This window comes from uncultured Dokdonia sp., assembly GCF_937910895.1.
Classification (GTDB): domain Bacteria; phylum Bacteroidota; class Bacteroidia; order Flavobacteriales; family Flavobacteriaceae; genus Dokdonia.
On the sequence record NZ_CALEMI010000052.1, the window covers coordinates 115,343 to 203,671 of the forward strand.

Genomic DNA, 88,329 nt, shown 5'->3' on the forward strand with positions numbered 1-88,329 from the left:
TAATTCTCAAAATTTATTCTAACTGGTAGTGTATTAAGAAAGCACCCTAATATTTTATCTCCATCTTCAACTACGGGTCTATTGTTAGATACTAATCCAACTACAACATCTTCTTCGTAGGTAAGCATTTTTAAAGCATACAAATATGATCCAAATAGCACTGTTTTTAAAGAAATATTATCTTGACTAGCACGCTCTTTAATCATATTTAAAAAAGTGACGTCATATCTTTTCATGAAATGATCTGTTGCTCTAGTATTAGAAAAAACATCTAAACGTTTATAATCAGACAATTCATCTTTCCAAAATTGTATGCTAGAGGTTCTTCTCTTTTCTATAATTTCTTGAACAACTGCTTCTTTATAACTGTATGCAAGAGCTGGTATGCTATACTTCTCATTATCAATGAGTTTATTGTAAATATCAAAAAGTTCTATATTAAAAGAAGCAACACTCCATCCATCTAGTATGGCGTGATGAAATTGAAATACAAAAACGCTTTGCGTAGATTCAATATCTATAATCGTTGCTCTCCATAATGGTGCTACTGTTAGATCAAATGGCTTTTTACGTTCATTCTGTACAAAGTCAGTAATATGCGCTTCCTGTTCTAATGCTGTCTTAAGAGAAATGTCTTGATATTCTATTTCTACAAGAGACTTTTTATAAATGATCTGTACTTGATCTTCATAATTTTCTATATCAAATCTGGTTCTTAGTATACTATGCTTTTCTACCATTAATTGTAATGCCTTTTCAAAAGACATTCTATCTAATTTTGGTATTTGATAGACAAATTGATCGTGATATACAGCACTCCCAGGATTAATTATAGAAGAAAAGACCATCCCTTTTTGAATATCACTCATTGGATAGACATCTGCAATAGCATCTGAATCTTTTATAGAATTAAAAACCTCTTCTTTAAGGGTTTTAAATTCTTCTTGAACCTGATTGTATAACTCTTTTTCTTGATTACTATCTTTCTCATTTATCAATTGTTGCGATAATTCAGATATATTTTGATATTTATATAATAAATCAACTCCTAGACGAACATTAAAGTGTTTATTGATCTTACTTATAAGTCTAATAGCTACGATAGAGTCTCCTCCTAATTGAAAGAAACTATCTTCAATACCTATCTTCTCATATCCTAATACATCAATCCATAAATCTACTAACGTTTCTTCAATTTGATTTCTAGGAGCCACGTATTGTTGAGATGAGATCTCATTTAAAGTTGGTTCTGGAAGTGCTTTTCTGTTTAACTTTCCATTAGCTGTAACAGGAATTTCAGATAGTTCAACAATTAATGAAGGAACCATATACGATGGTAAATTGTCTTTCAGATATTTATTTACTATATCAGTACGATAACCTTCTTTAGGAACTACGTATGCTATTAAACGTTGATTGCCTAATTGATCTTTTTTTACAACAACAATACTTTGTTGAACAACTTTAGATTGTTGCAAACTATTTTCTATTTCACCAATCTCTATTCTATTTCCTCTAATTTTTATTTGGTTATCTACTCGACCTATAAATTCTATACTCCCATCTGGCAACCATCTAGCGAGATCTCCTGTTCTATAGATTCGTTCTCCTTTTACAAATGGGCTTTCTAAAAACTTTGCTTTTGTAAGTTCTGGTTTATTTAAATATCCTTGGGCTACTTGTATCCCTTCTATAATAAGTTCTCCTATTACTCCTATGGGTTGTAATTTTAAATCTTCATTGGTAATATAGATGGAGGTATTGGCGACTGGATATCCAATAGACACAGAAGTGTTTACTCTTTTACTATCAGAAAGATTAATCGCAGTTACATCTATAGCAGCTTCTGTTGGTCCATAATAATTATGGATCTCTGTCGTCAAGAATAATTCTTTAAAATCTGTAACAACCTGTTCTGGCAATGCTTCTCCACTACACACTAAATGTCTAAGAGAGTTACAACTATCTATAGATACTTGCATTAAAAAAGCACCTAACATAGATGGAACAAAATGAATAATACTAATTGTATGTTCTTCTATAATTTCTTCTAGATATAGAGGATCCTTATGACCTTCTGGCTTTGCAAAAACCAGTGTAGCTCCTGTAATTAAAGGCATTATCAGCTCCCAAACAGAAACATCAAAAGTATATGGAGTCTTTTGTAGAAGTCTATCTTTATTTGTAATTCCTAAATCGTCTCTCATCCATAATAAACGATTAAATAATCCTGCATGATTATTTAAAACTCCTTTTGGATTTCCTGTAGATCCAGATGTATATATAACATAAGCAATATCTTCTGGCAATACTTCTGGTGCCGAAAACTCTTCCTGTATAGATGATAAATTATCTATACATATACGTATTGTATCTTCATCAATACACGTAGCATACCCGCTATCATTTTGAATATATTCAAGCCTTTGTTGTGGATAATCTGGGTCTATTGGAATATAGGTTGCTCCTAATTTCAATATTGCTAATATTGTTATTTGCATCCACTCACTACGGTGTAATTTTACAGCGACTAGATCTTGCTTTTGTATTGAAAATTCATTTTTAAGATAAACAGCCATCTTATTAGATAGACTCTCTAACTCATTAAATGTTATTTCTTCATCATCAAAAATAACAGCTATAGCATCTCCATTATTTTCTAATTGCTCTTTATAAAGGTCTAATATTGTTTTATTTTTAGGATACTCTTTTTGCGTATTATTAAACGTATGTAATAATGCCTTTTCTTCTTTTAATAATATATCTATTTCACCTATTGCTGAATTTGCATTACTTAGAAGTTTCTCAAGTAGGTTTGTATAATGAGATAAGAGCTTTCTAATTTTATCTTCTTCATATACATCTGTATTATAAATCACGCTAAATGAAAGGTCATTATCAGAATTCTGAAAACTAATTTCTAAATCTAATTTTGACTTACAAATTCCGCTATCAATAATGGATACTTCTTCTCTCTCTTCTTGATTTGCTACTGACGATTCTGTATTTGTTTCTTGAAAGTTTAATAAGATATCAAAAAGCTTATTTCTACTAGCATCATTCTCTAATTCTAACTTCTTTATTAATTTATCAAAAGGATACTCTTGATGTGTATATGCCTCAAGTGTTGTCTCTCTTATAGTATTCAAAAAATCAACAAAGCTTTGATTTGGGTCTATTTGATTTCTAAACAAAATAGTGTTTACGTAAAATCCTATTTGATCTTCTAGACTGGCTTGACTTCTACCTGCAACTGGAGAGCCTATAATAATGTCTTTATGAGATGTGTATTTATGAAATAAGATGTTCCAACTTGCCAAAATACCCATGAAGAGACTTGCTCCTTGTTCTGTACATTGTTTTTTAAATTGACGTACTATTTTAGTAGGTAAATGAACTTTTAATGAGCTTCCATTATGGGTCATTATACTTGGTCTTACCTTATTTGTTGGTAAGTCAATAATACTAGGCTCATCGTTAAACTTTTTAGCCCAATATTCTTCTTGAGCTAATTGTTTTTCATTATCAGACTGATCTTTCTGCCAGCAAGCATAATCCTTATATTGAATTTTTAACGCAGGGATCTCAATTTCTATATTTTGTGTATATGCTTCATAATATGTCAAGATATCTTTAGCTAAAACCTTTAAAGACCAACCATCACTAATGATGTGGTGCATATTGACATATAATACATATTTTGTATCTGACACTTTCAACAGACTTACTCTTAATAATGGTCCATTTTCTAAATCAAACTGCTTGTAGGCATCTTTTTCAATATATGCTTCTATATAGTCAGGTGTATTATTATTAGTACTACAATCAATAAATTGCATCGTAAAATTTAATGCATCACTTGATAATACACGCTGTCTTACTTCTCCTGAATCTGCAGTAATAAATACAGTGCGTAAGATCTCATGTCGATCTATTACAGCTAGGATTGCTTTTTCAAAACTCTCTACATCATACGTCCCATTTAACTCTGTTTGAAAAGGCATATTATATGCTACAGAACTTTCTGGAAATTGACTAAGAATCCATAATCGCTCTTGAGAAGAAGAAAGAGGGTAATCCTCCTGTTTGGGAGTATTAGGTATTTCAAGGTCATTTTTTTGAGATAAAAAACTTTGGAAATACACAACAATCTCTTTCTTATATTGTCGTATTAAATTAATATCATTCTCTTCTATATCAAGATCATCTACTTGTGATATTTCTAAGTTTTCCCCTGAACAACTTAGAAGAATTCCTTTTAATCTTAAGTCTTTTATTATATTTTGAATTTTATCCATGGTATCTTTTTTATTCTGAAGTGTAACGTATATTATTGGTGTGTCATTAGAATTAATCAATACAGCTTTGTTTAGTAAAAGAAGTAAAACCCTTTTTCTAGCAAGCTAGACTGAACTATTAAAAGATCATTATTTTAATAATCTTATAAATCCATATTTCATTCATACTTTCGTACCAACAAAACCATTTTTAAATAACTATCTTTTTTAAATCTTTCTTTTCTTGAGAAGTCCAAATACAGTTTTCAACACTAATAGCTAAGAATGTTATTGTTGGATTTACAAAAACCTGTTGGATATTAACTTGAGCATTAAACTCCTTTTTAATTTTAAAAATAAGATTCATTGCTTTTAGACTATTACCTCCTAACTCAAAGAAATTATCAGTAATACCTACTTTTTTAATATCTAGAACCTCTTCCCACATTTCTACAAGTCGCTTTTCTATATAGGTTTTTGGTGCTACATATTCTTTTTTGACAAAATTTTCAGGTATTATTTCGGGAAGGGATTTCTTATCTATTTTCCCTGTTGGAGTTAATGGAAAGGTTTCAATAAACTTATATACTCCTGGAACCATAAACTGAGGTAATTCAGATTTTAAAACCTTTCTAATTTCTGTCTTATCTATTTCTGTCCGTTTTCTTATGTATGCAGTTAGATATTGGCTTTCTTTAAATTCTTTAAGTAATACTACTGCTTCCGAAACGGCATCTATACTTTCTAGTTTACGTTCGATTTCAGAAAGCTCGATGCGTAATCCATTTAATTTCACCTGAGTATCTTTTCTCCGTAAAAATTCAATTTCACCGTTGGGAAGTAATCTCCCAATATCTCCTGAGTAATACACTCTACCATCTGAAGTAATTGGATCTTCTTTAAATACCTTTTTTGTTTGCTCATCTTTGTTAAGATATCCTAAAGACAAATAATCGCTCTTATATACTATTTCACCCTCCTGATACACCCCTAATTCATTGTCGTTTTCGTCTAAAAGATATACCGTTGTATTTAGCACCGGCTTACCTAAAGGAATGTTATTACTGTTTAAAATAGAATCGTGAGACAAAAATTTCTGCAAAGTAATTGTTGATTCTGTAGGGCCATAATCATTTACAAATAATGCTCCTTTTTTGAAGTGCTTTTTAAAATACTCAAAGTCTAATGCATAACAAGCTTCCCCGCCCATATCTATGATACGAACATCTTCAAAAACAGTATCATCACTTACACCTTTTAGAAAATATCGATACACTGTTGGTACCATGTGAAGTATTGTTATCTTTTCTGACACTAACCAATTAGACAAATTCGCTAATGCATCGTATTCATGAAGGTTATAGATAGAAATTTTTGCTCCATTTAGTAATGCTCCATAAATATCCTTTACAGACGCATCAAAACTATAGGTAGGTAATAAACTTATAATATCTTTTTCTGAGATATGAATGTTATTGGTATATACCCTAATAAAATGTAAAACATTCCTGTGGTTCTGAATCACTCCTTTAGGCTTGCCAGTAGAACCTGAAGTATATAATATATATGCTTCTGCTAATGGTTCAATTTTAATATTCAAATTAGGAATATCATCAATCTCTTCTTCTGATGAGACTGTCATAATTTTCATATCTGGTAATGAAGAACATAGATCATTTGCCAATTGTTGAGTATCCGGAGTACATAAAATTAAATCCACATTAGAATCTTCTAACATATACTTTATTCTATTCAATGGGTAATTAGCATCTATAGGTACATAGGTATTACCCGTTTTAAGAGTTGCTAACATTGTTAATACAGCAATATCTTTTTTATCTATTAACAAAGCAACCCTACGACAATCCTTAGTTACATTATGTATAATTTCATTGGCTACTCTATTAGCATTGTTATTAAGAGCTCGATAGGTCACTGATGTGTTTCCCATACGAATTGCTACCGCTTCTGGTGTTTTACAAACTTGTTTCTCAAAACGACTTACAATGCTTTGAGATACTTCCTGATCTTCATAGAATTGAAAATCATTAGTCGGCACCGGATCTTTCACTTCATATAAAAACTTTTTGAATACGTTTATATTCTCTATGGATTGACTTGTATTATCAACCGCTTGATTTATAATTGATACATATTCTTCTATCCAATATTGAATACTCGCCTCGGTAAACAACCCCTTATCATATACACAATTTATACAATAACTATTAGCATAACTCTTAAAATAAAACTCTATTTCAAATTTAGGAGGAGTGTTAAACTCTCCTTGAATCGAACTAAAATCCTTAATATCATTATCAGATTTTAAATCAAAATCTAACATGTTTAAAAATATTGGACTAATCGGAAAATTACTTTGAAGGCTTTGAAAGCCCAACTTTTCTAATAGGTGTTCAAAAGGATAATCTTGATTGACCAATCCATCCATCAATGTTTCGTGCGTAGTGTTTAAAAAATCTTTAAAAGACTTTTCTTTTTGTAACTGATTTCTAAGCATTAGCGTATTTAAGAAACAGCCTACTATATTCTTCAATTGATAGTGATTTCTATTTGCTACCGGAATCCCAACGGTAATATCATTCTCGGATGTTAACCTGTTTAAAAATATATTTACGGATGCAACAAATAATGAAAATATACTAACCTTATTTTCTCTCGCAACAGCATCAATTTTATTTTTAAGCTCTTCACTTAAAAAAGTGGTGTGATAGCCAGAAACAGTGTTATTATTTTTACCAGTTCTATCGTAATCTGCTGGTAATTGTAGGTATGGTACATTTCCTGATAGTTTAGTAGTCCAATAGTCTTCTTGTTTTCTTAAAGATTCATTCGTTATAATTTGATTTTGCCAATGTGCAAATTCTTTATATTGAATATCTAATTTTGGAATTTCTGGTTCTTTTCCATCAATTTTTGAATTATAAATTGTCATTAAATCTCTAAAAATAATCCCCATAGACCAGCCATCACTAATAATGTGATGTTGATTATATAATATATCATACCCGTTTTTGGTTTCGAGTAACGCTATTTTAAATAACGGGAACACTTCAAAATTAAACTCCTTATCAAAAATATCCTCCCTTGCTTGCTCTATCTCATCTAACCTATATACTGGACATTGTACTGGAGTTGGTTTTAATACCTTTTGTTTTGGAATACCATCTTTTTCTAAAAAGATGGTTCTTAACATTTCATGTCGCGCTATCAATTCGTTAAGCGATTGCTGAAAAATTTTGATGTTAACTTCTGGAGTCCACTCAACTCTATTATGAATATTGAATTCTATTGATCTCCCTTTTACTTTATAAAGCAACCAAAAACGAAGTTGCGTAGGAGATAAATCATAATAATCTTTATCTTTTAGAGGTTCAATCTCCTTGAGTTTTAATTTTGTTGATTTAGCTATTAAACGTGCATGAGATTCTAAAGTTGTCTGTTCATAAACATCTTTTAAATTGAGCTTTACTTCAAAAACTTTCTTATACTCATTAATTAGTTTCGTTACTATTAAACTATGTCCTCCCAAAGAGAAAATATCATCTTTGATACTTATTTTATCAACTCCAAAAACTTCCTTCCAGATTACGACCAGTTTTTCTTCTAACTTGTTAGTTGGTGAGACTAAAGCCTCTTGAATACAATCTTCTCTACCTATTTCTGGTAATAAACTGTTATCAATCTTACCATTTGATGTTAATGGAATTGAATCTAATCTTACATAATAATCAGGAACCATATAGTCTGGTAATTCCTGGGAAATAATCGATCGTAAATCTTGTTTATTTATTTCTTTGTGGGCTACTATATAGGCTACTAATATGGTATTATTAGCTATTATTTTTGCTACTACTACTACTTGTTCTATTTCTGACTGACATGAAATAACATGTTCGATCTCTCCTAACTCTATTCGATATCCACGAATCTTTACTTGATTATCTTTACGTCCTACAAACTCAATGTTACCATCAGGTGACCATCTCGCCAAATCTCCTGTCTTGTACATACGCTCATCTGTCTTAAATGGATGAGTAATAAACTTCTCCGCAGTCAATTCTGAACGATTTAGGTAACCTCTAGACAGACCTGAACCAGAAATACATAACTCTCCTTCAATTCTTATTGGCTGTAATGCTAAACCTTCTGACAAAATGTAAATCTCTGTGTTAGCGATTGGTCTCCCAATAGGAATACTATTATCACTACGATCACTGAGATCAAAACTTGTGGCAACTACTGTATTTTCAGATGGTCCATAATTATTATAGATTTTCAAAGCATGAGTCTCTTCTGATAATGTAAGAACTTCCCCGCCTGTTAATATCTTAGTATTTCTTAATTCCATCTTTTGTAGTGACAGTTCTTCACAAATCTTAGTAGGTAAATACGCATGAGTGATCTCATTATCATTTAAAAACTTCGTAAGAAAATGAACGTCATATCTAATCTCTGAATCAGAAATTGGATATAATGCGCCTCCTGATACTAAATAAGGATAAATCTCCCATACAGAAGCATCAAATCCAATACCAGCATATAAACTCCCTCTACTAGAGGTATCTAATTCATAGTTGTCAATATGCCAAAAACATAAATTTAAAACACTCTTATGTTCAATCATCACTCCTTTTGGTTTTCCTGTAGAACCAGAGGTGTAAATTACATATGCTAAATTAGAAGGCATAATAGCTACTGCAGGTATAGATTGTAACAGACCTTTGGTATCTTGAAAATCTGTTAATAATTTGTCATTAATCGCAAGCACGCAGTCGCTATCATCTTCTATATATTTAATACGTTGTTTAGGGTAATTAGGATCTATTGGAACATAAGCACATCCTGTCTTTAACACAGCTAATAAAGACACAACTAACAATTCACTACGATCCAATTTAACTGCAATTAAATCTTCTGTTTTAAGATCATAATTAGACAATAAGTAATGTGCTAATTGATTAGACATTATATCTAATTCTTTATAGGTAAGCGTTACCTCTCCAAATACAATAGCAACTGCATCTGGTGTTTTTTCAACTTGTGAGACAAATAAATCTACGATGGTTGAATTTGGATAATCATTGCTTGTTGTATTAAAATCAATTAGTAATTGAGACTTTTCTGCTACAGTTAAATAATCAATTCTAGTTATTTTTTGATCTGGGTTTTGGATAGCTTTCGTTAAAAAATTATCAAAATGTGTACATAAACGCTCTATAAAACTTAACTCATAAACATCTGTGTTATATTCTATATGGAGGTCTAACTGTCCTTTTACTTCTTTAAAACAAAAGCTAATATCAAACTTACTGAATGACTTATCTATATCCTCGTACGGAGATACTTCTACTCCATGTAAAGTCAAATCTTCCGATATTAATAACTCTTGCTGATTTTGAAACACAACGATTACGTCAAAAAGAGCCGATCTACTTATGTCTCTATTTAATTTTAATTCTTCTATTAACTTATCAAAAGGGTAGTCTTGATGAGAATATGCTTTTAGCAAGGTATCCTTCTGAATCGTTAATAGCTCTTCAAAACTAACGTCTTCTTCAAATGCTGTTCTAATAGCAAGTGTGTTTAGATATAAACCTATTTGGTTTTCTAAATCACTATGTTCTCTACCAGCTACCGGTGTTCCTAAGATAATATCTCTTGTATTGGTATATCTTGAAAGCAATCCATTTATACTGGCCATCAAGACCATAAACAATGTCACTCCGTTTTGCTGAGCATATCCATTAAGCTGTGATGTAAATTCTTTAGAAAATGAATAATCTATTCCTGAACCATTATACGTCTTTAGTTTTGGTCGCATCTTACTAGATGGTAATTCCAAAACTGGTAATTCCCCAGTAAATGTTTCTAACCAAAATGTTTTAGACTTTTCTAAAATTGCTAGTCTAGCATCGCTGTTTTGCCACTCTGAATAATCTTTGTATTGTATAGGTAATTCTGGCAACTCCATTTCCTGTCCTGTAGAGAATCCATTATATAGAATCATAAATTCTTTGTTCAACACCTCCATAGACCACCCATCTCCTATAATATGATGCATATTAAACATCAAGATATATTTCTCATTAGTAACCTTTACAACTTCTCCAATAAATAATGGCCCTTTCTCTAGATCAAAAACATGTCCTTGAATAACATCAAAATAGTCGCCGAAAACTTTATCTGTTTCATTACTTAAATCTACAAATTGCAATACTCCCGTATATTCTTTTACAGGTACTATATACTGTCCTAATGCTCCTTGATTATCTTCTTTAAAGATGGTGCGTAAACTCTCATGTCTTTCTATTAATTTAGTATAAGCTAATGATAATGCATCAATATCTATCTCTCCTTTATATTCAAACGCATCAAATATATTATATGCTGTATTACCTGTCTCAAATTGACTCAATGTCCATAAACGCTTCTGAGAAGAGGTAAGTGCATAATAGCCTTTCTCTTCTGCTTTAGGAATAGACTCTGTAAAAGAAAGTAATGTAATCAGTTCACTCTTATGTGCTTTGATTTTATTAACGACCTCAGTAGTTAGAGCTCCCTTAGGAGCGTTAATCTTAAGACTTCCATCTATAACCTTAAGTCCAATCTTTAATGACTGTAACGTATGTATTAAATGTTCTATCACTATATGATTTTTTAAAGTTAATTTGAAATGTAGAAATAGTTTCTGCGATTACGGCATCATGACTGTACTAAAACCCTCACCTCAGCCCTCCCTTAAAATAAGGGAGGAAACCAAAGTGATTCGGTCATTAATCAATACAGCTTTGTTTAGTAAAAGAGGTAACACCTCCTCTTCTAATAAGCTACACTGAATCTTTAGAAGATCATTATTTTATTGACCGTACAAATTCATATTTCATTCATACTTTCGTATCAACAAAGTTGCTTTTAAATAACTATCTTTTTTAAATCTTTTGTATTCTGAGTAGTCCAAATACAATTTTCAATACTAACAGCTAAGAATGCTATTGTTGGATTCACAAAAACCTGTTGGATATTAACTTGAGCATTAAACTCATTTTTAATTTTAAAAATAAGATTCATTGCCTTTAAGCTATTACCTCCTAACTCAAAGAAATTATCTGTAACTCCTACCTTTTTAATCCCTAGAACATCTTCCCACATTTCTACGAGTCGCTTTTCTATATCGGTTTTTGGTGCTATATATTCTTGTTTAATAATATCTTTTTCTTCAATATCAGGTAATGCCTTTTTATCTACTTTCCCATTAGGTGTTAATGGAATAGTATCAAGTATTACATAGTAACTCGGGATCATATAATCGGGTAATTGAGTCCCTAATGAAAATCGCAATTTTTGCTTATCTATCAGTGAATCACTTACTAAATACGTTACGATTACAGGATCATTGTCTACTTTTTTAACCACGACAACGGCCTTATCAATATGATCATACGATAGGAGCACATGCTCTATCTCTCCCAATTCTATACGATAGCCTCTTACCTTTACTTGGCTATCTTTTCTTCCCATATACTCTATAGTTCCATCTGATAGCCATCTCCCTAAATCACCCGTTTTATACATCCGATCTCCTGAGAGATATGGGTGATTTACAAACTTTTCTTTAGTTAATTCAGGTTGATTTAAATAGCCTCTAGAGAGTCCTTCTCCAGAAATACAAATCTCTCCAACAACACCTACAGGTTGTAACTCTAGATTTTCTGACACAATATAAAACTGTGTATTATCCAAAGGTTTGCCTATTGGTACTGATCGATTATATGAACCTTCTAATTTCAAGCAACTACTATATGTAGTATCCTCTGATGGTCCATATAGATTACGCATTTCAATTCCAGAATTAGCAAAATGATTTGCTAGAGTTAAAGGAAATGGTTCGCCTGCAAGGTTAATCGCTACAGTATTTTTAAAGGAAACCTTTTTATCTAAAAGCGTTTGTATAACAGATGGTACTGTATTAAGTAATACGTTACTATCAGTATTCAAATAGTCTCCTATAACTAAGCCATTAGGTAATAATCGTATTTTCTTTCCAATACTTAGTGGGTAGAAAAACTCATATATTGATAAGTCAAAACAATGAGATGTAACTGCATATAACACATCAAAATCCGTATCCTTAAACTCTCGGATTGACCAATATAACATAGCAACCGCATTGTTATGTGTAATCATAACTCCTTTTGGTTTGCCAGTTGATCCACTTGTGTAAATTACATACGCAAGTGTATCTGCAGTGACAGTTACTTTGGGTGGTTTACTTGGGATGTCGCTTTCATTAGCAAATACTTCCAGTAAATCTTTATCTATGGTAACTTTACACTGACTATCCTCCTCTATATATTCAATTCGTTGTTGTGGATAATTAGGATCAATAGGTACATAAGCACATCCTGATTTAAGTACTGCTAGGATAGAGATGAGTAACCATTCATTACGAGCTATTTTGATACCTATTAGATCTTCGCTAGAGAGATCATAATAACTTAATAAATAATTAGATAACTCATTCGACTTTTTATCTAGCTCTTCATAAGTGAACTCTTTTTCACCATAGATTAAAGCGATATCCTGAGGTGTCTTTATAGCTTGTGCCACAAACAAATCAATAATTGTATTATCTTTTGGATATCCGACACTAGTAGCATTAAGCTCATGTAGTAAATAATTTCTCTCTGACTCTTTTAAATACGGTATCATATCTATAGTAATCGTTGGTGACTTTAATAAACTACCTACCAGTTGTTTAAAATGAGACATCAAGCTTTTAATCATATCTGCTTCATACACATCTGTGTTGTATGTCATATCAAATGATATATAATCGCCTATCTCTTTAAAACCAATCTCTATATCATATTTTGATACTTTTTTATCAGAATCTGCAATTACGTCTACATCCTCTTCAGAAATAATGATTTCAGATGATTCCGTTGTATTATTTTGTAATACTAACATCACATCAAAAATAGCATTACGACTTACGTCTCGTTTTAAATCTATAGCTTCTACCAGATGATCAAAAGGGTACATCTGATGTTCATAAGCTTCTAGTGTTGTATTTTTTATCCTATTATATAATGAAACAAAGTTTTCTGAAGGATCAATCTCATTTCTCAGTGCCAGCATATTTACATAAAATCCTATCTGATCTACTAGATCTGTATGATCTCTACCCGCTATAGGACTTCCTAAAATGATATCTTTTGACGAGGTGTATTTGTAAAACAATACATTCCAAACCGACAATAAGCTAATAAATAGACTTCCATTATGTTCTTGATTAAAATCCTTAAGTGCCTTTGTATCTTCTTTTGATATATATGTTCTAAAACCGTTTCCTTTATGTGTTTTTACAGATGGTCTTAAAAAACTAGACGGCAAATTTAATAACGGTAATTCTCCTGATAACAATGACGTCCAATAGTCTTTATCTATACTACTCTGCGCTTCTTCAAATTGAGATAATTGCCAGGCAGCATAATCTTTATATTGGATCTTAAGAGGGTCAATAGTTAATGGCGTCTCTGTGATGAAAGATTCATAAAATGCTAAAACATCTTTTGAAATAACTCCCATAGACCATCCATCACTAATAATATGATGCATATTGTAATAAAAGATATAAGCATCATCTGCCGTTCTTAGTACGCTTGCGCGAAATAACGGGCCAGCTTCTAAATCAAAAGATTTGTAAGCATCTTCATCCATATAGCGCATTGCTTCTCCTAAACTATCTGTTGCTTCTCTAAAATCAGTATATCCGATCTTAAAAACTAACTCGTTAAAAGGAAGTACATATTGATGTAAAGCACCTTCAGTATTCAGTTTAAAAACAGTACGTAATATTTCATGCCTATCTATTACAGCTAATACAGCTTTACTAAAACAGTCAATATCATAATCTCCTTCTAACACTGTGTGAAAAGGCATGTTATAAACTTCAGATCCTCCGTCTAATTGACATAGTGTCCATAGTCTATGCTGACCAGCAGATACTGCATAACTTTCTGATGTAGGAATCTTAGCGATTTTGTAATGCGTAGTTACTTTAGACTTCTCTAGTAAGTTGGCATGAGCCACCAAGGTTGGATTTGAAAATATATCTTTTAAACCTAGTTTAACTTGAAAAGATTTATGATATTCATTAATTAACTGTGTAGCCTTTAAGCTATGTCCTCCTAGTTCAAAAAAGCTATCAGTAGCACCGATGGTATTTTTTTGGAGTATTTTACTCCAGATCTCAGCAATTTTTAATTCTGTAGCTGTATTTGGAGCCACATATTTTTGCTGAATAGCATCATCTATAGTAACCTCTGGTAAACACTTCCTATCTACTTTTCCATTTGATGTTAATGGTATTGTATCTAATAAAACATAATAACTAGGTAACATATAGTCTGGTAGCATCACACGTAGTGATGTTCTTAACTCTTGTTTATCTATGAGACTATCGTTTACGATATATGCTACAATTTCTTTGGTATTATGCATATCCTTAATCATGACAACCGCTTGAGAAATTTCTGCATGAGATAATAATGCATGTTCAATCTCACCTAGCTCAATACGATATCCTCTTATTTTTACCTGATTGTCTTTACGTCCCATAAAGGCGATCTTCCCATCTGGCAACCAACGTCCTAAATCTCCGGTTTTATATAAGGTTCCGCTTTCGCGAAAGCGGTCTTTGACAAACTTCTCTGCTGTTAACTCAGGATGGTTTAAATATCCTCTAGACAATCCATCTCCTCCTAAACAAATTTCACCGACAACTCCTATAGGTTGTACATCTAGATTTTCTGAAAGAATATACGCAGTACTATTATTAATTGGGTATCCTATTGGAATATCTCCCACTACATCTGGGATGTTATACGTAAGAGAAAATGTTGTGTTCTCTGTAGGACCGTACCCATTAATAATTTCTAATTCTGGATAGGTATTCTTTAGCTTCTCAATATGTTTTGGCGATAATTTATCACCTCCTGCTAGTACTGTAGCTAATGGAGAAAACAATGTGATAGACGTATCTACTAGCATTTGAAGCCAGCCAGCAGTGAACCACATGACATTTACACCTCTCTCTTCTATCTCTCTAGACAGCAAATCACTATCCAATAATGTATCTTTTGAAGATAGTATCAAGCAAGCCCCATTTAACAAAGTTCCCCAATACTCAAACGTTGTTGCATCAAACGAAAAAGCTCCCGTGCTTAATAAAACGTCTGTAGTAGAAAACTGGTAAAAGTTGGTAGACTTTACTAAACGAACAATACTCTTCTGTTCTATCATTACTCCTTTAGGATTTCCTGTAGATCCAGAAGTATACATTACATAAGCTAAGTGATCTGATGATCCTTGGACCGCAGGTAATGTATTAGAAAGCTTGATCTCATTATTAAAAGCCTTGAGTACATCTTCATCTATAGTAATTTTACACGCACTATCCTCTTCCATATATACAATACGTTGCGCTGGATAATTTGTATCAATCGGCACATAAGCGCAGCCTACTTTTAAAATTGCTAGGATAGAAATAATCTGCCACTCACTATTATCAAGTTTAACTCCTACTAAATCTTCAATTTCAAAGTCATAACAGTTTAATAAATAGTTTGCAAGTCTCGTAGAAACAGTATCAAGTTCTCTATAGGTATACACATTATCTTCAAAAATAAGAGCTGTTGATTCTGGTGTTTTTTCTACCTGCTCAACAAATAATTCTACGATTGTTTTATTCTTTGGATATACTACTTCTGTATGATTAAAATCATTTAATAATTGTAGCTTCTCTTTTTCTGTAATATAGGATACCTCTGCGATACGATTATTTGGATGTGTGATACATTCTTTTAAAAACGCCTCTAAGTGTGTTGCTATTTTTTCTATAAAAATAATATCATAAATATCAGTATTGTACTCTAATTGCAATGATAACGTATCGTTATGATCAGAAAAAATAAAGCTAATATCAAACTGACTTACATTGCGATGTTGTTGCGTATAAGGACTTATTTCTAAGTGATCTATAGCGATCTCTTGAACTCCAAATAAGTTTTGCTGATTTTGAAATACGACCATCAGATCAAACAATGCAGATCGACTAGTGTCATGTTGTAAATCTAGCTTGTCTACTAAACTATCTAAAGGATATCCTTGATGTGCATACGCATCTAAAAGTGTATTTTTTTGAATACTTAACAATGTATTAAAAGAAGCATCCTCGTCAAATTGTGTGCGTATCGCTAATGTATTTAAATATAATCCTATTTGATTTTCTAACGCTTTATGATCTCTTCCAGCTACCGGTGTTCCCAATGTAATGTCTGTAGTATTGGTATATCTAGAAAGCAATCCGTTCAACCCTGCCATTAACGTCATAAAGACACTTACGCCATTATTTTCTGAAAATGCATGCACTTGATTACGTACTTCTTTAGAAAATGTTTGAGCAAAATAGCCTCCATTGTATGTCTTAACCTGGGGTCTTGCTTTAAATGTAGGCAATTCTAATACTGGCAATTCTCCTTTAAATTGAGTTAACCAATAGGTTTCTGATGCTAATAACTTAGATCTTTGGGCTTCTGTTGCTAGCCACTCTGCATAATCTTTATATTGTATAGAGAGTGTTGGTAATGTTATTAAGTCTCCTTTTACTAATGAAGCATAAATCATCATAAATTCCTTACTCAATATTTCCATAGACCATCCATCACTAATGATGTGATGCATGTTTAATACCAGTAAGTGATTTTCTGTAGCCAATTTAACTAAGCCTGCCTTAATTAAAGGGGCATTACTTAAATCAAAACAGTGACTATTGTTAGCTTTAAGAACATCGGCAATCGCTACATCTTGATCTTTTGCATCGCTCAAGTCTTGTTGTGCTATCACAAAATTAACATCGCTACAAGAAAGGATGTATTGACGTACTTCTTCTTGATCATTACGCATAAAACGCGTACGTAAACTCTCATGACGATCTATTAAAATAGCAAAAGCTTCCTCTATTAATGTAACGTTTACAGTACCTTCTAGCTGAAAAACAGCAGGAATATTATACGCAACACTCCCTTGTTCAAACTGACTTAACACCCATAACCTACGTTGAGATGAGGTCAAAGCATAGCTTGCCTTTTCTTCTGAGGTTGGAATTGATGTTTGTGTACTCTCTTTTAGCTGCGTTGTAATCCCTGATATGGTAGGATATAAAAACATATCTTTTATAGATACCGCTAATCCTAATTCAGTTTTAATTTTATTAACGATCAATGTAACTTTAAGACTATGACCGCCTAATTCAAAGAAATTATCGGTAATTCCTATAGGATCCATCCCTAAAACTTCTTCCCAAATAGTAACTAATTGTTTCTCTACTTCGGTCGTAGGAGCAACATATTCGTTTTTTATTAAATCTTCTGAAGCGATAACTGGCAATGCTTTCTTATCTACCTTACCATTAGCTGTTAATGGAATCGACTCAAGTGCTATAAAATAGCTAGGCACCATATAATCCGGTAATTCACTGCGTAATGAAGTACGTAAAACTTGCTTATCTATAACTTCATCACTAGTATAATAAGCCACCAAAACATTCTCGCCTTGAAACTCACTCACCGTTACAACAGCCTGAGTAATAACATCTGTAGCTACTAATGTGTTTTCTATCTCTCCTAATTCAATACGATACCCTCTTATTTTTACCTGGTCATCTTTTCTGCCAACAAACTCTATATTCCCATCAGGAAGCCATCTTCCTAAATCTCCAGTTTTGTAAAGGAGTCCGCTTTCGCGAAAGCGGTTAACAACAAATTTCTCTTTTGTTAATTCTGGTTGATGTAAATACCCTCTTGACAAACCATCACCAGAAATACAAATCTCTCCAACAACCCCCATAGGCTGTAATAAATCATCTTCAGAAACAATATAAATCTCTGTATTAGAAATAGGCTTTCCAATAGGAATATTTTCTCCTACACGATCTTCAAGGTTAAAACTTGTGGTAACTACCGTATTTTCAGATGGTCCATAGTTATTATAAATATGTAATCCTTGCTTTGCTTCTGGTAATTTAAGTGCTTCTCCTCCTGTTAAAATTTTAATGTTTTCTAATTCGATGTCTTGAGCTACCAGCGCCTCACAGATTTTTGTAGGCAAATACGCATGTGTAATTGCATTTTCTTTCAAAAATCCTGCGAGAAGAGTTGCATCGTATCTAACTTCTGAATCAGAAATTGGAACTAATGAAGCTCCTGATAATAAATAAGGATAGATTTCCCATACCGAAGCATCAAATCCAATTCCTGCATAAAGACTTCCTTTACTAGATGTTGTAACTCCGTATGCAGATATATGCCAGAAGCATAAATTTAATACACTTTTATGTTCTACCATAACCCCTTTAGGCCTTCCTGTAGAACCTGATGTGTAAATCACGTATGCCAAGTTTGAAGGTAATATGTGTACTTCTGGAAGTGATGTAGGTATGTTTTCTGTACGTAAAAATGAGTGTATGATCTCTTCATTTATGGTGATTACACACTTGCTATCTTCTTTAATGTATTCAATGCGTTGCTTAGGATAACTTGGGTCAATCGGGACGTAAGCACATCCTGTCTTTAAAACTGATAAAATAGAGATCACTAACCACTCACTTCGATCTAAGGTAACTCCTACAATATCTTCTTTTGACAACTCAAAGTTGGATAGTAAATAATGTGCCATCTGATTTGATAACTCGTCTACTTCTTTATATGTGAATTGTTTTTTATTATACTCAAGAGCAATAGCGTTTGGAGTTTTCTCTACCTGTGTTGTAAATACTTCAACAATAGTTCTATCGATATCATACGGTACTTTGGTATTATTAAAGCTAGCGACTAATTGATGAGTATCGGCTTCACGTAAGAAGTTCATCTTAGCGACACTTTCATTAGAATTTTGAATACAACTTTTCAATAAATTCTCTAAATGATTTACTAAATTCTCTACAAAAGTCTTCTTATAAATATCTGTATTGTAGTCTAGATGTAATGATAATTGATCTGTTGTTTCTGAAAAAACAAAACTTAAATCAAACTGACTTATAGAACGTTGTTGTTTTGTGTAGGGACTTATTTCTAATCCTTCTATAGTAATATCTTTTCCCCCAAATAAGTTTTGCTGATTCTGTAATACTACAATGACATCAAATAAAGCAGATCTGCTCGTATCGTGTTGAACATTTAATGTATCTACGAGACTATCAAATGGATATTCTTGGTGCGCATAGGCATCTAATAAAGTATCTTTTTGAAGTTGTAATAACTCTTCAAAACTGAAGGTATTATCAAACTTTGTGCGTATTGCTAGTGTATTGAGGTATAATCCTATCTGATTTTCTAATACGGCTTCTCCTCTTCCCGCCACCGGTGTTCCCAATGTAATGTCTGTAGTATTTGCATATCTAGAAAGCAATCCGTTCAACCCTGCCATTAACGTTATAAATAGACTAACTCCTCGGCGCTCTGAAAATATTCTTAACTCAGCACTTAACTCTTTAGAAAAATGGTGGTTTATGGCATCTCCATTATAGGTTTTAATTTTTGGTCTTGCTTTAAATGTAGGCAATTCTAATACTGGCAATTCTCCTTTAAATTGAGTTAACCAATAGGTTTCTGATGCTAATAACTTAGATCTTTGGGCTTCTGTTGCTAGCCACTCTGCATAATCTTTATATTGTATAGAGAGTGTTGGTAATGTTATTAAGTCTCCTTTTACTAATGAAGCATAAATCATCATAAATTCCTTACTCAATATTTCCATAGACCATCCATCACTAATGATGTGATGCATGTTTAATACCAGTAAGTGATTTTCTGTAGCCAATTTAACTAAGCCTGCCTTAATTAAAGGGGCATTACTTAAATCAAAACAGTGACTATTGTTAGCTTTAAGAACATCGGCAATCGCTACATCTTGATCTTTTGCATCGCTCAAGTCTTGTTGTGCTATCACAAAATTAACATCGCTACAAGAAAGGATGTATTGACGTACTTCTTCTTGATCATTACGCATAAAACGCGTACGTAAACTCTCATGACGATCTATTAAAATAGCAAAAGCTTCCTCTATTAATGTAACGTTTACAGTACCTTCTAGCTGAAAAACAGCAGGAATATTATACGCAACACTCCCTTGTTCAAACTGACTTAACACCCATAACCTACGTTGAGATGAGGTCAAAGCATAGCTTGCCTTTTCTTCTGAGGTTGGAATTGATGTTTGTGTACTCTCTTTTAGCTGCGTTGTAATCCCTGATATGGTAGGATATAAAAACATATCTTTTATAGATACCGCTAATCCTAATTCAGTTTTAATTTTATTAACGATCAATGTAACTTTAAGACTATGACCGCCTAATTCAAAGAAATTATCGGTAATTCCTATAGGATCCATCCCTAAAACTTCTTCCCAAATAGTAACTAATTGTTTCTCTACTTCGGTCGTAGGAGCAACATATTCGTTTTTTATTAAATCTTCTGAAGCGATAACTGGCAATGCTTTCTTATCTACCTTACCATTAGCTGTTAATGGAATCGACTCAAGTGCTATAAAATAGCTAGGCACCATATAATCCGGTAATTCACTGCGTAATGAAGTACGTAAAACTTGCTTATCTATAACTTCATCACTAGTATAATAAGCCACCAAAACATTCTCGCCTTGAAACTCACTCACCGTTACAACAGCCTGAGTAATAACATCTGTAGCTACTAATGTGTTTTCTATCTCTCCTAATTCAATACGATACCCTCTTATTTTTACCTGGTCATCTTTTCTGCCAACAAACTCTATATTCCCATCAGGAAGCCATCTTCCTAAATCTCCAGTTTTGTAAAGGAGTCCGCTTTCGCGAAAGCGGTTAACAACAAATTTCTCTTTTGTTAATTCTGGTTGATGTAAATACCCTCTTGACAAACCATCACCAGAAATACAAATCTCTCCAACAACCCCCATAGGCTGTAATAAATCATCTTCAGAAACAATATAAATCTCTGTATTAGAAATAGGCTTTCCAATAGGTACGGATTGACCTATAGATTTTTGAGTATCGTACTTATATATTGTTGAACTAATCGTAGTTTCTGTTGGTCCATATTTGTTATAAAAATCTACGTTACTACTTAGTCTATCTGCTAATTCTTTAGGGCAAGTTTCTCCAGCACAAATAATTCTTCTCAAACCTGTGCAACTCTCTATATCCTGAATTTGATTGATGTAGCTAGGGGTTGCATGAAAATGAGTAATATTGTACTCTTTTAAAACTTTTGAAAAATTGGCAACGTCTATAATATCATCTTTTGATACGATGACTAACGAAGCTCCGTTTAATAATGCTAAAAATAGTTGTTCAATAGAGGCATCAAAAGCAACATTAGAGAAATACAATATACTCTCAGTGTGGTCTATAGCATAATTTTTAGATTGGTGCAGTATATAATTTACTAGAGAGTCATGGCCTACCATCACTCCTTTTGGTTTTCCTGTTGATCCTGAAGTATAAATGACATACGCCAGTGCTGATGCTTCTGCAGTAAATTTTTTAGAGAATGTTACTTCTGATATTCTAAAATCAGTAAGTAAACTCTCATCAATAGTTATTTTACAATTACTATTTGATTTTATATAAGAGATTCTCTCTTCTGGATAATTAACATCTATTGGCAAATACGTGCATCCAGCTTTGAGTACTGCAAGTAGACTGATAATAAACCACTCGCTTTTTTCTAAGTGTATACTAATGATTTCTTCTTTAGAAATAGTATATGTAGATGTTATATAATGCGCTAATTGATTTGATAAAATATCTAATTCTTGATACGTGATTTTTGAATTTTCACATTGTATTGCCGTTGCCTCTGGCGTCTCATTTACTTGATTTAAAAATAAATCAATAACTGTTTTTTCTTTTGGATATGTCGTTTGAGTGGTGTTAAAATCAACCAGCATTTGTTGCTTTTCTTCTAGTGAAAGAAAATCAATTGTACTAATTTTTTCTTTTGAGTTAGAAACTCCTATTTCTAAAAAACGTTCAAGATGATGTATAGTTTGCGTTATGAAATCTAAGGTATAAATATCTGTATTATACCCTAAATTTAAATGTATCCTCCCTTTTACTTCTGCAAAAGAAAAGCTTAGATCAAACTTGCTAAATGACTTCTCTATATCTTCATACGAAGATATTTCAATTCCATGAAGTGTTAATTCTTCAGAAAATAATAATTCCTGTTGGTTCTGGAATACAACCAATGTATCAAACAACGTCGATCTACTTAAATCTCTTTTTATATCAAGTTCTTCTACCAAACGATCAAAAGGATATTCCTGATGTGCGTATGCATCTAATAATGTATTTTTCTGTATCGCAAGTAACTCCTCAAAACTTGTAGCTTCTTCAAATCTTGTGCGGATGGCTAGCGTATTTAAATATAACCCTACTTGGTTTTCTAAGTCCGTATGTTCTCTTCCAGCTACTGGTGTGCCTAAAATAATATCCTTTGTATTTGTATATCTAGAGAGTAACCCATTAATTCCAGTCATCAAAACCATGAATAGTGTCGCTCCATTTTGCTGAGCATACCTATTAAGCTGAGATGTGAATTCTTCAGAAAATTTGTAATAGATACTAGAACCATTGCTAGTTTTAAGCTTTGGTCTCATCTTAGTAGAAGGTAATTCTAATACGGGTAATTCTCCTGAAAACGTATCTAACCAAAAGCTTTTAGATTTTTCTAATAAGACTTTTCTAGCGTCTGTATTTTGCCATTCTGAATAATCCTTATATTGAATAGGTAATTCTGGCAACATCACTTCGTGTCCTAAAGAAAGCCCATTATAGATAATAATACATTCTTTATTTAATAGTTCCATAGACCATCCATCTCCGATAATATGGTGCATAGTAAACATTAAGACATGCTTATCCTCAGCTACTTTAACAATCGCCCCTATAAATAATGGGCCTTTAGCTAGATCAAAAGTATGCTTTTGCATCGCTTCAGAATATGCTCTTAGAGCATCAGTAGTTGCATTGCTTAGATCTACGAACTGTAAAGCGCCTGGATACGTTTGAATAGGTACTATATATTGACTTAAATTCCCTTGTCTATCTTCTTTAAAGACCGTACGTAAACTCTCGTGTCTCTCAATTAATTTAATAAAAGCTAACGATAGAATATTGATATCTAAAGTTCCTTTAAATTCAAACGCATTAAATATGTTATATGCTGTATTAGCTTCTCCAAACTGACTTAATGTCCATAAGCGTTGTTGAGAAGATGTAAGCGCATAATAGTCTTTCTGTGCTGCTTTAGGAATAGACTCCGAAGAAGAAAGTAATGTAATCAACTCACTCTTATGTGCTTTGATTTGATCAACGATCTCAGGGGTCAAAGTTCCTTTAGGAGCATTGATTTTAAGACTTCCATCTACAACCTTGAGTCCAATCTTTAATGATTGTAACGTATGTATTAAATGTGTTATCACGATATGATTTTTTCCAAGTTAATTTGAAACACCAAAATGGTTTCTAGAGTTACGCACTGGCATTACCTATTGGATATCAGTAGGTTTTATTAATAATGACGTAAGTGAAGGGCGTTAACAAGTATGGATATTGTAAATAGCCATGCTTTTAAAATAAATACTTATTAAAAATTAAGATTTTTAAATGGTTATTTCATCCATATTATCAGCGGTTTCTAACTCTAATTGGTTCTGAAAAACAATGAATTGTAATTTCTTAGAAACCCCCATAATCTCTTGGGTTTCATATAAGTCTTGAATGGAAAACCGTGTATTGTAGGCTTTATTAATTTTGTTGATTAAGACTGTAGCTTTTAAGCTATTACCTCCTAACTCAAAAAAGTTATCGGTAACTCCTATTTTTTCTAGTCCTAGCACCTCTTCCCATAATTGAGCGAGTGTTTCTTCTATCTCATTGGTTGGGGCTACGTACTCACGTTTGATAACATCGTCAGAACTTATAGGCGGTAGTGCTTTCTTGTCTATCTTCCCATTGGGCGTTAACGGCATCTCATCTAGAAATACATAGTAACTTGGCAACATATACTCAGGCAGTTCTTGTCCTAATGACAAACGAAGTTCTTGCTTATCTACTGGATGTTCACTTACCAAATAAGTGACAATTACCAGTTCGTCTTGAACTTTTGATGTCATCACAACACATTGATCAATTCCTTCTTGTAATTCTAATACATGCTCAATTTCTCCTAATTCTATACGATGCCCACGTATCTTTACTTGACTATCTTTTCTTCCTACATATTCTATGCTACCGTTAGATAACCATTTTCCTAAATCTCCGGTTTTATATAAGGTTCCGCTTTCGCGAAAGCGGTTAACAACAAACTTCTCTTTTGTTAATTCTGGTTGATGCAAATACCCTCTCGAGATCCCGTCACCAGAGATACAAATCTCTCCAATTACTCCTACAGGTTGTAATGCTAATGCATCCGAGAGTATATAAAACTGAGTGTTGTGAATACCATTTCCAATAGGAACAGAACGATCATACTCTTTTTCTACTCGATAGATACTACTATAGGTTGTGTCTTCTGATGGACCATATAAATTACGTAAGGCAATTCCTGAATCCTTAAAATAGGAGGTGATGCTTGCTGGAAATGGTTCTCCTGCCAAGTTAATACCTACTACATTAGAAAAATTAACTTCCTTATCTATGAGCATCTTTAAAACCGAAGGAACGGTATTTATTAAAATATGACTGTCGGTATCTATATAATCACTTATGGATAATCCGCTATCCAATAATCGGATAGGCTTGCCTATACTTAAAGGGTAGAAAAATTCATATACAGATAAATCAAAACAATGTGACGTTACTGCATATAATACATCAAAATGAGTATCGCTAAATTCACTTGCAGACCAATGCAACATAGAAGAAGCATTCTTATGAGTAATCATTACTCCCTTTGGCTTCCCTGTAGACCCTGAAGTATAAATAATATACGCCAAATTCTCAGATCCAAAAGTTACACTTGGCAACTCCTTAGAAATAGGTTCTGCAGTTATAAATGAGGCGATCACCTCTTTATCTATGGTTACTCTACATTGGCTATCTTGTTCTATATACGCAATACGCTGTGCTGGATACTTTGTATCTAAAGGTACATAAGCACATCCTGCTTTAAGAACAGCTAATAATGAAATAAGTAACCACTCAGTGCGGTCTAATTTTACCCCAACTAGATTTTCTAATTCTAAGTTATAAGTACTCAGTAAATAATGTGATAACTGATTTGATAACTCATCCAACTCTTTATAGGTAAAACTTATGTCTCCAAACATTAAAGCGGTAGCATCTGGTGTCTTTTTTGCTTGATTTACAAACAGATCTACCATAGTAGTATCTGGATAATCAACAGTTGTCGCATTAAAATGAACTAACAACTGTGACTCCTCTTCAGGAGTTAAGTAATTGATGGTAGACACCTTATCTTGTGGTGTTTGTACTGCTTTGGCTAAAAAATTATCAAAATGAACACTTAATCGTTCTATAAAATCTAATTCATAAATATCTGTGTTATACTCTATGTGTAATGAGAGCTTCCCTTTTTTCTCCGAAAAGATAAAACTCAAGTCATATTTACTAAATGACTTTTCCATATTCTGATAAGGAGTAATCTCAACACCATTCAAATTTAAACCTTCAGATACCAATAATCCCTGCTGATTTTGAAATACAACTAAGGCATCAAATAATACAGATCTACTTAAATCTCTTTTTATATCAAGTTCTCTTACTAAACTACCAAAAGGATATTCCTGATGTGAATACGCACTTAATAAGGTTTCTTTTTGTATTGCTAATAACGCTTCAAACGTTGCCTCTTTTTCAAAAGATGTTCTAATGGCTAATGTATTTAAGTACAATCCTACTTGATTTTCTAAATCACTATGATCTCTACCTGCTACTGGAGTTCCTAGAATGATATCTCTTGTATTAGTATACCTAGAAAGTAATCCATTAATACTAGCCATTAAGACCATAAATAAGGTCATCCCATTTTTTTGAGCATACCCATTGAGTAGTGCCGTAAATTCTTTTGAAAATTCATAATCTAAACTTGATCCGTTATAGGTTTTAAGTTTTGGTCTTACTTTATTAGAAGGTAATTCCAAAATAGGTAAGTCTCCAGAAAACGTATCTAACCAAAAGGCTTCAGATTTTTCTAATACAGCCTGCCTTGTCTCACTATTCTGCCATTCTGAATAATCTTTATACTGAATAGGTAATTCTGGCAATATTACTTCTTGTCCTAAAGAAAGCCCATTATATATAGTCATAAACTCTCTACTCAAAACTCCCATAGACCAACCATCTCCTATGATATGATGCATGTTAAGCATTAGGATGTGTTTCTTATCAGAAATTTTAACAATCTCTCCTATAAATAAAGGTCCTTTTTCTAAGTCAAAAGCGTGTTTTTGAATGGTATCAGAATACGCTCTTAATTCATCATTAGCAGTATCACTTAAATCTACAAACTGTAAAGATCCCGTATATGCCTCTGTAGAAACAATATACTGACTCAATGTCCCATCCTGATCTTCTTTAAAGACCGTACGAAGACTTTCGTGTCGATCTACTAATTGATTAAAAGCCAACGATAGTTTATCAAAATCTAATAGTCCATTAAATTCAAACGCCTCAAATATATTATATGCAGAGTTCCCTGAATCAAACTGGCTCAATGTCCATAATTGCTGCTGAGAAGACGTAAGTGCATAAAAATCTTTCTTCACTGCTTTAGGTATAGACTCTGAAGAAGAAAGTAATGCGATTAACTCACTTTTATGAGCTTTGATTTCATCAATGATTTCTGGGGTCAGAGCATCCTTTGGAGCATTAATTTTGAGACTCCCGTTTACAACCTTGAGTCCGATTTTTGACGACTGTAGTGTATGTATTAAATGTTCTATCACGACGTAAGTTTTTAAAGTTAATTTGAAATGTATATGGTTTTCAAGATCAAAGCATTACTAGTGCGAAATAAAATCACAATAGACACTAATTGAAAATCTATGAAATGGATGTAAATAGTAATGTTATACAGAGAATCTGCGCACGTTAAATAGTGAGTTCATCTACACTATCTACTTTTAATTGATTTTGAAAAACAATGAATTGTAATTTCTTAGAAACCCCTATAATCTCTTGAGTCTCATATAAATCTTGAATAGAAAATCTAGTATCATACGCCTTATTTATTCTATTTACTAAAACAGTGGCTTTTAAACTATTTCCTCCTAATTCAAAAAAGTTATCGGTAATACCAATACCTTCTATTCCTAATACTTCTTCCCAGATGATAACCAGTTCTTTTTCTAGGTCATTACTAGGTACTACATAGGTGCGTTGTATCACATCTTCTGGACTTACAAGCGGTAATCCTTTCTTATCTATCTTACCATTTGGAGTTAAAGGCATTTCATCTAGAAATACATAATAACTCGGTAACATATACTCTGGTAATTCCTTACTTAAAGATATACGTAATTGTTGTTTATCTATAGTTTCAGAACTAACCAAGTAGCTAACTATTGTATTATTCCCTTGGATCGTACTAACTACAACGACCGCCTGGTCAATAGATGTTTGTCGCTGTAAAACATATTCAACTTCACCTAATTCTATACGGTGTCCTCTAATTTTTACTTGACTGTCTTTTCTACCTAGATATACGATAGTACCGTCGGCTAATCTCTTTCCTAAATCTCCAGTCTTATATAATTTTCCGCTTTCGCGAAAGCGGTTTTCTACAAAACTTTCTGCTGTTAATGAGTGTTTGTTTAGATATCCACTTGACAATCCGTCGCCAGAAATACATATTTCTCCAATCACTCCTATAGGTTGTAATGACAATGTTTCTGATACAATATAAAATTGAGTATTGTCTATCGCTTTACCAATAGGGACAGCACCAGTGTAAAATCCTGCAACTCGATAATAACTACTATAAGTAGTGTCTTCAGATGGACCATATAAATTTCTTACAGCAATTCCTGAACCTTCAAAATAATTAGCAGTAGCTATTGGAAAAGCTTCGCCTGCAAGATTAATTCCTACGACATTTTTAAAAGATACCTCCTTCTCTATAAGTGTTTGTATGACTGAAGGAACTGTATTAATCAATACATTTTTATCAGTATCTATATAGTCTCCAATAGACAGCCCATTGGGTAATAAACGAATTTGCTTTCCAACACTCAGTGGATAGAAAAATTCATAGACTGATAAATCAAAACAATGAGAAGTCACTGCATATAATATATCAAAATTCGTATCACTAAATTCTCTCATAGACCAATGCAACATAGAAGATGCATTCTTATGAGTAATCATCACTCCCTTTGGCTTACCAGTAGATCCTGAAGTATAAATAATATATGCCAAATGATCTGAGTTAAAAGGCACTTTTGGAAGTGTGTTTGAAATCGTATCAGCCTTTTTAAAAGTAGTTAAAACTGTCGCATCTATCGTTACTTTACAATTACTATCATTCTCGATGTAAGAAATACGCTGTGCAGGATACTTTGTATCTAAAGGAACATAAGCACATCCCGCTTTTAAAACAGCTAGTAATGAAATAAGTAACCATTCATTACGATCTAACTTCACGCCTACAAGGTCTTCTACCCCTAAATCATAGTGTACTAAAAGATAATGAGCCAACTCATTTGAAACCTTATCAATTTCTCTATATGTATATGTTTGATCTTCAAAAACAAGTGCCGTAGCGTTTGGAGTCTTTGAAGCTTGTGCTACAAACAGATCTACCATCGTAGTATCTGGATACGCAACCGTTGTATCATTAAAATCGTATAATAGTTGAGATTCCTCAGATGATCCTAAATAATTAAGACTCGCTACACGTTGATTTGGTGTTTGAATTCCTTCTAACAAAAAGTTATTAAAATGATAACATAAACGTTCTACAAAATCTACTTCATAAATATCTGTGTTGTATTCTATTTGTAGTGATAGTTGTCCGCTTTTCTCTGAAAAGATAAAACTTAAATCAAATTGACTCACTTTTCTTTTATAGCCTGTATAAGGTCGGATGCTTAATTCCTCTACATCTAAATGCGTAGCATCAAATATATCTTGTTGATTTTGGAATACGACCAATACATCAAATAACGCAGATCTACTCGTATCTCTTCCTAATCCTAATTTTTCTACCAACTGGTCTAAAGGATATCCCTGATGTGAATAAGCATTTAATAAGTTCTCTTTTTGTATCGTTAACAACTCTTCAAAAGTCACTTCTTTTTCAAAAGTGGTTCTAATAGCTAGTGTATTTAAGTACAGGCCTACTTGATTTTCTAAATCACTATGCTCTCTCCCTGCCATTGGAGTACCTACAATAATATCGGTAGTGTTGGTATATCTAGATAGAATCCCATTAACACCTGCCATCAAGACCATAAATAGACTAGCGCTTTGTTTTTCTGAAAATACTCTCAAGTTGGCACTTACATCTTTTGAGAAATCATACGTTAATGAATCTCCTACATACGTCTTTATTTTAGGTCTCATTTTATTGGTAGGAAGGTCCAACACGGGTAGATCTCCGCTAAAGGTATTTAACCAATACTCCTCTGATATTTTAAATGAAGAAGCTTGAGCATCACTTCGCATCCAAGAAGCATAATCTTTATACTGTACCGTAAGTTCTGGTAAGTATATCTCTTTTGCTCGCACTAAATGGTCGTAAATAGTAATAAACTCTTTACTTAATATTTCCATAGACCAGCCATCACTAATAATATGATGCATATTAAAAAGTAATACATGCCTATCATCTGATAATCTTACAAGAGTGACACGCACTAAAGGTGCTTCTCCTAAATCAAATTGATATTTATAACTATTGGCAACTCTTTTTTCTAAAGCCGCTTCCTGATCTTTAACCTCACTATAATCATAACAATCAATATCAAATTCAATAGCCAGAGCATCTACGATATATTGACGTACTTCTCCTTCCTCATTTCGTTTAAAAAATGTTCTTAATACTTCATGTCTAGCAATAACTGTATAAAATGCTTCTTTTAAGTGCTCTACATCGAGAGTTCCTTCCAACTCAAATGAACCTGGAATGTTGTAAGCTTTATTGCCTCCTTCAAACTGACTTAAAATCCATAAACGATGTTGTGAAGATGTCAATACATAATCTTTCTGAACAGGCGCTTTTGGAATGGTACCATACGTGCGATTTCCTAATTTAGGAATCATAGACGCTATTGTAGGATTAAGAAACATATCTTTTATGGTGATATCATATCCTAATCTACTTTTTATCTTATTAACAACTAGTGTCATTTTAAGGCTATGTCCTCCAAGCTCAAAGAAATTATCTGTAAGTCCTATATTCTCTATACCTAATACTTCTTGCCATATAGTCACTAGCTGTCTTTCTATTGTAGTTGTAGGTGCTACATACTCATTTTTAATTCTATCTTTAGACTGTATAGATGGCAATGCCTTCTTGTCTGTTTTACCATTAGAAGTTAAAGGGATTGCTGCTAACTCTACATAGTAATTAGGCAACATATAATCGGGTAATTGATCACTTAGTTTGATACGTAATTCTTGTTTGTCTATTGGGTTATTACCCACAATATAAGCGACAATAGCCTGATCACCTTCTACTTCTTTAACAACGACAACGCATTGATTAATGATTTCTTGAGAAGATAGAGCGTTCTCTATTTCTCCTAATTCTATACGATATCCTCTTACTTTAACCTGATCATCCTTACGACCTAAAAATTCTATTGTCCCGTCTGACAACCATCTGGCAACATCTCCTGTTTTATAAAGCCTTGCTCCCTCTATAAAAGGGTGTGTAACAAATTTTTCTTTGGTTAATTCTTCTTGGTGTAAATAGCCTCTAGATAGCCCATCCCCAGAGATACATAGCTCTCCATAAACCCCTATAGGTTGTAATGATAAATCATCAGATAGGATATACACCTCCGTATTTGTTACAGGTGTTCCTATTGATATAATATCATTCTCTAAATGACTTTCATCAACTTTACACATAGTAGAACTAATCGTAGTCTCAGTAGGACCGTATTCATTATAAAAATCTGCAACAGCATATAGCTTTTGAGCTAGATTCTTTGTACAAGCTTCTCCACCTGCAATAATTCTACGTAAATCTTTACAACCGCTAAGGTCATCCAAATGTTCTAAATAACTTGGCGTTGCATGAATGTGTGTGATAGCATATTCTTGTAATACTTTCGTAAAATCTACCGGATCTAGTATACGATCTTTAGACACCGCAACTAGCGTGGCTCCGTGTAAAAATGCTAAAAATATTTGCTCCATAGAAGCATCAAAAGATGGGTTTGAAAATTGTAATACACGTTCTGAACTACTAAAATCAAAAGCTTTCCCTTGACCCACAATATAATTAACTAAACTCTTATGCTCAATCATCACGCCTTTAGGATTTCCTGTTGATCCTGATGTATAAATAATATATGCAAGGTTAGTGGTCTCTAAAGAAACCATTGGCAATTGTGTATTATAACGATCTTTTTTTGCAACAAAATCTGATATGAATCTAGCGTCTATTGTAACCTTGCTATTACTATCATTTTCTATATATTCAATACGCTGTTGTGGATAACTAGGATCTACTGGAACATACGCTCCTCCTGTTTTTAAAATCGCTAATAGCGAAATATATAACCACTCACTACGCTCTAATTTTACAGTGACTAAATCTTCTATTTCAATATCAAAATTAGTCAATAAGTAATTAGCCAATTGACTTGAAACAGCATCTAGTTCTCTATACGTAAATTTATCACCATCAAACTCTAACGCAATAGCATCTGGTGTATTTTCAACTTGTGCTACAAACAGATCAACAACTGTTTTTTCTGATGGGTACACAGCTCTTGTCGCATTAAAATCCTCTAACAGCATTTCTTTTTCTGCTTCTGCAATATAATTTATGGCTGTTAAAGATTGTGTTGGATTTATGATAAGACTTTCTAAGATATTTAGATACGCCATCAAAATACGCTCCATGGTCGTATGCATAAATATATCTGCATTATAATCCCACTCTATAGAAATTCTTCTATCCTGTTGATTTCCTACTGTATAATCTATCTGCTCATAAATGGTATTTATGACAACACTTATGTCAAATTGCGAAGCTTTATTATGCCCTTTTATAATTTCAATCTCGGCATCAAGCAAAGACATACTTTGTATAGGGACGTTTATAAAGCTAAACATATATTGAAAAAGTGGATGCACATGTAATCCTCTTTCTGGATTGATTCTCTCTACTACTTTTCCAAAAGGAGTATCTTCTTGCGCATACGCATCTAGACATGTTTCTTTCACTTCCTGAAGTACATCTATAAGGGTACTATCAGGAGCAAATGTTGTTCTCAAAGCAATGGTATTTACAATCATTCCAAGTACTTCCTGAAACTCTTTATAGCCTCTATTGGCTACTGCGGTACCAACACAGATATCTGTCTGATTACTAAATTTGTGCAATGCAATTTTAAACGCTGTAATCATTGTGATAAACAATGAAACATTTTGTTTTTCTGAAAATTTTCTCAACTTTTCAGAAAATTCTAATGAAAATACATGAAAGATAGACCCTCCATTTTTACTAGCTGTTTCTGGTCTATTATAGTCTAGGGGTAATAATTTCTCATTAGAGAAACCTTCAAATTTTTCTTCCCAGAAATCTAATTTCTCTCTGAGTACGCTTTCGCGAAAGCTTTCTTTTTCCCAGTAGGCGTAGTCTTTAAAAGTTACCTTAGGTTTTTTAACCTCAAATGCTGGGTTTCTTTTTAATTCATTATAAATATCTACAAAATCTCTAAATAAAATACCTTGTGTCCACCCATCTAAGATCAAGTGGTGTTCACAGAATAAAAGCACATTTTCTTCTGCTGAAAACTTAAGTAATTCAACTCTAAAAAGAGGTCCTTCTTCTATTTCAAAAGAGACACTTTCTAAGGCATCAAGGCGATCAGTAATCATTTTTTCCTTTGCATCTTCTTTTATTTCTCTACAGTTTGTAACAGGAATCTGATACGCATAAGGAGATAATATTTTCTGATAAGGCACGCCTTCATTATTAACGAAAACGGTTCTTAAAATCTCGTGCTTTTCTATAAGTTTAGAAAACGTTTTTTCTAATATTTGTACATCAACACATCCTGTTAATCGAATAGCTCTTGATACATGATACGAAGTGTCTTCTGTATCCAACTGATTCAGAAACCACAACCTATCTTGAGCATACGATAATGGATAAAATTCCTGAGTAGGCGCTATAATATTTTGAATCTCTTTTTTATCAAGCGTAGGAACAAGTTCGCCAAGCTCTTTGATTGTAGGAGATTTATAGAAATCTTTTAATGATAACTCAACTCCTTTCTGATCTCTTAAATTACTAATAAACTGATTTGCGAGTAATGAATGTCCTCCTAATTCAAAGAAACTTACCGTAACATCTACCTCATCTAACTTTAATAACTCTTGCCAGATAGCTGCAATCTCTTTTTCTTCTTTTGTAGAAGGAAGTTCAACAACTTGATTTGTATTTACAGTGACTGCTTCTGGTAAACTTTTAATATCTATTTTACCATTTGGTAATAAAGGAATTGCGTCTATGATTACAAAATGGGTTGGAATCATAAACTCTGGCAGATATTCTTTTAGATCTACGACCAATGCATTTATGTTTACAAAAGATCCATTTGCTACGAGATAGGCAATTAAAATAGGCATTTCTTTTACCTCTTTAATACACACATAACTATCTATAACATATACATTTGCTTGTTGTATCGCTTGTTCAATCTCACCTATTTCTATTCGATATCCTTTATAACTTAACTGATTATCTTTTCTTCCGTAGAAAATGAGGTTATTATCAATATCCCATTTTCCAAGATCACCTGTCTTATAAATGCGTTTTCCATCTATATTTAAAAATGCCTGATCTGTAAGTTCTTTCTTATTCAAATAAGAAACAGCAAGTCCGATACCTGAAAGTCCGATCTCCCCGATCGCTCCTTTAGGTAATATTTTTGTGCCATCCAGAAGATACACCCCTCTATTTGTAATAGGTTTCCCTATAGGCAGTGAAACATCTGTTTTTGTTACTTTATGATAGGTTGCACAAACAGTACTCTCTGTAGGTCCGTATGTATTATATACATGATACATATCTATAAGTTGATCTACCTGATGAGGTTTTAGTACGTCACCTCCACTAATAAGTGTTTTAAAGTGTAGATCATATTTTGTATGATTATCATTAAGATATTGTAATACAAAAGGATTTGTACTTAATAGAGTAACCTTATAATACTCACATTCTTGAAGTAAGTTATTAAAGTCTTTCGTATCATTTGCGATAACTAGATTTCCACCTACCGATAGGATAGGGAAAATTTCTTCAATAGAAGTATCAAAAGAAGTAGACGCTTGTTGTAAAACAACATCTTGCTGGCTAAGAGTAAAATAATCTCTAAATGTCAATATATAGTCATATAAAGATGTGTGATTAATCACAACCCCTTTAGGTTTTCCTGTTGAACCAGAAGTATATATAATATAGGCGTTATCGCTAGGCTCTAGCTGGACAGGAGTATAATTCTCTAAAGATGTATACGCATCTAAAATGGTATCTATATTACATTCTATTGCTTCTGCTATTGTTTGAGAAGCTGAATCTGTTAAGATAAAGTCTAATTGAGCATCTTCTATAAGATATTGCTTTCTTTCTTGTGGATATGTATCATCAATTGGCACATACATAGCACCTGTTTTTAATGCCGCAAGAATCCCAACAATACTTTTTTCTGATCTTGAAAGCATCACACCTACTTTATCTCCTCTTTTAACACCCTTAACTTGTAAGTATGAAGCTACCGTATTTGCATACTTTTCGAGTTTCTCATAAGTTAGCGAAGTAGATTGATAAGTGACTGCTGTTTTAGAAGGATACTTAGATAGTGCAAGATTCCAAAGATCTAAAAAGGTTTCTTCAGGTCGTTGTATATGGACTCCATTTGAAATGGCATATACTTCTTTTAATTGCGCTTTACTAGCGATTTGAATTTCAGCGATCGTCGTGTCCTTAATATCTTTTAAATGTGTTAGCACATTTTTAAAAGAAGTAATGATTTGATCTGCATCAGATCTAGAAACGTATTTTTCATTAATATCAAATCTAAAACTAATCTTTCTATTCATATCTTCAAAAACATGTATAGAGATAGGATCTTCTTCACTATCGTTAGATAAAGGGTAAATCTCAGTTAAGTTTCCTGAAAACTCAGCTTCATATTGCATACGCTCGTATGATAGGCGTACATCATATAGTTTTGATGCTTCTTGAGATAGGTTTCTTAGTATATCTGCTTGCTGAAAACGCTGATGTCTATAGCACATAAAAAGTGTACTCTTTATTTCTTTTATAAAATCAATAACAGATGTTGTTGATTCTAATGAAAGTTTTAAAGGGAGTAAACTTAAAAAAGGACCGAACGTACGTTTTTCGGCTGCATTTTTTCTATTCAAAATAGGCATTCCAAGATTTACTTCATCTGTATTATAGTATTTTGATAGTATTATTGAAAAACATCCTAATAACAAATGAAAGATGCCTAGGCGTTCGGTTTTTGCAAATTCCCAAAAAGCTTCATTTTCATTTTCAGATAAAGCAAGTTCAATATTACAGTGACTTGTAGTCTTATTGGTACCTGTATAAATTAAGGATGGTAATTCTGCATAGCGGTCTAACCAAAAATCTCTATCATTAGAAAACTCATCAGAATTTCTATATGCCTCCTCAGAAGTTATAAAAGCCTCATACGAATAAGTATTCTTTTCTATACAAGCATCATCATAAGCTAAGTCAGTATTGAGTTGTTCATATATTCTTTTCACTTTAGTATATAATAACTGAAAAGAAAAACCATCAGATATGATATGGTGCAGTTTTGAATACCATATATAAGATGTAGGTGTTATTTTTATAAGCCACATCTTATATAATTGTTCGTCATTTTTAAGATCAAAAGGAATTACAAAATCTTCTTCTATAGCTTTTATAGCTTTTGATTTATCAGATTCTTCTAGATAGGTTAAAGCTAGATTAGGATCTATATCCTGAATGGTATATACTGGGAATCCACTCTTTTCTTCAAAACAAAAAGAAAAGATATCGTTCTCCTTTGCTAAAATATCAATGGCAAGTCGAAAGCGATCTATATTAATACTCCCTTTTATAAATGCGTAACCCCCAATATTATATTTTGGAGACTCGCTTTCAAGCATCTGATCTAGCCAGATATACTTCTGTACGTTTGTGACATTATTTTTCATCAGACTGCTTTTGATAATTTAGACAAATAGTGAGAAGGTAATGTTGCCGTAATATTTTGATTGATAGAATCCATACGAACAACAATCTTATTGTTATTATTTATATTTAGAATTTCACATTCTAATCCAGTAAAGGCGCCGCATTGAATCATTGCTATTTCACCTTTTTCTAATAATTCTGTATCATTCTTTATATCTTCTATACCGTCAGAACCTAATAGAAATTTAATTTTTTGAATTTCGCTGTCTCTTATAGTGGCATATACAGAGCCACATTTTATAAAAGTACAGGCACCATTGATTGAAGATGCTTTGTAAAAATCTTTTGCATTTTCAATCATAACAAATAGATATGATGGAAAAAGTGGTAACTCTATTACTTTCTTACGATCGCTCCAAGTACGTACTGTCTTTACTAAAGGTAAAAACGGTTGTAATCCAACCTCTCTTAGCAAATTATCTACTTTGTGCTCATGGCGTGACTTAACATAAAGAACATGCCAACCTGTTTTTAGAAGTTTTCCCATAACTATTGTTTTTAATTATACAATCACTATGTATTAGCAATTATATGTTTGACGTTTAAATAATAGAGTAGATAAAGAATCTTAAAAAAAAACATAGCTTCGCTTCCTTGACTCACATCACGTTCATTCTTAAAAGGAAATTATGTTGTAAAAGAAACTGATCTTTATTGTATCCTATAGTTTGATACAGAAACTCTCTTTATACATATATTGAGAGTTGATTTCTGATTACATATTAATAATCATTCAATCCAGGTTCAAAATTTCAACTGTTTATAATAAGTGTGCAACAATTTGCTTTACTTATTATTATGGTACAAACATATACCAAAACGAAGCCTCAAAAAAGTGAACACTGTCCGTTTTCAGGAAAGTCCACCCGTATTTCACGGAAAACAGACGCTCTAATTAAATTTTAAATATTTTAAAATCAACTACTTAAGTGAAAATAAATAAATATCACTATAAAACACTCCTTCTAAAGCTATGTAGATAGAAAAGACCATAAATCCAGTTATATTTACCTTGATTTCATTCTAGAAAGCAATAATGATACAGAAGAATTTTAATCGTAAACAGACGTTTGTTGCAAAATAAAGCAGATAATAGCAATATTCAGAAATAAAATACTTGTATATTATTAAGAAGTTAACGTAACTTGTAAACTTAATATGGGTTTAATGGGTAACAAAATTGAATTATACTAACCTTATTATATAGAGATGCTTTATAAATTTAATTAGAAAACAAAATGATCTATAGTATATCTTTGGAAAAGTGTACTATCTAATTAGTATTTTAAGGCTTACAAAACAATAAAGTGTATACTCTACGCAATTATGCAAATAACGATAATTCAAAAAAATGACTAAAAAAGTACTATCATATAATTAGAGACAATCTTTATCCTTCCCCCTCTTGTAAATTCTAGGGTTAAAAACTTAAGAACTCGCATTTAAAAAATATCTTTCTAGATATGCATAAGATGATAAAAGACAAATTCATTATAACCTTCTTTCTAACTATATTAGGTTATAATCTCACATACGCTCAAGTATCTGATAAAAGAGAAATACAGAAACTCACAGAAAAGAGTTACAAAGATCTATCTGAGACTTTTTTAACACTCGAATCTAAAAATGATACCCTAACTATTAAATTGTATGCTGAAGCTTTTTTACTAAAAGCCAAAAAAGAAAATAATATCATAAAGAAAGCTGATGCATATTATATGCTTGCTGATATGTTTACTAGGACTTCTAAGAACGAACAAGCTCTAGTGTATGCAGATTCTATTATCACAATCACAAAAGATAAAAATGATTATAATTATCCTGCAAAAGCACATTTATTAAAAGCCAAAATTCTAGGGTCTCAGAGTAATTTTCAGGACTCCATGAATGAATTAGCAGAAGCAAATAATTATGCTAATACTAATGAAAATGAAGATCAACAATACCAAATAAAATACTTCATTGCTATTTTAAAAAATAATTTAGGACAAAATGAAGAAAGTTTAAAACTTTTCAAGAGTGTTGTCGAATATTATGAAAAAAAATATCTGGAAAACAAAGAGCATGAAAATGAATATATAAGATCATTATACGCGTATGGAAGTGTTTTAAATACTTTAGAAAAGTATGACTCAGTACAAAAAATAAATGATAAAGCTATTCATTTAAGTTTAAAAACTAAAGATAGTAGTTATTATAACAGATTACTTCTTTCTTCTGCAGCTGTACATTACAATAAAAAAGAATATAAATCCAGTCTTGATAGTATTAGAAAATTACAAAAACTTAGCTCAAGTAAAAAAAGTGATGATGCAACTAATAATACTATTAATTTTTTCTTAGGAAGAACATTTTATAAACAGAAAAAAGTAGACTCTTCATTACATTATCTCCTAAAAGTTGACTCGTTTGCATTTAAAAATAATTTCTTTTTCCCTTCAATAAGAGAAAATTATGAATTATTAATTCAACATTATAAAAAAGAAGAAAACATAGAGAAGCAATTATTCTATATAGACAGGTTGCTTCTGGTTGATAGTATTTTGGATAATGATGTAAAATATTTATCTAGCCATATAAATGAGGAATACTCAAAACCTAATCTAATTTTAGAAAAACAACAGATTATAGAATCGCTAGAAAAAAATAACATTACCAAAATAGTGGTCTTAGTCATTTTATCTGTCTTTGTTCTTTTACTAATGATTATAATCATTAGAAATAAGAAAAAACAAAAGATTTATCAAAAGCGTTTTCAGGAATTATTAGAAAATAAAAAATCTAGCGAAACAACGACTACTAAAGAAAAAGAAACTCAATCTATTATTGAGAATGAACCCAAAGACATTGGTATTTCAGAAATTATAGTAAATGATATCTTAAAGAATCTAGAAAAATTTGAAGAAAATAATGATTTTCTTCAAGCTAGTATCTCTGTAGCTAGTTTATCAAAACGATTTAAAACAAATTCAAAATATTTGTCTAAAGTCATTAACGTTCATAAAGATAAAAGTTTTAGTAATTATATAAATGAGTTACGTATAAACTATGTGATTGAAGAGCTGAAAGTCAATTCTACATTTAGAAGATATACTATAAGAGCTATCGCAAATGAAATAGGCTTTAATACTACAGAAGCTTTTTCTAAGTCTTTTTACAAAACAACAGGGATATACCCTTCTTTCTTCATGAAGCAACTAGAAAAGCAGGAGATTTCAAAAAAACATAAAATTTAATTTCAATAGATAATTCCTTTGATTTTGATAATAAATATTATTCTTTTTTAATACATCTTTCAAGTTATTAAGAGTAAATAATCCTTGAAGTAAATTCACAACAAAGCATTCATCAAAACATTTTTTTTCAATTTCTGAAATTAATTTAGAGATATTAAGCCTTGAATAATTATAAAAAAGAGTAATCCAACTAGCTTGTTTTAAGCTGATGCTTTATGATTCTTTAATGTAAGGTTTTATAATAAAAGTAGTTATAAATAATAATGAATAGCCAAGTATTAACTTTAAATAGATTTATTAGATCAATAGATCAATAATCTTATATTTATGAGGTTGTATGTTTAGAGAATTCAACTAACTTCTTAGGAATAAATTAATAAATAACAGTTTAAAAAGCCTACAAAAATTAAATCTATATCCTAAATATAGAATCCTCACACACTCTTTTCTTTAAAAACAGCATGAATTTCTCATTTTAGCTTTTAAAAATATTTTAAATGCTAGTTTAAAAATAAATTTATAAATACTTTATTATCAATTACTTAAATGTCTGTTTTCCTGAAAACAGACATCTTTATTCCTGAAAACGTGCAGGCTCCTCTCAAAAGACACCTATTTTTCGAAGCATGACTAGTAGTTTAGCAGTGTCATTAATCGTAAAAATTATAACCATGAAAACAATTAGTAAAAAAAACACATTAAGTCTTGAGAAATTTCAAATTGCTAAGCTGAATAACCTACATAATATTATAGGAGGGATAGCTAACCATAATAATGCACAGGGAACTCAGGAAGAAGACACTTCAGATACTACAACTATTTGGACAACAACTATGACACAAATTGAACCTCCAATAAGTGGATAATTGTTACAATAGAAAGTTTTAAACTGTCATTAATTTAAGGGAGAACATATCATATATTCTCCCTTTTAAAAAACATTTCATGAAGAATATCCACCTACTTATAATGATTCTAAATATTGTAGTGTCGATATCTATCAATGCTCAAAATAGCATTGTATTAACTCCTGAAATTGTAATTGATCAATATCACAATCAAAAAATTGAAGACCCATACAGATACGTAGAAGATTTATCGAATCCCAAAGTAAAAAATTGGATAGATACTCAGAGTAAAACAGCTCAATCTTTCTTAAATAAAATTAAAAAAAGACAGTTTCTCATTGACACGCAAATAAAGCTCGATCAACAAAGTGAGTTTATTATTTCCAAACTGAAGGTCACAAACAATGAGTACTACTTTTACTTAAAAAGACTTCCTACCGAAAATGTAGCAAAACTATATTATAGAACTTCTTTTGAAGGTGAAGAAATTTTATTATACAATCCTATTTCATTTAATACATCAGAAAACAAGGACTTTGTCATTAATTATTTCCAACCAGATTGGGCAAATTCAAAAATTGCCATTAGTCTTACAGAAAAGGGAAAAGAAATTTCTCAAATAATCATTCTAGATATACAAACAAATCAAGTTTTTTCAGAAGTTTTAGAAAATACCTGGCCATCAGATGTGGGAGGGCTTCAATGGCTACCTGATAATTCAGGTTTTATTTATTTACATTTCCCAAATACAACTAACAACTCTCTAGACATTCTTTTAAATGCAACCTCTGTTTTACATAAAGTCGGAGAGCACCAAAAAAAGGATACAAAGGTATTCTCAAAAGAGTTTTGTGAAAATCTGGATATTAAAGAAGAAGATTTTCCTACTACAAAGATAGAAAGTCAATCTAATAAATATTTAATAGGTACAGCTTCTGGGGCTAGCGCATACGATGATACCTACTATTTGCCTATACAGGAAATAGGTACTCCTAATTGGAAACCATTATTTTCAAAACAAGAATTAATCAAAGAGTATACAATCATAGGAGATTCTATCATATTCAAAACATCGTATAATGCTCCCAATTTTAAAATAGGAATCACATCTATAAAAAAACCAAATTTCAATACTGCTAGAATTCTAGTGCCAGAAAGTAAAGACCACGTAATTACAGATTTTGCCGTAACATCAGAAGGATTGTATTATGTAACTAGCAAAAACAGTGTTCAAGCAAAACTTTTCAAACACACGAATTCACTAGATCAGGAAATTGTACTTCCGAAAATGTATGGAAGTATCGAACTTTCATCTCATGGATATTTATATCCAAAGCTTTGGATTACTGGAAAGGGATGGACTACCGACAGTGAACGTTACGAGTACATAAATAATGAGCTTACCTCAAAAAATTTACATAACACAAAGATTTCAAATATATTAGAAAACATCGTTACTGAAGAAATAGAAGTTACAGCACATGATGGCAAAAAAATACCCTTATCTATCTTCTATCATAAAGACATGGTCAAAAATGGGAAAAACCAAGTGCTCATGGATGGCTATGGAGCCTATGGAGTCTCTATGAAACCCACCCTCAAAACCCATAGAATTTTATGGCTTCTAGAAGGAGGTGTCTACGCAATTGCCCATGTACGTGGTGGTGGAGAGAAAGGAAATAAATGGTATAAAGGAGGTTACAAGATATCGAAACCTAATACTTGGAAGGATTTTATCTCCTGCGCAGAACATCTCATCGCTTATCAATATACATCCCCAAAAAACCTAGCCATTTTTAGTGGTAGCGCAGGCGGAATATTAATAGGTCGTTCCATCACAGAACGTCCTGACTTATTTGCGGCGGCTATTGTCCAATTTGGATCTTTAAATATGCTACGATCAGAAATGCATACTAACGGCGCCAATAATACAAAAGAATTTGGCTCCATAAAAAACCCCGAAGAGTTCAAAGCACTATTGGAAATGGATGCATATTACCATATTCAAAAAAATAAGAAATACCCAGCAGTTTTACTCACCGCTGGATTAAATGATCCTAGAGTACCAGCTTGGTTCTCTGCAAAGTTCATAGCAAAAATACAAGCTTATGATACGTCTAATAATCCAAAATTATTATTGGTAGATTCAGATTCTGGACATGGAATAGACGATACCAAAACAAAGATTTTTAATGAATACGCAAATATCATTGCTTTTGCTTTTAAACAAACAGGACATCCTGAATATCAGTTTTAAAATAGGTTGAGTACGCTTTCGCGAAAGCGTACTTATACACACTCGTACATTGTTTTATGATGTAGCAAGCCTATTTTATCATCTACATATACCGCTACCAAATCCTATTGGGATCATTTGTAATAGGAAATCCGATCTCTTTAAGATGCATTCGTAAGCCTTCCAGCGTGTTATGTGTGCTATAATCAAAACTAACACTGCTTCTAGATACATCAATCGCTATATTTGAGATTCCTTCTACTTTATTCAGTTGTATAGCAACCGCATTTTTACAACCATCACATTGTAAATTCTGTATGGTTACTGTTGTTCTCATGATATGTATATTTTAAACTATAAACTTATAGGATATACAATCACCTGTAGATGACTTTTATCATCTTTTTAAATAAATAGCGCCCTTACTTTTGCGTTATAACCATCTTAAACAATCCTTATGAAAACAATTATAGTTCCTGTAGATTTTTCTAAATTCTCTGAAAATGCACTAAAAGTGGCAGCACAACTGGCTAAAAAAGAAAATGCAACGATTATAGCTGTACATATGATGGGATTGAGTGAAGCAAACCTCACCAAAGAACATAATAGTATGGAAGGTATGTTCTTCATCAAACTTACACAAAAACGTTTTGAAGAATTCTTAGATAAAGACTATCTGGAAGGTATTACTGTACTCCAGACCGTTAAAAATTATAAGATATTTAGCGAGTTGGATGATGTCGCAAAAGAGCATCAAGCTGATCTTATTGTCATGGGGTCACATGGGAGTAGCGGACTTCAAGAAGTTTTTGTTGGCTCTAATACAGAAAAAGTAGTAAGAACAGCTAGCGTTCCTGTACTCGTCATAAAAAATGAACATGATTTTACTACTACAAAAGCAGTGTTTGCCTGTGATTACAAATTAGAAAGCCTTGATGTTTTTAAAAAGGCAATAAATCTCTTTAGGTTATTAGGAATAGATACAGAACTCGTATATATAAATCTTCCAGGAGAAAATTATAAAAGCACAAAACAAATAGAACAACAAATTGTAGACTTTTTAGTACATCTTGATAAGAGTAGTCACACCGTCTTACCAGAAGATATAACCATCTATGCAGACTATTCTGTAGAGCAAGGTATTTTTAATTTTGCAAAGAAAGTAAAAGCGGGTGTCATAGGAATTCCTACACATGGTCGTAGAGGATTAGCGCATTTCTTTTCAGGGAGTATAAGCGAAGACATTGTAAACCATTCGGAGCTTCCTGTTATTACGTTTAAGATGTAAGTATACGCTTTGCTTTCGCGAAAGCGTAATCAACAGTAAGCTAGTCAAAGGAGGACAAAAGTATCCAAAACCTACAAGCCTTCTATCAAACGATAGAGGGCTTTGTCATCTTCTATCTTAATACGTTTGCCATCTGTAGTAATCCACCCTTCTTTTTTAAACATAGTAAGTGTACGGATACAGGCTTCTTTTGCAGTGCCTACTACATTTGCGATATCTTCACGGGTAAGTGTCATAGCAATATATCCATCCTGATCTGTTCCAAAATTTTCAGCCAAATAGCGTAAAGTCTCTGCAATGCGTTGCTTTACCGTTTTCTGAGCCATGTTCACAATCACATCATCGGCAAACTTTAAGTCATTTGCAATGTGTATTAAAATGGCTTTGGTAAAGGCAACATTATTACTGATATTGTCTGTAATATGATTTTTAGGAATATAGCAGACTTCCATATCATTAAGAGCCACAGCACTTAAATTGGTTGTCTCTTCGGTGATTACAGAACGTTGTCCCAATACTTCTCCTTTGGTGGCAATCTTGACAATCTGATCTTTCCCATTATCACTCATCTTAGAGAGCTTGGAAACCCCATTACGCACACAAAAGACTCCGTTAAGCTTTTCTCCCTCCTGAAAAAGAGCATCACCTTTCTTTATAGATTTGGTGATTTTACTGTCGGATATCTTTTTGAGTTCTTCTTTACTTAAAGCTTTTAGAGCATTCAACTGCCGTACAATGCAGTTTTCACATCTACCCTCTTTGTGGTTCTCCATCTCTTTCTAAAATAAGAATCTAAATATACTAGAAGTGAAAACGAGGTGCAAGAAATTTCAACTCAGATTATAAATTAAAACTTTATGATGAGTTTTAAAAGTACCGTAATAGATTTTCTATGACATCATTTTAGATGTTAGCAAATTATGACTCGCCTAAGTCGGGTCGATCTTCATAAAAATCTTTAAAAGTCTTATCTGTGGTGTAATCATCTTTTAGGACTTTATATACGGTAAACACAAGCATTAGTTGACCAAACACTGTGAGAAAAAACACCCAGCTAAAACTCAAATTCATAGTAGCAAAAATAGTTACAGTGATTAAAAGCAATGTCGTACAGGCGAGCCATTGCATAGCAGAAATTTTCATAACATTAGTTTTATCTACAATTTACCAAATGCTTTTAAACAAAACAAATTCAAGAATCTCTATTTTGTAAGATGACTTTTATCATCTTTTAAGAGAAAGCTTTTATTCAAATTTGCACTAGGTATCATAAGGCTTTTTAAAAGAGCCTGAGCAAATTAAAATTCGTATGGAAAGTTGTTTCCATTGTGGTGATTTTTGTAACACTACAATCATCTCACATAATGACAAGTCGTTTTGTTGCCAAGGTTGTAAAACTGTTTTTGACATTCTCAATGAGAATGATCTCTCCTATTACTATGATTTAGAACACACTCCAGGAACTACACCTAACCGTATAGAAGGCAAATTTGACTTTTTAGAAAATGAGCAAATTGTCTCTAAGCTTCTTGAGTTTGATGAACAAGGAACTCAAATTGTCACCTTACTCATCCCATCTATTCATTGTAGTTCGTGTATTTGGGTGTTGGAAAATTTGAATAAAATCAGCACAGGTGTAAAAACAGCACAGGTGAATTTCGCAAAGAAAACCGTAACGATTACATTTTCTCCAGAGTGCATTCCTCTCAAAGAACTTGTCGTCCTACTTTCTAGAATAGGATATGAACCCTATATATCACTAGATGATGCCTCTGAAAAGAAATCATACATAGATAGGAGTCTACTTTACAAACTAGGCGTCGCTGGCTTTGCTTTTGGAAACATCATGTTTCTTTCATTTCCAGAATATTTTGAAGTACACGAATTTTGGTTAGATAGGTACAAATACGTTTTTAGATGGTTGATATTTGCATTTGCTATTCCCGTCGCCTTTTATTCTGGGATTGATTATTTTAAAGCTGCCTACAAGGGACTGCGCTCTAAAATCTTAAATATAGACGTCCCTATTGCCATAGGGATTTCTGTATTATTTATTCGTTCTACGGTAGAGATTGCTACAGATTCAGGAACTGGTTTTTTTGATAGTATGGCTGGATTGGTTTTCTTTTTATTACTAGGGAAATTGTTTCAGCAGAAAACGTATGCATCTCTTTCTTTTGAACGTGATTACAAATCCTATTTTCCCATTGCTGTCACTCGATTGATTGAAAATTCAAATGATGCTGATTCCGCTTTCGCGAAAGCAAAAACAGAAGAACAAGCACAGGTCTATGATCTAAAAAAAGGCGATTGTATCCTGATCAGAAATAGCGAGTTATTGCCTGTAGATGCAATTCTCATCAAAGGAAATGCCTTAATAGATTACAGTTTTGTTACCGGCGAAGCAGTGCCTGTCACCAAACAATCTGGAGATTACGTATATGCGGGTGGACGTCAACAAGCAGGCTCCATAGAAGTAGAGGTTTTAAAACCTGTAGAACAAAGTTACTTAACACAATTATGGGCTAACGAGGTCTTTTCAAAAAACAAACAAAGTGTATTTGAATCCCTTACAGATCGGATTAGCAAACGATTTACAGTAAGCCTTCTTGCTATAGCCATTGTCGCTATGATTGTATGGTTATTTATTGATACCTCTATTGCATTAAACGTATTTACAGCCGTACTCATTGTTGCCTGCCCATGCGCTATTGCACTAGCAGCTCCTTTTACACTAGGAAACTTAGTTCGCATTTTTGGACGCCATAAACTATATATAAAAGACAGCTCCATTATTGAACAATTAGCGTCTATTGATATGGTTGTTTTTGACAAAACAGGAACGCTTACCACCAGTTCAAAAAATACCATTACCTATGAAGGAGTTACGCTCACAGAAGAAGAAGTCTCCTTATTAACCAGTACGCTACGAGCATCCAACCATCCGCTGAGTCGGTCTTTGTATGCAATTTTAGATAAAAATAATATTCAAACACTAGATGATTTCAAGGAAGAAATAGGGCACGGAATCACAGGTGTTATTAATAATCATAAGATCAAAATAGGTTCGTACGGCTTTGTAAATACCTCTGACAACCTAGAAGAACAAGGGTATCGTAAAACAACGGTACATATAAGTACAGACAATCAATATAAAGGATGTTATGTTTTTTATAATGAATATCGCGACAGTGTAAAAGAGGTTTTTGATCAGTTAAAATCAACGGTAAATATTGTGATCCTCTCTGGAGATAATGATGGCGAAAAAGTGTACTTACAAAAACTACTTCCTAAAAATGCTACCCTGCTTTTTAATCAAAAACCAGAAGATAAACTTCAGTATATCAAAAATCAGCAAAAAGAAGGGAAACACGTATTAATGATAGGCGACGGACTCAATGATGCAGGTGCATTGGCACAAAGTGATGTCGGGATTTCTATTTCAGAAAATGTGAACATATTTTCTCCTGCTTGTGACGGGATTTTGGACGCTTCTCGATTTAAGGATATTCCTCAGTTTTTAATGCTTTCCAAAAAAGGAATACAGATCATTACCTATGCGTTTATAGGTTCGCTGCTCTATAACATCATAGGATTAGGCTTTGCCATTACTGGAAATCTAGCTCCAGTCGTAGCGGCAATTTTGATGCCTTTAAGTTCTATTAGCATCGTTGTTTTTACAACTATAGCTACGTATGTAGCAGGCAGGAAACTTAGTAAAATGAATGTTGGGTACGCTCCTGCCGGCAGGCAGGTAGGTTTGGGAAATGATATGCTGAGCCTGTCTAAGTAGCGCACTCAAAATATATTTCTGAAAGCTGACAAATGTCATCTTTTTTGAAAACCATCAACCCTAGTTTTACACCATAATTCAGGTAGGTATGAGTATTATTTATATGCTTTTGGCAATTAGTGTTTTTGTAGCGCTCGTCTTTTTTGTGGCATTCATTTTTTCTGTAAAAAAAGGACAGTATGATGATACGTATACTCCTTCGGTACGGATGCTTTTTGAAGATGAAATTATCAAAGAGAAAACCGTACTACCCGCTAAGAAAACAACAACAAAACCAATCAAATTAAAAGAACAACCTAAGTAACTATGGAAGTACAACAGTTTTATTACGATAATAAGATCGTACGCAAATTCATTGTCGCAACACTATTTTGGGGAATCATAGGGATGAGTATAGGATTACTCCTTGCTTTTATGTTTTTATTCCCAAATCTTACTGACGGAATCTCTTGGTTAAGTTTTGGTCGTTTACGTCCATTACATACCAATGCCGTCATTTTTGCCTTTGTAGGAAATGCGATTTTTGCAGGGGTCTACTACTCTACGCAGCGATTATTAAAAGCGCGTATGTGGAAAGATTGGTTAAGCAATCTCAATTTTTGGGGATGGCAAGCCATTATTGTGGGGGCTGCAATTACCCTTCCGTTAGGATTTACAACCTCAAAAGAATATGCAGAGTTAGAATGGCCTTTTGATATTGCTATTGCCTTGATCTGGGTTGCTTTTGGAGCCAATTTAATAGGAACAATCCTGAAACGTCGCCAGCGCCACTTGTATGTCGCTATTTGGTTTTACTTAGGCACTTTTGTTACGGTAGCAGTATTGCATATTGTAAATAGCATGGAAGTGCCTGTGAGTGCTTTAAAAAGTTACTCTATGTATGCGGGAGTTCAAGATGCACTAGTACAATGGTGGTACGGACATAATGCCGTTGCCTTTTTCTTAACCACTCCTTTTCTAGGATTGATGTATTACTTTGTTCCTAAAGCGGCAAACAGACCTGTTTATTCGTATAGACTTTCTATTGTACACTTCTGGTCATTGATCTTTATTTATATCTGGGCAGGACCGCATCACTTATTATATTCTGCATTACCCGATTGGGCTCAAAACTTAGGTGTTGCCTTTTCTATCATGCTCTTAGCTCCCTCATGGGGAGGAATGATTAATGGCTTACTTACTCTGCGTGGTGCTTGGGATAAAGTACGTACAGACCCTGTGCTTAAGTTTATGGTCGTCGCTATTACAGGATACGGTATGGCAACCTTTGAAGGTCCGATGCTATCCCTTAAAAATGTAAATGCCATTGCCCATTTTAGTGATTGGGTGATTGCGCATGTGCATGTAGGTGCACTCGCGTGGAATGGTTTCTTAACCTTTGGTATGATTTACTGGATGGTACCTAAATTATTTAAAACCACACTCTGGTCTACTAAACTAGCCAATGCTCATTTCTGGATAGGAACCTTAGGAATTATCTTATACGCATTACCAATGTATGTCGCTGGATTTGTACAAGCATCTATGTGGAAACAATTTAATCCAGACGGGACATTAACCTATGGTAATTTCTTAGAGACCGTAAGTGAAATTATCCCTATGTATTGGATGCGTGCTATAGGTGGTACCATGTTTATTGTCGGAGCTTTAATTGGAGTCTATAACATTATTATGACAGCCCGTGCTGGAAATAAAGTAACCGACGAACTTGCAGAAGCTGCTCCTCTACAAAGAGTCACCAAAAAACGAACTGCAAAGGAGGGATATCATACCTGGTTAGAAAGACGCCCAGTGAAGTTAACCATTTTTGCAACGATTGCTATTCTTATAGGGGGTATGGTGCAGATTATCCCTTCCTTGATTGTAGATGATTATATCCCTATAATCACCAGTGTAAAACCATATACACCTCTTGAACTAGAAGGACGTGATATTTATATACGAGATGGCTGTGTCTCATGTCACTCCCAAATGATACGCCCTTTTAGAAGCGAGGTCGAACGTTATGGTGAATACTCCAAAGCAGGAGAATATGTATATGATCATCCCTTCTTATGGGGAAGTAAACGTACAGGACCAGATCTTATGCGTATTGGTGGAAAATATAGTGACAACTGGCACCTTAATCACTTCTATGATCCACAAAGTACCTCATCTGGATCTATTATGCCATCCTACAAATGGCTTATTAAAAACAAGCTAGACAAAGGAAGCACCCAAGATAAGATGGAAGCAATGCTCTCTCTAGGAGTTCCTTATACCAAAGAAGATATAGAACGTGCTTATGAATGGATGGACGAACAAGGAACTCAAATAGAAAAGAACCTTTATAATGATCCTGATTTTGCAAAGACATACGAAGCAGATAAGAAGTATGCGCTAGAAAATGGAGAAGAATTTATAGAAATGAGAAATCGTGAGGTGGTTGCCTTAATCGCATACCTACAACGAATGGGAACTGATATTAAAGTAAAAAACGGTGATGATACCACCCTTCATATAAACGAGTAAAGACATGCTAAAATTTATAAAAGGAAACCTAGAAAACATAGATGGAGTTGAAGTCTATCCTATCATTTCACTACTTATATTCTTCATCTTCTTTGCCATCCTTTTTTGGTGGGTATTCACCACAAAAAAGGCACATATAGACACCGTGAGTCATATCCCATTAGAAGATGATACGATCATTTTAAAAGAAGGACAGTTATGAGAACAACAGCATCATTTTTAAGAATACTCGGATTTTCAGTTTTTGGTTATTTTTTCCTAGACTATGTAGGTACCACTGGAGACACTTCTATATTTATACAAAACCCATGGATGTGGGTTTTATTTGGAGCCATTATCCTTTTTTATATCGCAGGAGAGGTCAGCGTAGCAGCACTTAAAGGTATTCTTTACAAGACATTATCTCCCGAAGCAAAAAAGCGATATGATCAAAAAGAAGCTCAAGAAAAAGCAAAGCAATTCAGATGGATTAAAGAAAAATATAAAAATTCTCTAGGAAGTAAAGCGCTAGAAGAAGAACACGAGATTATACTTGATCACAACTACGACGGGATTAAAGAGCTAGATAATAATTTACCGCCTTGGTGGGTATATATGTTTTATGCGACCATCGTGTTTGCCATTATTTATTTGGTACGATTTGAAGTCTTTAACGAATACGATCAGGCAGAAGAGTATGAAATTGCAGTAGCAGAGGCAAACCTAGAAATTGAAGAGTGGAAAAAAACAGCTAAAGATCTCGTAGATATAAATACAGTCATATTCCTAGCGGATGCAGCCGATCTAAAAGTGGGTCAATCTATTTTTGGTGAAAACTGTATAGCTTGTCATAAAGTAGATGGCGGTGGTGGTATAGGTCCTAATCTTACAGATCCTAATTGGATTCTTGGAGGAGGCATCAAAAATGTGTTTAAAACGATTTCTGAGGGAGGCCGTGATGGAAAGGGAATGATTGCTTGGAAAACAGAACTAAGCCCTGCAGAAATGGCACAAGTAGCCAGTTATGTCCTAACATTAGAAGGTACCACACCAGCAGAACCTAAAGCTCCCGAAGGAGATATTTGGATAGATCCTGATCAACCAGAAGAAGTCATCTTGGAAATAAAGGAAGTCATTATAGACTCTACCGTAGTAAATATCACGATCAATAAGTAAGTATTTGCACACGCCAGTAGGCAAAAGCGAAAACAGCAACAAACACGATGGCAGAACAAGGTCAAGATACTTTTAGAGATACCCTCGGAACGCTTAACAAAGAAGGAAAGCGCGCTTGGGTTTTTCCTAAAAAGCCTGATGGTAAGTGGTATGAATATCGTAAATATGTAAGTTACGTATTGCTGACCTTTTTGTTTGCTGCTCCTTTTGTGAAAATAGGAGGAAATCAGTTTTTGATGTTTAATGTACTAGAACGTCGTTTTAATATTTTCGGCTTCCCTTTTTGGCCACAGGATTTTCATTTGTTTGTGATTATGATGCTTATCGGTGTGGTATTTGTCATCCTATTTACCGTTGCATTTGGACGACTATTCTGTGGCTGGGTGTGTCCTCAAACGATCTTTATGGAAATGGTGTTTCGTCGTATTGAATATTGGATAGATGGAGATCGAGGCAAACAGATCCGTCTTTCTAAAATGCCATGGAATGCCGAGAAGATTAGGAAAAGAGTTCTAAAATGGTTTATTTTCTTTATCATATCATTTCTTATTGCCAATGTATTTTTAGCCTATCTCATCGGGAGTGATCAGTTGCTTCGGTATGTCACAGAAGGGCCTTTAAAACACCAAAGTACTTTCATATCGCTTCTCATTTTTACAGGCGTATTCTATTTTGTCTTTGCTTGGTTTCGAGAACAAGTTTGCATCATTGTTTGCCCGTATGGGAGACTACAAGGTGTATTACTGGATAATAAATCTATTGTGGTGGCGTATGACCATAAACGTGGAGAAAAAGAAGCAGGTCGCGCTAAATTTAAAAAGAACGAAGAGAGACCCGCCACCGGAAAAGGAGATTGTATTGATTGTTTTCAGTGTGTGCACGTATGTCCAACAGGAATAGATATCCGTAATGGAACGCAGTTAGAATGCGTCAACTGTACAGCATGTATTGATGCTTGTGATCACATGATGGAGAGTGTAAACTTACCTAAAGGATTGATCCGCTATGCAAGTGAAGATGCTATTGAGAAAAAAGAGAAATTTACCTTTTCACCTCGCTTAAAAGGATATACGGTTGTATTAGGGATTCTCACAGCTGTACTTATTGGGATGCTTTTTTTACGTAATGATGTTGAAGCCCGCATCCTTCGTTTACCAGGACAATTATATGAGCATAAGGCAAATAATATGATTAGCAATGTATATACCTTCAAACTGATTAACAAAACAGTAGATGATATCGAGAATGTTCATTTTGAATTACTATCTCATAAAGGAACTATCGAATTAGTATCTAATAACGATTTTAAAGTGGACGGTCAAGGGCTTGCAGAAGGCACCTTATTTATAGAAATAAATGCCAGTGCGCTAAGTGGAGACAAAGACCGATTAGAAATAGGAATTTATAGCGGTACTGATTTAATTGAAACAACAACCACGGCTTTTTTAGGACCTAGGAGTTATAAATAATTAAATATTTCGCTTTCGCGAAAGTGTATAAAGAATATATAAAAGCAGTAGTTATCTGCGTGAAGGATTGTAGTGGTTACCCCACAGCCTGACGAAGGAAGTGCGAGGCGTAAAAACGGAAAGCCTGACCTGATTCCTGAACGTAGTGAAGGATAAAGGGCACGCCCAAAATAGTAGAACGATGAATGAGTTAAAGAATAAAAAATGCTGTCAAGGATGTAAAAATGGACAACCAGGACGAAACCCACGCTGTCAAGCTAAATTATTGATGGAGAACGTAAAGCAACAACAAGAATTACTAAAAGAAGAAGAGGTTTAATTAAAAAGATATCACGCTAACGGCGTGACATAAATTATGAAATGGAATTGGGGAACAGGTCTCGTGGTAGCCATGGCTGCTTTTATAGGGTTTATACTCTATATGGTCATTACGATGAGTACCAATAAAAAATATAGTCATGATTTAGTAACCGAATCATACTATGCAAAAGAAATGGCATACCAAACCGAGATTGATGCCGAAACAAACACAAATAATCTCAAAGAAAACATAGAAGGCAAGAAGACAAAAGAAGGATGGTTACTGTCATTTCCTTCAGAATTAGAAGCTTCTAAAATCATAGGGAAAGTGTTCCTATACCGACCGTCTAATCAGCAACTGGATTTTGACTTCCCATTAGTCCTTTCCGGATCAAATTTGCTCATACCTGACAAACAGCTGGTAGACGGTCGGTGGAACATTACCATAGAATTTGAATACGATAGTACATCCTATTTGTATAAAAAATCAATTGTGTATTAATGTTGTATGCGGCACTCATATTTGGTCTCTTAGGGAGTTTTCACTGCGTGGGGATGTGTGGGCCTATTGCTTTTTTATTGCCTTTGGATCGTAAAAATAAATCGAAACGCATCCTACAGGTATTGAGTTATCACTCAGGTCGTATTTTTATGTATGCGCTTATTGGGATGGCTTTTGGTATTGTCGGAAAAGGATTAAATCTATTTGGCGTACAGCAACAACTGTCTATAGGTGTTGGGCTTCTTATGATTGTAAGTATTCTATTACCTGTCAAGATTTTTAATCGATATAATTTCTCTAGACCTATTTATAAAGCAGTGGGCAAAATAAAAAGTGCGATGGGCACCGAGCTTAAAAAGAAAAATCCAGGTACTTTTTTTACTATAGGATATCTCAACGGACTTCTGCCTTGTGGTCTTGTCTATATGGCAGTTTTTGGGGCGCTAGCAACGGGAGGTCCTTTACAGGGAAGTTTGTATATGGCCGTTTTTGGATTGGGTACCATACCGCTTATGACAACAGCGATATATTTGGGGAACTTTTTGAAAGGTAACATAAAACAACGCATTGTAAAAGCAATACCTGTGGTGGTCGTTGTTATAGGAATGCTTTTTATACTAAGAGGATTAGGATTAGGGATTCCCTACATCTCTCCCTCTGAAATGGTCACTATAGAACCGGTTGCAGCAAATCATAATTGCCACTAACTTGTATTCATTTAAAAAATCATGATATGAAAAATCTAATCTTACCTTTAGTTAATTGGGGAATGGGTGCTATCATCATAGGTATATTTGCCGTGGTTTGCATTGTTATGGTCGCCGTGGTGTATCATCTGGCTAATAGCGATAAAAAAGGAGATAAAAGTCAAAGCTAGTTTAGATATATTATAGAAATGCTTATCATCAATGCGATGAGAGCAGAAAGTACATATTCTTTTTTATTATATTCATTTTTATACATAGCAAAAAACTACACTGGCATATACCAGTGTAGTTCTATGGCTAATTCTTTCCTCCGTTTATGATATTGTAATCGTACGAGGTGGTTTTTGTTTTGCCTCTTCTTTTTTGGGTAATTGCACTCGTAGAATACCATCTACATACGTAGCTTGAATTTTGGCTTCTTCTATAGATTCTGGCAATGTAAATGTGCGTTTAAAAGAAGCATATCCAAATTCTCTACGTGTATATATCTCTTCCTGATTATTCTCTTCTTGAGAAATTTCTGAAGAAATTGATAAAACGTGATTGTCAAGATCAATTTGAAAATCTTCTTTACGCATACCTGGCACTGCCATATCAACAAAGTAAGCATCTGTAACCTCACGAATATTGACTTTTGGCAAAGTCATACCTGTATTAAAATTAGACATCATTAAAGCTGGCAATTCTCTGGAGAACATTGTATCAATCCATGAGGACCAAGCTGGGAAGTCTTGAAATCTATCTTGATTTGCAGAACTTCCATTTTTCTGAACGGTCATTAATTTGTCCATAATTTAAAATTTAAGTTAAACAAAAAATCTATATATGTTTTCTAGATCCAACGATCTAAAAAACTTTTCTTTTTGGGAATAGCTAGAAAGACTGTAATCGTAGCCATTATAAGTCCGATTAACAGAAAATGGCTTCCTATCTCATATCCCCACACTTTTAGTGAAGCGCCTGTTAGTGTTGAAAAAAATGCAACAAGTCCCAAGAGCAAAACATATTTAATTCTTTTCATAATTGTAGTATTTTAAGTTATTCCATAAGGTGTTATAAATGATTTTCTAGCCTGTTTTTTTCTTATCGTAATACATAGACAATCGTCTATAAAAGAGTTCTCCTCTATATGCGTATATAATGGATCAGGAATTGATAAAAAACTTTCTGTAAATACAGGTGTTTTTAAAACTTGACCTTTATTAACGTATACCTTTTCTGTCATTATTCTTAATGTAAGAATCCCATTCTCTAAAGTGATCGTGTGGTTGTATGCTTTTAATAATGGCGATTTCAATCTGATTTTTAAAGCATCATCCTCAAATCTCATATCTAGTTCTTTGAGCTTAAAAGTATGTTGTCTAACGGAACTAGAGATTGGATACTTGTTAACATTATTTACACTCATCGTACAAACAACTATTAATTATTAAACAATAACTATACGTCCTCTTCATTGAGATCATGATCTCTCAAGACATTTATGATTTTACAAAAAAAATGCCATTCTGGTTTTGTACGCTCCTGTCTGCCGTCAGACAGGTTCGCGAAAGCGACATCTGAAAAAATGTCAGTTTCATAGATACTCCTCATGGCAAGATTCTAAATATTAAACCCCGATCTAATATTGGAGCCAACCATAGATTCTGCTTGATACTTAAACAAGTTCAGTGTCAAGCGGGATTAGTTCAACTAGCCATTTTGTATGCGTCTTTCAGACTTTATAAAACAGCGTTTTGTAAATAAAAGATAGTAAACCCCAGAGCAAGTTCTTACACTACAAATTGACCCAAGGATTGAGATAGTAAACCATAGATCCCGCTGAAAAAGCGGGATTAGTTCAACTAGCCATTTTGTATGCGTCTTTCAGACTTTACAAAACAGCGTTTCACTAACAAAAAAAAGGAAAGCATTACGCCTTCCTTTCTTCCCAACTATAAACATCAAAAACCATCTCTACTACACTGTCATAGAAAACAATGGTGTTTCTGGTTTTTTTCGCTGTAGGCGCATATCAAAGGGCAAACATATATTACGCACAAAAGGACGCCCTTTTTTAGTCACCTCTATTTTTTTAGGATAGATTTCTATAAGTCCATCGTTTTCAAGTTCTTTTAATTTGATAAGCACATCAGGAAGTTCAGGAAAGTATAGAGAAGACTCTTCCCAAGAGGTGGCAAACGTACACATCAAATTAAGGATATGGGTACGTATAATGAGATCTTCATCTGTCAGGATATGTCCTCTAAAAACAGGGAGAATCCCATCATCTACAAGTTGTTGATATTCCTCTACGTTTTTTACATTTTGAGCAAAACTATACCAACTATCACTAATAGCAGATACCCCTAGTCCTATCATGACTTGTGTTTTGGCAGCATTATATCCCATAAAATTTCTATGAATGGTACCATTTTGTTGTGCTTCATATAAAGCATCTGTCTTTAAAGCAAAATGATCCATCCCTATTTCCACATAGCCTGCTTTGGTAAGCATAGTTTTTCCAATCTCATATTGTTTACGTTTTTGCAATGCTGAAGGCAAGTCTTTTTCTTTAAAACCTCGTTGCCCATTTCCTTTCATCCATGGCACGTGTGCATAACTATAAAACGCAATACGATCTGGTCGTAATGTGATTGTTTTATGTATGGTATGTATCACATCATCTTGTGTCTGAAAAGGAAGTCCGTAAATAATATCATGCCCTACAGAGGTATATCCTTCTTCCCGTGCATTACAGGTTGCTTTTTGTACGTGTTGATAAGGTTGAAGACGATTAATTGCTTTTTGTACAACTTCATTATAATCTTGCACGCCATAACATACTCGTGTAAAATTGTGTGTGGCGAGTGCTGCTAGATGTGCTTTAGTTGTATTATTGGGATGACCTTCAAAACTTAATTCACAATCTGGTGCTTGTTTGGCAATGGTAAAAATACCTGATAGCAATCTGTCTAGATGTGCTGGCGAAAAAAAGGTAGGCGTACCTCCCCCTAGATGAAGCTGTTTAACAATAGGCCTTTCATCAAACAACTCATTATACAATACAAATTCTTTTATAATGGATTGTATGTAGGGAACTTCAACCTCATGGTTTTTTGTAATCCGTTTATTACAGCCACAAAATGTACACATGCTTTCGCAAAATGGTAAATGTATGTACACACTTATACCCTCGCTGGTATTGCTTTCGCGAAAGCTATCTTGCAACGTTTTCTTCCAGTCTTTTAAGTAGAATTGTTCCTGATCCCAATAAGGTACTGTGGGATAACTCGTATATCGTGGTCCAGCTACATTGTATTTTGAAATAAGTGTGCACATTAGAAGTATGTTTTAAAACAAGAGTCCCGTAGAGATGGTTAGCAAACTTACGATCACACTTGTGATTAAAAGATTAAGTACTAAATTTGGTTTTTGTACGGTTAGGATAGATGCATTATGTGCACTGCAAGCAGCCACCACAAAGAATACTTGTGTCATTTGAGCAAGTCCGTTGCCTTGCATCATCGTAGTCATCACAGCAATAGAACCTAAACAGGTTGACAAAATAATAGCAAGTGCAGAATAGCCAATAAAGTTTTCATTCCAATCGGTACTGATTTTTGTATATAGTGCATTCATAGTGATAAGATGTTTTTAATTACAGGTCAAAACTATGATATGACAGACGGGAAAAAGATGACTTTTGTCACCTTTTAGAAAACAACGCATACATGACTTGATTTTTCACTTTAAAAAGTGAAAATCATCTTGGATTTTTTAAGAAAGAAATAAAACTACGTAACCTTTTTAAGTCTACCTTCGATAAAAAATAATGTCGATAGAGCGTAGAGTACAATTGGTAGAAAATCTTTTTCATCAATTAGAGCAAGAAAGTGCAGAGTTTCAAAAATCATCAGGAATAGGTTGTGTTTCTGGTTGTGGAAAGTGCTGTACATACCCAGATGTAGAAGCTTCTCCTTTAGAGTTTTTACCATGGGCTTTTCACTTATTTTTAAATGGACAAGCAGAAAAGACGTTAGAAATACTTACTAAAACAAATCATCCAACGTGTCTGATTTACAAACCCCTAACTATTTTAGGACAGGGTCGTTGTAGCGATTACAAATATCGAGGTTTGATTTGTCGACTATTTGGATTTGGTGCCAATACGGATAAATATGGGAATTTAAGATTGGCTACGTGTAAAATCATCAAGGAAGGTCAAGCCGAAAAGTATAACACTACCAACGAAGCTATTAAAAAAGGATTATATGTGCCTGTTTTTACAGAATACTATATGCAGCTAAACCAAATAGATTTTTACTTAGGAAATAAGATTTTACCTATAAATAAAGCCCTTAAAATGGCTATCGAAGAAGTGTTGCAATACTATGCTTATAGAACTTTTCCTGGTGCAGGGAAAGAATGTATTTAGCTCAAAGAATTACTGTCTAATTTACCATAAAAATAGAAGTTCTTAACGAATTCACTACAAAGTATAAACAAATCTAAAGGTTACAAATCGTGGCTGAATAAAAGTTTCTGACGTAAATACAGATAAATTATTTGCACTGTTTCTTACTTGAGAGTCAATGTCTAGTATATTGGTCGCTTTGAGTTCATATTCCCATTTAGCATCTCTATCTTTTCTATACGAAAGTGTCGCATCCCAGTTCTGGAAAGATTGAGATTCTCCATTACCAAGATCTTGATTGGTATAACTATAGTTTGTACGGAATGTAACTGATTTCCAGATGTAGGCATCAAACTCAATAGAAGGTGCATTGGTAACAAAAGTTGTTTTACGCCCTCCTTGATTATTATTGGTCACGCTATAACGATATGTCAAACTCACGTTAGGCGCTACTTTATAATTGGTGCGAATCCCTGGAGTATACGTCTGTGTATAGCCTTCATTAAGTGATTGCTGTCCTTGAATGAATTGATTGATCTTACTGTAATTAAAATTAGCATTTAAGGTTCCTCTAATCTTTCCAAATGTACGTTGTACACGTCCAAAGACATTTACATTTTCATCGGCAAAATTAGAATTAAAAAAAGTACTTGTTCGGATCACATTCTCAAAATTGGTCAGCCCTCGTATCTGGTCAATATTGCTTGAATATGCTGCTCTTGCAAATACATTGGTATAATTAAAAAGGTTGAAACTGCTGTAAAACAGACTTACATTATGAGATAATGCGTTCTGAAGGTCTGACTCTCCAAATTGAATGTTATTGAAATTGTTTAACACTAAACCTTCTGCTAATCGTGTCACATCTGTAAACTGATTACGCATATCATATCGTAATGTCAAGGACTCACTCTTTTTTAATTGGATTCGGGTCTCAAAGTCTGGTAAAAAGCGAAAGAAGTTGTCTTCAAAAGTTTCTCCAAACTGTGTGTTTTTGTTTCCGTATGCATGTACTGAAAAGCCTGGAGTGATGGTAAATTTACCTGTTTTAAATCTATAATGTGCTCCTACATAAATATCACTAAAAGTGTACTCTGTATCATTCGTGGCACGACCATCATTAAATGTTGGTGTTGGATTAAAGAGAGATTCATCTTCTAGAAACTGGAAAATAGCAGAATTAAATTGTTGACGACTTAGGATCGTTCCTAAGGTCAGATTGAGGTTGCTTTTTGTATTAAGGATGTTGTAGTAATCTAATTTGGCATCTAACTGATTTGACTTAATACGCCTGTCTTGACCTATGTTATAATTGGTTAATGAGGTATCCAATCCTAAACCATCTGCAGTGGTATCAAAAGCATCATCTCCATTTGGATCGTTTACTAAAAGTGCATTGTAGAATGGATCTTCGTTTTTATATAAATGCTGTGCTTCAAAAGCGAAAATATTGGTTTCGTTAAGCGTATAGTAATAATTTATATTCTGATTGATGCTAAATGGTGTGACTTCATCTAGTTGGTTGGTATCCCCAATAACAGAAGAAAAGACATTCTGGTTTTGGCTGTCATTAGATACGCGAGCTAACACATCATAATCCAATTGATTATTAACGTTTGGTTGATAAGATGCACTCAATTTTAATAACCCCTGATTTGAACGCTCTCTGCTTGATTGTTCTGTCGCTTCGTCAGGAATTCCTAATTCTTGATTTGTATATTGGATAAAACTTGTTTCTCTGGAAAGAATACGGCTACTATTGTAAATAAGAAATCCGCTCAAATCCAAAGCTTGATTTGGGGAGTAACTAAAATTACCTGTTGCCAACTTATTTTCTATTTCTAGAGCATTGCCTTGAGTCGTTAAGAAATTCAGACTATTATCTCCAAGGTTGATACTTGTTCCGCTACTTCTACTTGGCGATCGGAAACCGCCTCCAAAGTTTCTAATATCACGTCTGGTTAATGCTGCTTCTCCCGTATTATTGATATCTCCGATAAAATTAATACTGTATTTTGGATTGTAATAAAACAGTTTTGGTTGCACCAAGTATAATGCATTATCTGGTGAAGTACCCGCTCCTGCAGTAATATTACCAAACCAAAAATTTTCTTTTCCTTCCTTTAATTTTATGTTTAGTGCCACATTATCTTGGTTATTGGTAACTCCGCTGAGTTGACCCACTTCTGAATAGTTTCGTAATACTTCTATTTTATCTACAGCTTTTGATGGGATATTTTTCGTTGCTAATTTGGTGTCGCCATCAAAAAAATCTTTCCCATTAACCATCAATTTATTAACTACCTTACCTTCTACTTCAATTTGCCCATCTTCATTGATTTCTACCCCTGGTAATTTTTCCAATACATCTTCTAACTTCCGTTCTGTTCCGTTTTTAAAAGAATCCGCATTATAAATCAACGTATCTCCCTTTACGGTCACTGGCATTTCAAAGGTAAGCTCTATCTCATCCAAGGAGTTATCTGGTTGGAGTATATAATCTCTTGTGATATCACTTTCTTGTGTTGGAAGGATTTCCTCAAAAGTTTTCAATCCTATGTAACTCACCTGTATTTTATAGGTATTATTTTTTCCTAATTCTAGCTTATACTTTCCTTCTTCATTCGTAATACCATAGGATTCTAGTCCACTTGTTTCTTGATTTATTGCGATTATATTTGCTAACTCTAAGGGATTATTCAAACTATCCTTAACCACGCCTTCTAGTTTGACTTGAGCGTGAGTAAGCCCCGCTACAAAAAGTAGTGCGAAACAAAATATATTTTTCATAATGTGTGGTACTTGCTAGTTTGAATGGTCTTTTAAATGCAGTGTAGCCGGTTGATCTTAACCTCGTGTTCTTCCTCGGTTGTTTCTCATCTCTTGCATTTTCTCAGTAATCGTCTCTTTATATGCCATCTTTGTAATGACCTTCCCTTTATCTGGAGCTTCAATTGTAATTTTCTCCTTAGGGTTCATGACAATTTTAGAACATAATAAAGTAGTATTTCCTGCACTCACCTCTAAAATAAGTCCTGGAAGACCCCAAAATTCGCTTGGTCCATGTCCTACTGGTATTTGAGGTGTGTACCATGCTTCGACTTCCGTCGTTTTTACTTCAGGTTCTTGGGCTTGTCCACTTATGGTATCTGTTTCCTTATTAGGAGTTGGTCTTAGATCACTCCAAGAAAAATTATACCAACTTAATTCAGACGTTGGTATGGAAGCGGTTGCTTTAAAGCACATGTATTGTCCTATTTGCTTCGATTCCGTACCCATTTTCCAGTTTATGGCTTGTAACTTATCCTTCACTAAAAATTGCTTTCCATAAAATTCCTGACTCTGGACTAAGGCATTTTCCTTAATATTTTTATATTGTTCTCCTTGTGTGAAGTTCTGACCCCAAGAATCTGTAGCACCAGACATAGCGTCTAATTTATCCTCTTCATTAAATATAGACTCTTCTTTATTAAAGTCCAATACATAGGTTTTTTCTAATCTACCCTTAAGACGTGCTTGAACTTGCTTTTTTTGTGCTTCGCTCATTCTAGCTCCCCAACTACCCAAATCCATAGTAGATTTTGAAAAGTAAACTGCCTGACCTTGAAACTCTTGAACAGTTGGTGTGGGTTTAACTGATAGAAATACTAAAACGACTAAAATACTTAATTTAGAGAAAATTGTTTTCATAATTGGCAACTAAGATTGTTTTGTTGAACTAAAGTAAACAAATATTAAACAGCGCAGTGTTATTTATTGAAAAATTAACATTAGCAACGTTCCTTAACAGTTACGATTTTTACCTTATATCACTGCTATCTATAAAAATGAGTGCTTTATATTCTTTCGCTTAAAGCGAAAAAGGACTAAGAAAAACTATCTGATTTTTAATCTTAACTATTCAGGTTTCTAAAAGGATACGCTTTACATTTTTTTGAAATTTACTTGAGATTAGTAATCATTGAACCAATTAAAATGATTTTGCATAATACTAGACTTATTATCATTGATATGCTCTACAAACCGTTTTGCGATAGAGGACAGATTCTTTGAACTTAACCATATAAGATTCCAATTGGTCACAATAGGTAAATCTTTTACTGGAATAATTTGTAAATCTCCATTAAGGAGTTCGTTTTTAATCCCGATAAGCGGAACGATAGAAAACCCTAATCCTGCTAGCACAGCTTGTTTCACCGCCTCATTTGATGTGAGTTCCATTTTCTTATAGGTAGAGATTTTATGAGATGCTATAAAACGCTCCATCGCATTACGGGTGGCAGACCCCTGTTCTCTATAAATAAGAGGTAATTCCTCAAATATTTTTGGACTTAGATTTTTTCCTACATTTTTATATTTCCGACCTCCTACAAGATGCAATTTGTTTTCCATAAGTTGCACACGATCAATTTTAAGGTTTTTAGGGATGGTGGATACCATGGCGAAGTCTACGTCATTATTTTCCAAAGAACGTACGACCTCTGCTTTATTGGTCACATCCATTATTAAATCTACTCCTGTATGCTGTGCCATAAAATCAGCCAAAAAATAAGGCATGGCATATTTTGCGGTAGAGACAATCGCAATTTTTAATTTACCTGCAAGCTCGCCTTGAAAAGAAAGCGCTTTATAGTTGAGAGCATGTACTTCTTCGAGGATTTTTGTTGCAGCTTTTGCAATCTCCTCACCAAATTCAGTGATATAAATTTTTCTACCTACTACTTCAAATAAGGGATTTTTGAATTGATCTTGAAACTTTTTTAACTGAATAGAAACAGCAGGTTGTGTAAGAAACAACTCCTCTGAAGTCTTAGTTACACTTTTTAACTCTGATATTTTATAGAAAATTTCTAATTGATGCAGCGTATAATTCATAATAAATAGTTATGTATTTCATAATAAATATAAATAAAAATATACAAAACAAACTGCACATCTTTGCATAAATTAAAAATTAACACTTTTATGAAGCATCAAAATACAGAACAACATCAAACAAAAATAATACAGTTACAAACATCTAAAAAAAGACATATTCCTTTCTTATCAAATAAAATAGCAATTGTAGTAATGCTTGGATTTTTCATCAGTCTTTCTGTAGCAAGCAACTATCTTTTTCTAGAAGAAATTTTGATCGCTACAGCTATTATAAGTTTATCCTTTTCATCAAAAGAGACTACAAAAATCAACAAATAAGGTAGTTCAGATATCACATAATTATGGATTTACACTTGTTATTTGACAACTTAACAAACCCTGCATTACTATTTTTCTTTTTAGGTGTTATTGCCGTTCAACTTAAGAGCGATCTAAGTATACCTTCAAATTCTTCAAAATTCATATCCCTCTATTTACTTTTATCCATTGGTTTCAAAGGAGGTCAAGAACTGGCTCACAGCACCTTTAATAACGAAATTTTATGGTCGTTACTTTTTGGAATGTTCCTCGCTATAGCGATCCCTTGTTACACCTATTTTATTTTAAGACGAAAGTTTTCTGTAGAAAATGCAGGCGCTATTGCCGCAGCGTATGGGTCTGTAAGTGCCGTAACATTTGTTACTACGATCTCATTTCTTGAGATGGAGCAAATTCCTTTTAACGGTCACATGGTTGCCGTAATGGCTCTTATGGAAGCTCCTTCTATTATGGTAGGACTCTTGCTTATCACTGTATTTGCCAAAAATAAGAAAGAAGATAGCGTCCCAATGAAGAAAGTGGTACATCATGCATTAACTAATGGAAGTGTACTCCTTATTATAGGAAGTTTGATTATAGGATTTTTAACTAGCGAAGCTCAAGCAGAAGGTATAAAGCCTTTTACTACAGATATATTCAAAGGATTTCTAGCCGTGTTTCTATTGGATATGGGAATTACGAGTGGAAAAAAACTATCAGATTTTATAAAGAAAGGATGGTTTGCTTTTTTATTTGCTATTATTATACCTATCATAAACGGAAGTATCGTTGCTGTAGTAAGTGGCTTGTTTATAGAAAGTGAAGGTAACAGACTCTTGTTTGCCATACTCGCAGCAAGTGCTTCTTATATTGCTGTTCCTGCCGCTATGAAACTAGCCGCTCCAAAGGCAAACCCAAGTCTTTATATACCTATGGCACTAGCCATTACGTTCCCATTCAATATTACGTTAGGAATGCCGTTGTATCTATACCTTATTCAATAATCATAAATTTTACTAATACTATGCATTAAATATATAAATAAAAATATACGAACATTTAATCAGACATTTGTACTATAAATAAATCAGTTTAAAATTTGACACCTATGAATACAGTAGCCACATCTCCAGAAGTAGCAAAAGACAAACATCAAATTAATTTAATAGATGGTTGCTTTTCTGCATCAGAAGCACAGGATATTTTAACGCCTATGCTCGCTAAGAAAATCAACTTTCACCAAGTAAAGCGTATGTCTCTTTTCGAAAAGAATCACAGTGATTCTTGTGCATCAGATAGAGATAGAATTTTAGAACTTGAAGAAGCAAAGATAAAAGCAGAAGATATTTTTTTACAAGCAAAACTTGAAGGAAAGAAAGTAAAAATGCATAGTGTTATACATATTACACTTGAAGATTAAGCAAGTAATTTATTTGTTGATTTAAGCCACAATACACATAATTTAGTTTAGTTTAAAATAATATATTAAGAAAAAACTGGTACTTCGTTCTTACTATATGTTTTATCACTCAAAAATAGCGGTTCTGAACAGACCGCTATTTTTTTGTTTAAAATAACTTTAACAGCAAACTAAAACCCAATCATATATCCTTTTTACAATCATTTCATTAAAAAAATAGATACAAACCCTGTATTATTTAAAAAAAAATCTACATTTGTAATATGACTACTTCAAAAAATAAAACACGTATAGTACCTATCGCACCACCCGTGCGCCGCCACCGCTAATTTCTTTTAGCTAGCCGCATACTATTTCACGTTTTTATTTTTTTATTATGTACCATTCAAATTTCAAATCCTATTTTCATCTTCCAGCTATTTCTCAAAATAGCAACGATTTTGTACGCCGCTTTTTCTTTCCCCGCCCGTAAGGGTACTTTTCTATTTATAGAACTTAGGTGAGTCCGGTTCTGCTTTCGAAATTTAACTCAATACATTTTAACTTTTAAAATCAACAACAATGGAAATCATTATTGCTGATCAGACACATAGCATATATGCTCAAATTATATGCGACACCATAGAAGAAGCTGCTCAAGTACGAGGAACGGGCATCGCTAGAAGAGAACCTACATATATCATTTCAAAAATGGAAAAGAGAAATGCTGTCATTGCTCTTGATGGAAAGAAATTTGCTGGCTTTTGCTATATAGAAACTTGGAGTCATGGGAAATTTGTTGCTAATTCTGGTTTGATCGTACATCCAGACTATAGAGGGCAAGGTTTATCTAAGAAAATTAAAAAACAAATATTTGAGCATTCAAGAACCAAATTTCCAGAAGCAAAAATTTTTAGTATCACCACAGGATTGGCGGTAATGAAATTAAATAGTAATCTTGGATATACCCCCGTCACTTTTTCTGAACTCACCAAAGACCAAACATTTTGGGATGGTTGTCAAACGTGTAAAAATCACGACATACTACAAAGAACCAACCAATCCATGTGCCTTTGTACCGGCATGCTATACGACCCAAATAGCAAGCAAAAAACAGAACAAAAAGAAATAACAAGCAACGCTTTTTCCAGATTAAAAAGTATCAAACACACGCTTTTTTTAAAAAATAAAAACAATAAAACCTAGGTCAATCGATTAAACCAGATCCCACTCAATAGCGGGATTAGTTCAACTTACAATTTTGAGTGTGTCTTGTAAACTTCTCAAAAATTGAATTTCACTAAAAATAAAAAAAATGAATACATCCAAAAAAATAGTGCTCGCTTATAGTGGTGGTTTAGACACCTCTTACTGTGCCGTACACTTATCAAAAGATAAAAACTTTGAAGTACATGCGGTAAGCGTAAATACTGGCGGCTTCTCTGATGAAGAGATTAATACCGTAAAAAACACAGCGTATTCATTAGGTGTAACCAGCTATAAGAATATAGATGCCATCACTCCTTTCTATCAAAAAGTCGTAAAGTATTTGATCTTTGGGAATGTGTTAAAGAACAATTCGTATCCTTTATCTGTAAGTGCCGAGCGTATCATCCAAGCCATTAAGGTTGTTGAATATGCCAAAAACATTGATGCCAACTACATTGCTCATGGAAGTACGGGTGCAGGAAATGACCAAGTACGATTTGATATGATTTTTCAAACACTTGCCCCAGACATTGAAATCATAACTCCTATAAGAGACCAACAACTTTCTAGACAAGAAGAAATTGATTATTTAAAAAATTATGGTGTAGATCTCTCCTGGGAGAAAGCAAAATATTCGATTAATAAAGGGCTTTGGGGTACAAGCATAGGCGGTGAAGAAACTTTAACCTCAGAAAAAGGATTGCCAGAAAATGCATTCCCATCTCAATTGACCAAAACAGGCAAAGAGCAAGTCACACTCACTTTTGAAAAAGGAGAATTAATCGCCGTCAATGGTAACATACAAGCTCCCGAAAAAAACATTGAAGTCTTAGAGAACATAGCATCACCTTATGCTATAGGAAGAGATATTCATGTAGGCGACACGATTGTGGGCATCAAAGGACGTGTGGGGTTTGAAGCTGCAGCAGCTCTGATTACCATTAAGGCACATCATCTATTAGAAAAACATACGCTTACTAAATGGCAATTACAACATAAAGAATATATAGCCAATTTTTACGGTATGCATTTGCATGAAGGACAATATCTAGATCCTGTCATGAGAGATATGGAAGCCTTTTTATCCAGCAGTCAAGAAAAAGTATCTGGTGATGTGATGGTCACATTACAACCATATCACTTTTCCTTAGACGGTATTATTTCTAAGAATGATTTGATGTGTTCAAAGTTTGGAAGCTATGGCGAAATGAACACACAGTGGACTGCTGCAGAAGCCAAAGGATTCATCAAAATAAATGGGAATCAAAATAAAATCTACCAACAAATACACGCAACATCATGATCAAAGTAGGAATTATAGGAGGAGCCGGATATACCGCAGGAGAACTGATTCGAATCTTACTGCATCATCCTAAAGCAACGATTAATTTTGTTTTCAGCACCTCCAATGCAGGAAATAAAGTATATAAAGTGCATCAAGATTTAATCGGATCGACGGACTTAACGTTCACAAATACCATCAATCCAAAAGTAGATGTGGTGTTTCTATGCCTAGGGCATGGAAATTCAAGAAAATTCTTAGAAGAACATTCATTTTCTGAAGACACCAAAATCATCGACTTAAGTACTGATTTTAGACTTTTGGAAGATCAAGTCTACAAAGGAAAATCATTTGTATATGGATTGCCAGAGGTATATAAAAAATCCATTCAAAAAGCACAATACATCGCAAATCCAGGGTGTTTCGCGACAGCGATCCAATTGGCATTAGCGCCACTAGCAAGTAGTAATCTGTTAACAAAAGACATTCATGTGAATGCCGTCACGGGTGCCACTGGGGCTGGTACATCACTTTCGAAGTCTACTCATTTTACATGGAGAGATAACAACTTTTCGCATTATAAATCTTTTACACATCAGCATCTAGCAGAGATTCACGAAACCATGCATCATGTGCAACCTGATTTTGATCTTGACATTCATTTTATTCCTAATAGAGGGAATTTCTCCAGAGGGATTTTCGCGACAGCGTACACCTATTTTGAAAAATCTTTAGAAGAAGCGATCGCATTATACAAAACATATTATCAAGATGCACCTTTCACCATCATATCGGATGAAGAAATCCATTTAAAACAAGTGGTCAATACCAATAAATGTGTCCTTCATTTACAAAAGCATACCAATAAATTATTAATCACAAGCATTGTAGACAATCTCTTGAAAGGTGCCTCAGGACAAGCTATTCAGAATATGAATTTGGCTTTTGGTCTTGTCGAAACCGATGGTCTACAATTAAAAGGATCCATTTTTTAAAAAATAAAACGTATGAAAATAGCTATCATAGGAACAGGGAATTTAGGGAAGTCTATCGCAAAAGGATTGGTTACCAATCAAGCACTCAAGAGCCTGTACCTTACCAAAAGAAACCTCACAAAACTCAAAGAATTTGAAGACTACAAGAATGTCGTCTTAACAAAAGATAATTTGGAAGCGGCGCAACATACTGATGTTTTAATCTTTGCAGTACAACCAGCGCATCTGGAAGGAGTTTTGAAGGAGATTCAACCTTTACTCACCAAAAAACATATTATCATCTCTACCGTCACAGGCGTTTCTATTGCCAATATCGAGCAAATAGTTGGCGAAGACAAGTCTGTAGTGAGAGCCATGCCCAATACGGCCATTGCTGTGGGTAAATCGATGACGTGCCTTTGTAGCAATGCTCACGGGGCAAAACGCATTGATATGGCTGAGACTATTTTTAACAACCTAGGACACACCTTACAGATTCCAGAAGCTCAAATGCAAGCCGCTACCGTGATTTGTGCTAGTGGAATTGCGTTTTGGATGCGACTCATACGCGCTACGACACAAGGTGCTATTCAATTAGGATTTGACGCCAAAGAAGCCCAACAACTTGCGATGTATACTTGTGAGGGTGCCGCGAGTCTACTCATTCAAAACAAACAACATCCAGAGCAGGAAATCGATAGAGTGACTACGCCAAAAGGTTGTACCATAGAAGGTCTCAACGAGATGGAACACAAAGGATTAAGCTCTTCACTCATTCAAGGAATTGTAGCGTCATTTCATAAAATCAACACCATAAAAAAGGAGCAATTATGAGTTTATTTGATGTGTATCCCCTATTTGATATGACTCCCGCTTTCGCGAAAGACGTATTCGTGTACGACACCAATGAGGTTGAATACCTAGATTTATACGGAGGTCACGCCGTTATTTCTATTGGGCATTCGCATCCTCATTACGTCCAACGTATCAGTGAGCAATTACAGAAGATCGGGTTTTATAGCAATGCGATTCAGAATCCGCTACAACATGAGTTAGCAACGAAGCTAGGTAAGCTCTCTAAGTGTTCAAACTATCAATTATTTTTTTGTAATTCTGGTGCTGAAGCCAATGAAAATGCGCTAAAACTAGCTTCCTTTTACACTGGAAAAAAGAAAGTGCTTGCCTTTAAAAATTCTTTTCACGGGCGAACTTCTGCGGCGGTGGCAGCCACAGACAATCCTAACATCATTGCTCCCATCAATGCACAACAAGAAGTAGATTTTGTGGCATTAGGAGATATTGAGAAGGTAGAAGACATTTTAAAAGAGGGAAAAACCTGTGCGGTTATTATCGAACATATTCAAGGGGTAGGTGGTCTTGATGAAATGCCTACGGCGTTTTATACCGCTGTCGCGAAAATCTGTAAAAAATACAACACCTTATTCATTGCAGACGAGGTACAATCTGGTTTTGGAAGAACTGGAGATTTTTTCGCTTTTCAGAAACACGGAATCATGCCTGATATTATTTCGATGGCAAAAGGAATGGGGAACGGATTTCCTGTTGGCGGGATTTTAATTCATCCAGATTTAAAGCCCTCTTACGGAATGTTAGGGACTACGTTTGGAGGTAACCACTTAGCATGTGCCGCTACACTTGCTGTATTAGAAATACTACAAAAGGAAGGTCTTATGCAACACGCATGTGAGATGTCTGCCTATTTTGTTGAAAAAGCACAAACACTTCCAAAACTAAAAACCATCAAAGGCCGTGGACTCATGCTAGGATTGGAATTTGATTTTCCTATTGCTGCCTTACGTAAAACACTTATTTATCAACATCACATATTTACAGGAAGTTCTAAAAACCCAAACTTATTAAGAATCCTTCCTCCACTGACAATTCAGAAAAAACATATTGATCATTTTATGGATGCTTTACACCAAGAATTATAAGAGTCATAAAAGATATTTAGCAGACAATAACTAACACCCATTGGCATTATTAAATTACTATTCAGATCGTTACAAAATTCAAACAGATGAAAAAGTACACAGACATACACGATATAGAAAACATCCCCAAAATTATTCAGGAAGCGATTGCCTTAAAAGCAAATCCTTTCCAATACGAACATCTAGGAAAACACAAGACACTGGTCATGCTCTTTTTTAATTCCAGTTTGCGTACGAGATTGAGTACTGAAAAAGCAGCTAAAAATTTAGGGATGGACGTGATGATTCTAGATATTAATAATGCGTGGAATCTGGAATTTAAAGACGGCACCATCATGAATCTAGACAGCGCCGAACATATAAAAGAAGCCGCTCAAGTCATTTCGCAATATACAGATGTGATTGCTGTAAGAGCTTTTCCAAGTTTGAAAAATAAAGAAGAAGATGAGTCCGAATATATCTTAAACAACTTTACAAAATATGCCTCCGTGCCTATCATTAATATGGAAAGTGCCACCGCACATCCCTTACAAGCACTTACAGACGCTATTACGATATCAGAACTCACAAACAAAAAAAAGCCCAAAGTCGTTTTATCTTGGGCACCACATCCTAAAGCGTTGCCACATGCTGTTGCAAATTCATTTATAAAAATGATGCAATCTATAGACGTAGACTTTTCGATTACGCATCCCGAAGGGTATGCACTAGATCCTAACATCACAAAGAACACCCCTATTTCTTATGATCAAGAAGAAGCCTTAAAAGACGCTGACTTTGTGTACGTAAAAAACTGGAGTAGTTATGACAACTATGGACAGGTCTTAGACCAAAATCCCGATTGGATGATTACTCAAGAAAAGATAGGCAATGCTACTTGTATGCACTGCCTTCCTGTCCGCAGAAACATGGTGATAGAAGATGCTGTATTAGATAGTGACAACTCCGCCGTCATACAACAAGCAGGCAATAGAACTTTTGCAGCGCAAGTAGTATTAAAAAAAATATTAGAAAACCTATAGTATGGAAACACTCAAGGTCATAAAAATAGGAGGTAATATCATTGATATTGAGAAAGAAATGTATGCATTTCTAGAAAAGTTTGCACGCCTTAAAGGCCCTAAAATCCTAGTTCATGGAGGTGGGAAACTAGCTACATCATTGGCTAAAAAAATGAACATTAAAGTCCAAATAAAAGAAGGAAGACGTATTACAGATACTGCAACTTTAGATATCATCACCATGACCTATGCGGGTAAAATAAACAAAAATATTGTGGCTCAGCTACAAGCATATCAATGCAATGCCATTGGCTTTTCTGGAGCTGACGGAAATACGATTGTTTCTGTAAAAAGACCTATTAAAGAAATAGATTACGGATTTGTAGGAGATATTAAGAAAGTACATCCAGAGACGCTGAGTCTTCTCATCAATAACAACATAACGCCTGTTTTTTGTGCCATCACCCATGACGCGCAAGGACAACTACTCAACACCAATGCAGATACAATTGCTTCAGCGTTGGCTATCGCTTTTTCAAAGAACTATCAAGTCGAATTATATTACTGTTTTGAAAAAAAAGGAGTCCTTACATCTATAGATGATGAACAATCCGTTATAAAAAATATAACAACACAAAACTACAAATCACTCATTGATCAAGGAATCATCACCCACGGGATGATTCCGAAGCTAGACAACAGTTTTTATGCTATTAAAAACCTTGTAAGTCAAGTACATATAGGCTTACCAGATATGGTATTTGACACCACAATTCCTCACACCCTCATACAAGACTCATGACTATAGAAAACCTCACAACAGCCGCCATTCAATTGCTCAAAAAATTAATTGAGACCCCTTCATTTTCAGGAGAAGAAGACACTACTTCCGCACTTATTATAGCATGGTTTACAACCTATAACATTCCGTATCAAAGAGTGAATCATAATATTTGGGCGACTAATAAAAGCTTTCGCGAAAGCAAACCTAGCCTTTTACTCAACTCACACCATGACACCGTAAAACCCAATAAAGGATATACAAAAGACCCTTTTAAAGCTATTGTGGAAGATGGAAAATTATACGGGTTAGGCAGTAATGATGCAGGAGGTGCTTTAGTTTCTCTGCTGGCTACGTTTACCTATTATTACCATCAAGAAGACTTACAATACAATTTGGTATTTGTCGCTTCGGCGGAAGAAGAGAATAGCGGACCACATGGGTTACATAGTATCTTAGACATCCTTCCAAAAATAGAGGTTGCCATTGTAGGCGAACCTACCTTGATGCAACTTGCCATTGCCGAAAAAGGATTGGTTGTTTTTGACGCGATCGTAAAAGGCACGCCTAGTCACGCCGCACATCCTAATACTGATAACGCCATTTATAATACGATTCCTGTGCTCGAATGGTTTCAGAACTATCAATTCAAAAAGACGTCAGAGGTCTTAGGGGATGTGAAAATGACAGTTACACAAATCAATGCGGGGATACAACACAATGCGGTACCGGCAGAGGTTTCATTAGTCATAGATGTCCGTGTAAATGACGCCTATACCAATCAAGAAATCTGTGATATTTTAGAAGCCGAAAGTCCGTGTACGAGCATCACACCACGAGGTATAAAATTAAACTCCTCGTCTATTCCTCCTGATCACGCACTCGTAAAAGCGGGTGTTGCCTTGGGAAGAAAAACCTACGGCTCTCCTACGCTATCTGACCAAGCCGTGTTGTCTTGCCCTTCTTTAAAATTAGGGCCTGGGGACAGCACCCGCTCGCACACCGCAAACGAATTTATTTATCTCTCAGAAATTGAGGAAGGAATTCGCATATACACTGAACTATTAAAACAAGTTATTATATAAATAGTGATACACGATAAAAAAGAGACAAGATCGCTGCGCTAATAGACAATAGAATATATACTAATTGCTAACGGCGTATATACAAGCATTAGAAAATTAGTAAAGATCACAAATGATACATAGTAGAAAGGGATGGTTGCTAAGTCCGCTTTCGCGAAAGCGTATACAACATTTTAAAAAACAACAGTATGAAACTTTGGGATAAAGGGGTTACGATAGACCAACGAATAGAAAAATTTACGGTAGGAAATGATAGGGAAATCGACTTGCACATTGCTATATATGATGTGCAAGCGTCTTTGGCGCATGCAAAAATGCTAACTTCTGTTGGCATCATTACCTCCAAAGAATTACAACAACTTGAGAAAGGATTGAAAGAAATAGCACTACAAATCGTAGAAGAAACCTTTGTCATAGAGCCTCAATTTGAGGATGTACATTCTAAGATTGAATATGAACTCACCAAAAAATATGGAGAGGTCGGTAAGAAAATCCATACCGCACGTTCAAGAAATGATCAAGTACTGGTGGCATTACACTTGTTTTATAAGGATCATTTACAGCATGTACTATCAAAAACCGAAAGCTTATTCAACACCCTTTTAGAACTTGCTGAAACTCATAAAAAAACCATAATACCAGGCTACACACATTTACAAGTGGCGATGCCTTCTTCTTTTGGCTTATGGTTTTCTGCGTATGCAGAGCTATTGATAGATGATGTATATATGCTTCAGGCCGCATTAAAAACCGTTGATCAGAATCCGTTGGGGTCGGCGGCAGGATATGGGAGTTCGTTTCCGATTGACCGAGATTTTACCACCACAGAATTAGGATTTACAACTCTTAAATACAATGTAGTTGCCGCCCAATTAAGCAGAGGGAAAAATGAACGTATCATCGCCAGTGCTTTGGGAGGATTGTGTAATACCCTCGCAAGATTCTCCATGGATATTTGCTTGTATATGAGTCAGAATTTTGGTTTTATTTCCTTTCCAGATGCACTCACTACTGGGAGTAGTATTATGCCTCACAAAAAAAATCCAGATGTCTTTGAACTCATTAGAGGGAAGTGTAATAAAATTCAAGCATTGCATACCGAAATGCTCTTAATCACCAATAATCTCCCAAGCGGATACCATAGAGATTTTCAGTTACTAAAAGAACATAGCATTACTGCTTTTGAAGACGTGATAGAGATCCTCACCATTTTTGAATATGCTATCAAACAAATCAAGATCTTAGACATTGATCTTAGTGATGAAAAGTACCATTATTTGTATACCGTAGACAGTATCAATACGCTGGTCATCAACGGAGATTCCTTTAGAGATGCCTATCAGAAAGTAGGCGCTCAAGTGCAGTCAGGTACCTACACCCCCGCAGATGCAAAGGAGCATACGCATATAGGAAGTATGGGAAATTTGTGTTTGGATAAGATTCGGGAGAAGTTTAGTGAGGCTAGGAAATAAATGAATTAAAAAAGTTAAAGTTGTACATAAAAACTACTCCAACATTGGGGGATGTTGGAGTAGTTCTTAAGTAACCAAAAATTACTTGTATATTTAAAAAACTAGTAGGTACATTTTAGCTTTAGCGGATGTTTCTTTTTAGTGACATCTGTATCTTGATGTTTACTTTATGTTTCATCCATGGCAATTAGGTATTGTTTTTCAAAAATCAAGAAATCAGTTCTAACATTTTAGTCATTCTTTTCTGGTTAACATTATTGGCTTTCATTAATAAAACAACTCACTGATCGTTATTCCTGAAAAATTTCTCTTTTAATTTATTGCCCTGCAATCTCTACCACACTTTTGAAATAAAGCATCCCGTATAAGGGAAGTTACTCAAAGTGTGGTCTTTGTATAATTCTAAATTATCATAGTTTTGTTCTTTCAAACACTATAGAATGAAAAGAGTTTCCTACGATACATCGATTAAACATATTACTCGTCACGGACTTTTACAAGATATTCTCACTAGAGAAGAAATAGCTCTGATTCCAAGTCCTAATATCTCTCGTTGGAAACACGAATCTGATAATAAATATATGCATAGTGAGATCAATGAAATTCTTACCCAAGAAGTAAATCTTATCAAAAGATTAAATCGATCAGGCTATAAAACATTAAAAGTAAAGCTGATAAAACAACTTAGCTTCTAATTTAAATTCTAGTTTTCAAAGACTATTTGCAACTATCTTATTTTGTGATATATCCCATAAATGGGAAACATTATTGTAAAATGATCATGGAGATAGAAGAGCATAGCCTTAGCTACGGTTTTATTTTACTGTGAAATATAAGTGCCATAAAAACTAATTATAAGGCTTATTTTAATGTTCATTTAGTATTAGTTCCCTTCCAATCTAGGAAGCAACCATAACAAACCCATTGCGAATACAAACACGATAAAAAACCAAAGACGCGAGACAAGACGTTGCACTTTTGTCATTTCAGCAGAAGCCTTGCTATCTTGAAAATGAAGTCTATTTTGTTGACGCCAATCATAGGCCTTCACCCCTTGCCAACTCGTTGAAGTAGCCACGTAATAACGTAAAACAGCCGTCGTATCTTCTGCGAGTTTAAGTGTTTCCCACCCAGGCTCTTGAGGATATACGATGCCTGACCATTCATCTGGCAAGGATACATTTTGCTGGAGCGCAACAGGTTGACCAAGTGCATTGATTACGGTAGGTTGAGACATAGAAGTACGTAATGAAAAATGAAAAGGCACATCAGGAGTAGCCATATCATCTTCCGTCTCCCATCGAACGATGGGAATATCTTTCTGACTCACGGCACTTAAGATACGAGACCATATATAGGCATATTGCTCCAGATTCCCCTTTAAAACTAGCGGATACGACTCCACAATCATAGACGTACTCACCCGGCCAAATCCTCTTTGCTCATAGGCACTCAGCAACGTATTCTCTGCTTCTAGAATAGGTTGTAGTCTAGCATTTTCGGCAAAAAGAACAGGTCCAACAGAGACGTTCACCTTCGGCCATTGTGGCAAACGAATTTCTTTTTCTTCATTTCGCTTAAAGCGAAAACCAAATACCTCCCTACCCCTCAGAGTCGACTCATCCAGTTGTATAAAAACCCCGAGACCTTGAGTTTCCACAGCAGCTTGCAACGCTCGTCGAGAACTAGAAGAAAGATTTGCATACGAGCCCCCATCAAGGATCACCAAGTCAAAGTCTGCTAGATTATCAGTGGTAAGGTTATACAAAGTCGCTTGAGGCCGATTAAAATTTTCGAACTTGTATGTGTCTTTGGTCATCTGACTACGTACCAATACTTGGTGTCCATTTTCTGCCAAAAAGTTTTTTAAATACTTGGTCTCAAAAGTGGGAAATCTATTGAGAATAACCACTTTTAAAACTCGACTCGGGTTTACTTGTACAGGCAAAGGGTCTCTCGTTACTACTTCTCCCAAAGAATCCTTGGTAATCAACGTATAAACAAAAGTACCAGCTATTTTTGGGGTTGAACCCACTTCAAATATTAGTTCCTCTTCCTTTGCAATCGCTAAGGAGTCGAGTCCATTTCCACCTGAGTCTTCCAAAACGATTTGGGTTCCTTTTAATGGTTTCTCGTATAAACCACGTACGATTAGAGAATCCCCCAACGTCACCTTGGAGTCATACTGTAAGCGTTTGATACCACCTAATACGTTCCCAGGTAGATAGGTTGCTTTAACATTATCCAATTGCCAAAAATCATAAGGTGCCATCCCATCACCAAGAATATAGGCGGTGGTAATACTATCCATTTGTTTTTGATCCAAACCATCCATCTCATACGCTATAAGATGTAGATTTTTGCGCAGTCGTTTCAAACTGTCCAGCTGACGCTCGCTATAATTTTGCGTCAGGATTGCCCCTACTCCCTTGACTTGATTCTCCCAAACCAAAGGTCTGAGAACCATTAGTGCTAGCATTATTACCGCTATCAAGCCTATGAGCGCTTTTAGGAACCACCACTTTTTACTTCCTGAGCGATATTCTTTCCATAAAAAGACGCCCCATAGCACGACGACACCTAGCAGTACGGGTAGCCACAAGTTTTCCAGTAAGAAGATGTCCTTATCGATCACTAGCTTTGAGTTCTTGAATGAATGCTTTTTCCAAGGCTCCTCTGTATTGATACCTCACCACAGGGTCAGTATCTACTGCGGGGAGTACTCGCAATAAACCTTGTCGTACACTTTGCAGTATCACAGTCGCTTGTGGTTTCTCTTCGGTGAGCCAGGATAACTCTTGTAAGCTCTTAAGATATTTGGAAGGTTCTTCTATAGCAAGGGCGGCAAGTTCTTTTCCTGCTTGTGCAAAAACCGCTCGATCGGCAGCCGTAATACTAGCACCTTGCGCAAGTCGTTCTTCAAGAATAGCCACACTCTCTCGCATCGCGCCATACGAAATTTCATAATTCATATCCTGTTGCTTATAAAAATCGTCAATCTCATCGAGGTCGCCAGAAAGTCGTTTTTCTTCCTTTATGGGTGGTGGGTCAAAACCAATACGATGTACATAAATACGCGCACTGTTTTTAATCTCTTGAATAAGCTTGAGCGCTTTATATTGATAGGGCAAAGACTTATCAGGCTCGGCCAGTCGTAAGTACAACTCTGCATCCCACATCTGGGCCATTGCATCCCTTAATTTCCCCCTTAAAGAGGCGGTAAATAAGGTGGACTCCTCTGGATTATCGTGTTTGTGCATATATTCCTCAAAACCAGATTCATCTTCCTCGCCCTCCTTGTCATCGTGCTCATGCTCGTCGTGATGTTCTTCAACAAGGTTGTGTTCATTTTCACTATCGTGGTCAGGGCGGTAGCTTGCCGTAGGGTCGTCGGGGTCAAAATCTGCTTCTTCTATGTCTGGTGTCACGGCAATACCTGAGTCGGCCTCATCTCCCATAAACTTTCCATATTTTAAGCGTAAGGCTTTCTGGTCAAAGCCTAACTCATTACTTCGCGATTTAAATTCTTGAAGTGGGATTTGATTTCTTTCTGAAATGAGTTTCTCGGTATCAATAATCAATTGTCTCTGACTCCTAAAATAATCAGGCATCAAGTCTGCGCCCATCGTTCCCTCTACTCCAAAGCCATCACGTATCGTATCCTTAATCACTGCAAAAAAAGTTTCACTACGCGTACTATTCGCTTTAGGTGTCTTTTGATCTTGTACTTCAACATAAAAATAAAGTTCATCGCCCATCTCCATTTTTAGTTGATCTAAGCGTATATTTTTTGAGAGACGCGCCTTTTTTGAGCCTTGTACCAGCTTTTGGTCAAAGGCAAGTTTCTCTTCTCTAAACTTCACAGATTCTCCAGACCCCTTACTCACCGTCGCAATAATAAAAGCTGTTTTTATGCCAAAATCATCTGTAATTCCTGCCGTAAAGTTAAGTACTTTATCATCTTCAAAATCAAAAGATGAAAACTGAGGGATGTCTGTGATTTCTACGGTAGGAGCCTTATCTTCAATGACCTCTACAGTATACAAGTCAGATACATATTGGGCACCCAAGCTGTCTGCAAATCTAAAATTATAATAGCCCGAGGCCTGCGGCACGATGGATTGTGTAACATACTCATTTTGCTTTCCACTTTTTTGAGAAGTCATCGTCACGTCTTTCTCTCCCATACCTTCCAGACGCACCTCACGCAACGGCTGATTAAAGCCTAGCTTCCAAGAGAGCCGAGTACCTTCCATTACTTTAACATTCAAATCACTGCTTGATTTGGTAGGAATCTGAGTATAAGCAGGATATGCAATAGTCACCTTTTGATTCAATAATACGGGAGATTCATAGACAGGCGCTACAGAATCGGTTGTTTGAAAAACCATCAATGGCTCCTCTTCAGCATTTGGCATATTTGATGCGATTCCCATCGTATATACTACAGAAACCAACATACCGATGAAAGAAAGAACTCCTGCGGTGAGCATGGCTTTTTTAAGTCCCGTTTGAGGCTTGACATGCTTTATTTCTAAAGTAAGACGGGTGGTTACTTTTTCTCTTTGTAGCTGCGCAAGCCCTGATAATCCAGTGGGTGTCGTAAGCAACAAACTGCTACTATACTCCGCAGTGTTGAGATGATCATCTATATACCGACTGCTCTTTTCATTTGATAGTTGCCAAGGTCGAATCACGAAAAGCGCCATCGCAGCTACCACACATAAAAGAAGTATTCCCCATAGCATACTCTGTGTTATCAAGCCTATACAGACGCCAGCGCCTATACCATATAGCATAGCTTCCAAGGCTCGCAATAATTGCCAGTGCTTGGTATATTGTTGTATGAGTTTGGCCCCTTCCATTATTGTTTTCGTATGCTTGCGACAATACGTTCGCCCACCATTAAAAATAGTAAAACCATCCACAGCCAACCAGAAAAGTCCGCAGCGGCGATTTTCGGTATCGTTTTAGTGTTCAGAGCCACTTTGGTTTGTAATTGCTCACTCGATATCGTACGTAGATCTTCTTTTTGTACTTGACCAAAAACGTCTTTATCTAGCGTAAGCCAGCGTAATAAATGTCCCATCCAATCTTCTTCAAGCACCACTTTTGTATTGAGTTCTTTGGTTAATATAAAATCAGTACGGGAAGTACCCGGTTCAATCAAACGATGCGCTAAAATATCTTGACGATACCGCAAGGTTTTTGCAGTAGTCTCAGGCATCACAGCATCACTCAGCCAAACAATATAATCACTTTCAGCAAATGCCTTTTCTGCAGATGGAGCACTCTTTTCTATGATGATATCCGTTTGGGTATAGCTTGCAATTGCTTTAATTCCCAACTCTACAAAGATACTTTGGGTCTCAAGACCATCATCAACCATCATCACTACTTTGACCTTTTTTTCAGGATATAACGGAATTTGAGCGACCCCGTTTTCTGTGTTGACTTCAAGACTATCTTGAGAAGCATTCCGTCTGATTTCATTTTCAGCGATGGTGGTTTTAGAAAACGATAAAGTGGTCGCATCACTGTATACCGCTACGACCTCAACACTATCTTTTTTAACGCGTGTCCAAACAGGTTCTGAAACCGTTTTTTCAGTGTCTACTGTAATCCAAGTGATGTTCTTATGAACAGTAGGGCGTTTTCCTTTGACCGCTTTCGCGAAAGCGTATGTAAACACCACTACATTATCTGCTGCTAATTGTTCCATCTCTCTGGCAAGTTGCCAATAGTGAGGAATTCCTTCTTCTACAGGGCTATCCTCCTCCCATTCTGGAAAACCTTCTGTGAAGAGGTATCTGCCTTCTTGAGGGATTTGTTCAAAGCGTGCTCGTCCTTCTGCGGTCGCCAGCAAAGAAGGCTCAAAGACATAAGCAACATCTTGCCGTGGTACTGTCGTCGTTATTTGAGGGGCTGCCAGAATCCCGACAAGTAGCGCAATAATTAGGCATCTTAACAACAATAGCCACCACTCATTGATTTGGATACTTTTACTTTGTTTGGATTTGGTTTGAGTGATAAACTGAGTACTTCCTACTTTGATCGTTTGCACTTTTTTACGGCTCCAAAAGTGAATGGCGATGGGTATGGCAAGTGCCAATAATCCCCAGAGATATGATGGTTGTAGAAAAGTCATATCAGCTGATTTTTAAGCGTTTTTTTAAAAATAATTGCAAAGCTTCTCCTATATGATTGTCCAAGCTAAATAAGTGATAGGTAATATCACTAGAGAGCAATCCTTCCTTCATCTCTCGCAAAGAAGCCTCCAATCCTTCTAAGTATAATGCCTTGGCTTCTTTCGTATTGACTTTAATTTTTGAGCCTGTCTCAAGATCTTCAAAAATAACCTGCCCTTTATAATCAAACGTTCGTTCCCGCTCTCCTAAGAGATGCAACACAACTACCTCATTACGCGAGGTTTTAAGACTCGTGATCGTTTTGGTAATTTCTTCTTCATTCTCATACAAATCGGAAATAAAAAACAACAGTTCCCGATGACTGCGATGATGTAGTTTTTCTCCGACTAGCTGGGTGGGCCACTTCCCTTGGGTATTTAACTTCAAGAGTTGATACAAAAAGCGATTAAAATGAGACTTGCTCGTTGCCGGTTGCAAGATCTCTACTTTCTCATCATTAATCGTGTGTAATCCCACAGCATCCCCTTGCCGATGCGCTAGGTGTGCCAGACTTGCCACTAAGACTTGGGCATATTCCATTTTTGAAAGTTCTCCTTCTTTATGTAACATTGAAGCGCTGGTATCAATGATAAATTTGACGGTAATATGCGTATCAATTTCTGACTGCTTGATGTAATAGCGCCCAGAACGAGCGAGCATCTTCCAATCGAGCAAACGCAAATCGTCTCCAGGCTCATAGCCTCTGTACTGACTAAACTCGAGACCCGCTCCTACCCTTCTACTTCGATTCAATCCAGACAAATATCCGTCTACTATCACGCGAGAAATCAACGCGAGTCCAGAGACACTGTTGATTACTTCGGGTTTGAGTAAGGCTTGATAATCGTCTTTCACGAGTTTGGTATCTGGTTTAGAAATTAATTTGTTCTAGAAGCTTGCTCGTCACTCTATCTGAGGTGATTCCTTCTGCTTCTGCTTTAAAGTTGACAATCACCCGATGACGTAATACGGGAAGAGCGACGTGTTGTATATCTTCTAAAGTGACCGCAATTCTTCCTTGGGCAAGGGCTCTTGCTTTTGCCGTGAGAATCATGGCTTGCCCAGCTCTAGGCCCTGCACCCCAACCGACCCATTGTTTTACATAGTCATTGGTCGTGGTTTCTGGACGTGTCGCTCGAACGAGATTGCTCACAAACTCGACTAGCTGATCACTAATAGGCACTTCTCTCACTAGCGCTTGCAGACGTAAAATCTCTTGGCCTGAAAGTATGGGTTGAATTTTCTCTTTTTTAGTACCTGTCGTACTCTTTAAAATATGTGTTTCCTCTGCTGCGGTAGGATACCCAATTTTTATATAAAATAAAAAGCGATCTTGTTGTGCTTCTGGTAACGGAAACGTACCCGATTGTTCTATCGGGTTTTGAGTGGCTAGGATAAAGAAAGGCCGCTCTAATGTATAAGTATTGCCTGAATACGTCACCTCAAATTCTTGCATCGCCTCTAGTAAAGCAGCCTGAGTTTTTGGGGGTGTACGATTGATTTCATCGGCGAGGATGATATTGGCAAAAATGGGACCCTTCTTAAACTCAAAACTCTTTTTGCCCGTTGTGTGGTCTTCTTCTAGAATTTCGGTTCCCACAATATCCGACGGCATTAAATCTGGCGTAAACTGGATGCGTTTAAAATCAAGATCAATCGCTTGGGCTAGCGTTCTAATCATTAAGGTTTTGGCAAGCCCCGGAACGCCTTCTAACAATGCGTGCCCTCCTGCTAGAAAGGTAATGAGCAACTGCTCGACCGTTTCCTCCTGACCAATAATGACTTTTGCAATCTCCTTTTTGAGGTCTGTCAATTTTCCTGTGAGCGTGTTTACTTCTTTTTCTAAGGCTACTAAGTCTTTATTCATATTGTTTTGAAATTTCTACTCAAGTGATCTTGTTTGATCCCTTCGTTCAAATCCTAATTGATTTGTTCATTATACGCTTTCGCGAAAGCAAAATACAAACCATTCCACTTCGAAGTTATAACACTCAACTATCAACTCGTAAGCGCATACATGACAATATTTACTCCAAAACGGGTGTTGTCTATTTTATACCAACGCTTATTTCTAAAGTCATAATCCCACTCACATCCGTAATCTTTATTGCTATACAACACACCGATACGACCATTGATTTCAATCGCTTTTAGGTATTCGTGTACCAAGTCATCGCCCCAACCGTTGAGTTCTTGACTAGTGGTTGGTGGGCCATCTTCAAATTCGAAAAAGACCTTATAAATCTCGTGGTCATTAGGAATTTTTTTTAAGCTATCGAGTCCAAAAATATCTTCCATCTGTCGTTCAAACGATTTAGCAAACAAGCCATCGATATCGTGGTTGCAATCGTCTGCAAAGACAAAGCCTCCATTCTCAACATACTTTTTAAAATTCTCTCTTTCCTTTTGGGTAAATTGTACGAGCTTATGTCCTGAGATATAACAAAAGGGACTTTTAAAAATGTCTTCACTCGCAAGGGTGATAATATTCTCCTGCGTATCTACTTCTAGCGTCGTATACTCTACCAATGAGTTCAGTAAATTAGACGGCATACGTTGGTCTGTATCCCAGTCTCCGGATTCATATTGTAAGCGCGTGAAGAAAAATTTATTAGGCATTCTGTTTTAGCAATCGTTTAAGGTTTGATCTCTTAATTTTAAGAAAGCGTTGTTTTGTTCGGTTTCAATTTTCGCGAAAGCGAACTTAAAATAAAAACTGGCTACTACATTAGCAGTAACCAGTTCTTTAAAATTTAATTTATTTTATACTGCATCTGAAAGACTGGTAAATGTAAAGTCGCGTATCTTCATATAGGGGATCAGACTTCCATCTACACGTACTTGTTTTCCGAGGGTTTCTAAGTTATTAAGCATAATAATAGGACTCTCGTTAAAACGGAAATTCTTCACTGGATACTTGATTTTACCATTCTCGATATAGAAGGTTCCATCTCGGGTAAGTCCCGTGTATAATAAAGTTTGAGGGTCTACGGAACGTATATACCACAAACGTGTCACGAGTATTCCTTTCTTGGTGCCTTTGATTAAATCTTCTAAAGATGCAGTGCCGCCACCCATGATGAAATTACTTGGGAAGGGAACAGGTTCTACTCCCTTTTCTTTAGCCCAATACCTTCCGTAAGCGAGGTTTTTCACCACTCCGTTTTCAATCCAAGAGGTTTTCTTGAGCGGTTGTCCTTCCCCATTCCAAGTGGGGGCAGGAACTTCCTCATTAAGGGGATCTGACCAAAGGTTTACACGCTCATCTACAATTTTCTCTCCTAGTTTTGTTCCTCCTCCTTCTTTTGACATAAAGCTACGCCCTTCATCTGCAGAGCGTGCATCAATGGATCTACCGAGGCCTTGTAGTAATCCTAAACCAGCAGAAGGTTCAAGGATGACCGTATACTTCCCTGGTTCGATTGCTTTTGCTTCTCGAGAGAGTACGGCTTTATCAATCGCCACTTTTGATGCCTCTGAGGCATCAAATTTTGAAATATCATTATAGTCACGAGTGACCCATCCTGATCCTGTACCATCATTAGTACGCATCGTTACGGTAAAACTCGCATCTGTAGACTTGTTATATGCAAAAAGACCATTAGAGTTCATCATCGCACTAAAGCCTTGACCATCATCTAAAAATCCTGCTGCGGTCACATCGTTTGCTTTTGCAGGTGTAATACTGCTATTAGCTACTTCTGCTCTATACTCTGGAGTTATATTTGCGGTCGCTTCTATAAAGGTTTTAGATTCGTCATATACTTGAGGCCCTAGCGGTTCCATATATTCTGGATTCTCGGGAGACAGTTTTGCAAGCTCTTCTGCTCGCTGTACTACTTTCTTTAGGGATTCATCATCAAGCTCGTCTATAGTTGCCGTTCCTGATTTTTTACCAAAACTTGATGTCACCGCCAGATTTTGGTTAGACTGGTACCCTGCTGTAGAAACTGAGTTACGTGCATAACGTATATTACCCCCTTGGCTTCCGCTTAGGTTTACGACACAGGCATCGGCTGTAGAAAAGCTTAATGCTTTTTCTAAGATCTTTCTAGCCTCTTCTTTTGAAAATATTGCCATTATTTATTTTTTTAAAAGTTAGACTTATACCGAACGCCCGGTATTAATTACATTGATATCATTAAATCTTGAAGTAGAACTACCATGAGATACGGCACTTACCTGAGAAGGTTGCCCTTTCCCATCAAAGAAGGATCCAAATAAACGATAGTCATTCTTGTCGCATATTTTTGCGCAAGAATTCCAAAATTCCTGTGTATTAGACTGATAGGCTACATCATTAAGCATTCCTGCAATTTTACCATCCTTGATTTCAAAATACATCGTCCCTCCAAACTGGAAGTTATAACGCTGTTGATCGATGGAATAAGAACCTCTTCCAGCGATGTAGATACCTTTCTCTACATCTTTAATCATATCGTTTATAGAATACGGCTCTTTCCCTGCTTCTAGAGAAACATTAGGCATACGTTGGAACTGGACATCGTTCCAACTTTGTGCATAGCAACAGCCTTGGGATTCATTTTGATCAATAATTTTAACTTGATCACGAATGGCTTGATAATTTACAAGGATTCCATTACGGATGATATCCCACTTCTTAGTCTTTACGCCTTCATCATCCCAGCCTACCGCTCCTAATGAGTTGGGCTGTGTTTTGTCTGCCACAATGTTTACGATATCACTACCATATTTAAAGCTTTTTGATTTCCATTTATCAAGGGTTGCAAAACTGGTTCCTGCATAATTGGCCTCGTACCCAAGTACTCGATCCAGCTCCGTAGGGTGTCCAACAGATTCGTGTATGGTAAGACCTAAGTGATTAGGTTCTAGCACAAGATCATATTTACCCGCATCTACCGACTTAGCTGTCAGCATTTGCTTGGCTTGCTTTGCCGCTAATGTGGCATCTTCTGCCATGTCATAGCTATTTCTATAGAGTCTAAGACCTTCTGGACCTTCTAATTTCTCTGAATCGAGACCATCTAGATACTCATATCCCATTCCCATAGGAGCACTCATCGCTTGACGTGTCTTGAACTTCCCTCCACCCACAGCGGTCACTCCAAAGGTAGGCCAGATGCGGTGTATGTCTTGGTCTACGTACGACCCATCTGTAGAAGCAAAATACTTTTGCTCATTTACCATAAATAGAGCGGAGTTTACAAAGTTTGCTCCGTTAGCTTGTGCAGCAGCATTTGCCGTAAGAAGCAGGTCTACCTTTTCTGATACGGGCACCTCTTTAAAGTCTTTTTTGATAGGTGTTTTCCAAGAGACCTCTCCAAAAGCCGGTACTGGTGCTAGTATCACAGGTTCTGTTTGAAATTTTGAATTTGCCTTTGCAATCGCAACGGCTTGCTCTGTTGCTTTTTTAATACCGTCTGGTGTCACATCATTGGTTGATGCAAAACCCCAAGTCCCATTTGCGATGACACGTACACCTATCCCAAAAGATTCTGTATTGACAACACCTTGCACTTTATCTTCCCTAGTGCGTACAAATTGATTGAGATATCTGCCTATTCTGGCATCTGCATAGGAAGCGCCTAAACTTTTGGCTGTGTTAAGAGCAACATCTGCCATTTGTTTCTTTATTAGTACGTCCATTCCTGGTTCTAGGAGTGCCTCTGTTGGGATATTATTTCCCATTAACAGCGAAGGCATCATCATTGCCCCAGCACCCAATCCGGCTAGTTGGACAAAATTTCGTCTTTTCATAAGAGTATACGTTTTGATTGTGGTTTTGAGCGTTGCGAAACACTCAGCATTAAAGCACCTTAATATCTGAATAAATCGGCATACCTACTAATCTTCTACTGCTAATAATATCTTAAAATTTTAACTTTTTAGTATTGAAAATATATACTGTAATGAATCTCACTTAATAAGATCTTCATTGTTTGCATAAAAACTTGCGAAAGTCATATCATGCAAAGACGATAAATTGTTTTAAATGAAAATATGTATTGTTTTTCGTTTTAATAAATTACTCATTTGCTTCATCCATATTTAGTATATCTCCACTACTTTAAGAATACTCACTTGCTTTTTAAAACATCATGTTAGCAAATATTATAACTAAAAATAACAACCCATCTGTTCTAGGGCAAAGAATTCTGGGAACGATGATAGATTACGCGCTGCTATCGCTATGATACTTTTGAAATAAAGCATCCCCTACAAGGGAAGTTTCTCAATGTGTGGTCTTTATATAATTCTAAATTAGTATAGTTTTGTTCTTTCAAACGCTAATGAAAAGAGTTTCCTATGATACATCGATTAAACATATAACTCGGCATGGACTTTTATAAGATGTATATACCTTAAAATCCCACAACTTTTGCATTTGATCCCTTTTGCATTTGATCCGGCTCAACACAAAAAGTTGTGGGGTATCTAAATTTGAGACAACTTTGCTTTAAAAAATTCTATGTCCTCAGACGCTTTATTTGCTGTAGCCCATTTATTACTCCCTGAAGTTCTTGTAACTTATTTTGAGATGACTAAACAC

54 protein-coding genes (1 of these 54 running past the window's edge) are annotated in these 88,329 nt (G+C 34.8%); 28 read left to right on the top strand and 26 right to left on the bottom strand.

From position 1 onward, the window contains the following. The 6 genes from Q0505_RS06840 to Q0505_RS06865 form a co-directional block, all read right to left on the bottom strand. Positions 1-4,298: the 5' portion of a non-ribosomal peptide synthetase gene (locus Q0505_RS06840; RefSeq protein WP_299210505.1), read on the bottom strand. It extends 2,236 nt beyond the left edge of the window; 4,298 of the gene's 6,534 nt are visible here — the first part of the coding sequence; the start codon lies at positions 4,296-4,298; its stop codon lies beyond the left edge, outside the window. 190 nt (positions 4,299-4,488) lie between these two features. Next, positions 4,489-10,944 (bottom strand): non-ribosomal peptide synthetase, encoded by a 6,456-nt coding sequence (locus Q0505_RS06845; protein ID WP_299210507.1) that lies wholly within the window; start codon positions 10,942-10,944, stop codon positions 4,489-4,491. Positions 10,945-11,210: 266 nt separating this feature from the next. Continuing rightward, positions 11,211-23,837, bottom strand: a complete 12,627-nt coding sequence (locus Q0505_RS06850) for a non-ribosomal peptide synthetase (RefSeq protein WP_299210509.1) — start codon at positions 23,835-23,837, stop codon at positions 11,211-11,213. A 180-nt stretch (positions 23,838-24,017) separates the two neighbouring features. Then, on the bottom strand, positions 24,018-27,323 hold the full coding sequence (locus Q0505_RS06855) for an amino acid adenylation domain-containing protein (RefSeq protein WP_299210511.1): 3,306 nt from the start codon (positions 27,321-27,323) through the stop codon (positions 24,018-24,020). 145 nt (positions 27,324-27,468) lie between these two features. Further along, a complete protein-coding gene (locus tag Q0505_RS06860) occupies positions 27,469-36,795 on the bottom strand; it encodes a non-ribosomal peptide synthetase (RefSeq protein ID WP_299210513.1) in 9,327 nt (3,108 codons plus the stop codon). Beyond that, positions 36,795-37,322, bottom strand: coding sequence for a UpxY family transcription antiterminator (locus tag Q0505_RS06865; RefSeq protein WP_299210515.1), 528 nt, complete (start codon positions 37,320-37,322; stop codon positions 36,795-36,797). Before Q0505_RS06865 ends, Q0505_RS06860 begins: the two co-directional genes overlap by 1 nt. Before the next feature lie 985 nt (positions 37,323-38,307). Here Q0505_RS06865 and Q0505_RS06870 point away from each other — a divergent pair. From Q0505_RS06870 to Q0505_RS06880, 3 genes are all read left to right on the top strand, one after another. Next, positions 38,308-40,071 (top strand): helix-turn-helix domain-containing protein, encoded by a 1,764-nt coding sequence (locus Q0505_RS06870; protein ID WP_299210517.1) that lies wholly within the window; start codon positions 38,308-38,310, stop codon positions 40,069-40,071. A gap of 626 nt (positions 40,072-40,697) precedes the next feature. Further along, complete coding sequence (locus Q0505_RS06875; RefSeq protein WP_299210519.1) at positions 40,698-40,937, top strand: hypothetical protein; 240 nt, start codon at positions 40,698-40,700, stop codon at positions 40,935-40,937. Between the two features lie 79 nt (positions 40,938-41,016). Beyond that, a complete protein-coding gene (locus Q0505_RS06880; RefSeq protein WP_299210521.1) occupies positions 41,017-43,176 on the top strand; it encodes a prolyl oligopeptidase family serine peptidase in 2,160 nt (719 codons plus the stop codon). Between the two features lie 94 nt (positions 43,177-43,270). On the opposite strand, the gene Q0505_RS06885 is transcribed toward Q0505_RS06880, so the two are convergent. Next, complete coding sequence (locus Q0505_RS06885) at positions 43,271-43,492, bottom strand: heavy-metal-associated domain-containing protein (RefSeq protein ID WP_299210523.1); 222 nt, start codon at positions 43,490-43,492, stop codon at positions 43,271-43,273. 120 nt (positions 43,493-43,612) lie between these two features. On the opposite strand from Q0505_RS06885, the gene Q0505_RS06890 reads away from it, so the two are divergent. Further along, on the top strand, positions 43,613-44,443 hold the full coding sequence (locus Q0505_RS06890; RefSeq protein WP_299210525.1) for a universal stress protein: 831 nt from the start codon (positions 43,613-43,615) through the stop codon (positions 44,441-44,443). Positions 44,444-44,514: 71 nt separating this feature from the next. Here the strand turns inward: Q0505_RS06890 and Q0505_RS06895 are convergent, their stop codons facing one another. Next, positions 44,515-45,216, bottom strand: coding sequence for a Crp/Fnr family transcriptional regulator (locus tag Q0505_RS06895; protein ID WP_299210527.1), 702 nt, complete (start codon positions 45,214-45,216; stop codon positions 44,515-44,517). A gap of 145 nt (positions 45,217-45,361) precedes the next feature. Then, positions 45,362-45,586, bottom strand: a complete 225-nt coding sequence (locus tag Q0505_RS06900; protein ID WP_299210529.1) for a hypothetical protein — start codon at positions 45,584-45,586, stop codon at positions 45,362-45,364. Between the two features lie 166 nt (positions 45,587-45,752). Here Q0505_RS06900 and Q0505_RS06905 point away from each other — a divergent pair, with 166 nt between their 5' ends. From Q0505_RS06905 to Q0505_RS06950, 10 genes are all read left to right on the top strand, one after another. Continuing rightward, entirely contained in the window at positions 45,753-48,236 is a 2,484-nt protein-coding gene (locus Q0505_RS06905) for a heavy metal translocating P-type ATPase metal-binding domain-containing protein (RefSeq protein WP_299210531.1), read from the top strand. Between the two features lie 88 nt (positions 48,237-48,324). Beyond that, positions 48,325-48,540: a cbb3-type cytochrome oxidase assembly protein CcoS gene (gene ccoS / locus Q0505_RS06910; protein WP_299210533.1), complete on the top strand. Its 216-nt coding sequence runs from the start codon at positions 48,325-48,327 to the stop codon at positions 48,538-48,540. A gap of 2 nt (positions 48,541-48,542) precedes the next feature. Then, the gene (gene ccoN / locus Q0505_RS06915) at positions 48,543-50,747 is read left to right on the top strand and encodes a cytochrome-c oxidase, cbb3-type subunit I (RefSeq protein ID WP_299210535.1); all 2,205 of its coding nucleotides are present in this window, start codon (positions 48,543-48,545) and stop codon (positions 50,745-50,747) included. Between the two features lie 4 nt (positions 50,748-50,751). Continuing rightward, positions 50,752-50,949: a CcoQ/FixQ family Cbb3-type cytochrome c oxidase assembly chaperone gene (locus Q0505_RS06920; protein WP_299210537.1), complete on the top strand. Its 198-nt coding sequence runs from the start codon at positions 50,752-50,754 to the stop codon at positions 50,947-50,949. Further along, the gene (locus tag Q0505_RS06925; RefSeq protein WP_299210539.1) at positions 50,946-51,902 is read left to right on the top strand and encodes a cbb3-type cytochrome c oxidase N-terminal domain-containing protein; all 957 of its coding nucleotides are present in this window, start codon (positions 50,946-50,948) and stop codon (positions 51,900-51,902) included. The genes Q0505_RS06920 and Q0505_RS06925 overlap by 4 nt, the downstream gene beginning before the upstream one ends. Positions 51,903-51,949: 47 nt before the next feature. Further along, a complete protein-coding gene (gene ccoG / locus Q0505_RS06930; RefSeq protein ID WP_299210541.1) occupies positions 51,950-53,371 on the top strand; it encodes a cytochrome c oxidase accessory protein CcoG in 1,422 nt (473 codons plus the stop codon). A 181-nt stretch (positions 53,372-53,552) separates the two neighbouring features. Then, entirely contained in the window at positions 53,553-53,690 is a 138-nt protein-coding gene (locus tag Q0505_RS06935) for a hypothetical protein (protein WP_299210542.1), read from the top strand. A gap of 36 nt (positions 53,691-53,726) precedes the next feature. Then, positions 53,727-54,173, top strand: a complete 447-nt coding sequence (locus Q0505_RS06940) for a FixH family protein (protein ID WP_299210543.1) — start codon at positions 53,727-53,729, stop codon at positions 54,171-54,173. After that, complete coding sequence (locus tag Q0505_RS06945) at positions 54,173-54,880, top strand: sulfite exporter TauE/SafE family protein (RefSeq protein WP_299210545.1); 708 nt, start codon at positions 54,173-54,175, stop codon at positions 54,878-54,880. Before Q0505_RS06940 ends, Q0505_RS06945 begins: the two co-directional genes overlap by 1 nt. A 26-nt stretch (positions 54,881-54,906) precedes the next feature. Then, on the top strand, positions 54,907-55,050 hold the full coding sequence (locus Q0505_RS06950; protein WP_299210547.1) for a hypothetical protein: 144 nt from the start codon (positions 54,907-54,909) through the stop codon (positions 55,048-55,050). 144 nt (positions 55,051-55,194) lie between these two features. Here Q0505_RS06950 and Q0505_RS06955 read toward each other — a convergent pair whose 3' ends face one another. The 6 genes from Q0505_RS06955 to Q0505_RS06980 form a co-directional block, all read right to left on the bottom strand. Then, a complete protein-coding gene (locus Q0505_RS06955) occupies positions 55,195-55,671 on the bottom strand; it encodes an Hsp20/alpha crystallin family protein (protein ID WP_299210549.1) in 477 nt (158 codons plus the stop codon). A gap of 41 nt (positions 55,672-55,712) precedes the next feature. After that, positions 55,713-55,901: a hypothetical protein gene (locus Q0505_RS06960; RefSeq protein WP_299210551.1), complete on the bottom strand. Its 189-nt coding sequence runs from the start codon at positions 55,899-55,901 to the stop codon at positions 55,713-55,715. A gap of 12 nt (positions 55,902-55,913) precedes the next feature. After that, positions 55,914-56,210: a hypothetical protein gene (locus Q0505_RS06965; protein ID WP_299210553.1), complete on the bottom strand. Its 297-nt coding sequence runs from the start codon at positions 56,208-56,210 to the stop codon at positions 55,914-55,916. Positions 56,211-56,320: 110 nt separating this feature from the next. Next, complete coding sequence (locus Q0505_RS06970) at positions 56,321-56,473, bottom strand: hypothetical protein (protein WP_299210555.1); 153 nt, start codon at positions 56,471-56,473, stop codon at positions 56,321-56,323. Positions 56,474-56,839: 366 nt separating this feature from the next. Continuing rightward, positions 56,840-58,201: an oxygen-independent coproporphyrinogen III oxidase gene (gene hemN, locus Q0505_RS06975; protein WP_299210557.1), complete on the bottom strand. Its 1,362-nt coding sequence runs from the start codon at positions 58,199-58,201 to the stop codon at positions 56,840-56,842. A gap of 12 nt (positions 58,202-58,213) precedes the next feature. Then, positions 58,214-58,501 carry a hypothetical protein gene (locus tag Q0505_RS06980; protein WP_299210559.1) on the bottom strand — a complete coding sequence of 96 codons (288 nt, stop codon included), beginning with the start codon at positions 58,499-58,501 and terminating at the stop codon, positions 58,214-58,216. 193 nt (positions 58,502-58,694) lie between these two features. Between Q0505_RS06980 and Q0505_RS06985 the strand changes: the two genes are divergently transcribed. Then, positions 58,695-59,297, top strand: a complete 603-nt coding sequence (locus Q0505_RS06985) for a YkgJ family cysteine cluster protein (protein ID WP_299210561.1) — start codon at positions 58,695-58,697, stop codon at positions 59,295-59,297. A gap of 54 nt (positions 59,298-59,351) precedes the next feature. Here the strand turns inward: Q0505_RS06985 and Q0505_RS06990 are convergent, their stop codons facing one another. The 3 genes from Q0505_RS06990 to Q0505_RS07000 form a co-directional block, all read right to left on the bottom strand. Further along, a complete protein-coding gene (locus Q0505_RS06990; RefSeq protein WP_299210563.1) occupies positions 59,352-62,066 on the bottom strand; it encodes a TonB-dependent receptor in 2,715 nt (904 codons plus the stop codon). Between the two features lie 57 nt (positions 62,067-62,123). Further along, positions 62,124-62,966: a GLPGLI family protein gene (locus Q0505_RS06995; RefSeq protein WP_299210565.1), complete on the bottom strand. Its 843-nt coding sequence runs from the start codon at positions 62,964-62,966 to the stop codon at positions 62,124-62,126. Between the two features lie 261 nt (positions 62,967-63,227). Beyond that, positions 63,228-64,151, bottom strand: a complete 924-nt coding sequence (locus tag Q0505_RS07000) for a LysR family transcriptional regulator (RefSeq protein WP_299210567.1) — start codon at positions 64,149-64,151, stop codon at positions 63,228-63,230. Between the two features lie 90 nt (positions 64,152-64,241). Here Q0505_RS07000 and Q0505_RS07005 point away from each other — a divergent pair, with 90 nt between their 5' ends. The 13 genes from Q0505_RS07005 to Q0505_RS07065 all read left to right on the top strand — a co-directional run bounded on the left by Q0505_RS07005 (position 64,242) and on the right by Q0505_RS07065 (position 76,304). Continuing rightward, a complete protein-coding gene (locus Q0505_RS07005) occupies positions 64,242-64,472 on the top strand; it encodes a hypothetical protein (protein ID WP_299210569.1) in 231 nt (76 codons plus the stop codon). A 23-nt stretch (positions 64,473-64,495) separates the two neighbouring features. Next, positions 64,496-65,455: a sodium-dependent bicarbonate transport family permease gene (locus Q0505_RS07010; protein WP_299210571.1), complete on the top strand. Its 960-nt coding sequence runs from the start codon at positions 64,496-64,498 to the stop codon at positions 65,453-65,455. A 104-nt stretch (positions 65,456-65,559) separates the two neighbouring features. Then, positions 65,560-65,871, top strand: coding sequence for a hypothetical protein (locus Q0505_RS07015; RefSeq protein ID WP_299210573.1), 312 nt, complete (start codon positions 65,560-65,562; stop codon positions 65,869-65,871). A 561-nt stretch (positions 65,872-66,432) separates the two neighbouring features. Beyond that, a complete protein-coding gene (locus tag Q0505_RS07020; RefSeq protein WP_299210575.1) occupies positions 66,433-67,056 on the top strand; it encodes a GNAT family N-acetyltransferase in 624 nt (207 codons plus the stop codon). A 109-nt stretch (positions 67,057-67,165) separates the two neighbouring features. Beyond that, positions 67,166-68,362: an argininosuccinate synthase domain-containing protein gene (locus Q0505_RS07025; protein WP_299210576.1), complete on the top strand. Its 1,197-nt coding sequence runs from the start codon at positions 67,166-67,168 to the stop codon at positions 68,360-68,362. Beyond that, positions 68,359-69,336 carry an N-acetyl-gamma-glutamyl-phosphate reductase gene (gene argC, locus Q0505_RS07030; RefSeq protein ID WP_299210578.1) on the top strand — a complete coding sequence of 326 codons (978 nt, stop codon included), beginning with the start codon at positions 68,359-68,361 and terminating at the stop codon, positions 69,334-69,336. Before Q0505_RS07025 ends, argC begins: the two co-directional genes overlap by 4 nt. Before the next feature lie 12 nt (positions 69,337-69,348). Then, on the top strand, positions 69,349-70,149 hold the full coding sequence (gene proC / locus Q0505_RS07035; protein WP_299210580.1) for a pyrroline-5-carboxylate reductase: 801 nt from the start codon (positions 69,349-69,351) through the stop codon (positions 70,147-70,149). Continuing rightward, a complete protein-coding gene (locus tag Q0505_RS07040; RefSeq protein WP_299210582.1) occupies positions 70,146-71,270 on the top strand; it encodes an aminotransferase class III-fold pyridoxal phosphate-dependent enzyme in 1,125 nt (374 codons plus the stop codon). Before proC ends, Q0505_RS07040 begins: the two co-directional genes overlap by 4 nt. Positions 71,271-71,356: 86 nt before the next feature. Continuing rightward, positions 71,357-72,292, top strand: a complete 936-nt coding sequence (locus Q0505_RS07045; protein WP_299210584.1) for an acetylornithine carbamoyltransferase — start codon at positions 71,357-71,359, stop codon at positions 72,290-72,292. A gap of 1 nt (position 72,293) precedes the next feature. Continuing rightward, positions 72,294-73,073, top strand: coding sequence for an acetylglutamate kinase (gene argB / locus Q0505_RS07050; protein ID WP_299210586.1), 780 nt, complete (start codon positions 72,294-72,296; stop codon positions 73,071-73,073). Then, positions 73,070-74,137 (top strand): M20 family metallo-hydrolase, encoded by a 1,068-nt coding sequence (locus Q0505_RS07055; protein ID WP_299210588.1) that lies wholly within the window; start codon positions 73,070-73,072, stop codon positions 74,135-74,137. Before argB ends, Q0505_RS07055 begins: the two co-directional genes overlap by 4 nt. 188 nt (positions 74,138-74,325) lie before the next feature. Beyond that, complete coding sequence (argH, locus tag Q0505_RS07060; RefSeq protein ID WP_299210590.1) at positions 74,326-75,609, top strand: argininosuccinate lyase; 1,284 nt, start codon at positions 74,326-74,328, stop codon at positions 75,607-75,609. Between the two features lie 440 nt (positions 75,610-76,049). Continuing rightward, complete coding sequence (locus tag Q0505_RS07065; protein ID WP_299210592.1) at positions 76,050-76,304, top strand: hypothetical protein; 255 nt, start codon at positions 76,050-76,052, stop codon at positions 76,302-76,304. A gap of 188 nt (positions 76,305-76,492) precedes the next feature. On the opposite strand, the gene Q0505_RS07070 is transcribed toward Q0505_RS07065, so the two are convergent. The 8 genes from Q0505_RS07070 to Q0505_RS07105 form a co-directional block, all read right to left on the bottom strand. After that, positions 76,493-78,244 (bottom strand): hypothetical protein, encoded by a 1,752-nt coding sequence (locus Q0505_RS07070; protein ID WP_299210594.1) that lies wholly within the window; start codon positions 78,242-78,244, stop codon positions 76,493-76,495. Continuing rightward, a complete protein-coding gene (locus Q0505_RS07075; protein WP_299210596.1) occupies positions 78,234-80,474 on the bottom strand; it encodes a tryptophan-rich sensory protein in 2,241 nt (746 codons plus the stop codon). The genes Q0505_RS07070 and Q0505_RS07075 overlap by 11 nt, the downstream gene beginning before the upstream one ends. Then, positions 80,474-81,757, bottom strand: coding sequence for a BatA domain-containing protein (locus Q0505_RS07080; protein WP_299210598.1), 1,284 nt, complete (start codon positions 81,755-81,757; stop codon positions 80,474-80,476). Before Q0505_RS07080 ends, Q0505_RS07075 begins: the two co-directional genes overlap by 1 nt. A 1-nt stretch (position 81,758) precedes the next feature. Next, positions 81,759-82,652: a DUF58 domain-containing protein gene (locus Q0505_RS07085; protein WP_299210600.1), complete on the bottom strand. Its 894-nt coding sequence runs from the start codon at positions 82,650-82,652 to the stop codon at positions 81,759-81,761. 16 nt (positions 82,653-82,668) lie between these two features. Continuing rightward, on the bottom strand, positions 82,669-83,664 hold the full coding sequence (locus Q0505_RS07090; protein WP_299210603.1) for a MoxR family ATPase: 996 nt from the start codon (positions 83,662-83,664) through the stop codon (positions 82,669-82,671). A 131-nt stretch (positions 83,665-83,795) separates the two neighbouring features. After that, positions 83,796-84,416 carry a DUF4159 domain-containing protein gene (locus Q0505_RS07095; protein WP_299210605.1) on the bottom strand — a complete coding sequence of 207 codons (621 nt, stop codon included), beginning with the start codon at positions 84,414-84,416 and terminating at the stop codon, positions 83,796-83,798. A gap of 144 nt (positions 84,417-84,560) precedes the next feature. Beyond that, a complete protein-coding gene (locus Q0505_RS07100) occupies positions 84,561-85,877 on the bottom strand; it encodes a TldD/PmbA family protein (protein ID WP_299210607.1) in 1,317 nt (438 codons plus the stop codon). A gap of 24 nt (positions 85,878-85,901) precedes the next feature. After that, complete coding sequence (locus tag Q0505_RS07105; RefSeq protein WP_299210609.1) at positions 85,902-87,536, bottom strand: TldD/PmbA family protein; 1,635 nt, start codon at positions 87,534-87,536, stop codon at positions 85,902-85,904. Positions 87,537-88,329: the final 793 nt, after the last annotated feature.

Coding starts and splice junctions, on each gene's coding strand:
- Q0505_RS06890 (WP_299210525.1), top strand. CDS start 43,613: ATGAAAACAATTATAGTTCCTGTAGATTTTTCTAAATTCTCTGAAAAT.
- Q0505_RS06870 (WP_299210517.1), top strand. CDS start 38,308: ATGATAAAAGACAAATTCATTATAACCTTCTTTCTAACTATATTAGGT.
- Q0505_RS06920 (WP_299210537.1), top strand. CDS start 50,752: ATGCTAAAATTTATAAAAGGAAACCTAGAAAACATAGATGGAGTTGAA.
- Q0505_RS07015 (WP_299210573.1), top strand. CDS start 65,560: ATGAATACAGTAGCCACATCTCCAGAAGTAGCAAAAGACAAACATCAA.
- Q0505_RS06925 (WP_299210539.1), top strand. CDS start 50,946: ATGAGAACAACAGCATCATTTTTAAGAATACTCGGATTTTCAGTTTTT.
- Q0505_RS06935 (WP_299210542.1), top strand. CDS start 53,553: ATGAATGAGTTAAAGAATAAAAAATGCTGTCAAGGATGTAAAAATGGA.
- Q0505_RS07055 (WP_299210588.1), top strand. CDS start 73,070: ATGACTATAGAAAACCTCACAACAGCCGCCATTCAATTGCTCAAAAAA.
- hemN (WP_299210557.1), bottom strand. CDS start 58,201: ATGTGCACACTTATTTCAAAATACAATGTAGCTGGACCACGATATACG.
- Q0505_RS07025 (WP_299210576.1), top strand. CDS start 67,166: ATGAATACATCCAAAAAAATAGTGCTCGCTTATAGTGGTGGTTTAGAC.
- Q0505_RS06950 (WP_299210547.1), top strand. CDS start 54,907: ATGAAAAATCTAATCTTACCTTTAGTTAATTGGGGAATGGGTGCTATC.
- Q0505_RS06885 (WP_299210523.1), bottom strand. CDS start 43,492: ATGAGAACAACAGTAACCATACAGAATTTACAATGTGATGGTTGTAAA.
- Q0505_RS07020 (WP_299210575.1), top strand. CDS start 66,433: ATGGAAATCATTATTGCTGATCAGACACATAGCATATATGCTCAAATT.
- Q0505_RS06965 (WP_299210553.1), bottom strand. CDS start 56,210: ATGAGATTTGAGGATGATGCTTTAAAAATCAGATTGAAATCGCCATTA.
- Q0505_RS06955 (WP_299210549.1), bottom strand. CDS start 55,671: ATGGACAAATTAATGACCGTTCAGAAAAATGGAAGTTCTGCAAATCAA.
- Q0505_RS07095 (WP_299210605.1), bottom strand. CDS start 84,416: ATGCCTAATAAATTTTTCTTCACGCGCTTACAATATGAATCCGGAGAC.
- Q0505_RS06940 (WP_299210543.1), top strand. CDS start 53,727: ATGAAATGGAATTGGGGAACAGGTCTCGTGGTAGCCATGGCTGCTTTT.
- Q0505_RS07105 (WP_299210609.1), bottom strand. CDS start 87,536: ATGAAAAGACGAAATTTTGTCCAACTAGCCGGATTGGGTGCTGGGGCA.
- ccoN (WP_299210535.1), top strand. CDS start 48,543: ATGGAAGTACAACAGTTTTATTACGATAATAAGATCGTACGCAAATTC.
- argH (WP_299210590.1), top strand. CDS start 74,326: ATGAAACTTTGGGATAAAGGGGTTACGATAGACCAACGAATAGAAAAA.
- Q0505_RS06880 (WP_299210521.1), top strand. CDS start 41,017: ATGAAGAATATCCACCTACTTATAATGATTCTAAATATTGTAGTGTCG.
- Q0505_RS07040 (WP_299210582.1), top strand. CDS start 70,146: ATGAGTTTATTTGATGTGTATCCCCTATTTGATATGACTCCCGCTTTC.
- Q0505_RS06985 (WP_299210561.1), top strand. CDS start 58,695: ATGTCGATAGAGCGTAGAGTACAATTGGTAGAAAATCTTTTTCATCAA.
- Q0505_RS07075 (WP_299210596.1), bottom strand. CDS start 80,474: ATGGAAGGGGCCAAACTCATACAACAATATACCAAGCACTGGCAATTA.
- ccoG (WP_299210541.1), top strand. CDS start 51,950: ATGGCAGAACAAGGTCAAGATACTTTTAGAGATACCCTCGGAACGCTT.
- Q0505_RS07080 (WP_299210598.1), bottom strand. CDS start 81,757: ATGACTTTTCTACAACCATCATATCTCTGGGGATTATTGGCACTTGCC.
- Q0505_RS06860 (WP_299210513.1), bottom strand. CDS start 36,795: ATGAAAAATAATGTCACAAACGTACAGAAGTATATCTGGCTAGATCAG.
- Q0505_RS06945 (WP_299210545.1), top strand. CDS start 54,173: ATGTTGTATGCGGCACTCATATTTGGTCTCTTAGGGAGTTTTCACTGC.
- argB (WP_299210586.1), top strand. CDS start 72,294: ATGGAAACACTCAAGGTCATAAAAATAGGAGGTAATATCATTGATATT.
- Q0505_RS06995 (WP_299210565.1), bottom strand. CDS start 62,966: ATGAAAACAATTTTCTCTAAATTAAGTATTTTAGTCGTTTTAGTATTT.
- Q0505_RS07100 (WP_299210607.1), bottom strand. CDS start 85,877: ATGGCAATATTTTCAAAAGAAGAGGCTAGAAAGATCTTAGAAAAAGCA.
- Q0505_RS07010 (WP_299210571.1), top strand. CDS start 64,496: ATGGATTTACACTTGTTATTTGACAACTTAACAAACCCTGCATTACTA.
- Q0505_RS06895 (WP_299210527.1), bottom strand. CDS start 45,216: ATGGAGAACCACAAAGAGGGTAGATGTGAAAACTGCATTGTACGGCAG.
- Q0505_RS06970 (WP_299210555.1), bottom strand. CDS start 56,473: ATGAGGAGTATCTATGAAACTGACATTTTTTCAGATGTCGCTTTCGCG.
- Q0505_RS07005 (WP_299210569.1), top strand. CDS start 64,242: ATGAAGCATCAAAATACAGAACAACATCAAACAAAAATAATACAGTTA.
- Q0505_RS07000 (WP_299210567.1), bottom strand. CDS start 64,151: ATGAATTATACGCTGCATCAATTAGAAATTTTCTATAAAATATCAGAG.
- Q0505_RS07065 (WP_299210592.1), top strand. CDS start 76,050: ATGAAAAGAGTTTCCTACGATACATCGATTAAACATATTACTCGTCAC.
- Q0505_RS06900 (WP_299210529.1), bottom strand. CDS start 45,586: ATGAAAATTTCTGCTATGCAATGGCTCGCCTGTACGACATTGCTTTTA.
- Q0505_RS06960 (WP_299210551.1), bottom strand. CDS start 55,901: ATGAAAAGAATTAAATATGTTTTGCTCTTGGGACTTGTTGCATTTTTT.
- Q0505_RS06980 (WP_299210559.1), bottom strand. CDS start 58,501: ATGAATGCACTATATACAAAAATCAGTACCGATTGGAATGAAAACTTT.
- Q0505_RS06990 (WP_299210563.1), bottom strand. CDS start 62,066: ATGAAAAATATATTTTGTTTCGCACTACTTTTTGTAGCGGGGCTTACT.
- ccoS (WP_299210533.1), top strand. CDS start 48,325: ATGAGTATTATTTATATGCTTTTGGCAATTAGTGTTTTTGTAGCGCTC.
- Q0505_RS06875 (WP_299210519.1), top strand. CDS start 40,698: ATGACTAGTAGTTTAGCAGTGTCATTAATCGTAAAAATTATAACCATG.
- argC (WP_299210578.1), top strand. CDS start 68,359: ATGATCAAAGTAGGAATTATAGGAGGAGCCGGATATACCGCAGGAGAA.
- Q0505_RS07090 (WP_299210603.1), bottom strand. CDS start 83,664: ATGAATAAAGACTTAGTAGCCTTAGAAAAAGAAGTAAACACGCTCACA.
- proC (WP_299210580.1), top strand. CDS start 69,349: ATGAAAATAGCTATCATAGGAACAGGGAATTTAGGGAAGTCTATCGCA.
- Q0505_RS06865 (WP_299210515.1), bottom strand. CDS start 37,322: ATGGGAAAACTTCTAAAAACAGGTTGGCATGTTCTTTATGTTAAGTCA.
- Q0505_RS06905 (WP_299210531.1), top strand. CDS start 45,753: ATGGAAAGTTGTTTCCATTGTGGTGATTTTTGTAACACTACAATCATC.
- Q0505_RS07045 (WP_299210584.1), top strand. CDS start 71,357: ATGAAAAAGTACACAGACATACACGATATAGAAAACATCCCCAAAATT.